The 115,343-nt window shown below is 61.4% G+C and carries 91 protein-coding genes and 3 pseudogenes; 44 read left to right on the plus strand and 50 right to left on the minus strand.

Annotated features, from left to right (window positions below; genetic code table 11):
• Positions 1–11: 11 nt before the first annotated feature.
• Positions 12–1,115 carry a DUF475 domain-containing protein gene (locus FAA86_RS15160; protein WP_136541918.1) on the plus strand — a complete coding sequence of 368 codons (1,104 nt, stop codon included), beginning with the start codon at positions 12–14 and terminating at the stop codon, positions 1,113–1,115.
• Between the two features lie 71 nt (positions 1,116–1,186).
• On the opposite strand, the gene FAA86_RS15165 is transcribed toward FAA86_RS15160, so the two are convergent.
• Positions 1,187–1,366 (minus strand): hypothetical protein, encoded by a 180-nt coding sequence (locus tag FAA86_RS15165; RefSeq protein WP_136541920.1) that lies wholly within the window; start codon positions 1,364–1,366, stop codon positions 1,187–1,189.
• Between the two features lie 131 nt (positions 1,367–1,497).
• On the opposite strand from FAA86_RS15165, the gene FAA86_RS24635 reads away from it, so the two are divergent.
• From FAA86_RS24635 to FAA86_RS15200, 8 genes and pseudogenes are all read left to right on the plus strand, one after another.
• Positions 1,498–1,656 (plus strand): hypothetical protein, encoded by a 159-nt coding sequence (locus tag FAA86_RS24635; protein WP_167495001.1) that lies wholly within the window; start codon positions 1,498–1,500, stop codon positions 1,654–1,656.
• Positions 1,657–1,669: 13 nt separating this feature from the next.
• Entirely contained in the window at positions 1,670–1,852 is a 183-nt protein-coding gene (locus tag FAA86_RS15170; RefSeq protein ID WP_136541922.1) for a hypothetical protein, read from the plus strand.
• Positions 1,853–1,861: 9 nt separating this feature from the next.
• Positions 1,862–2,049, plus strand: a pseudogene (locus tag FAA86_RS24965) (hypothetical protein).
• Between the two features lie 3 nt (positions 2,050–2,052).
• Positions 2,053–2,322, plus strand: coding sequence for a hypothetical protein (locus FAA86_RS15180; protein ID WP_136541924.1), 270 nt, complete (start codon positions 2,053–2,055; stop codon positions 2,320–2,322).
• An 80-nt stretch (positions 2,323–2,402) separates the two neighbouring features.
• On the plus strand, positions 2,403–3,041 hold the full coding sequence (locus FAA86_RS15185; protein WP_136541926.1) for an exopolysaccharide biosynthesis protein: 639 nt from the start codon (positions 2,403–2,405) through the stop codon (positions 3,039–3,041).
• A 54-nt stretch (positions 3,042–3,095) separates the two neighbouring features.
• On the plus strand, positions 3,096–3,641 hold the full coding sequence (locus tag FAA86_RS15190; RefSeq protein WP_136541928.1) for a sigma-70 family RNA polymerase sigma factor: 546 nt from the start codon (positions 3,096–3,098) through the stop codon (positions 3,639–3,641).
• The gene (locus FAA86_RS15195) at positions 3,628–4,401 is read left to right on the plus strand and encodes an anti-sigma factor family protein (RefSeq protein WP_136541930.1); all 774 of its coding nucleotides are present in this window, start codon (positions 3,628–3,630) and stop codon (positions 4,399–4,401) included. The genes FAA86_RS15190 and FAA86_RS15195 overlap by 14 nt, the downstream gene beginning before the upstream one ends.
• A gap of 23 nt (positions 4,402–4,424) precedes the next feature.
• Positions 4,425–5,144, plus strand: a complete 720-nt coding sequence (locus FAA86_RS15200; protein ID WP_113460979.1) for a Bax inhibitor-1/YccA family protein — start codon at positions 4,425–4,427, stop codon at positions 5,142–5,144.
• Positions 5,145–5,229: 85 nt separating this feature from the next.
• Here the strand turns inward: FAA86_RS15200 and rhaI are convergent, their stop codons facing one another.
• Positions 5,230–6,522, minus strand: a complete 1,293-nt coding sequence (rhaI, locus tag FAA86_RS15205) for an L-rhamnose catabolism isomerase (RefSeq protein ID WP_136541932.1) — start codon at positions 6,520–6,522, stop codon at positions 5,230–5,232.
• A gap of 76 nt (positions 6,523–6,598) precedes the next feature.
• Between rhaI and FAA86_RS15210 the strand changes: the two genes are divergently transcribed.
• A complete protein-coding gene (locus tag FAA86_RS15210) occupies positions 6,599–6,757 on the plus strand; it encodes a YqaE/Pmp3 family membrane protein (RefSeq protein WP_006728180.1) in 159 nt (52 codons plus the stop codon).
• A gap of 38 nt (positions 6,758–6,795) precedes the next feature.
• On the opposite strand, the gene FAA86_RS15215 is transcribed toward FAA86_RS15210, so the two are convergent.
• Positions 6,796–8,892: a bifunctional rhamnulose-1-phosphate aldolase/short-chain dehydrogenase gene (locus FAA86_RS15215; RefSeq protein WP_136541934.1), complete on the minus strand. Its 2,097-nt coding sequence runs from the start codon at positions 8,890–8,892 to the stop codon at positions 6,796–6,798.
• Positions 8,893–9,093: 201 nt separating this feature from the next.
• Between FAA86_RS15215 and FAA86_RS15220 the strand changes: the two genes are divergently transcribed.
• From FAA86_RS15220 to FAA86_RS15250, 7 genes are all read left to right on the plus strand, one after another.
• The gene (locus tag FAA86_RS15220; RefSeq protein WP_136541936.1) at positions 9,094–9,906 is read left to right on the plus strand and encodes a DeoR/GlpR family DNA-binding transcription regulator; all 813 of its coding nucleotides are present in this window, start codon (positions 9,094–9,096) and stop codon (positions 9,904–9,906) included.
• A gap of 51 nt (positions 9,907–9,957) precedes the next feature.
• The gene (gene rhaS, locus FAA86_RS15225) at positions 9,958–10,953 is read left to right on the plus strand and encodes a rhamnose ABC transporter substrate-binding protein (RefSeq protein ID WP_136541938.1); all 996 of its coding nucleotides are present in this window, start codon (positions 9,958–9,960) and stop codon (positions 10,951–10,953) included.
• Between the two features lie 61 nt (positions 10,954–11,014).
• Positions 11,015–12,550: a sugar ABC transporter ATP-binding protein gene (locus FAA86_RS15230; protein ID WP_136541940.1), complete on the plus strand. Its 1,536-nt coding sequence runs from the start codon at positions 11,015–11,017 to the stop codon at positions 12,548–12,550.
• A 9-nt stretch (positions 12,551–12,559) separates the two neighbouring features.
• The gene (locus FAA86_RS15235) at positions 12,560–13,552 is read left to right on the plus strand and encodes an ABC transporter permease (protein ID WP_136541942.1); all 993 of its coding nucleotides are present in this window, start codon (positions 12,560–12,562) and stop codon (positions 13,550–13,552) included.
• Positions 13,549–14,559 carry an ABC transporter permease gene (locus FAA86_RS15240; RefSeq protein WP_136541944.1) on the plus strand — a complete coding sequence of 337 codons (1,011 nt, stop codon included), beginning with the start codon at positions 13,549–13,551 and terminating at the stop codon, positions 14,557–14,559. The genes FAA86_RS15235 and FAA86_RS15240 overlap by 4 nt, the downstream gene beginning before the upstream one ends.
• Complete coding sequence (gene rhaM, locus FAA86_RS15245) at positions 14,556–14,879, plus strand: L-rhamnose mutarotase (protein ID WP_136541946.1); 324 nt, start codon at positions 14,556–14,558, stop codon at positions 14,877–14,879. Before FAA86_RS15240 ends, rhaM begins: the two co-directional genes overlap by 4 nt.
• Entirely contained in the window at positions 14,876–16,267 is a 1,392-nt protein-coding gene (locus tag FAA86_RS15250) for an FGGY-family carbohydrate kinase (protein WP_136541948.1), read from the plus strand. Before rhaM ends, FAA86_RS15250 begins: the two co-directional genes overlap by 4 nt.
• Before the next feature lie 358 nt (positions 16,268–16,625).
• Here the strand turns inward: FAA86_RS15250 and FAA86_RS15255 are convergent, their stop codons facing one another.
• From FAA86_RS15255 to FAA86_RS15270, 4 genes are all read right to left on the minus strand, one after another.
• A complete protein-coding gene (locus FAA86_RS15255) occupies positions 16,626–17,930 on the minus strand; it encodes an HlyD family type I secretion periplasmic adaptor subunit (RefSeq protein ID WP_136541950.1) in 1,305 nt (434 codons plus the stop codon).
• A 41-nt stretch (positions 17,931–17,971) separates the two neighbouring features.
• The gene (locus FAA86_RS15260) at positions 17,972–20,095 is read right to left on the minus strand and encodes a cadherin-like domain-containing protein (protein ID WP_136541952.1); all 2,124 of its coding nucleotides are present in this window, start codon (positions 20,093–20,095) and stop codon (positions 17,972–17,974) included.
• A gap of 5 nt (positions 20,096–20,100) precedes the next feature.
• A complete protein-coding gene (locus FAA86_RS15265) occupies positions 20,101–21,822 on the minus strand; it encodes a type I secretion system permease/ATPase (RefSeq protein ID WP_136541954.1) in 1,722 nt (573 codons plus the stop codon).
• 64 nt (positions 21,823–21,886) lie between these two features.
• Positions 21,887–31,285: a peroxidase family protein gene (locus FAA86_RS15270; RefSeq protein ID WP_136541956.1), complete on the minus strand. Its 9,399-nt coding sequence runs from the start codon at positions 31,283–31,285 to the stop codon at positions 21,887–21,889.
• A 307-nt stretch (positions 31,286–31,592) separates the two neighbouring features.
• On the opposite strand from FAA86_RS15270, the gene FAA86_RS15275 reads away from it, so the two are divergent.
• A complete protein-coding gene (locus FAA86_RS15275) occupies positions 31,593–33,035 on the plus strand; it encodes a sensor histidine kinase (protein WP_136541958.1) in 1,443 nt (480 codons plus the stop codon).
• 52 nt (positions 33,036–33,087) lie between these two features.
• Here FAA86_RS15275 and FAA86_RS15280 read toward each other — a convergent pair whose 3' ends face one another.
• Positions 33,088–33,744, minus strand: a complete 657-nt coding sequence (locus tag FAA86_RS15280; RefSeq protein ID WP_136541960.1) for a response regulator transcription factor — start codon at positions 33,742–33,744, stop codon at positions 33,088–33,090.
• Positions 33,745–34,055: 311 nt separating this feature from the next.
• On the opposite strand from FAA86_RS15280, the gene FAA86_RS15285 reads away from it, so the two are divergent.
• The gene (locus FAA86_RS15285; protein WP_377343948.1) at positions 34,056–34,985 is read left to right on the plus strand and encodes a DMT family transporter; all 930 of its coding nucleotides are present in this window, start codon (positions 34,056–34,058) and stop codon (positions 34,983–34,985) included.
• A gap of 81 nt (positions 34,986–35,066) precedes the next feature.
• Here FAA86_RS15285 and FAA86_RS15290 read toward each other — a convergent pair whose 3' ends face one another.
• The 6 genes and pseudogenes from FAA86_RS15290 to FAA86_RS15315 form a co-directional block, all read right to left on the minus strand.
• Complete coding sequence (locus tag FAA86_RS15290) at positions 35,067–36,071, minus strand: TRAP transporter substrate-binding protein (protein WP_136541961.1); 1,005 nt, start codon at positions 36,069–36,071, stop codon at positions 35,067–35,069.
• 39 nt (positions 36,072–36,110) lie between these two features.
• Positions 36,111–37,387: pseudogene (locus FAA86_RS15295) on the minus strand (TRAP transporter large permease).
• A complete protein-coding gene (locus tag FAA86_RS15300) occupies positions 37,387–37,920 on the minus strand; it encodes a TRAP transporter small permease (RefSeq protein WP_136541963.1) in 534 nt (177 codons plus the stop codon). Before FAA86_RS15300 ends, FAA86_RS15295 begins: the two are co-directional and overlap by 1 nt.
• 3 nt (positions 37,921–37,923) lie before the next feature.
• A complete protein-coding gene (locus FAA86_RS15305; protein ID WP_136541965.1) occupies positions 37,924–39,093 on the minus strand; it encodes a fumarylacetoacetate hydrolase family protein in 1,170 nt (389 codons plus the stop codon).
• A 159-nt stretch (positions 39,094–39,252) separates the two neighbouring features.
• Positions 39,253–39,981 carry a FadR/GntR family transcriptional regulator gene (locus FAA86_RS15310; protein WP_136541967.1) on the minus strand — a complete coding sequence of 243 codons (729 nt, stop codon included), beginning with the start codon at positions 39,979–39,981 and terminating at the stop codon, positions 39,253–39,255.
• Between the two features lie 33 nt (positions 39,982–40,014).
• A complete protein-coding gene (locus FAA86_RS15315) occupies positions 40,015–41,478 on the minus strand; it encodes an FAD-binding oxidoreductase (RefSeq protein WP_136541969.1) in 1,464 nt (487 codons plus the stop codon).
• A gap of 155 nt (positions 41,479–41,633) precedes the next feature.
• On the opposite strand from FAA86_RS15315, the gene denD reads away from it, so the two are divergent.
• The 4 genes from denD (at position 41,634) to FAA86_RS15335 (ending at position 46,107) form a co-directional block, all read left to right on the plus strand.
• On the plus strand, positions 41,634–42,617 hold the full coding sequence (gene denD, locus FAA86_RS15320; RefSeq protein WP_136541971.1) for a D-erythronate dehydrogenase: 984 nt from the start codon (positions 41,634–41,636) through the stop codon (positions 42,615–42,617).
• The gene (locus FAA86_RS15325) at positions 42,614–43,507 is read left to right on the plus strand and encodes an NAD(P)-dependent oxidoreductase (protein WP_136541973.1); all 894 of its coding nucleotides are present in this window, start codon (positions 42,614–42,616) and stop codon (positions 43,505–43,507) included. The genes denD and FAA86_RS15325 overlap by 4 nt, the downstream gene beginning before the upstream one ends.
• Before the next feature lies 1 nt (position 43,508).
• Positions 43,509–45,293 carry an IlvD/Edd family dehydratase gene (locus FAA86_RS15330; protein WP_136541975.1) on the plus strand — a complete coding sequence of 595 codons (1,785 nt, stop codon included), beginning with the start codon at positions 43,509–43,511 and terminating at the stop codon, positions 45,291–45,293.
• A 127-nt stretch (positions 45,294–45,420) separates the two neighbouring features.
• Complete coding sequence (locus FAA86_RS15335) at positions 45,421–46,107, plus strand: BA14K family protein (RefSeq protein ID WP_167495002.1); 687 nt, start codon at positions 45,421–45,423, stop codon at positions 46,105–46,107.
• A gap of 10 nt (positions 46,108–46,117) precedes the next feature.
• Here the strand turns inward: FAA86_RS15335 and FAA86_RS15340 are convergent, their stop codons facing one another.
• The gene (locus FAA86_RS15340) at positions 46,118–46,519 is read right to left on the minus strand and encodes a response regulator (RefSeq protein ID WP_136541979.1); all 402 of its coding nucleotides are present in this window, start codon (positions 46,517–46,519) and stop codon (positions 46,118–46,120) included.
• The gene (locus tag FAA86_RS15345; protein WP_136541981.1) at positions 46,516–47,643 is read right to left on the minus strand and encodes a PAS domain-containing protein; all 1,128 of its coding nucleotides are present in this window, start codon (positions 47,641–47,643) and stop codon (positions 46,516–46,518) included. The genes FAA86_RS15340 and FAA86_RS15345 overlap by 4 nt, the downstream gene beginning before the upstream one ends.
• Before the next feature lie 208 nt (positions 47,644–47,851).
• Here FAA86_RS15345 and FAA86_RS15350 point away from each other — a divergent pair, with 208 nt between their 5' ends.
• Complete coding sequence (locus tag FAA86_RS15350) at positions 47,852–49,726, plus strand: sensor histidine kinase (protein WP_246035099.1); 1,875 nt, start codon at positions 47,852–47,854, stop codon at positions 49,724–49,726.
• A 138-nt stretch (positions 49,727–49,864) separates the two neighbouring features.
• Here the strand turns inward: FAA86_RS15350 and FAA86_RS15355 are convergent, their stop codons facing one another.
• From FAA86_RS15355 to FAA86_RS15405, 11 genes are all read right to left on the minus strand, one after another.
• A complete protein-coding gene (locus tag FAA86_RS15355) occupies positions 49,865–50,029 on the minus strand; it encodes a hypothetical protein (protein ID WP_113460508.1) in 165 nt (54 codons plus the stop codon).
• 141 nt (positions 50,030–50,170) lie between these two features.
• Positions 50,171–51,688, minus strand: a complete 1,518-nt coding sequence (locus tag FAA86_RS15360) for a tripartite tricarboxylate transporter permease (protein WP_136541983.1) — start codon at positions 51,686–51,688, stop codon at positions 50,171–50,173.
• 10 nt (positions 51,689–51,698) lie between these two features.
• Complete coding sequence (locus FAA86_RS15365) at positions 51,699–52,193, minus strand: tripartite tricarboxylate transporter TctB family protein (RefSeq protein ID WP_136541985.1); 495 nt, start codon at positions 52,191–52,193, stop codon at positions 51,699–51,701.
• Positions 52,190–53,134, minus strand: coding sequence for a Bug family tripartite tricarboxylate transporter substrate binding protein (locus tag FAA86_RS15370; RefSeq protein ID WP_136541987.1), 945 nt, complete (start codon positions 53,132–53,134; stop codon positions 52,190–52,192). The genes FAA86_RS15365 and FAA86_RS15370 overlap by 4 nt, the downstream gene beginning before the upstream one ends.
• Before the next feature lie 245 nt (positions 53,135–53,379).
• On the minus strand, positions 53,380–55,455 hold the full coding sequence (locus tag FAA86_RS15375; protein ID WP_136541989.1) for a 3'-5' exonuclease: 2,076 nt from the start codon (positions 55,453–55,455) through the stop codon (positions 53,380–53,382).
• Positions 55,456–55,462: 7 nt separating this feature from the next.
• Positions 55,463–55,984 (minus strand): hypothetical protein, encoded by a 522-nt coding sequence (locus tag FAA86_RS15380; protein WP_136541991.1) that lies wholly within the window; start codon positions 55,982–55,984, stop codon positions 55,463–55,465.
• A gap of 11 nt (positions 55,985–55,995) precedes the next feature.
• Complete coding sequence (locus tag FAA86_RS15385) at positions 55,996–57,822, minus strand: DUF294 nucleotidyltransferase-like domain-containing protein (RefSeq protein WP_136541993.1); 1,827 nt, start codon at positions 57,820–57,822, stop codon at positions 55,996–55,998.
• An 87-nt stretch (positions 57,823–57,909) separates the two neighbouring features.
• Positions 57,910–59,676 carry a sodium:solute symporter family protein gene (locus FAA86_RS15390; protein WP_136541995.1) on the minus strand — a complete coding sequence of 589 codons (1,767 nt, stop codon included), beginning with the start codon at positions 59,674–59,676 and terminating at the stop codon, positions 57,910–57,912.
• Positions 59,677–59,688: 12 nt separating this feature from the next.
• A complete protein-coding gene (locus FAA86_RS15395; protein WP_136541997.1) occupies positions 59,689–59,949 on the minus strand; it encodes a DUF4212 domain-containing protein in 261 nt (86 codons plus the stop codon).
• A 273-nt stretch (positions 59,950–60,222) separates the two neighbouring features.
• Complete coding sequence (locus tag FAA86_RS15400; RefSeq protein ID WP_136541999.1) at positions 60,223–60,588, minus strand: thiol-disulfide oxidoreductase DCC family protein; 366 nt, start codon at positions 60,586–60,588, stop codon at positions 60,223–60,225.
• Between the two features lie 127 nt (positions 60,589–60,715).
• Entirely contained in the window at positions 60,716–61,750 is a 1,035-nt protein-coding gene (locus FAA86_RS15405) for a GlxA family transcriptional regulator (protein ID WP_167495003.1), read from the minus strand.
• A gap of 532 nt (positions 61,751–62,282) precedes the next feature.
• Here FAA86_RS15405 and bcsA point away from each other — a divergent pair.
• The 5 genes from bcsA (at position 62,283) to FAA86_RS15430 (ending at position 70,845) form a co-directional block, all read left to right on the plus strand.
• The gene (bcsA, locus tag FAA86_RS15410) at positions 62,283–64,514 is read left to right on the plus strand and encodes a UDP-forming cellulose synthase catalytic subunit (protein WP_136542003.1); all 2,232 of its coding nucleotides are present in this window, start codon (positions 62,283–62,285) and stop codon (positions 64,512–64,514) included.
• The gene (locus FAA86_RS15415; RefSeq protein WP_136542005.1) at positions 64,511–66,826 is read left to right on the plus strand and encodes a cellulose biosynthesis cyclic di-GMP-binding regulatory protein BcsB; all 2,316 of its coding nucleotides are present in this window, start codon (positions 64,511–64,513) and stop codon (positions 66,824–66,826) included. The genes bcsA and FAA86_RS15415 overlap by 4 nt, the downstream gene beginning before the upstream one ends.
• Positions 66,823–67,911 carry a family 8 glycosyl hydrolase gene (locus FAA86_RS15420; RefSeq protein ID WP_167495004.1) on the plus strand — a complete coding sequence of 363 codons (1,089 nt, stop codon included), beginning with the start codon at positions 66,823–66,825 and terminating at the stop codon, positions 67,909–67,911. Before FAA86_RS15415 ends, FAA86_RS15420 begins: the two co-directional genes overlap by 4 nt.
• Complete coding sequence (locus tag FAA86_RS15425) at positions 67,890–69,791, plus strand: hypothetical protein (RefSeq protein ID WP_136542009.1); 1,902 nt, start codon at positions 67,890–67,892, stop codon at positions 69,789–69,791. Before FAA86_RS15420 ends, FAA86_RS15425 begins: the two co-directional genes overlap by 22 nt.
• Before the next feature lie 253 nt (positions 69,792–70,044).
• Positions 70,045–70,845: a creatininase family protein gene (locus FAA86_RS15430; protein WP_136542011.1), complete on the plus strand. Its 801-nt coding sequence runs from the start codon at positions 70,045–70,047 to the stop codon at positions 70,843–70,845.
• A 6-nt stretch (positions 70,846–70,851) separates the two neighbouring features.
• On the opposite strand, the gene FAA86_RS15435 is transcribed toward FAA86_RS15430, so the two are convergent.
• Positions 70,852–71,805, minus strand: a complete 954-nt coding sequence (locus tag FAA86_RS15435; protein WP_136542013.1) for a LysR family transcriptional regulator — start codon at positions 71,803–71,805, stop codon at positions 70,852–70,854.
• A 178-nt stretch (positions 71,806–71,983) separates the two neighbouring features.
• On the opposite strand from FAA86_RS15435, the gene FAA86_RS15440 reads away from it, so the two are divergent.
• From FAA86_RS15440 to FAA86_RS15465, 6 genes are all read left to right on the plus strand, one after another.
• Positions 71,984–73,000, plus strand: a complete 1,017-nt coding sequence (locus FAA86_RS15440) for an ABC transporter substrate-binding protein (RefSeq protein WP_113460491.1) — start codon at positions 71,984–71,986, stop codon at positions 72,998–73,000.
• A 167-nt stretch (positions 73,001–73,167) separates the two neighbouring features.
• Positions 73,168–73,989, plus strand: a complete 822-nt coding sequence (locus FAA86_RS15445; protein ID WP_136542015.1) for an ABC transporter ATP-binding protein — start codon at positions 73,168–73,170, stop codon at positions 73,987–73,989.
• A complete protein-coding gene (locus tag FAA86_RS15450; protein WP_113460489.1) occupies positions 73,989–74,783 on the plus strand; it encodes an ABC transporter permease in 795 nt (264 codons plus the stop codon). Before FAA86_RS15445 ends, FAA86_RS15450 begins: the two co-directional genes overlap by 1 nt.
• On the plus strand, positions 74,783–76,096 hold the full coding sequence (locus FAA86_RS15455) for a cytosine deaminase (protein WP_136542018.1): 1,314 nt from the start codon (positions 74,783–74,785) through the stop codon (positions 76,094–76,096). Before FAA86_RS15450 ends, FAA86_RS15455 begins: the two co-directional genes overlap by 1 nt.
• 2 nt (positions 76,097–76,098) lie before the next feature.
• On the plus strand, positions 76,099–77,511 hold the full coding sequence (locus tag FAA86_RS15460) for an FAD-binding oxidoreductase (RefSeq protein WP_136542020.1): 1,413 nt from the start codon (positions 76,099–76,101) through the stop codon (positions 77,509–77,511).
• Between the two features lie 511 nt (positions 77,512–78,022).
• Positions 78,023–78,604 carry an NAD(P)H-dependent oxidoreductase gene (locus tag FAA86_RS15465; RefSeq protein ID WP_136542022.1) on the plus strand — a complete coding sequence of 194 codons (582 nt, stop codon included), beginning with the start codon at positions 78,023–78,025 and terminating at the stop codon, positions 78,602–78,604.
• Between the two features lie 15 nt (positions 78,605–78,619).
• On the opposite strand, the gene FAA86_RS15470 is transcribed toward FAA86_RS15465, so the two are convergent.
• From FAA86_RS15470 to FAA86_RS15500, 7 genes are all read right to left on the minus strand, one after another.
• A complete protein-coding gene (locus FAA86_RS15470; RefSeq protein WP_136542024.1) occupies positions 78,620–79,009 on the minus strand; it encodes a RidA family protein in 390 nt (129 codons plus the stop codon).
• Between the two features lie 89 nt (positions 79,010–79,098).
• Positions 79,099–80,190 (minus strand): ABC transporter ATP-binding protein, encoded by a 1,092-nt coding sequence (locus FAA86_RS15475; protein ID WP_136542026.1) that lies wholly within the window; start codon positions 80,188–80,190, stop codon positions 79,099–79,101.
• Between the two features lie 11 nt (positions 80,191–80,201).
• Positions 80,202–82,445, minus strand: a complete 2,244-nt coding sequence (locus FAA86_RS15480) for a glycoside hydrolase family 2 protein (RefSeq protein WP_136542028.1) — start codon at positions 82,443–82,445, stop codon at positions 80,202–80,204.
• Positions 82,446–82,454: 9 nt separating this feature from the next.
• The gene (locus FAA86_RS15485) at positions 82,455–83,276 is read right to left on the minus strand and encodes a carbohydrate ABC transporter permease (protein WP_167495005.1); all 822 of its coding nucleotides are present in this window, start codon (positions 83,274–83,276) and stop codon (positions 82,455–82,457) included.
• Entirely contained in the window at positions 83,273–84,169 is an 897-nt protein-coding gene (locus FAA86_RS15490; RefSeq protein WP_136542032.1) for a carbohydrate ABC transporter permease, read from the minus strand. Before FAA86_RS15490 ends, FAA86_RS15485 begins: the two co-directional genes overlap by 4 nt.
• 128 nt (positions 84,170–84,297) lie before the next feature.
• The gene (locus FAA86_RS15495) at positions 84,298–85,566 is read right to left on the minus strand and encodes an ABC transporter substrate-binding protein (protein ID WP_136542034.1); all 1,269 of its coding nucleotides are present in this window, start codon (positions 85,564–85,566) and stop codon (positions 84,298–84,300) included.
• 154 nt (positions 85,567–85,720) lie between these two features.
• Positions 85,721–86,791, minus strand: coding sequence for a LacI family DNA-binding transcriptional regulator (locus FAA86_RS15500; RefSeq protein ID WP_136542036.1), 1,071 nt, complete (start codon positions 86,789–86,791; stop codon positions 85,721–85,723).
• Positions 86,792–87,031: 240 nt separating this feature from the next.
• On the opposite strand from FAA86_RS15500, the gene FAA86_RS15505 reads away from it, so the two are divergent.
• The gene (locus FAA86_RS15505; RefSeq protein WP_136542038.1) at positions 87,032–87,931 is read left to right on the plus strand and encodes a helix-turn-helix domain-containing protein; all 900 of its coding nucleotides are present in this window, start codon (positions 87,032–87,034) and stop codon (positions 87,929–87,931) included.
• 41 nt (positions 87,932–87,972) lie between these two features.
• Here the strand turns inward: FAA86_RS15505 and FAA86_RS15510 are convergent, their stop codons facing one another.
• Positions 87,973–90,120: a TonB-dependent siderophore receptor gene (locus FAA86_RS15510; RefSeq protein ID WP_136542040.1), complete on the minus strand. Its 2,148-nt coding sequence runs from the start codon at positions 90,118–90,120 to the stop codon at positions 87,973–87,975.
• Between the two features lie 348 nt (positions 90,121–90,468).
• Here FAA86_RS15510 and FAA86_RS15515 point away from each other — a divergent pair.
• The 5 genes and pseudogenes from FAA86_RS15515 to FAA86_RS15530 all read left to right on the plus strand — a co-directional run bounded on the left by FAA86_RS15515 (position 90,469) and on the right by FAA86_RS15530 (position 95,396).
• Positions 90,469–91,409, plus strand: a pseudogene (locus FAA86_RS15515) (iron-siderophore ABC transporter substrate-binding protein).
• Positions 91,406–92,449 carry a FecCD family ABC transporter permease gene (locus FAA86_RS24845; protein ID WP_183954684.1) on the plus strand — a complete coding sequence of 348 codons (1,044 nt, stop codon included), beginning with the start codon at positions 91,406–91,408 and terminating at the stop codon, positions 92,447–92,449. Before FAA86_RS15515 ends, FAA86_RS24845 begins: the two are co-directional and overlap by 4 nt.
• A gap of 11 nt (positions 92,450–92,460) precedes the next feature.
• On the plus strand, positions 92,461–93,501 hold the full coding sequence (locus FAA86_RS15520) for a FecCD family ABC transporter permease (RefSeq protein ID WP_377344434.1): 1,041 nt from the start codon (positions 92,461–92,463) through the stop codon (positions 93,499–93,501).
• The gene (locus FAA86_RS15525; RefSeq protein ID WP_136542044.1) at positions 93,498–94,319 is read left to right on the plus strand and encodes an ABC transporter ATP-binding protein; all 822 of its coding nucleotides are present in this window, start codon (positions 93,498–93,500) and stop codon (positions 94,317–94,319) included. Before FAA86_RS15520 ends, FAA86_RS15525 begins: the two co-directional genes overlap by 4 nt.
• Before the next feature lie 3 nt (positions 94,320–94,322).
• On the plus strand, positions 94,323–95,396 hold the full coding sequence (locus tag FAA86_RS15530) for a siderophore-interacting protein (protein ID WP_136542046.1): 1,074 nt from the start codon (positions 94,323–94,325) through the stop codon (positions 95,394–95,396).
• Positions 95,397–95,444: 48 nt separating this feature from the next.
• Here FAA86_RS15530 and FAA86_RS15535 read toward each other — a convergent pair whose 3' ends face one another.
• Together FAA86_RS15535 and FAA86_RS15540 are read right to left on the minus strand one after the other, a co-directional pair.
• The gene (locus FAA86_RS15535; protein WP_136542048.1) at positions 95,445–96,710 is read right to left on the minus strand and encodes a glycerate kinase type-2 family protein; all 1,266 of its coding nucleotides are present in this window, start codon (positions 96,708–96,710) and stop codon (positions 95,445–95,447) included.
• 28 nt (positions 96,711–96,738) lie between these two features.
• Positions 96,739–97,362, minus strand: a complete 624-nt coding sequence (locus FAA86_RS15540) for a TetR/AcrR family transcriptional regulator (RefSeq protein WP_136542050.1) — start codon at positions 97,360–97,362, stop codon at positions 96,739–96,741.
• Between the two features lie 128 nt (positions 97,363–97,490).
• Here FAA86_RS15540 and FAA86_RS15545 point away from each other — a divergent pair, with 128 nt between their 5' ends.
• Positions 97,491–99,527, plus strand: coding sequence for an NADH:flavin oxidoreductase (locus tag FAA86_RS15545; RefSeq protein ID WP_136542052.1), 2,037 nt, complete (start codon positions 97,491–97,493; stop codon positions 99,525–99,527).
• A 112-nt stretch (positions 99,528–99,639) separates the two neighbouring features.
• Here FAA86_RS15545 and FAA86_RS15550 read toward each other — a convergent pair whose 3' ends face one another.
• Positions 99,640–100,719 (minus strand): FAD-binding oxidoreductase, encoded by a 1,080-nt coding sequence (locus FAA86_RS15550; protein WP_136542054.1) that lies wholly within the window; start codon positions 100,717–100,719, stop codon positions 99,640–99,642.
• The gene (locus FAA86_RS15555; RefSeq protein ID WP_136542057.1) at positions 100,709–101,962 is read right to left on the minus strand and encodes an aromatic ring-hydroxylating oxygenase subunit alpha; all 1,254 of its coding nucleotides are present in this window, start codon (positions 101,960–101,962) and stop codon (positions 100,709–100,711) included. The genes FAA86_RS15550 and FAA86_RS15555 overlap by 11 nt, the downstream gene beginning before the upstream one ends.
• A 118-nt stretch (positions 101,963–102,080) precedes the next feature.
• On the opposite strand from FAA86_RS15555, the gene FAA86_RS15560 reads away from it, so the two are divergent.
• Positions 102,081–102,986: a LysR substrate-binding domain-containing protein gene (locus FAA86_RS15560; RefSeq protein ID WP_136542059.1), complete on the plus strand. Its 906-nt coding sequence runs from the start codon at positions 102,081–102,083 to the stop codon at positions 102,984–102,986.
• Between the two features lie 58 nt (positions 102,987–103,044).
• Here FAA86_RS15560 and FAA86_RS15565 read toward each other — a convergent pair whose 3' ends face one another.
• Both FAA86_RS15565 and FAA86_RS15570 read right to left on the minus strand, forming a co-directional pair.
• Positions 103,045–103,548 (minus strand): MgtC/SapB family protein, encoded by a 504-nt coding sequence (locus tag FAA86_RS15565; protein ID WP_136542061.1) that lies wholly within the window; start codon positions 103,546–103,548, stop codon positions 103,045–103,047.
• Between the two features lie 84 nt (positions 103,549–103,632).
• Positions 103,633–105,096: an alanine/glycine:cation symporter family protein gene (locus FAA86_RS15570; protein WP_136542063.1), complete on the minus strand. Its 1,464-nt coding sequence runs from the start codon at positions 105,094–105,096 to the stop codon at positions 103,633–103,635.
• A 334-nt stretch (positions 105,097–105,430) separates the two neighbouring features.
• On the opposite strand from FAA86_RS15570, the gene FAA86_RS15575 reads away from it, so the two are divergent.
• Positions 105,431–105,640 carry a hypothetical protein gene (locus tag FAA86_RS15575; RefSeq protein WP_136542065.1) on the plus strand — a complete coding sequence of 70 codons (210 nt, stop codon included), beginning with the start codon at positions 105,431–105,433 and terminating at the stop codon, positions 105,638–105,640.
• A 45-nt stretch (positions 105,641–105,685) separates the two neighbouring features.
• Here the strand turns inward: FAA86_RS15575 and FAA86_RS15580 are convergent, their stop codons facing one another.
• The 8 genes from FAA86_RS15580 to FAA86_RS15615 all read right to left on the minus strand — a co-directional run bounded on the left by FAA86_RS15580 (position 105,686) and on the right by FAA86_RS15615 (position 115,172).
• Positions 105,686–106,012 (minus strand): helix-turn-helix domain-containing protein, encoded by a 327-nt coding sequence (locus FAA86_RS15580; protein WP_136542067.1) that lies wholly within the window; start codon positions 106,010–106,012, stop codon positions 105,686–105,688.
• Positions 106,013–106,175: 163 nt separating this feature from the next.
• Positions 106,176–107,915, minus strand: coding sequence for an ABC transporter ATP-binding protein (locus FAA86_RS15585; protein WP_136542069.1), 1,740 nt, complete (start codon positions 107,913–107,915; stop codon positions 106,176–106,178).
• A complete protein-coding gene (locus tag FAA86_RS15590; RefSeq protein WP_136542071.1) occupies positions 107,912–108,766 on the minus strand; it encodes an ABC transporter ATP-binding protein in 855 nt (284 codons plus the stop codon). Before FAA86_RS15590 ends, FAA86_RS15585 begins: the two co-directional genes overlap by 4 nt.
• Positions 108,763–109,833: a FecCD family ABC transporter permease gene (locus tag FAA86_RS15595; protein WP_136542073.1), complete on the minus strand. Its 1,071-nt coding sequence runs from the start codon at positions 109,831–109,833 to the stop codon at positions 108,763–108,765. Before FAA86_RS15595 ends, FAA86_RS15590 begins: the two co-directional genes overlap by 4 nt.
• Positions 109,830–110,897: a FecCD family ABC transporter permease gene (locus FAA86_RS15600; RefSeq protein WP_246035102.1), complete on the minus strand. Its 1,068-nt coding sequence runs from the start codon at positions 110,895–110,897 to the stop codon at positions 109,830–109,832. Before FAA86_RS15600 ends, FAA86_RS15595 begins: the two co-directional genes overlap by 4 nt.
• Complete coding sequence (locus FAA86_RS15605; protein WP_136542075.1) at positions 110,894–111,736, minus strand: siderophore-interacting protein; 843 nt, start codon at positions 111,734–111,736, stop codon at positions 110,894–110,896. Before FAA86_RS15605 ends, FAA86_RS15600 begins: the two co-directional genes overlap by 4 nt.
• Positions 111,737–111,738: 2 nt before the next feature.
• Positions 111,739–112,704: an ABC transporter substrate-binding protein gene (locus FAA86_RS15610; protein ID WP_136542077.1), complete on the minus strand. Its 966-nt coding sequence runs from the start codon at positions 112,702–112,704 to the stop codon at positions 111,739–111,741.
• 11 nt (positions 112,705–112,715) lie between these two features.
• Positions 112,716–115,172 (minus strand): TonB-dependent siderophore receptor, encoded by a 2,457-nt coding sequence (locus tag FAA86_RS15615; RefSeq protein WP_205910040.1) that lies wholly within the window; start codon positions 115,170–115,172, stop codon positions 112,716–112,718.
• Positions 115,173–115,343: the final 171 nt, after the last annotated feature.

Consider the following 115,343-nt stretch of genomic DNA (forward strand, 5'->3'; position numbering starts at 1 on the left):
GAGGACCGCGTATGAGCACCTCAGCAGCAACAGGGGCCAATTCCACCCTCGGCTATTTCCGCTGGGCCTTCATCGTCACTGCGATCGGTCTGGTTCTCGGTGGCGTTCTCGGCTGGCAGTCGTCCGGGACGATCGCCGGAATGGCCACAGTCTTCTTCATCTGTGCAGTCCTTGCTGTGCTTGAGATCTCACTGTCCTTCGACAACGCGATCGTCAATGCCAACAAGCTGAAGGACATGACGCCGGTCTGGCAGCATCGCTTCCTGACCTGGGGCATCATCATCGCCGTCTTCGGCATGCGCATCGTCTTTCCGCTTTTGATCGTGGTCATCGCGGCCAATATCGGCCCCATCGAAGCGGTCATTCTCGCTGCGCGCGAGCCTGCCGAATATGCCCGCATCATGAACGATGCGCATCTTCCGATCGCCGCCTTCGGCGGCACCTTCCTGATGATGGTCGGCCTCACCTACTTCTTCAATCAGGAGAAGGACGTCCACTGGATCGAATGGCTTGAAAAGCACATGGCGCGCTCGGCCTCCATCAAGGGCATCGAGATCGCCGTTGTGCTGCTGCTCATCCTACTGTTCTCCAACCTTCTCAAGGGCGAGGAAGCCACCACCTTCGTCTATTCGGCGATCTACGGCCTTGTGACGTTTCTCGCCGTCGAAGTGCTGGGCGGCCTGCTCGACGCATCCCAGAAGGCCATGAGCGAGGCGGCGAAGGGTGGCCTTGGCGCCTTCATCTATCTGGAAGTGCTGGACGCCAGCTTCTCCTTCGACGGCGTCATCGGCGCCTTCGCCCTGACGCAGAACCTGTTCATTATCGCGATCGGCCTTGGCATCGGCGCCATGTATGTGCGCTCGATGACCATCATGCTGGTCGAAAAGGGCACGCTGGCGGAATACCGCTATCTGGAGCACGGCGCCTTCTACGCGATCCTGATCCTGTCGGTGATCATGTATGTCCAGACGCTGGTGCATATCCCGGAAGTCATCACCGGCCTTGGTGGCGCGGCGCTGATCGGTATCTCCCTCTGGTCCTCGATCAAATACAATCGGGAAGAACGCGAAGCGGAAGAACGTCTGGCCCACGAAAGTGTCGCCGAGAACATCTGAGCGTATCGTATCAGCTTCAGACCAAATAGAAGGCCGGTGTTTGCGCACCGGCCTTCGTCTTTGAGGCTATCTCAATCGGGGCCGACATCCGCCCCTTGCGAGCCGACATCCGGCAAGGAACCCGTGCCCGGCGTTTTCATCGGATCCTGAAGCTCCTCCTTGTCGTGCGGCCCGGCCGCAGGCATGTCCTCGGCCTTGGTCGTCTCCTCATCCGGCTCCGGCTTGCCGGCATTTTCGATCTTCTCGCTCATAGCTATCTCCGTTTTGGGGACAGGAGAAACATGCGGTGGACCGTCCAGGTTCCGACGCCAGAGCATCAGTTTCTCGGGAACCGCAGAAAGCCGTTGACGTTCGGTAGGCATGACCAATGGAGGAGGCTCATATGACCGCAGAAAAAACCGCCGAACCGCACCGTTTGCAGCCGGATCCGCCCGAGGGTGACCGGCGGACGATCGAGCGCGAACTGGCAAAGCAGGACGACCCCGACGAAGAACCAACCGAACAGGGTGTCGACCTCGATCCGAAGCGACGGATCGATTGACGGGAGCATCATCATGAACAGCAAACTGCCACCCGTTCCGGAGGAAAACCGCAGCCACAAGGGGACCGGCGAGACCGGATCGATGAAGAAGGGCGAGGAGCAGCATTTCTCGCCGGAAAAGAACCCCGACAAGCTGGGCCAGCAGGGCAACAGCAAGGTCAACACGACCCATCAGGGATATCAGCAGGACCGATAGGAGCAAACGATGTCGACATCGACAAAAAGCCCATCGACTATCCGCCAGGGCGGACCGGGCGCATCGCACGAGAATGCCAAGGCGCCTCTGGAAGTAGAAAGCCCGCCCCGAAATCGGATCGTAAACACCATAGCGACGTCTCGGGCGGTGGTGGCGAGCGGGATACGCACCATACCCACGACCCTAAGCGGAAGTAGAAGATGAACACCGCGAACCCGCAACTGGAAGGTCTCTACCTCGCCATATCCGCACTTGTCCGTCGCATGATCGAGAAAGGCATTCTGGACGCCGAGGATCTCCATCAGGCGATGTCGGAGGCAAGGCAGGCCGCCGAACAGGATCTTGAGAGCTCCTCCTTGTCAGAGGCCAATCGCAAAGCGGTTCTCTTCCCGATCGATTTCCTCGACAAGGCGGACGGTGATGTGGAGAGCTTCCGCAGCCTGGTCCGCCGGATCGCTGCAGGAAACTGAGCCGTTCAACTTTGCGAGAGAGAATTCTTGTGCGCCATCTTCGGGCTCCTACATCTTTGCTTAGATAGGAGACCCGACGAATGACCAACGCCGCGCCGCAGGTTGATCCCGCCATGGAAGGCGGCGTGGCGTCCAGACGGCTGGCGCGCCTTCGAGCCCAAGCCCTGGAGGCGGGCTCCGTTACCCTGGACGGATTGATGTCTGCCATGGGCCGCAGCAGCATCGCTTTCGCCATTCTCATTCTCTCGCTGCCTGCGCTGACCCCGATCCCCGGCCCCTTCGGCATGGTCTTCGGAACCTGTCTGGCCATCGTCTCCCTCCAGATCATTGCTGGCTTCCGTCGCATCTGGCTGCCGTCCTTTCTTGGGCGGCGCCAGGTTTCAGGCGGCACGATCGACCTGATGGTCCGCTACACAGCACCTCTCGTGGCCCGCGTGGAAACTCTGCTGCGAAAGAACCGCATGCGTCGGTTCGCGGGACCGAGGGCACAGGCATTCCTCGGCATCCCCGTGCTGCTGCTCGCCATCGCCGTGGCGCTCCCCATTCCCTTTGGCAACATGCTCCCCGTCGCGGCTCTGGTGATGATCGCCCTCGGTTTGATGGAACGGGACGGGCTCGTCGCTATTCTCGGCGTGGCCATGGGTGTCTTCGCGCTCGGCGCAACGGGCGGCCTTGTCTATGCCGCAGCCTGGGGTATCGGCACACTTGCAGGCAGCTGAAGAATTTTTCGCGTCTGGTGGAATAAGCCTGCCACCGGCTCCGTATACTGGGGCATGACGACGAACTCGAACCCGTTCAATGTGATTGGCCAGCTCGCAGCCTTGCGACGCTATGCCCGTTCGCTCGTCAGAAACCCTGATGAAGCCGAGGACCTCGTTCACGATGCGCTGGTGCGCGCGCTCGAGCGACGGTCGAGCTTCAGAAGCGGCGGCAGCATGCGCAACTGGCTGATGTCGATCCTGCACAATACCCATATCGACCGGCTTCGCCGCGACCGGGCCGCCCATCGCCGTCATGATGCGGTGGCCGATCTGGCCGATGCCGTGGCGCCGGCTGGACAGGAACATTCCGTCCGGCTCGCCCAGGTGCGGGACGCGTTTCTCGCTCTGCCGGAAGACCAGCGCGAAGCCCTTCATCTCGTGGCCATCGAGGAGCTCTCCTACCAGGAGGCCGCCGATGTCCTGAACATTCCCGTGGGCACATTGATGTCTCGCGTCTCCCGCGCCCGCGCCCGGTTGAGGGCGATGGAAGGCGGCGAGGAGACGAGCGCCGTGCCCCACCTCAGAATCGTTGGAGGAAACCCCGATGACCAGCCATGATCCTGTAATCGAGGCCGACCTGCACGCCTATGTCGACGACCAGCTGGACGTCGGCCGCCGTATCGAGGTCGAGGCTTACCTGTCGGAAAACCCCACGGTCGCCGCCAAGGTGATGGCCGACCTGCGGGTCCGCGACGAGTTGCGGCTGGCTCTCGCCGGCATGCCGTCGGTCGTGCGCCAGGAAACGCGCGATGCGGCACGGACACTCGAAAGCGCCTTCAACCGTCCCCGCACCATCGATGTGATGCGGCGCGCGGCAGCGGTTGTGCTTCTCGTCGGCGCCGGCTGGATTGCCCATGGCTGGATTTCTCCCGGCAGCATCGGCGAAGTCGTGGCCTCCGTGCCGCCACCGCAATTCGTCGAAGAAGCCATCCGCGCGCATCAGACGGCGGAACTGCGCGAGCAGATGAGCTCGCAGACGGTGACGAACAACTTCGATCCGGCAGAGATCCGATCCGCAACGGCAATCGTGCTGCCCACGATGCCGAGCGAATGGGCGGTTCGTGACGCCCAGGTTTTCCCCTCGACCTATGGTCCGAGCGTCGAGCTCGAGGTCGAACCGCAATCCGGCGAGAGGCTGTCCCTCTTTGCCGTCCGGCCTGGCAATTTTGCTGTTCAGCAGGTGCTGCTGAAGCAGGAGGGCCAGACCAACGCAGCCTATTGGCAGATCGGCGAGGTTGCCTACGCGCTGATCTCCGAAACCGAAAACGCGGACAAGCTGGCCGAAGAGGCCCGCAGGCTTGCCCGCACCCTTTATTGATCCATCCAAGGAGGTAATCGACTATGGATCCCATTCAGAACCGCTTCGGCTACGGCGCCCAGGCCCAGTCCGCAGCTCTCTTCGACGAAGGTCTGCGCAAGCATATGCTGCGCGTCTACAACTACATGGGCCTCGGACTGGTCATCACCGGTATCGTTGCCTTCGTGGTCAGCCAGACGCCGGCGCTTTACGTGCCGATTTTCTCCACTCCGCTGAAGTGGGTCGTGATGCTGGCCCCGCTCGCCTTCGTGTTCTTCTTCTCGTTCCGCATCCACGCGATGTCGGCTGCCACCGCGCAGATGGCCTTCTGGGCTTTTGCTGCCGTGATGGGGCTGTCGCTGGCCTCGGTGTTCCTGGTCTTCACCGGAACGTCCATCGCCCGCACCTTCTTCATCACCGCGACGATGTTCGGCGCCATGAGCCTTTATGGTTACACGACCAAGCGTGACCTGTCGCAGTTCGGCTCGTTCCTGATGATGGGTCTGATCGGTGTGATCATCGCCTCGATCGTCAACATCTTCTTGGGCTCGAGCGCCCTGCAGTTCGCGATCTCGGTCATCGGTGTCTTCGTCTTCGTCGGCCTCACCGCCTGGGATACGCAGAACATCAAGGAGCAGTATGCCGAAAACTACGACCAGGAGAGCCAGCAGAAGCTCGCCGTCTTCGGTGCGCTGTCGCTCTACCTCAACTTCGTCAACCTGTTCCAGCTGCTGCTGAGCCTGACGGGTCAGCGCGAAGAATAAGAGAAAACCGCGTCGGGAGAACGCTGAAACAGGAAACGCCCGGGTTCTGCCCGGGCGTTTTCACGAGATGAGAATGAGATCCATCTTAGACGATCCCGCCGGAGCCGCCCTTCACCGCCGGACGCTCGGCCGCAACCCGGGCCCGGTAACCGCTCGCACGATAGGTAGCGACAGGATCGATCGCGCCACCGGCCAGCCGACGCGCCTCCGCCAGGATCGGCTCAACATCGGTGCGATAGGCCCGCTTCAGCGTTTCCGTCGCCATCAGCGCGTCATTGCCCTCCTGATAGCCTTCGAGCGCTGCACGATCCACCAGAAGCGCCTGCGCATAGGCGCGGCGAATCTCGTTGGCGCTGGAGATCAGGCTTTCGATCGGATCGGTCACATTGTGGCTCTGGTCAATCATATGCGCCGGATGGAAACCCTTCACACCGCGATGCTCGGCATCAACGAGTTCGTTGAAGACGAGGAAGAGGCGGTAGGGTTCGACCGAACCGGCATCCAGATCGTCGTCCCCATACTTCGAGTCGTTGAAGTGGAAACCACCGAGCTTGCCGAACTGGATAAGCCGCGCGACGATCATCTCGATATTGGTGTTCGGCGCATGATGCCCGAGGTCGACCAGGCAATGGGCCTTTTCACCCAGCGTCTGCGCGATCAGGTAGTTCGTGCCCCAGTCTTGAACGACCGTAGAATAGAAGGCGGGTTCGTACATCTTGTGTTCGGATAACAGTCGCCAGTCGTCCGGCAGCGCCTTGTAGATGTCGCGCATCGCATCAAGGTAACGCTCGAACTGGCGGGTGAAATTGCTTTGCCCCGGGAAGTTGGATCCGTCACCGATCCACACCGTCAGCGCCTTGGAGCCGAGGGTGCGTCCGATCTCGATGCATTCCAGGTTATGCTCGACCGCCTGACGACGCGTCCCGGCGTCCACATGGCTGAGCGAACCGAACTTGTAGGAATGCGCCTGATCGGAACCATCCGAAAAGGTGTTCGAGTTCATCGCATCGAAGCCGAGCCCGAGTGCATCGGCCTTGGCCTTCAGCTCCTTCGGGTCGGCCTTGTCCCAGGGGATATGCAGCGAGACTGTCGGCGTAGCGCGGGTCAATTGCTGGATGACGCCGCAGTCATCAAGCTTGTCGAAGATATGCCGCGGCTCGCCAAGTCCGGGGAAGCGAGCAAAGCGCGTGCCACCCGTGCCGACCCCCCAGGAGGGAACGGCGACGAAGAAGTCGGCGACCTTCGCGGTCACCTTGTCGATGTCGATCGAGCTGCGGGCCAGCTTTTCACCCAGCGCCTGATAGTCGCTGCGATGGGCTGCTTCGCGCTTGTCATTCTCCGCCGCGACGATTTCGGCGGCAATTCGCATCTCGGTCATTCTTTCCTCCACCTCGCGCGAACGATTGTTACCGAAGCGCGTTTATCTGCAATCTGAAACGACAAACGGAGCCACTATGGACGTCCTTCGCATTCTGCTTGCCATCCTCCTGCCGCCCCTGGGCGTCTTCCTCCAGGTCGGCATCGGCCTGCATTTCTGGCTGAACATCCTGCTGACCCTGTTCGGCTATATCCCCGGCATCATCCACGCCATCTGGGTCATCATCCGCAAGTAAGCTGTCCGCGGCATTCGCGCCGCGAGCGCTTCGGGGGATCAGCGCGTGAAGCTCTGCGCGTTGCCGGCATCGACATTGATGATGTTGCCGGTCGATTTTGCCGAAAGGTCAGAGGCGAGGAAATAGATCGCCTCTGCAATGTCTTCCGGGAAGACATTGAGCTTCAGCATCGAGCGCTTCCGGTAGTGCTCCTCGAGATCATCGACCTCGATCTTCGACGAAGCAGCGCGCTGCTCGCGCCACTCGCCATTCCAGATCTTCGAGCCGCGCAGCACCGCATCCGGATTGACCGTGTTCACCCGGATGCCGGCATCTGCGCCTTCGAGTGCCAGGCAGCGCGCGAGATGGATCTCGGCCGCCTTGGCCGTGCAATAGGCGGAGGCATTCGGCGAAGAGGCAAGCCCGTTCTTCGAAGCAACGAAGACGACGTTGCCGCCAAGCCCCTGCCGCCGGAACAGCCGGAAAGCCTCGCGGGACACCAGGAAATAGCCGGTTGCCAGGATGCTGATATTCTTGTCCCACGTCGCAAGCGTCGTGTCTTCGACCGGAGCCGACGAGGCGATCCCGGCATTCGAAACGAGAATGTCGACACCACCGAATTCCACACAGGCTTCGGCGAAGGAACGAATAACCGCATCCTCGCGCGTCACATCGAGCTGCATGGAGCGGACCACATCCGCACCGTGGCGCTTCGAGAAATCGCCGACGGTCTGTTCGAGCGCCGCTGCGTCGATGTCCGCCAGCACCACGCAGGCACCTTCCGCCATCAGCCGGTCGGCGGTTGCCCGGCCAATGCCGCCGGCACCACCGGTGACGAAGGCAACGCGACCGGCCAGGCTCTTCGGCTTCGGCATGCGCTGGAGCTTCGCCTCTTCGAGCAGCCAGTATTCGATATCGAAGGCTTCCTGCTCCGGCAGACCCTGATACTCGGACACCGTCGAGGCGCCACGCATGACGTTGATCGCGTTCACATAGAACTCACCGGCAATGCGGGCGGTTGCCTTGTCCTTGGCAAAGGACAGCATGCCCACACCCGGAACCAGGAAGATCACCGGGTTCGGATCGCGGATCGCAGGCGAATTGTCGTGCTTGCAGGTCTCGTAGTAGCGGGTGTAGTCGGCGCGATAGGCTGCGAGCGCCGTGTCCAGACCAGCAAGAACCGCATCGACATCCGGCTTTGCCGGATCGAAATCGACGATCAACGGGCGGATCTTGGTACGCAGGAAGTGGTCGGGGCAGGACGTACCGAGGCTGCCCAGCGGCTGCAGGTTCTTCGAATTGACGAATTCGAGCACGGCCTCCTGGTCGTCGAAGTGGCCGAGCTTGCGCTCCGCCTTGCCGATGCGGCCGCGGATCTCGGGCATCAGACGCGCGGCAATCGCACGGCGCTCCTCTGCCGGCAGGCTCTTTGCGACGGCACCGCCGAAGATCGTCTTGCCCTCGGTTTCCTTCGCAAACCACGCGATCGCCTTGTTGATGATCTCGAGCGTCAGCAGGTAGCAATCCTTGGCGTCGTTTGCCCAGGTGAACAGGCCATGGCTTTCGAGCACGACGCCCTTGGCGGTCGGATTGGCCTTCACGAAGGCTTCGAGGTCGAGGCCGAGCTGGAAGCCGGGACGGCGCCAGGGCAGCCAGCCGATCTCCGAGCCGAAGATCTTCTCAGTCAACTCCTTCGAATTCTTCGAGGCCGCAATCGCGATGATCGCGTCCGGATGCATGTGATCGACATGCGTGAACGGCACGAAACCATGCAGCGGCGTATCGATCGAAGCTGCACGTGGATTCAGGTTGAAGGTGCAATGCGGCAGGAAGCCGACCATGCGGTCTTCGTCATGCACGCCCTTGTAGATGCCCTTCAGCGCGTCGAGCTTCTCCTGATAGAGCGTCGCAAAGCCATCAAGCTTGATCGTCCCGACGTCGCCACCAGAGCCCTTGACCCAGAGCACCTTGACCTTCTCACCGGTCAGCGGGTCGATCTCCATCACCTTGGCAGACGTGTTGCCGCCACCGTAATTGGTGATGCGCTTGTCAGCGCCCAAGAGATTGGAGCGGTAAAGAAGCTTGCCGGGCTCATCCAGCTTGGCCGCGTGGGCGTCATCCCAACGGTTTTCGAGAAGGCGGGTTTGGCCCGTCATGACATCCTCCCTGCAATGATTTTCATGAGCGGTCAGCGACGGCTCATCTCCTTCTTGTTCGCAGGTATCGCGCAGCCTTCCGGCGATTGTCAATCAGTTTCGATCATTTCTTTTCATTGTGCGCTGCAATATTATTATTTTTGATCGTTTCTGATTGACAGCGTAAAAACATTACGAATAAATCACCGTCAGGAGGACCCCATGCACGAACGCGAACGACATCGCATTATTCTGAGCGCGATCCAGGAAAAGCCTGTGATCACGGTGCAGGATATCGCCGAGCTGACCGAGGCTTCAGAAGCCACGATCCGCCGCGATATCGCGTCTCTTCACGTGCAGGGAAAACTGAGGCGCGTCCGTGGTGGCGCAGAAGCGGTTCACCCGCCGCAGCTCGGCAATCTCGCCGCGCGCCCCTTCCGCGTTTCCGAATCGGTCAACATCGACAAGAAACGCGCAATTGCGCGCGCAGCCGTCGATCTCTGCGAAGAAGGCGATTCGATCATCATCAATGGTGGCACCACCACCTTCCAGATGGTGCATTTCATGTCGGCCCGCCGCCTGCAGGTCATGACAAACTCCTTCGCGATCGCCGAGCACCTGGTGAAGCATTCGAAATGCACGGTGTCGGTTCCCGGCGGCGCGATCTATCGCGACCAGAGCCTGATCCTTTCGCCCTTCGATAATGACGCGATCCGCAATTTTTACGCCCGCCGCATCTTCATCGGCGCGCAGGGCATCAATGCACTCGGCGTGATGGAGTCCGACGCGCTCGTCATTCAGAGCGAACAGAAGCTGGTGCGCCAGGCCGAAGAGCTGATCGTCATGGTCGACTCCAGCAAGTTCGCCAAACGCTCGAGCCTGATCCTGTGCGCGCTCGACAAGGTCTCGACCATCATCACCGATGACGGAATTTCCGACGAGGCGGCCGCCATGGTCACCGACGCCGGCGTGAAGCTCATAACCGTGAAGCCAATGGCTTCGTCGGCAAGGGAGGATACCTCGTCGGTCGCCTAGAGGAGGCGCCGGGAGGGAGAGGGAAGCAGTTCATCAACTTGGGAGGAAAACATGAAACTGACAAAAATGTTGCTGGCCGGTGCAGCGATTGCACTTGCCACCATGGGCTCAGCCGCACAGGCCGCCGACATAAAGATCGCGCTCGTCGTGAAATCGCTCGGTATCGGCTTCTTTGAAGCTGCCAACAAGGGCGCGCAGGAAGCAGCCAAGGAACTCGGCGGCGTCGAAGTAATCTACACCGGCCCGACCTCGACCACGGCCGAAGGCCAGATCGAAGTCATCAACTCGCTGATCGCTCAGGGCGTCGATGCCATCGCAATCTCGGCAAACGATCCGGATGCAGTCGTCCCGGCTCTCAAGAAGGCCATGGACCGCGGCATCAAGGTCATCTCGTGGGATTCCGGCGTAGCGCCCGAAGGCCGCATCATGCACCTCAACCCGTCGTCCAACGCGCTGATCGGCAAGATGTGCCTGCAGCTCGCCGCAAACCACCTGCCGGATGGCAAGGGTGACTTCGCCATCCTGTCCGCCACCACCACCTCGACCAACCAGAACATCTGGATCGAGGAAATGAAGGCACAGCTGAAGGATTTCCCCGGCCTGAACCTGGTAACCACCGTTTATGGTGACGACCTGGCCGACAAGAGCTACCGCGAAGCCAATGGTCTCCTGACCTCGCAGCCGAACGTCAAGGTCATCGTTGCCCCGACCACCGTCGGCGTTCTGGCCGCCTCGCAGGCCGTCAAGGATGCCGGCAAGATCGGCGACGTCTATGTCACCGGCCTCGGCCTTCCCTCGGAAATGGCCGGCGCCATCCAGTCGGGTGCCACGAAGGAATTTGCCATCTGGAACCCGATCGACCTCGGCTACTCCGCAACCCAGATCGCCTATCGCATCGTAAAGGGCGAGACGGACGCGGCCCCGGGTTCGGAAATCGAAGCCGGCCGCATGGGCAAGATCAAGGTCGGCGACAACGGCGAAGCCGCCATGGCTGACCCCTTCGTCTACGACGCCTCGAACATCGAGGAATTTTCCAAGATCTTCTGATCTCGGCGGACCAGCCCCGGCGGCCAAAGCCGCCGGGATTTTCCTTCAGTCGGTAAGTGAAATGATGACCGTTCAATCTGCCAAGCTCGCGGCGGGCGCGATCCCGGCTGGCGAGCCCATTCTCGAAATGCGGGGCATTTCCCAGATCTTCCCGGGCGTTAAAGCTCTGGATCAGGTAAACATTGCCCTTTATCCGGGCAAGGTCACCGCGCTGATCGGCGAGAACGGCGCCGGCAAGTCGACGCTGGTCAAGATCCTGACCGGCATCTATCGCCCGAACGAAGGCGAGATCCTGATCGACGGCCAGTCCACCAGCTTCGCCAACGCCCAGGACGCCATCGATGCAGGCGTCACGGCCATCCACCAGGAAACGGTGCTGTTCGACGAATTGACCGTCGGCGAAAACATCTTCCTCGGCCACGCCCCCCGAACCCGCTTCGGCCTGATCGACTGGCGCACCATCAACGAGCGGTCCCGGCAGCTGATGAAAGCGCTGGAAAGCGACATCGACCCGACCACCAAGCTCAAGGACTTCTCGATCGCCCAGCGCCATCTGGTCGCGATCGCCCGTGCACTCTCCGTCGATGCCCGTATCGTGATCATGGACGAACCGACGGCCGCCTTGTCGCGCAAGGAGATCGACGATCTCTTCCGCATCGTCGAAGGTCTGAAGCGCCAGGGCAAGGCCATCCTTTTCATCAGCCACAAGTTCGACGAACTCTACGAGATCGCCGACAACTATGCCGTCTTTCGCGATGGTCGCATGGTCGGCTCCGGCGTTCTCAAGGACACGCCCCAGGACGAAATCGTCCGTATGATGGTCGGACGCGACGTGCACGATGTCTTCCCGAAGACCGCGGCCGTCATCGGTGCACCGGTCCTCAGTGTCGTGGGCTACAGCCACGAAACCGAATTCCGCGATATCAGCTTCACGCTCCGCAAGGGCGAGATCCTCGGCGTATACGGCCTGATCGGTGCCGGCCGCTCAGAGCTCTGCCAGTCGATCTTCGGCATTAACAGGCCGAAATCCGGCAGGCTGGAACTCGAAGGTCGCGAGATCGCCATTCGCAACACCTCCGATGCGATCACAGCCGGCATCGTCTATGTGCCCGAGGAACGTGGTCGCCATGGTCTGGCGCTGGAACTGCCGATCTACCAGAACATGTCGCTGCCCTCGCTGATCCGCACCTCGGTGGCAGGCTTCCTGAAGGCGACCAACGAGCTGAAGCTCGCCCGTCGCTTTGCCGAACGGCTCGACCTGCGCGCGGCGGCCCTCTCCGTGCCGGTCGGCACGCTCTCAGGCGGCAACCAGCAGAAGGTCGTGATCGGCAAGTGGCTCGCCACATCGCCCAAGGTCATCATTCTCGACGAACCGACCAAGGGCATCGACATCGGCTCCAAGGCCGCCGTCCACGCCTTCATCTCGGAACTAGCAAGCGAAGGCCTTTCGATCATCATGATCTCGTCTGAACTGCCCGAGATCCTCGGCATGTCGGATCGCGTCATGGTTATGCGCGAGGGCCTGCAGGCCGGCATTTTCGAGCGCGAAGGCCTGACCGCAGAGACGCTGGTGCGCGCCGCCACCGGCAATGCGTGAGGAATGACAATGCAGAAGCTTTTGAAAAACCGGGAAATGCTGCTGGGTCTGATCATCATCGGCATGATCCTAGGCTTCACCACACGCGCGCCCAATTTCGCCAACCCGGACAATCTGGTCACGATCTTCAACGACACCTCGATCCTGATCATCCTGGCGCTTGGCCAGATGGTCGTGATCCTGACCAAGTCGATCGATCTCTCGGTTGCCGCCAATCTCGCCTTTACCGGCATGGCGGTCGCGATGCTCGACAGCGCCTATCCCGGCCTGCCGCTGGCACTCCTCGTTCTCATCTCGATCGGCATTGGGGCCGCCCTTGGCGCAATCAACGGCTTCCTCGTCTGGGCTCTGCAGATCCCGCCGATCGTCGTCACCCTCGGCACGCTGACCATCTATCGCGGCATGAGCTTCGTGCTCTCGGGCGGCGCCTGGGTCAATGCACACCAGATGCAGCCGGACTTCCTCGGTGTGCCGCGCTTGCCGGTACTGGGGCTGCCGATCCTCTCCTGGGTCGCGATCGCGGTCATCCTGCTCATCGGCTTCATTCTTACCCGCACCGCCTTCGGTCGCTCGACCTATGCCGCCGGCGGCAACCCGGTTGCGGCCATCTATGCCGGCATTGATGTCGGTCGCGCCCGTTTCCTAGCCTTCGTGCTCTCGGGCGCGCTTGCCGGCCTCTCCGGTTACCTCTGGGTCTCGCGTTATGCGGTCGCCTATGTCGATATCGCCGCCGGCTTCGAACTCGACAGTGTGGCGGCCTGCGTCATCGGCGGCATCTCGATTGCGGGCGGCATCGGCACCGTGATCGGCACGGTCCTTGGCGCCCTCTTCCTCGGGGTCATTAAGAATGCGCTCCCCGTCATCGGCATTTCGCCCTTCGCCCAGATGGCGATCTCGGGCATCGTCATCGTGCTCGCAGTTGTCTTCAACGCCCGCGCCGAGGCCAAGAAGGGCCGCATCATCTTGCGCGACCGCGCAGCCGGAAAGGAGGTGACCGCATGAGCACTGCGACCGAACAGACGAAACGCGTCATCCCTGACCGGCTCGAAACGCCTTTCCGCCGACTGCTGGGCAGCTGGGAAGTCCTCCTCTTCTGCGTGGCGGTCGCGATCTTCATCGCCAATTCACTGGCCTCGCCCTACTTCCTGAACGCCTGGAACCTGTCGGACGCCACCTTCAACTTCACCGAAAAGGCGCTGATCGCCTTTGCCATGGCGCTTCTGATCATCGCCGGTGAGATCGATCTCTCGGTTGCCGCGATCATTGCGCTCGCCTCGACGGCCATGGGATATGCTGCCCAGTTCGGCGTCGGTGCGCCCGGTCTGGTCGCGATCGGGATCACCACCGGCCTTGCCTGCGGCGCCTTCAACGGCCTGCTGGTTGCCGGCCTGAAGTTGCCCTCGATCGTCGTGACGATCGGCACGATGAGCCTTTTCCGTGGTATCTCCTATCTGGTTCTCGGCGATCAGGCCTTCGGCAAATATCCGCCGGAATTCGCCTTCTTCGGCCAGGGCTATGTCTTCTGGGTCATCTCCTTCGAATTCGTCCTGTTCCTGCTGATGGCCGTCATCTTCGCCATCCTCCTGCACCGGACAAATTTCGGCCGCCATGTCTATGTCATCGGCAACAATCCCCTGGCAGCCCGCTTCTCGGGCATCCCGGTCGAACGGGTGAAGTTCATCCTTTTCCTGCTGACCGGCCTGATGAGCGGGATCGCTGCCGTCTGCCTCACCTCCCGGCTCGGCTCGACCCGTCCTTCCATTGCCCAGGGCTGGGAGCTTGAAGTCGTCACCATGGTCGTGCTCGGCGGCGTCTCCATCCTCGGCGGTTCGGGCACCATCGTCGGCGTCGTCATCGCCGCCTTCGTCATGGGCCTCGTCACCTTCGGTCTTGGCCTTCTCAACGTGCCGGGCATCGTCATGTCGATCTTCATCGGCCTGCTCTTGATCATCACCATTGCCCTGCCAATCATCGCCCGCCGGATCAAGCATGCGAGGAACGCGCAATGAGCGAGACCGAACGCCACGTTTTCAAGATGAAGCTCAATCCCGGCATGGAGGCCGAATACAGGAAGCGCCATGACGAGATATGGCCTGATCTCGTCGACCTCCTGCACGAGGCCGGCATTAGCGACTACACGATCCATCTCGATACGGAGACGAACCTGCTGATCGGCGTTTTGACCCGCACGAAGACGCACAAGATGGCTGACCTGCCTAACCATCCAGTGATGGAACGCTGGTGGGCGCATATGGCGGATATCATGGTCACCAACCCCGACAATTCACCTTGGGCCGTCGATCTGAAACCCGTCTTCTACATGCCATGAGCCAGTCCTTCGAACGCATCGCCGTCATCGATATCGGCAAGACCAATGCCAAGTTGGTTCTGGTCGATGCCGCGACCGGAGCGGAGCTTGCCGTCCGCAAGACTGCAAACACGGTCCTGCCGGGGCCGCCCTACCCGCATTTTGATGTTGAGGCCCTTTGGCACTTCATCCTGCAGACGCTAAAGGATTTTGCCGCCAATCCGGGGTTCGAGGCGCTTTCGATCACCACCCACGGCGCCTCCGCGGCCCTTCTCGACACAAACGGCAACCTTGCGCTGCCGGTCCTCGACTACGAACATCTCTATCCCGATGCCATCACGACCGCCTATCGAGCGTTGAGGCCGGATTTCTCCGAAACCTTCTCGCCACCGCTGACCGGTGGACTGAATGTCGGCGCGCAGCTGCACTACCAGAAGACGGCCTTTCCTGACGCGTTCGCGAAGGTGGAGACGATCCTCACTTATCCGCAATACTGGGCCTACCGGCTAACCGGAATTGCCGCCAACGAGCGCACCTCTCTCGGCTGTCACACCGATCTCTGGCGTCCGTTTGAGGGAGAATATTCCGATCTGGTTGACCGGCTGGAAATTCGCGACAAGATGGCGCCGCTGCGCTCCGCCTTCGAGGCCCTCGGCCCGATCCGACCTGAGATCGCAAAAGACTTGGGGCTCGCCGAACCGGTGCCCGTCTTTTGCGGCATCCACGATTCCAACGCCTCGCTGCTGCCGCATCTCGTCGGTTTCGGCAGCCCCTGCACGGTCGTTTCGACAGGCACATGGGTGATCAGCTTCGGCGTCGGTGCAAGGCCGGAGAAGCTCGATCCCGCCCGCGACACCTTGGTCAACGTGGACGCCAATGGCGCAGCCGTTCCCTCCGCCCGTTTCATGGGGGGCCGTGAATGGGATCTTCTGACGCGTGATCTCGAGGTGACATCACCTGAGGAAGAGCGCAAAGCAGCGGCTGAGGTGATCATGGCAGGCGCCATGATCCTGCCGAGCGTCGTGAGTGGCACGGGACCGTTCCCGGACGCACAGTTCCGATGGCAGAATGAGCCACAAAAACCTGCAGAGCGAAAAGCCGCGGCAAGCCTTTATACTGCCTTGATGACGCAGACCTGTCTCGATCTCATTGGCGCGGAAGGTCCCGTTGTCGTCGAGGGTCCCTTTGCGCTCAACCAGCTCTACCTCGAGGCTCTGCACACCCTTTCGACAAGGGACGTATACGCATCGGAAGCAACGACAGGCACCGCCATCGGTGCGGCGCTGCTGACCGGGATCAGTCTCGAAGTCCCGATGACTCGGACCGATGGGGAAATTGAAGGCCTGGCAGCCTATGCCGAGCAATGGCGGAAAAGCGCGGAAAAGGGATCGGCCTCGCGCAAAGGCTAGAAGCCAAAGTCTCGGCCGCCGTCAGGCGAGGAAATCTGTTCAGAGAGCCACAACCAGAAACGCGAGAAAACCGATCGAGAGCGTGGCCGCCGCCATTGCGATCCGCTGCCTGCACATCTCCGCCGAACGCCAGCACCGGGGCTCTCCGAAAATCTTGGCAATCGCATGTGACATGGCAGTCTCCTACGAAACGGGACCAGTCATTGGTCCGGCTGACAATGACACATTTTCGTCATAATCAGCCGGCCGTCAATAATCACGACTAGATTGGTATTCTAAAGATAGCCGCGATCGAAAAATGCCTCACTCCGGAGTGACAGGTCCCCGCACGTGTGATCCATCGGCGATTTGCTCCCCTTTACTCCTCTCTGAATGCCCGCATGATTTGGTCTGTGAATGGTTTTGCAAGGAATGAGATGACAGTTCGTTCTTCGGTTTCGATATAGACTTCGACGGGCATGCCGGGGGTGAGTTTGGCGGCGAGGTCGCCGAGGTCTTGCGGGGTGAACTCGACGCTGGTTTTGTAGAAGGGCAGATTGGTTGCCTTGTCGATCACGGTTGCGGCAGGGATGACGTCGACGGCGCCGACGATTTCGGGCGTGGTCTGGCGGTTGAAGGCGGTGAAGCGCATGCGGGCGGTCTGGCCGACGGTGATGCGGTCGATGTCTGTGGGCGCGACCTTCACATGCACGGTGAGTTCGCTGTCTGCAGGCACGATCGCCATGATCACCTGGCCGGGTGCGACGACGCCGCCGACGGTATGGGCCTGAAGGTCGTAGATCGTTCCGCTTTCGGGTGCTTTCACGATGGTCCGCTCGAGCCGGTGGGTGAGCTGCAGCGCCCGCTGTTCCAGCTCCGTCAGCCGCGCCTCGACCGAGACGATCTCCTTTTGCAGCTCCGTACGGCTCGTCTGGTCGACCGACATCAGGCGCACATTGAGCTCGCTGATCTGGCCTTCGGCCTCTGCGACACGGGCGAGCAGATCGCCGATCGTGCCTTCGATGCGCACCATCTGACGGCGCAGGCCCCGCAGTTCGGCCGCCTTGGCAAGCCCCTTCTGCACCAGCCCCTCCTGCATGGCCAGTTCCTCGGCAAGCAGCTCGTTCTCCGCAAGGTTCGCCTTTTCCTGTTCGCGCAGGCCGTCGATCTGGTTGCGCAGCTGCGAGATCTGCATCTCGATCTGCTGCTTCTGGTTCGCCCGCATGAAGCGGTTCTCGTCGAAGAGCTTGGCTTCCTCGCGCATCACCTCGGGAGCAAGCGCCAGCCCCTCGAAGGACAGCACGTCGAGACCATCGCGTTCGGCCACCAGCCGGGCCATCATCGCCTTCAACTGCCCGACCTGCGATTGCACGATGCCGAGTTCGATCCCGACCTGGGTGTCATCGAGGCGCAGCACCACATCGCCCTTCTGGACGACCGAGCCGACCTTGACCGGGATGTCGACGATGGTGCCGCCATCGACATGCTGGACCTGCTTGGTCTCTCCGGTCACCACCAGCTCGCCCTGCGAGATCACGGCGCCGGCAAGCTTGGCCTGGGCCGCCCACCCGCCGATCCCCGCCGCCAGCAGCAGAGCAAGCCCCGTCGCGGCAAACATGCGGGTCTTCAGCCCCTTGCCGGAAAGCGAGACCTTCGTATCGGTGTTGTCGGATCGCTGTGTCATGTCATGTCCCCCTTACGCAAGTTACAGAGTGAGCCTTTGAACTAGGCAACGAGCCCTTCGGTCTGGCCGGGCAGGTGGAAGGTCGTCAGGATCAGATCGTCCTCATCGAGAGCATGCGCGCTGACGATGATGATCTCATAGTCCTGATCACCGTCGATATCGGTCACCAGCTGCAGCACCTGATGTCCGGCATCGTCGTCGTCGATCATCTTCTTGTAGAGTTTGACGAGCGTCTTGTGGTCGTGCTGGTCGAGGTCGAGCGTGGTGTCGCCATCGTCGAAGTAGAGCCGGCCGAGTTCCTGCTCGAGCTTCGACAGATCGACCTTGTCGCCGACATTAAAGTCACGGATCTGGTCGAAGCCGGCGCCGTGATTGCTGATCGAGGCGACCGAGCCGAAGACGAAGGTGTCATGGCCGCCCTGGCCATAGAAAATGTTGACGGCCGAACTGGCGGTGATCGTGTCGTCTCCCCAACCGCCCACGGCATGTTCGATCGAGCTCAGCGTGTCACAGCCGATCTCCTCGCCCTCGGCCGTCCCGGCGGCAAGATCGATGTCCACGGCCATCGTCGCGGTCGATGCATCATAGGTATCTTCGCCGTCCCCGCCATGGACGACATCGTCGCCATCGCTGACGCCCGCATCGCTTGTGCCCGCATCGCCCGCGCCCAGATCACTCGCGCCGGCCGCACCGACTTCGGCCAGTCCGCGCCTGTGCAGAACCGGCTGGAGCCCGGCGACATAGACGTCGTCGCCGTCACTTCCGACCATTACATCATCACCCGCGCCGCCGGCGAGCGTATCATGGCCGGCACCGCCATCCAGCACGTCATTGCCGGCATCGCCCGAGAGCACGTCATGGCCGGCTTCGCCGAACAACCGGTCATCGCCAGCGCCGCCGGAGAGCACGTCATTGCCCTCGCCGCCCAGCAGGCTGTCGCGCCCGGCCTCGCCGAACAGCAGGTCGTCGCCGGCCTCGCCGAACAGCACGTCATCGCCGTCGCCGCCGAAGATCCGGTCGTGGCCGGCACCGCCATGAATGACATCGTGGCCTTCGCCGCCGATCAGGAGGTCATCGCCCGAACCGCCGAGGATCAGGTCGTCCCCTTCGCGTCCATAGACCGTGTCGTCGCCGGCCCCCGCATCGATCAGGTCCTTGCCCGGCGTGCCGAGAAGCACATCGTCCCCCTCGGTCCCGATGATCTCCTTGTCGGGGTGGGCCTTGAGATCGAGGAAGGCCTGGCCCTGGATCGAGGCCTTGCCGTCGCTGATGGTGAAGGTCAGGGTCACCAGACCCTGGCTGTCGCGTTCGGGAACATAGATCCAGGCATCGCTGCCATAGGCGCGGATCTGGCCCGAGGTTGCCTGGATGGCGGAGATCGACAGGCGATCACCGTCGGGATCGATGGCCGCACGGGCAAAGTCGGCCCACATCAGGAGCATCGACAGATTGACGAGACCCGCACCGAGATAGACCGGGCCGCGCGACAGCGGCGCACGATTGGCCGGAGGCGGGTTGCCGCCCGGCGTGCCACCCCCGGGCTGCTGGCTGCCGCCACCGGCGGAGCCCTCTCCACCGCCCTCGCCCGCACTGCCGGCGCCACCACCACCGCCCTTGCCGGAAGACATCCCGGCCTCCACACCCGGCAGGGCAAAGCCGCCGAACTTGGGCTTGGCGACGCTCGGGATGGCAAAGCGGAAACCGTTGGCGGCCACATCGATGGACACGCCCTGGAAGGGCCGGTCCGCATAGCTGCCCTCCATCAGGTAGTCCTGGGCGTTGAAGCGGATCGAGGAATAGTGCCGGCGGGCCGGCTGGATCTGCTCCACGGTCTCTTCGTAACGCCGCTGGATCTCCTGCCAGAACGCTGCGATATCGATCCCGCTTTCGGGCAGGTCTTCATCGGCCGGAGCAAGCCCGTCCTCGAGCGGGCGGACCGGCCGGTCTTCCGGCTCTACGGCATTGGGGGCCGGATTGACGATATCGCGCAGCCGCCCGAGATAGGCGCCGAGCCCCATCGCCAGCACGGCGAAGATGCCGGGTGACAACAGCGTTCTCTCCGCCTCGTCGCTGAGGGCGAACTTGCGCGCCGGCGCCTTGGCCAGAACGGCATCGCCATGACCCAGCTTGAGTGTCTCGTCCTGATCGGGGGCAAAGGTGCTCATGGCTCTCACTCCGCAGCAATCGGCATGACGCGGGTCGGCCGCAGGGGTTTCTTCTCGGACGTATTGGCCGGCACCTTGATGATGTCTTCCTTCGGACCGAAGGAGACGAGCTTGCCGCCCTGGACGACGCCGACCATGTCGACCGCCTGGAGCACGCTCGGACGATGGGCCACGATGACGACGATGCCGCCGCGTTCGCGCACCTTGACGATCGCCTTCATCAGCGCCTCTTCGCCCTCGGCATCGAGGTTCGAATTGGGCTCGTCGAGCACCACCAGGAAGGGATCGCCGTAAAGCGCCCGTGCCAGCGCGATGCGCTGCTTCTGCCCCGCCGAGAGCGACTGGCCATTCGCGCCGATCTGGGTCTGGTAGCCGTTCGGCAGACGCACGATCAGATCATGGATACCGGCAGCGCGTGCGGCGCGGAAGATCATCTTGGCATCGGCATCGGGATCGAAGCGGGCGATGTTGTCGGCCACCGTTCCGTCGAGAAGCGCCACCTCCTGCGGCAGATAGCCGATATGCTCGGTGAAGAAGCGCGTGGGCCACTGCTTCAGATCCGCCCCGTCGACGCGCACCGAACCGCGCAGCAGCGGCCAGATGCCGAGCAGCGAGCGGGCAAGCGTCGTCTTGCCGCCGCCCGACGGACCGATCAGCGCCAGCGCCTGGCCGGCCGTCAGCTGGAACGAGACATCGCTCAAGAGAACGGTGCCCGTCGTCGGCGCAACCGTCGTCATGCCCTCCACGGCCAGACCTTCGCTGGGGGCAGGAAGTTCGAACTGGGTTGCCGGCCGGTCGAGTACGGCCAGCGTGTCCTTGATCCGCGACCACGAGCGTCTGGCCGAGATCACGCCCTTCCACTGGGCGATCGCCTGGTCGACCGGGGCGAGCGCCCGGCCCGTGACGATCGAGGAGGCGATGATCGCACCCGCCGACATCTCGCCCTTTATGGTGAGATAGGCACCGAGCCCCAGCGTCGCCGACTGCAGCATCATGCGCAGCACCTTCGAGATCCCGGCAAAGGTGCCGGAGATGTCGGAGGTCGCCGTCTGGGTATCGAGGTGACGGCGGTTGGCGCTTTCGAAGCGATCGACCGCCCGCTCGGTCATGCCCATGGAATAGAGGATGTCGCCGTTGCGCACATGGTTGTCCGAGACATTGTTGCGCTGGATGGCAGCCCGCGTCATCTCCTTGGCATGGCGGCGCGACAGAAGCTCCGCCGCGATCGTGAGACAGGCGAGGAAGGCAGCACCCCCGAGCGTCAGCATGCCGAGCACCGGATGCAGCATCCAGACGAAGACGAGATAGACGGGGATCCAGGGCAGGTCGAACAGCGCGACCGGCCCGGCGCCCGACAGGAACGAGCGCACCGTGTCGACATCGCGGCCGCGTTCGGAGGCTTCCGCCGAGGAATAGCCGAAGCGCGGCATATCGATCACCACCCGATGCACGAGCGGGGCAATCTGCCGGTCGACATTCGAGCCGAAGCGCACCAGCATCTGGGACCGGAGGATGTCGAACAGGCCCTGGAACAGGTAGAGCCCGACGGCGATCACCGACAGCCAGACCAGGGTCGGAATGCTGCCGCTGGTCAGCGCCCGGTCATAGATCTGCAACATGTAGAAGGCGCCGGTCAGCGCCAGGATGTTGATGATGCCCGACAGGCCGAAGACGAAGCCCGTCACCAGGCCGATGCCGGACAATTTGTAGTTTGACTGCTTGCTCATGGCTTCCCCCACTCAAAAGTCTGTCTGCCGGCCCCGCCGGGCCGGCAGTTCTGCCATGCAGTCCTCAGGAAACGCCGAGGAAGTCGTTGATCGTCAGGTTGTGACGGCCATGCAGCGAGAGTTCGAAGTCGGCGGCATTGTCGCCTTGCGTGTTGCCACGGATGACCGTGAACTCCTCGCCGTCGCGGATCTCGTGCGTCACGGTGATGTCGCCGATCGCATCGATCGTCTGGCCCGCCTCGAGCTTCATCGCCCCCATGCCGGTAAAGTCGATCCGGTCGCCGGTCTGGAAGCCGTAGATCGTATCGCCGTTCGCAGACGCAGCCGAGGTGAACTTGAAGACGTCGTCACCCAGGCCGCCATCGATGATGTTGACCGCCGTCGAGGCCGTGATCGTGTCGTGGCCGGCACCGCCGATGAAGTTCTCGAAGCCGTAGAACGTATCCGAGCCCGTCGTGCCGCCCGAGACCGAGCCGCGGCTGTTGAGGCCATTGCCGAGGTCGACGGTCAGGTTGGCGCTGCTCGCCGCATAGTCGAGCGTGTCGATGCCATCTTCGCCGTAATAGACGTCGTTGCCGTCATTCAGCGTCGCAATGACGGTGTCGTCGCCGCTTCCGGCCCAGACACGGTCGTCACCGGCTCCGCCCTCGATCACATCGGCACCGGCACCGGCAAAGATCTGGTCGGATCCAGCCCCGCCGAAGACGATGTCGTCACCCTCGCCGGCATGCACCTCGTCGTCGCCCTGGCCAGCATTGATGAAGTCGTCCCCGTCACCGCCGGTCACAACGTCATCGCCATCCTCGCCACGCAGAATGTCCGAACCACCCTGACCAGCCAGAACATCCGTCCCTGCACCACCCAGGATCGTGTCGTCTCCACCAGCACCAAGCAGAGCATCCGAAGAAGACGTGCCGATCAGCGTCAGCGCTGCGACCGGGACAGGGGTTGGTGTCGTTCCGCCACCCGTGCCGGATCCAGAGCCAGAGCCAGAGCCAGAGCCAGAACCGGAACCGGAACCAGATCCGGCACCATCGCCATCGCCGTCGTCGCTGCCTTCGCCTTCGCCGTCGCCATCCGACGAGCCCTCGCCATCATCTTCACCGTCATCTCCATCGTCGATGTCGCCGTCATCGTTGTCGTCGCCATCGTCGTCACCGTCATTGCCGGTCTGGCCGTCGTCATCGCCGTCGTCCTCATCGTCACCGCCGGCGCCATTGTCGCCGGCAGGGCCGTCTTCGACGTCGGAAGAGAAGATGTCTTCCGGCAGTCCCGTCAGACCGGTGTTGCGAGCCACGATGTCCGAGAAGCCCTGGCCATCGATGAAGTTCTCGTAAAGATCGAAGTTGTCGAAGCGCTCCAGATAGTAGAAGCGATCGGCCTCCTGCAGGCGGTCGAACTGCTCGTGCAGAACGACCCAGAAGGTATCGCCGGCCATACCGCCGTTGAAGTGCTTCTCGGCCAGGCCACCGACCCAGAGATCGACGCGATCGATACCCTTGACCAGACCCGTTCCGTCCTCCTGCATCGTGACGATGTTGCCGTTGATCGCCTTGAAGGCGTCGATCTGGTTGGCCTGCAGGACGAGGTCCGGATAGGCCTGCATGAACTGCGCCAAAACGACGTCAGTAATACCATTGCGCTGCTGGAAGTCCTGCCAGCTCGAATAGGGGTTCATCGAACCGCCATTGGCTTCCAGGAACTCGACCGCGAACTTGATATAAGGGTCGGTCGAAGCCTGAAGATCGGCCTTGACCTGATTGAGCGTGCCAAGCCCCACGTCGCGACCGCGTGCCACGTTGAAGGCGAAGAGATCGGCGCGGATGCGAACGAGGTCGTTTCGAACCGCATCGACAACGTTGAAGTCGACGTCTTCCGCCGGCTGCTCGACGATGCCGGCGAGGATCGCTCCGGTGCCCAGCTGTTCGTAACCGGGCTGCGGATTGTAGCCCATGGCCTGTAGCTGAACGAGCTGTTCTGGCGTGAAGACGTCGTTCGTCGGGTTCAGGAAGGCATCGAACAGATTGACTGAGACATTCTGCCCATCCGGCCCCTTGACGGTGATCGTGTCGCCGATCAGCGAGTGACCAATGCGGTAGACCGCTGCGGCAAACTCGTGGCTGATACCAGCATCTGCCTGGTCGTTATAGCCTTCGAACCCGTGGCTACCATTGCCCTGGATACCGCCGATGAGCGCATCGGCGAATTCCGTGAAGACGACACGCTGATACTCGGCTTCATTGACCATCTTGGCCGCCTGGAAGAGTTCTTCCGGGGTGCCTTGGAAACCGGCTGCCTGCAACTTCTCGACATGGAAGTTGTGGTTGCGGGCCCAGATGGTGTGCATCGAGGTCAGCGTGAAGTTCTCGTTCGCGCGACCATCACCACCGATATAGTGGTCGAGCGGACTGATCACCGGGTTCGCGTCGAGCAACAGCGCGTGGCTCGATCCCATGAAGTCCCCGGCAAGCTGGCCGACAACGGTCATGTCGTAGCCGCCGCTCTCAGTCCAGAGCGTCGGGTAGTACTCCATAAGGGTCTTGCCGGCGCCCAGGCCCGGGCCTTCGAAGACAGTCCCGGCCATCCGATGGTGGTCAAGCAGCTCGCGCAACGTCGACATCAGGTGGAAGCCAGGCGCCGACGGATCTTCCGGACCCATCAGGATGTGCGAGCCTACGCCGCCATTGCCATCGCTTTCGCGCAGGAACTGGCCGACAATGACGTTCGATCCATAGACCTGGTTCTGGTCGACATAGGGCGAAGTCTTGTTCAGATGTTCCGGCGTATCGGTTGCCGATTCCAGCGGGTTCGCCAGCGAACCACGGGTTAGATCGGTAAAGTTCGGCGGCATCGGTCTTGAGGTGTCCACCCCGTCGATCACCACCTTGCCGGCACCGCCCTTTGGCAGGAAGTCAAGCCCATGGTCGAAGTACTGACCGAATGCCATGAAGAAGATATTGGCATCGTTCGGTGCCTTCGGCAGGTCTGCCTCCTGTGAGCCGACGATGTTGGAGATCGCCCGCGGATCGAGTCCGTCGAAGATCGGGTTGAGAGCACGGTTGATGATGTTGCCCTGGCTGTCGAGCTCAACCCCCGTGCCATAACGGGCTTCGGTGAGGCGAATGAACGGTTGGTCGGCAGAACCGAAAGTCGGATTGTCGACATTGTTGCCGTTGCCCGAGAGATCGCGGACGCCGCCTGCACCCGCCGTATCGTCGTCGCCAGCAAAGGCCGGCAAGCCCTTTACGAGATTGGTGATCCCCGCAACGTCGCGCGCGGTGTACTCGAACGCACCGGTCGGACCGTTGACAGGATCCGGATTTCCGCCTTCTCCTTCGGCGACCATCGTGATGGTCTGGCCGCCTTTTGCAAAGGAGACGGATCCGTCGGCATTGACCGTGCGAGTAAACGTCGACAGTTCAGAACCATCTGCTCCGAGCACGACATCCTGTGGACGCAGCGTACCGACAATCGTGTCGTTGCCACCGTTGGACCGGAAGACGATCCGGTGCGCCGAACTCAACTGCGAGATGTCGACGACATCGTCACCACCAGTGCCTTCGATCGTGATCGTGTTGAGCGCCAGGCTCGTCTGAGTGAAGTCACCGAAGACCTGGACCTGGTCACCACCGATTGTCGTACCGACCGGGCCACCCGGAGGCGATGCCGTACCGCCGTTGATGACGATCTCCTCGACACTATCGAGTTCCGTAATCACCGAGGTCTGGCCGAGGATGTTCGTCCGGGTAACGACGATTTCCGTCGCAGCGTTGATCCCTGCAAGGTCATTGCCAGCAGCTTCCCAGGCAGCACGCGTGTAGATGCGGAAAGTCTCAGGCAATGCGCTGCCGGTGATGCGGACGGTATCCGCTCCGCCTTCTCCGTCGATGAAGTCGCGGCCGTCATTGGAAAACAGACCGGCGGACCACGTAACTGTATCGTCACCGGCACCGGCCAGGATAATGTCATCCCCACCCCCGCCGTTGAAGGTGCTGGCTGCTGCATTCCCGATCAGAATGTTGGCGGCACCGGTGCCTTCAACAGTCCCTTGGGCGTCGGTGGAAACCGCAATACTGGCGTTCGCCGTTGCTGCCGTCGGCGTTGCGCCGTCCGTCACAGTGTAGGACAGCGTGCCCGTGTTGCCTGTCTTGTTGATCGAGATCCCCTGCCCCGCGACCACGGACGCCGCAAACCCGTTGATGCTGTTCACCGCGCTGATCGACAGAGACGGACCATCGGTGTCGGCGTCATTGCGCAGAAGTGTCCACTGCGGAATGAAGACCGTACCCGTCTGCACATTGGTGATGACGCTATCGTTTCCTGCTGTCGGTGCGTCGTTGACAGAAACGACCGTGACAGTGTTGCGCGCCACCGTGCTGTTGAAGTTCCCGTCGTTGACGGTGACCTCGATCACGCGCGGCGTGGTGTCCGGCGCGTTGGAGGTGTTCACAAAGGTCACCGCCTGGATCGCGGCCTGATAGGCGGCAATCGATGCAACGCCGGCCAACGTGACGGTGATGGCACCATTGGCATTCGTGGTGGTGGCATTGATGCCATTCGGCAGACCCTGGGCGGTGAGTTGGTCGCCGGGCCGCGCATTTGTCAGAACGATGCGGGCAGAGGCAAGCGTTGCACCGTCGTCCGTGATCCTTGGCTCCGAGGCCACCGAGATGGGCTGGGCGTTTTCCGTGAATGTCGAGAGGATATCAACGGAAGGACTAGCAGCCGGACGCGTGACCGAGACGTTGACGTCGTCAACAAAGAAGAACTCGTTGTTGGCCGTTGTTCCCGTTGTCGTAAACCGGATAAGGGCATTTTGGACAAAAGGACCGGGCAGCGTGACGGTCTGCGGGCCACCGTTCAGACCATTGAATTCACGCAGCGTGTCGAAGGTTACCCCACCATCGGTTGAGTACTCGAGCGTCAGACGTTCTGTATCAACCGCTGTGATACCGTCATCCGAAATCTGGAACGTCAACTGCGCGGAGCTGACCCCAGAGAGATTGAGCTCGCGAGTGATGGATGCGCCATCACCACCGACCTCGCCGAAGCGCAGCGCTCCATTTACAACGCGAATGGCGCCTGTGGAGGCTGCATTTGCAGTCGGATCGCTATCTTCAGTCCAGGCTGTTGTCCAGGCTGACGTTCCATTATTGTTCGCATAGCTCCCGCCAGCAAAGGTGTCACGATAAGCCTGCGGCGCAGTATCGAATCCATTGAGTTCGATCCTCGGTGGCTGGATCCGCAGATCCCCATCCGCAAACCGCAGCACCTCGACGTTTCTCACCCGGTCGACACCATCCGAGTCGACGAGCCCGAGCGCGCCGGTCGGATCGACCTGAACATGAGTGACCGTGAAGCTGCCGTCGGCATTTTGCTCGATGGAATAGTTGGCGCGGATATCCGAGTAGACGGCAACGTCGATATCGCCTGTCTGGCCGCCATTGACGATTTCACGCACGATTTCCATCTGGCCGGGTGTGATCGTCCGCTCCAGAAGAAGGTCTGACAGCGCCTTGCCCCCGAAGGCGGGCAGGGCATTTGCCGGGATCTCGCCATTGACGAGCTGCGACTGCAGATAGACCGGACCGGCAAGGCTGTCGGCCGTGTAGACCGGTCCATTCGGCGCAGTTGAGATCCTGATGCGGACGTTGAGCCACGCATCCCCATCAATGACGTCATCGCCGCCGCGACCTTCGATGATGTCGCTGCCGCCGCCACCCAGCAGGATGTTGCCGTCGTCGAATGCGATTTCGGCTTCGCGGGCAGCTTCACCGACGGTCGCGGTGTTCTGGACCAGATTGCCTAAGAGCTCTCGCAGACCATCGATGCGGTCGATGCCGGCCTGGCTGAGATGATGCTTGACCATCGTGTTTTCGGCACCGGCGAGGTTTGCACCAGGCTCGGCTTCCGGATCCGGCTCTGCCGGGAAGGCTGTCGACCGGTTATCCCCTTTCAGAACATCATTTTCGTTGTAGCCGGAAAGCCCTTCGACGGCGTCGAAGCGATTGCGCAGGATATCCTGTTGATCCGTCGTGAAGATCGGGCGCATGAGGTCGGCATCCGCTGCCTTGGTGCTGCCCTTGTGGATCGCCCAGTCATAGCCCCACATGCCTTCATTGCGCATGACGCTCTCGCCCTGCACCATGATGTCATCGCCGGACTCAGCGTCGAAATCGTGCTCGTTCTCTCCCGCGAACATGACGTCATGGCCGAGAATGGTCGAGTTGAAGAAGAGTTCGGAATTGTCGCCGGCTGTCGTATCGAAGCCGTTTCCGCCCTCGATCCAGTCATCGCCTTCATTACCGAGCAGGAAGTCGCCGCCTTCGCCGCCCAGCATGAAGTCGTCGCCTTCGCCGCCGAACATTTCCTTGCCGTCGGGGCCGGCGATCAGAACGTCGGAGCCCTGATTGCCGAAGACGAGAGCCAGGCCCGACCCGCCATGGATGACGTCGTTGCCTTCTTCACCCATCAGGAAGTCGGTCTCACCGATGTCAGTGCCCGAATTCGTGATGATGTCGTCGCCTTCACCGCCATGGATCTTGTCGACGCCATAGCCGGCTTCGATGCGGTCATTGCCACCGCGGCCCCAGACGGTGTCATCACCGCCACCGGAAATGATTGTGTCGGCCTGGTTCGTGCCTTGGATCAACGCATGATCGAGACTGTTGAACTGGAGGAAATTGGCACCCCGCTGCACCATGGGCGACAGCGCATTCTGGAAGGGATCACCGCCGACGGGGTCGGCGCCGACCCATTTTGCCTGCTCTAGAGGGTCGACATAAAGGACATGATCCGGCACCGAGAAGATATCGCCGGGTACGGCATATCCCGTCTCCCCGATATCGGTGTTGCGGATGACCATTTCCGCGAAGGAATTGGCCTCCAGCTCGTTGAGCAGGTTGAGGCCCTGGGTGCGCGAGAGGTAGTAGAAGCGATCGCCGTTCTGTAGATTTTCGAGCTGGAGCTCGAAGACGAAGGAGAAGGTGGAGCCCAGCATGCCGCCGAAGGCCATCTTCTTTTCGGCCAGACCGCCGACCCAGAGATCGACGTCGTTCAGGCCGCCGAGATTGGTATAGGCGCCGGTACCGTTGAGGAAAGCCATGCGGTCTGCGTTAAACGCGTCAATCTCGTCCTGATCAGTGAGACTATCATCACCGAAGACGATCTTCATCGCAGCGTCGCGTTTTGCGTCTGCCGTGGTGGCACCCGTGATTGTGGAATGCGTGCCGTAGGCTGCGATGAAGTTGACGATCGAGGCCGGGTTCTTGAGGTTCATGCCGAAGTCGACCCAGTTCTTGTAGGGGTCGAGCTGCGTGTCGCCATTGGCGATTGCCTTGAACTGGGCACGCGCAGCATTCAGACTCGGGATGCCGGTTTCACGGCCGCGGGCGATATTGAGCGCTGCCAGATCGAGCGGAATGCCGACCAGATGGTTGCGCAGGACGTCCGTGACGAACTCGTCGATCTCATTGCCGACCTGGCCCGTCATGCCGCGAATGACCGCGCCGGCGCCCTGTTCGGCGGTGATCTCGCCCGGTGCGTAGGCTGTCGGGTTCAAGAAGGCGGTGAAGAGGTCCATCGATGTCTTCGCACCGCCGGCGCTGACGCTGTCGACTGTCTCGTTCAGCATCGAATGCCCGAAACGATAGACGACATGGGCGAACTCGGCGAAGATCGCCGGATTGATGTCCATGGACGGATTGAAGACGAAGGCATCCACATCCGGCTGGATCTTGCGGGCGAACTCCTCGAAGACGAGGTGCTGGTACTGCATCTCGGTGGTGAAACGGGACGCCTGGAAGAGACGCTCGCCATCCCAGTTCAGCGCGTCTTTGATGGCCGCGAGGTTTCCGCCTGGCAGCGACTGGACATCCGTTGCCAGCCACTCGTTCAGGAAGGTGAAATCACCGTTCTGAGCCGCCGCAATCGCCTGGTCCTTGACCTGCTCGACGATACGGTTGTGCTCGGAATGGAAAATGTGATGGACAGCGGTCAGGCCGATGTTTTCGTTGCCACGACCGTCGCCGGTCACGAAATGCGCATCAAGCAGCTCGTTGTCATAGGTTGAAGCCTGCCCGACGTTATTCAACGGAATGGCATTGCCGATCGCCGCGTCCTCATCGGCCGTCTTGAGTATCGGTGCGGTTGCCGGATTGCGGTCGTGATCGATGAAACCGGGAACGGCATTGTGGGCGATGTCATCAAGGAAGGCATGCCCTGTCAGCACAGCGTTCGTGAGACTGATCGCCTGGGCAGCCCCGGGCTTGCCTTCAACAAGGCCCTGTGTTGTCACGAGTTGGGGAAAACCGTTCGGGCCGCGAACGAACTCGCCATAGGCGTCCATCTCGAACAGCGGCACCGAGCCAACGTATTCGTCCGTCAGGTTGATGCCGAGAATGTTTATGGCCTGAGCCTTAACTTCCGCCCATGTGGCGATGCCTTTGGCACCTTCGAGCAGGTGCCCGGTCGCCATCGGCTTGCCATCAACAAGCTTGTATTCGCGAAGGAAGAGTTGCTTGGAAGCGACGGACGAATAGGTTTGGTTTTGGTCGACAAAGGGAGTGGTGAAATTGTCTGGCTCCTGAGGCGCCCGGGTCAACACCATGTAGTTTGACGGGCTTCCAGGGACGTAGAGCGGGTCATCGGCAGACAGTGGAATGTAAATCTTGTCATTCCCGCCTTTTTCCACAAGGTCTAGACCGTGATCGAAGAACTGGCCGAACAGCGTGAACCAAGAATTGTAGGGAGCGGAAAGACCTTCGTCCGGCGCCACGTTTTCAATATGAACGGACGGACCATCAAAGGTAATGCCGTAAGTGTTCTCAAATCCCGCTGCAAGATTTTCGGTCACTTCGGCCACGAGGACCGCAACCGTCTTTTGTGTTGTGTTGGTGGCCTTCGCGGCGTCCAGCGCATCGTTGAAGTCGGCACGGATCTCGTTGACAGCAGCCATGATGTCGCCGGAATAGCCTGACTGGACCAACGCGGTGTAGATCGCAGCCGGGTTGGCGAGGGTTTGATCGACGATCAGGTTCGAAATCAGGCGCGGGTCGGCGTCCACAACGGCCCCCTCAGGCGTATACGCACTGTTGGTGAGCGGCACGAAAACCGGGGCATTCCCGGCAAAACCAGCAAACAACTGAAAAGTATCACCATCGGCTATGCGCCAACCCTGCTCCAGCAGACGTTCGAACGGCTGGTCCGCGGCACCCCAGTTCTCGCGACCCTCCCCGAGATTGTTGAAACTGCCATCGACCGTGCGCAGGCCATAAGGCACGTGTTCTGCGCTGATCGCGAGCGTCGCGCCAGGCGTCCCCTCAGCAACGACGTTGCCCAACTCGTCGACCCAAATATTGGTGAGCTCCCTCGCATTGGCGCCGGAGTGAGCGATCGAGTTTGCCTCGGCAATCTTGATCTGACGCAGAATGAATTCGAGATCGTGCTGATTAACCTGGACCATGACTTTATCGGGGAAGCCCCCGCCTCCGATGTTTGCCCCTGGACGGTTTGTCAGGGTTTTGTCAGGGAAGCAGGGTTGCACAACCCGGAAAAATCGGAAGGGAACTTGGTCTCACGACCTGTAAGATCAAAGTCCAAACTTAGTTCAGACCAAGGTCTGATCTTTTATCGACTACAGTCGACAATGCGACAGGGACAGTGCATCTATAAAGCAATGGGAATACGGGAGGATCGCGGATCAATACTCTGATCCGGGACAAAGCGCAGGGAGGCGTCATGCCGCGATACTTCGCGCAAGTCGAAGAGCCATGACTTCTGACAAGCCATCTCAGGCAGGACCATATGTGTCAGGCTCTGCTGCGGCTGGACGTTTCTGGACTCAGCTCAGTTCGCTCTCGCTTTCTGCCCAGTTCCTGATCGCCGCCTCTCTGATCGTTTTCGGACTGATGGCCGGTGTCGGCATGTTCGCGGCTGCGCAGGTGGAGAAGGCAGCGCTGAATGCCGCCGGGACCGCCGGAGCGGTGAGAATGCAGACCCTGATCGCGCCTCTCATCGAAAGCACGCCCAACGGCGATATTCACTTCGATGATGCGCTGCAGAAGAAGGTGGCAGCCCTGATCGGCCAGGGACCTCCGGGACAGAAAATCCGCAATTTGAAAATATGGTCCAGCGATGGTCGACAGTTATTTCCGGCTGGTAGCGTCAACGACGAGCCGGTCCTCTTTGAGCAGCTCGCAGAGGCCCTGTCCGGTGAAACCGTCGTGTCGCGCACTTCTGTCGCAAAGCATGAATATAGCGAAGAAGAAACCTCGGAGCCATTGCTCGAAGTTTATGCACCTCTGGTGCGCTCCGCTGACGGCACGGTTCTGCTCGCTGGTGAAATCTACGAAGAGTCTTACACCCTAGAGGCGCAGATAGCCGAGACGCGTCGCACATCCATGATCGGCGTGTTCCTGCTCTCCGTTCCGATGCTGTCGCTGCTCTATCTCGTCGTCAGGCGCGGCGCACGATTGATCGAGCAGCAGCGCAGAACCCTGCGCGAAAGCCTGCGCAATGCAATCGAACTCTCGGTGGAGAACAACCGGTTGCGCCTGATGGCCGATAATGCCCGGGTTGAGGCGGGCAAGCTCAACGAGCGGATTCTCGACCAGATCGGTGCCGATCTCCATGACGGCTCTGTCCAATTGCTGACGCTGGTCAAGTTGAGGCTCAGCGACCTGGTGACACCCCGACCCGACATCCAGCCCCCGGTCCGGGATGCCTTGAACAAGGTTCTCGATCTTGTCAGCAATGTGCTGGAGGAGATCCGAAATCTCTCAGCGGGTCTCGTTCTTCCCGAACTGGAACACGCCAGCGTGGACGAAGCGCTGCAGTTGGCAGTCAAACGCTTCCTGGAGATCACCGGACGCGAAGCGGCGCTGAGTGGGAGCTCTGTGGTTGACCTTCGAATTCCGGATCTGTCGATCTGTCTTTATCGCTTCGTGCTCGAAGGCCTGATGAACAGCTACCGGCACGCGACCAACAACACGCATCTCGTGAGATGCAGCTTCAAGGCCGGGCGCCTGTTTGTCGCCGTGGTCGATATAGGCGAACGCCCGGTCATGCCCTCCAAACGGGAAGTGCAGCGGGCTCGTCTGGGGAAAGTCAGCCAGAAGCGGCGGATCCGCAGCTTTGGCGGTCGCATGCGCTATTTCCCGCGAAGAAATGGATCTTTCGCCGTAGCAGTCCTGCCGATTGAGGCGAATACTTGATCACCGTCGAAGCCAGTTACCAGCAGACGGCATCCGACCCGCACCCCCGCCGTCAGCTGACGACCCGATCTCGCGGTGAGGTACGATTCTTCACCGCGATGACGAGTTCCACACGGTTGCGGACATTCAGCTTGTTCATCAGCGAGGTCATGTAATGCTTGACCGTCTTTTCGCTGATGTTCAGCGTCAGGCCGATCTCGCGGTTGGTCTGACCCTTGAGAAGACCGCTCACGATCTGCTCCTCGCGATGATGCAAGCGCTCAGGCTGTTGCGCCTTGCGTCTGAGCTCCGCCGTCTTCATGGACACGATCACCTTGGTCGCGAAGCCGGGCGTTATGTAGGTCTCGCCATTATACGCGCTGATGATTGCGTCATGCAGGTCCGATGAGGACGAACCCTTGAGCACATATCCGCTGATCCCGGCCTCGATGAGTTCGACGGCAGGCTGGATCGCACTCGAAGCGGTAAAGACGATAACTTTGGTATCCGGATGGGTCGCGAGCATCAGCTCGATCGCGGCGAAGGAATCCCCCGGCATGCTCAAGTCCATCACGATCACATCCGGACGGTTGTTTTCGAGAATGTTGAGAGCATCAACAGTGGTATGCCCCATTGCCACCACGTCAAGGTCGGCTTTGGTACTGTATAGGCTGACCAGCCCCTCCAGCAAAATCGGATGATCGTCAACGAACGCCACCCGCACCAGCATAATTCCTACTCCCTTGGAGTATGAATTAACACAGAAGCCATGAGTACGGAAGCATATGCTTAAATATGGGTTAATGTGCCACCTGCTCTTTTTTGGTCGAAGTAGAACATATGCGTCGCATACGGATTTACATCGAAAATACCTATGGAACTCTGAATTTTACGATCTTCTAATTTTTACTTCGGATGGCCCGCACGAGGACCACCGACCTGTCTCGCCCCTTGCGCCCTAAGCTCCGCTAGAGCTAAACAGATGAGAAATTGTCAGACAACATGACAAAACGCCTGACTCTCAGGGCTTGCGGAGGATATATGACGACACCTGCAACCAATCACGCCGGACGCGGCATCAGCGGGCTTGCCGGCCTTGCAGGGCCTGCAGTAATGCTTCTTGGCATGCTGCTTTTTGCGATGAACGATGCAATGGGCAAATGGTTGGTGGCGAGCTACGGGCTGGGCCAAGTCATCCTGATCCGGAGCATCGCCGCCCTCCTGATATTGGCGCCGTTTCTATGGATGGCGGGCCTGAAGCCGATCGTGGAGGCGGAGCGGCCATGGCTACAGTTCACGCGTGTCGTGCTCTCCACGCTCGAGCTCTTCTGCTTCTATTACGCGGTCATGTATCTGCCCCTGGCGGATGTAATGACCTACTGGCTCGCCGCACCGATCTATGTCGCAGCAGCATCCCCTTTCCTACTTGGCGAGAAAGTGGGCTGGCGGCGCTGGACGGCGATTGCGCTGGGCTTCATCGGCGTTGTCATAACCCTGGAACCCTCAAGCGCCATGTTCACGGCTCCGGCTCTGATCTCGATCATCGGCACAGCCGCCTTTGCCTTCATGATGCTCTCGGGCCGCAGCCTCCGCAGAACGCCGGACAAGACGCTGGTCCTGTTCCAGACGGGTGGCGCGGCGATCGTCGGTCTGATCGCAGCGCCCTTTGGCTGGACACCGATCACGTCGGTGAGCGAAGTCCTGCTTCTCGGTCTGCTCGGCATCGTCGCCATGAGCGCGCATATGCTGGTCAACCGCGCCCTCAAGATCTCGGATGCAGCAACGGTCGCGCCGCTTCAGTATACTCTGCTGCTCTGGGCCGTCGTCTTCGGCTATTTCTTCTTCGACGAGGTCCCGCGCCTGACCATGGTCATCGGCGCCGCGCTCATCGTCGGCTCAGGTCTCTTCATCTTCTTCCGCGAACAGCAGTTGAAGAAGCGCGACAAGGTCCTGCCTTCCGTTCCGGAATGACAAAGCAAAAAGCCCGCAGCGCTCATCACGCTGCGGGCTTCTTCTGGTGCGGCCCATTAAGGTGAGCCACGACCAGGGAGGTTACTTCCGGACTTCGGCGAGTTCGGCGAGAATGCCGTCCACGACGTCAGCACCGATCTCTTCCTTGTGCTTTTCGTAGACGACCATGGACTTCTCGCGGATGCGCTGCTGCTCTTCCGGAGACAGAACATTCACCTCGAGACCAGCTTCCTTGATCTTCTCCAGCGACTTCTTGTTGAGGTCGGCAATCACGGAACGCTCGACGTCACGACCAACAGTCGCGCATTCGCGCAGTGCAGCCTGCTCCTCCGGCGTATAGGTGTCGAAGATCGCCTTGGAGAAGAGGAAGAGGAACGGCGTGTAGGCGTGGTTGGTCTCGGTGACATACTTCTGAACTTCAAAGAACTTCGAGGTATCGATCGTCACATAGGGGTTTTCCTGGGCGTCGATCGTCTTGGTTTCCAGCGCCGAGAACACTTCGCCGAAGGCCATCGGGGTCGCGTTGGCGCCGAGGTTCTGGAAGGTGTCGAGGAAGATGTTGTTCTGCATGACGCGAACCTTCATGCCCTCGAAGTCTTCCCACTTGGTGACCGGACGAACCGAGTTCGACAGGTTGCGGAAGCCGTTTTCCCAGTAGCCGAGATTGACGAGGCCAACGGCTTCGAGCTTCTCGTTCATCATCTCGCCGAACTTGCCGTCGAGAACCTTGTAGGCTTCGTCCGCCGAGGCGAAGAGGAACGGAAGGTCGAACACGCCGAGCGCCGGCTCGATGCCAACGAGCGGCGAAGACGAGGTGACGACGGCTTCCTGCACGCCCGAACGCAGGGCCTGGGTGGCCTGAAGGTCACCGCCGAGAGCGCCGCCCCAGAAGGCCTGAAGCTTCAGCTTGCCGCCGGACTTTTCATCCAGGCACTTCTGCATGGCTTCGATGCCGTTGCCGACAGGGTGGTCGGCATTGATGCCGTTGGAAACGCGGATCGTACGCTCGTTGAATTCGGCAAAGGCCGGTGCGGCTGCCGAAACGGCAAAGGCGATGGCGGTGGTCGCTAGCAGATATCGTCTCATGTTATCCTCCCATGGATATCGTGGTTTGAAAGTCGCAGGTCATATCAGCCATCGTGCGGGCACGATGACGATCTCGGGGAACAGAACCAGCAGCAGGAGCACCAGCACCTGCGCGATGAGGAACGGCCAGATGCCGGTGACGACCTTGCCCAGCGGCACGCGGCCGACACCGCTGACGACGTTGAGCACGACGCCGACGGGCGGGGTGATCAGGCCGATGCAGCAGTTCATGATGAAGAGCACGCCGAAATAGACGGGATCGATACCGGCCTGCTTGATGATCGGCATCAAGACAGGCGTCAGGATCAGAATGGTCGGCGTCAGGTCGAGCGCGGTCCGACCACCAGCACGAGGATCATGATCACCAGCATCAAAAGTTTCGGCTGGTCGATCAGCGGCTCGATGTAGCGCGTGATTTCACCCGGAATGTTGGCAGCCGTGATGAGCCATGCCGACACGAGAGCCGCGCAGACCAGGAACATGATGATCGAGGTGGTCTTTGCCGCCTGCAGGATGACATGCGGAAGATCCCGGACCTTCAGCTCGCCATAGATCACGGTGCCGACGAACAGCGCATAGGCCGCGGCAATCACGGCGGCTTCCGTGGGCGTCACGATACCGGCCTTGATACCGCCGAGAATAATGACGGGCATGCCGAGTGCCCATGCAGCGCGGCCCGTCGCATGCACCCGCGCTTTGAAAGGTGCCTTGGGCAAGGCCTGGACGTCGTCCTTGCGCACGAGGATCTGCCAGGTGATGATCAGGACCAGACCCATCATGATGCCGGGCACGATGCCGGCCATGAACAGCTGGGTGATCGAGACATTGGCAGCCACACCGAAGACGATGAAGGCCATCGACGGCGGGATGACGGGCGCAATGATGCCGCCCGACGCAATCAGACCCGCCGAGCGCGGCACGTTATAGCCGGCCTTTGCCATCATCGGGATGAGAATGGCCGCAAGGGCTGCCGTATCGGCCGCGGCGGAACCCGAGATGCTGGCCATGATGATGGCAGCGACGATCGCGACAATGCCCAAACCGCCACGGATGTGACCGACACAGGCAATCGCAAACTCGATGATGCGCTTGGAGAGACCACCCGAATTCATCAGCTCGCCCGCGAGCACGAAGAAGGGGATGGCCAGAAGGGTGAAGGTGTCGGCACCCGCGATCATGTTCTGAGCGATGATCTGGCTGTTGAACATGCCCATGTAAGACATCAGTGCAACACCGCAGAACATCAGGGCGAACGAGACCGGCACGCCGATAGCCATGGCGCCGAGCAGAGAAACGATAAAGACGATGAGGGTCATCAGCCGCGCTCCGACAGCTTTTCGACGCTGAGATGTTCACCGGCAAACGCCGCGACCTCCTCGTCCGTTACCCGTCCGGTCACAAGACGAACCAAGCGTTCCAGGGCAATCAGCGCGCACATGCCGCCGGTGAAGAACCCGATGCCATAGACCCAGCCCATAGAGAGACCGGTCACAGGCGCGCTCATGCTGATATTGATCGGCAGCTGCTTCCAGGTTCCCCAGAAGAACAGGATCGAGACGCCGAGGATCAGGAGATTGCTCAGGATCATGCAGATGACCCGACCACGCTTGCCGAACATGGCAACAAGCGACTCGACGCCTAGGTGGCCGTGTTCGCGAAAGCCGACGACAGCACCAATGAAGGTGAGCCAGACAAAGAAATAGCGGGCCATCTCATCCGAGACCGTGAGGCCTGAATTGAAGCCGTAACGCAGCACGACATTCAGGAACACCATGATGGCCATGCCGCTGAGCAGCAGGATCAGGAGAAGGTCGAGGAAGCGGTAGAAGAGCGATATGACCCTGCTCATGCCTCAAGCCTTTCCAAAAAGACCGCGCGCGGCAAGGTTTTCGAAGAGCGCCCGCGTGCCGAAGGTCCATTCTGCGCAGGCATCGGTGCGATTGACCCAGTTCACAAGCCGCCCAAGGCTGGGCGTGGAGATCTCGACGCGGTCGCCTTCCTCATGCGTGAAGCCGAGTCCGGCGCCGCGGCGATCCTTCACGGGCGCGAACATCGTTCCGAGGAACAGCACGGCGCCATCGGGATATTGATGATTGCGATTGCGCAGCTGGGCGACGAGATTTTCCGGCGCTCGACTGATTGCCTCCATCGGGCTCTCCCCTGTCATTTCAAACCCGTCTTCGCCACGCACGAGCAAGGAAACGCGGACTGTCCGCAGCACATCCATGGTGAAGCCACCGTGGAACAGGCGGATAAACGGCCCAATCGAGCAGGACGCGTTGTTGTCCTTTGCCTTGCCCAGAAGCAGGGCCGACCGCCCCTCCACATCCCGCAGATTCACGTCGTTGCCGAGGGTTGCGCCGATGATCTTGCCGTCGGAACGAACGGCAAGAACGATTTCGGGCTCCGGATTGTTCCACTGGGAGATTGGATGAATGCCGACTTCGTCGCCACAGGTCACCGAAGACATGGGCTGTGCCTTGGTGAAGATCTCAGCATCGGGGCCGATCCCGACCTCCAGATATTGCGACCAGAGGCCCATGTCCTGGAGCAGTGCCTTGACCTTGCCGGCCTGCTCGGATCCGGCAACAAGACCGCGCAGACTGTCGCCGAGCACCGGCGCCAGCTTTTCACGGATCGTCTGCGCCCGACCGGCATCGCCCTTGGCCTGCTCTTCGATCACGCGCTCGAGCATGCTGTCTGCAAAGGTGACGCCCGCCGCCTTGACCGCCTGAAGATCGACTGGAGCGAGAAGACGCCCTGCCTCGCCAGACAGGAACTGGTCCAGCGTGCCAAGCTCCGCAAAATCGGTATTGGCAGCCAGTTGCTCCGCAAGATTGTCTATTTCGAAGAGACCCGACATCGTCGGGGATAGTCCTGTCAGGTCCAGAACAAGCCCGTTGCGAATGAGGACCGGGCACGGACCACCAGCCGCATTGGACCACACACGCCCGACCAGGACGGCCTCGGCGGCATCCGAAGGCAAAATATAGGCGGACTCCAGACGTTCTCGGCGCTGCAAGATGGACCTCCTCCTTGTCCTCCGGCAAGAACACTCCTACTGCCCTTGCCATATTGTCAGGATGTCTGACAACCGTTGGCCTGCATTCATATGGTCAGAATTTCCGGCTGTCTAGCCCGAAAGGTGCTCTTGTGGACAAACCAGCCGAGGCGCCGCCCCTCAGAATTGCTCCAGGCTGAGGTCAATCCGGCTCGCGGCTCCGTGCAGATGGGCACGCATGGCCTCGCGCGCCGCGACGGGATCACGCGCCGCGATCGCATCTCTCAACCGCACATGCTCCGCGATGGTGACCTCGACGATCTCCTCCAGCACGGCTCTTGAGCGTGCGGTGTCGATCGCAAGGCTGATACGCTCGGCGATGAAGCCGATAAAGAGCGCGAAATACTCATTGTGGGTTGCTTCGGCCACGGCACGATGAAAGGCAAGGTCGGCAACGATGCCCTGCTCCGTCCATTTTTCCGCCCCGGTCATGCGGCCCAGAGCTTCATCGATCCTTGCGAGATCGGCGGCAGTGTGGTGAACGGCAGCAAGACCTGCGGCTTCGATCTCCAGCGGCACGCGCAACTGGAAGAGGGCGCGAAAGCTCTGCGGCTCCGAGAGCTCACTGTCCTTGATGCGGATCGGACGGGCAGAGGGTTCGCTGACGAAAGCCCCCACACCTTGCCTCGTCTCCACGAGGCCCTCATTGCGCAATTGTGCGATCGCTTCGCGGATCACGGAGCGGCTGACGCCGAGCGTCTTGGCGAGAACATGCTCGGTGGGCAAACGCTCCCCTGGCTTCAGACGTCCCTGGCTGATTTCTTCGGCGAGCTGCATCGCGATACGGGCGGGCAGGTGCTCACTGCGCCTGATCTGTCCGAAGTTCATCTGCCCGAGGTCGATCGACATGCCTGCTGGTCTCCTTGCCACCGCATCGGTATTTCATGAATCCGCACTGAAATTCAATTGGCAACCCGGGTTCATGATGCCGGCGGGATCGACCGCTTGCTTGATCGCCGTCAGCAGCTGCAGCTGCGTTGCCGGCACGCGCGCTAGAAAATCCGCCTTCTTGAGGCGACCGATACCGTGCTCCGCGCTGATCGAGCCTTCGAAGCCATCGAGCACCTCGTTGACAACAGCCTTGGCCGCATAGATCCGCTCAGCAACCTCTTCCTGCGTCAGGCCGCTCGGCGGCAGCACGTTGAGATGCACATTGCCATCGCCTACATGGCCATAGGACACGCAGAGGCAATCGGGCAGTTGAGCGAAAATGGCCGCCTCCGCTTTCTCGACGAACTCCGGAAGGCGCGACAAGGGCACGGAAACATCCGTTCGCAGATGCGCTCCGCGTTTTGCCTGCCCTTCGTTCATGCCCTCCCGGAAGAGCCAGAGATTGCGCGCCTGGTTACGAGAGGCCGCGATGACCCCGTCGAGCACCAGCCCATCTTCCATGACCCCTTCGAGGAAGCGGTGCATGAGATCGTCGATGTCGACAAGGCCGGATCCCGAAATCTCGAGCAGTACATAGGCGGGATAGTCGCCAGGCATCGGCAGCTGAAGATCCGGGATCGCCTCCTGCGCCAGAGTAAAGGCCATGGGCGGCATGAACTCGAACGCCGACATGAGATCGCAGCAGTCGCGCCGGGCGCGTCGATAAAGCGTGATCGCGTCGGAAAGCGCACCAAGGCCCAGCAAAGCGGTCGCAACCTTCTCGGCCGGCGGCATTAGCTTGAAGGAGACGGCCGTGACAATTCCAAGCGTCCCCTCCGCCCCAATGAACATCTGCTTGAGGTCGATCCCCCGATTGTCCTTCCGCAAGGTCGACAGACCGTCGAAGATCGAACCATCGGGGAGCACGACTTCGAGCCCCAGCACGAGTTCGCGGGTCATGCCATAACGCAGGACGTTGATGCCGCCCGCATTGGTGGAGACATTGCCACCGATGCGGCACGATCCCTGCGCGCCGAGCGCGAGCGGAAAGTAGAGCCCGGCCTCCTCAACCCTGTCTTTGAACTCGGACAGGATGACGCCGGCTTCGACCACGGCCGAGAAGTCATCACTATCGATCCGCCGTATCGCCGTCATGCGCTCAAGGCTGATCACGACCTGGCTGCCCGGTCGATCAGGCGTAGCCCCGAGCACGAGACCGGTATTGCCCCCCTGCGGCACGACCGTCAGGCCTAGCGCGCCGATGGCACGAACCGCCTGAGCCACCTCCTCGGTGTTGCGCGGGCGAACGACGGCAACGGCACCTGTTGTCACGTCGCCATGCCAGTCACGGCAGTAGCCTTCTACTGCGGGGCCAACCAGCACGAGGTCTGGCCCGAGCTGCTCAATCAGTGCGGATGCGGCAGCCTCGTCACCAGACTTGAACTCGTTTTCCAAGGTCGTGCTGTCCGCGGTCATTGTCAGTCCCCCAACCGGCCAACGAGCCGGAGATCAAGAATTCGGTTTTCATCCGGATGATATAAGGTTATCAGACAACCTTACAAATGGTTTTTGCAAATGGCCCTTGTGTTGACGCACGCAGGGTCGAACAATGAGACGGGAGGAGACGGTTTATGCATATTCTGGTGATTGGAGCGGCTGGCATGGTCGGGCGCAAGCTCGCACAGCGGCTGACGCGCGACGGAGAACTGCAGGGGCAGCAGATCACCGCCATGACGCTGGCGGATGTCGTTGCTGCCGAGCCTCCGGTCGGTTTCACCGGCAAGGTGACGATCGAGACCGTAGACCTGTCCGAACCCGCGGCTTCGGAGAAGTTGATCGCGGGCCGCCCGGACGTCATTTTCCACCTCGCGGCGATCGTCTCCGGCGAGGCGGAACTCGATTTTGAAAAGGGCTACCAGATCAATCTGGATGGCACGCGTTATCTCTTCGAGGCGATCCGCCATGCACATATGGCCGATGGATTCCGGCCGCGCGTGGTCTTCACATCCTCGATTGCCGTCGTTGGGGCGCCTCTCCCCTACCCCATTCCGGACGAGTTCCACACCACGCCGCTCACCAGCTATGGCACCCAGAAGGCGATCTGCGAGCTGCTGCTTTCCGACTATTCCCGCAAGGGCTTCTTTGACGGGATCGGCATCCGGCTGCCGACCATCTGCATTCGTCCTGGCAAGCCGAACAAGGCTGCCTCCGGCTTCTTCTCCAACATCCTGCGCGAACCACTGGTCGGTCAGGAAGCCATCCTGCCGGTAACAGAGGATGTCCGCCACTGGCACGCCTCTCCGCGCTCCGCCGTAGGCTTCCTCATTCACAGTGCCAACATGGATCTGGAACAGGTCGGCCCGCGTCGCAATCTGTCGATGCCGGGCCTTAGCGCAACGGTCGGCGAACAGATTGAAGCGCTGCGCCGTGTTGCCGGCGAAAAAGCCGTCAAGCTGATCCGCCATGAACCCGATGAGATGATCATGCGCATCTGCGCCGGTTGGGCTCCAGGCTTCGAAGCGACGCGCGCCCGGGCGCTCGGCTTCACCGCCGAAAGCTCCTTTGATGAGATCATCAAGGTTCACATCGAAGACGAGCTGGGAGGCAAGCTTTGAACGCAGCTGGCAAGAAGAAGATCGCCTTCCTCGGTACGGGGCTCATGGGTGCGCCGATGGCGCGCCGCCTGCTCGGCGCAGGATTCCCCGTCACGGTCTGGAACCGCGATATAGCCAAGGCCGAGCCCTTGGCCGCCGCCGGCGCGCGACTGGCCAGGGACCCCGCCGAGGCCGTCGATGGCGCGGACGTGGTCTTCACCATGCTGTCGGATGGCTCGGCGGTCGAAGACGTTCTGTTCGCCAAAGGTGCTGCCGAGGCGATTTCGCAAGGGGCGACGGTCATCGACACCTCGTCGATTGCGCCCCCTGTGGCAAAGGATCACGCGAAACGGCTTGCCGACCTCGGTATCGCCCATGTTGACGCTCCCGTCTCGGGTGGCGTCGTCGGTGCAGAGGCGGGCTCGCTTGCCATCATGGCGGGCGGTGATGCCGCCGTGATCCAGGGCCTCGCAGAAGTCTTCGCGCCCCTTGGCCGGGTCACCCATGTCGGCCCCTCCGGCGCAGGGCAGATCTGCAAGCTCGCCAACCAGCAGATCGTCGCCATCACGATCGGCGCCGTGGCGGAAGCCATGATGCTGGTGGAGGCCGGCGGTGCATCGCGCGAGAAGTTTCGCGAGGCGATCCGCGGCGGTTTTGCCGAAAGCCGGATCCTGGAACTACACGGTCAGCGCATGGTCGAGCGCCGCTTCGAACCGGGCGGCCCCTCGCGCCTGCAGCTGAAGGACCTGAACACCGTAGCGTCGATGGCCGAGACCTATGGTCTGGAGCTTCCGTTGACTGCGGACGTTCGCGCCGCCTTCGACACCTTCGTGCAGGCGGGCAATGGCGAACTCGATCACAGCGCGCTACTGCTCCACCTCGAAAAGATCAACCACCGCAAAGGTGCCTGAGATGACTGAGACTGAAAAGCCGAAACGCCGCCTTCGCTCCCAGGACTGGTTCGACAATCCCGACCATCTCGACATGACCGCGCTCTATCTCGAGCGCTTCATGAACTATGGCACGACGCCGGAAGAGCTGCGCTCGGGCAAGCCGATCATCGGCATTGCCCAATCGGGATCCGACATCAACCCCTGCAACCGGCATCACCTGGAGCTGGCCAAGCGCGTCCGAGACGGCATTCGCGATGCAGGCGGCATCCCCATCGAGTTCCCCTCGCACCCGCTTTTCGAGAACTGTAAGCGACCGACGGCCGCGCTTGACCGCAACCTCGCCTATCTCGGGCTTGTGGAACTGCTTTATGGCTATCCCTTCGATGGTGTCGTACTGACGACTGGATGCGACAAGACCACGCCATCGGCGCTGATGGCCGCATCCACCGTGGACATACCGGCCATCGTCCTGTCGGGCGGCCCCATGCTCGATGGATGGCATGATGGCGAACTCGTTGGCTCTGGCACGGTCATCTGGAGATCGCGTCGCAAGTACGCGGCCGGCGAAATCAGCCGCGAGGAGTTTCTTGAACGCGCCCTCGATTCAGCTCCCTCCCCCGGCCATTGCAACACCATGGGCACCGCGTCGACCATGAACGCGATGGCAGAGGCCCTCGGCATGTCGCTCACCGGCTGCGCGGCCATTCCGGCAGCCTATCGCGAGCGCGGACAGATGGCCTATCGCACCGGCAAGCGCGCCGTTGAACTTGTTCTCGAGGACATTCGCCCATCCGACATTCTGACGCGCGAAGCCTTCCTGAACGCCATCCGCGTCAACTCGGCGATCGGCGGCTCGACCAATGCCCAGCCCCATCTGATGGCCATGGCCAAGCATGCCGGCGTCGAGCTTCTGCCGGAGGATTGGCAGGTTCACGGATATGACATCCCGCTGCTGGCCAATGTGCAGCCCGCAGGCGCCTATCTCGGGGAGCGCTTCCATCGTGCCGGTGGCGTACCGGCCATCATGTGGGAGTTGATGCAGGCCGGCAAGATCGATGCGACCTGTCGCACGGTGAGTGGCCGGACCATGGCCGAAAACCTGGAGGGTCGGGAGGCAACGGACCGCGAGGTGATCAAGCCCTACAACGAGCCGATGCGTGAACGCGCCGGTTTCGTGGTGCTGAAGGGCAATCTCTTCGACTTCGCCATCATGAAGACCAGCGTCATCTCCGAAGGCTTCCGTCAGCGTTATCTTCAGGAAAAGGGTCGCGAGGGGATCTTCGAGGGCCGCGCCATCGTCTTTGACGGTTCGGAGGATTATCATCACCGAATCAACGACCCGGCGCTCGAGATCGACGAAGACTGCATCCTCGTCATCCGAGGTGCCGGTCCTCTCGGCTGGCCCGGCTCGGCCGAAGTGGTGAACATGCAGCCGCCGGACCACCTCATCAAGCGCGGCATCCTGAGCCTGCCGACCATCGGCGACGGTCGCCAGTCCGGCACCGCCGACAGCCCATCGATCCTCAACGCCTCCCCGGAAAGCGCGGCTGGAGGTGGTCTGGCCTGGGTGCGAACCGGTGACATGATCCGGATCGACCTCAACCAGGGACGCTGCGACATGCTGGTGGACGACACCGAGATCGCCAGAAGACAGGCGGAAGGCATACCGCCCATTCCGAAGGATGCAACGCCCTGGCAGCGGCTCTATCGCCAGACGGTGACTCAGCTCGCCGACGGCGCGACCATCAGGGACGCGGACGAATTTCGGCAGATTTCGAAGACGCCGCCGCGGCACAATCACTGATATTCTGGCGCACGCTCGACGGTGTGCGCCGGAAAACCTATGCAAAATCAGGGTTAAAATCCGTCTCATCGGGAACCGTCTCCAGACAATTACATTCTCCTGTCACCAGACGACGATGGAGATCCCGATGAAACCCGTTCTACAACTGCTCGCAGCTTCAGCCCTTTCGGCCGGCATGGTGATCGGTGGCGTGGTTCTCGCATCCGCGGCACTCGCCCCGGAGGAAAAGCCCCGTCAGTTTGCGGGCATGTATGTCGACGGCCTTTGGACGACGAAACCCGTCCGGATCGACAGGAACGCGCAGAACCTGGAGCGCCTCCCGCCCCGTTACGCCAGCCATGTGGTCATGAGCGAGCCGACGGAGCCGGTCGTCGAAACGGCCTCCGCTGCGGCAGACACAGATCAGGATCTAGCGGATCTCTCGTCCAGGGTGGCCGAAATCGATCTCATCTCGACGAGTGCGCTGGATGATGCAGGCTCGGACATGGCCAGTGTCCTGCCGCAGCAGCATGTCGCCTGGTGCTCGGCCCGCTATCGCTCCTATGATTCGACCGACAACACCTATCACAGCTACAGCGGCGAGATTCGTGACTGCACGTCACCCTACCAGACGGGCGTCACGGCAGGCATCGATGAAGGTGAGGCAGAATTGCTGACCGTCAGCAATGAACCGGCATCGTCCAATGCCTATGCCGTGCAGGGCGATCACATCGCAAACTGCATGCAGCGCTACCGCTCGTACCGCCCATCCGACAACACGTATCAGCCCTATGGCGGCGGCCCGCGCCGGCAGTGCGAACTCGCATCGTTCTGATGTAAGGCACTTATGAGCTTGAAAGGATGAGACCTGGGGGCGGAGTGACACTGTCCCCGCCGGCGACTGCTTCGGAGATATAGCTCAGAGCATTCTGCAGGCCGTTCATCGTATAGGGTTTCTCGATCGCCCCGATCGCCCCGACAAAATCCTCCGGGATCCGCTTGATATTGCCGGTGACAAAGACGAAGGGGACATCCTTGTCCGCCAGCCGTCGACCGATGTCGATGCCGGTTGGCCCGTCGCTCAGATGCACGTCCACGAACGCGAAGTCCGGTTCACCTTCATCGATGATGTCGAAAGCTGCCTTGCGCGAAGCGGCAATTCCCACGACCTCGTGGCCGGCCGCCTCGACTTCGAGTTCCAGTTCGAGGGCAAGCAGCGCCTCGTCCTCGACAATCATAATCTTCAAGCGTCTGCTTCCTTCATTTCTTCGACCAGCATCGTCACCAGCACATCGGTCCGGTGGCCTTCCACCTCCCGTACGATCTTCGCGCCGAGCTGCTTGGCACAGGTCTCGAGCATCAGCTTGCCAAACGCCTCTTCTTCCGGGTTGACGGAGACCGGGGTGACCGTGTCGGTCACCCGGATCAGGAAGTGCCCATTCGTCCGCCTGACCTGCAGGTAAATATCGCCTCCGCCATCGCTCAGCCCTCGACGCACGGCATCGAGGACGAGTTCGTTGATGATCAGCGCGAGTGGCGATGCCTTGACCGCAGGAACAAGCACCGGCGAGAGATCGACGATGACCCGGATATCGTCCCGTTTCAGAGCGCCCACGAGATCCTCTATCAGATCCTTGGCGAAATCCGACACATCGAAACGCCCAAGATCGGCGCTGGTGAAGAGCTTACGCTGAACAGTGCTGAGCGCTTCGACGCGGTTCAGAACGGAAAAGAGTGTCCGCTTGACGAGATCCGTCTCGGACATCCGCGCTTGGAGCTTCACGATGGACGCGATGGTCAGAAGGTTGTTTTTGACCCGGTGGTCCACCTCATGAACGAGGAGCGTCTTTGCCTTCAGGGCCTCCGAGAGGTCATGGGTCCGTCTGGCAACTTCCCGTTCTGCGGAATTGCGTGCCTCGGCGAGGTCGTTCTCCTTGCTCTTGATCGTGGTGAAATCGAGCTGGGATGCAAAGAAATAGATGACATCACCGTTCGCGTCGCGCACCGGGCTCACAAAGAGCGCGTTCCAGAACGAGCTTCCATCCTTGCGATAGTTCAGGATATCGATGGAAATATCCCGCTCGTCGGCAATCGCTTCCCGCAATTGAGCGACGGCATTCCGGTCCGTCTCCGGGCCCTGCAGAAGGCGGCAGTTGCGCCCGATCAGCTCGTCCCGGCTATATCCGGTGAGCTTGGCAAACGCCTCGTTGCAGAAGATGATCGGGTTGTCTGGCTGCTGCGGATCGGTGATCAGCATCGGCATGCGCGTCGCCTTGAAGGCCGCGGCAAACGGATCTTCCGATGGATGGGAGGCGAGGAGGCGGTCGCCGGCGTCTTGAGCGTCACGCCGCGAAGAGTTTTGATCTGACATTCACACCACTGTCCTGGAGCAGGCTGCTGAAGTGAATGACCGACCTTGAGAAAAGTTCCGGCTCTTCGCAGTTTTTTTTGGATGCGATGAATTCGGCCCTCTGAACCTCCTCCCCATATAAGGGATGACTAGAACAATAGACAGGGGCACCTGTTTAGCCTATCTGACATAACAAGCCGAAATCGCGCAGTTCAGGGCAGCAGGATTGATGTCAACCGACGAGCACCAGAACGCCAGACCCGGCTTCCTCAGGAATGGCGGCTTCATGGCCGACCTCATCCTCGACCGAGACTGGTCGGATGGCCTCGGCCCCATTGACACGTGGCCGGCAGCACTGCGCTCGGCTCTCTCGATCTGCCTTAACTCCAGCTTCCCGACCGCCATCTACTGGGGCCCGGAACTGCGGCTGCTCTACAATGACAGCTGGTCCCCCATTCCGGGCGAACGCCACCCCTGGGCACTGGGCAGACCCGCAGCGGAAGTCTGGTCGGATATCTGGGATGTCGTCGGGCCGCAATTCCGGCAAGTGATGGAGACCGGCGAAGGCGTAACCACTTACGACCAGTTGCTGGTCATGGATCGAAATGGCGTTCCGACCGAAGGCTACTGGAACTACAGCCTGTCGAGCATCCGAGACGAATTCGGCAACATCTGCGGTGTTTTCAATCAGGGCAACGAAACCACAGCTGCCGTGCTGGCGCGCAGGCAGACACAGGAGGAGATCGACCGGCTCGGCCGGCTGTTTGCCGAGGCCCCCGCGGCGATCGCCATCACGGAAGGCCCCTCGCATGTCTTCAAGCTGGTGAATCCAGCCTATGAAGCGCTGGTGCGGCGCACGGGCTTCCTCGGCAAGCCCGTGGCAGAGGCGCTCCCCGAGGTCGAAGATCAGGGCTTCATCAGCCTCCTGGACAGCGTCTATGGGACCAACGAACCCTACAAGGGTACGGCGGTGCCGGTGGAATTCGTTCTGCCCGATGGCGAGCGCCAGTTGCGCCATGTGGACTTTGTCTTCCAGCCGATCACCGACAAGGCGGGGCAGAGTGCCGGCATCTTCATCCAGGCTTCAGACGTGACCGAAGCCGCGACCGCCATGGCTGCGCTGCGCGAGAGCGAGCAGCGGTTCGAAGCCATCGTGAACTCCATTGACCAGATGATCTGGTCGACGCGGCCTGACGGCTACCATGACTACTTCAATCAACGTTGGTACGAATATACCGGCGTGCCTGAAGGCGAAACGGATGGTGCGGACTGGGAGACGGTATTCCATCCCGACGACCGCGCCGAAGCCTGGGCGCGCTGGCAGGAGAGCCTGGCGACCGGAAAGCCGTATCATGTCGAATATCGGCTACGCCACCGGTCCGGCACGTATCGTTGGGTGATCGGCCGCGCCCAGTGTGTGCGCGACGACAATGGCGAAATCATCCGCTGGTACGGCACCTGCACCGACATCCACGATCTCAAGGTGGCGGAAGAAACCCGCCAGCTCCTGCTCCGCGAGCTCAATCACCGCGTCAAGAACCTCTTTGCCATCACGGCCGGCATGATCAACATGACGGCGCGCTCGTCCGAAACGGTCGGCGCCATGGCGCACTCTCTCCACGGGCGACTGCAGGCGCTGGCGAAAGCCCACCATCTCATCCAGCCGGCGATATCGGCAGGCATGCCTGGTACGGAATATGTCGGCTTTCACGCCCTGCTGGAAGAAATCCTGTCACCCCATCTTGCCGACCGGCAGCGGCAGGTTTCGCTGGCAGGTCCGGAGCTTCAGCTCGGCCCGAATGCGTCGACGAGTTTTGCCCTGATCTTCCACGAGCTGGCCACCAATGCCGCAAAATACGGCCCGTTCCGCGATCCGGACGGCCGCCTCGACGTGAGCTGGCAGATGGATGGCGGGTCGCTGAATCTCGAATGGCGTGAAAAGGTCCCCCATTCCCAGATCACGGCACCGAAGCAGGAAGGCTTCGGAAGCAAGCTCGCCCGCACCAGTGCCACCCATCAGCTCGGCGGCAACATCGATTTCGAGTGGCAGCCGGGTGGCGTCAACATCGCTCTCAAGGCGGCAACGGATCGCCTGAGCAAGTGAGCCGCTCACTGCGCTCGTTCGCACCTCTGATGCAGAAACAGAAAGAGCGCCCAAGATGAGCGCTCGTGGTATCGGCATGAACGGGTATCAATCCGTTGATCAGTCAGGCAACGACATAGGTCGCCACGCCTTCGGCGATCAGTAGCGCGGGAAATCGGCCGGGTTGATCCCGAGCGTCTTCAGGTGGTGATCCTTCGGACGACGATGTCCTTCGACAGCGGCCGCTGCGGAGCTTGCTGCGCCGAGAACGGCGAAGGCGCGACCGAGGAAACCCTGCTGGATGGACTTGCGGAGGCTAGACATTTCTTTGCTCGCTTTCTTTGTTTGCAAGCAGAAAGTGGTCCCGTTACCGCTAAATTACAATAGTTGCAAAGTCACGCCAGCCATGCAGACGACGCAAGCCCGGTTAATCAGACCCTGCGTCGTTGCACGTGTTTCGAAGCATCAGTCCTCGCTGCCGGCAACTTGAGCCAGAACCTGACCTCTGCCCCGCGCCCGAAGAAACATCGGAACGAAGAGCGCAATCGCCGCGAGCGCCAGCAGGACGGCGGCAATCGGTGAGGTGAAGAGCACCGTGGCATCGCCCTGGCTGATCGAAAGCGCACGCCGCAGCTGTTGCTCCGCCATGGGTCCGAGGATCAGACCGACGATAACGGGTGCAATCGGGTAGCCGAAGACGCGCATGACGTAACCCAGCACGCCGAAGGTCAGGAGCAGACCCAGTTCGAAGACGGACGGGTTTGCCCCGATTGTCCCAAGTGTCGCGAAGACCAGAATACCGGCGTAGAGCCAGGGCTTCGGGATCGTCAGCAGGCGCACCCAAAGCCCGATCAGCGGCAGATTGAGCACCAGCAGCATGAAGTTGGCAATCAACAGCGATGCGATCAGACCCCAGACAAGCTGGGGGTTGGTTGCGAACAGCAACGGTCCCGGCTGCAAGCCGAACTGCTGGAAGCCCGCCAGCATGATCGCCGCCGTCGCCGTCGTCGGCAGGCCGAGAGTTAGAAGCGGAACGAGAGTGCCCGCCGCGGACGCATTGTTTGCGGCTTCCGGTCCCGCGACCCCTTCGATGGCGCCCTTGCCGAACTCCTCCGGATGCTTGGTGAAATGCTTTTCCGCCGAATAGGAAAGGAAGCTCGAGACATCGGCACCACCGGCAGGCATCGCACCGATCGGAAAGCCGATTGCAGTACCCCGCAGCCAAGGCTTCCAGGAGCGCTTCCAATCGGTCTTGTTCATCCAGAGCGAGCCCTTCACGGCCTCGACCTTCTCAGGCGCCCTCGCCCCTTGAGCGGCGACATAAAGCGTTTCACCGATGGCGAACATGGCGACCGCGAGTGTGGTGACTTCCAGTCCATCCAGAAGATCCGGAACGCCGAAGCTGAGGCGCGTCTGGCCGGTCAACTGATCGATGCCGACAATCGAGAAGGCAAGCCCGATAAAGAGGGCGGTGAGGCCGCGAAGCGTGGAATCGCCAAAAGCGGCCGAGACCGTCACGAAGGCAAGCACCATCAGTGCGAAATATTCGCGCGGCCCGAATGACAGCGCGAACTGGACGACGTAAGGAGCGATGAAGGCGAGCGAGATCGTGGCCAGAAGTCCGGCAACGAAGGAGCCGATCGCGGCCGTCGCCAGAGCCGGACCGCCGCGCCCTGCCCGGGCCATCTTGTTGCCCTCCAGCGCCGTAACGATCGACGCGCTTTCGCCCGGCGTGTTCAACAGGATCGACGTGGTCGAGCCACCATACATGCCGCCATAATAGATGCCGGCGAACATGATCAGCGACCCCGCCGGATCGAGTTGATAGGTGACGGGCAGCAGCAGCGCGACCGTCAGCGCCGGGCCGATGCCAGGCAGAACGCCAACGAGCGTTCCGAGCGTGACGCCGATCAGGGCATAGAAAAGGTTGATCGGCTGAGCGGCGATCGCCAGCCCCTGGAGAAGGAAATCAAACGTATTCACGGGGTTCCCCTCAGAAGAACAGCCGTTCGAGTGGACCCGCCGGCAAGGACAATTGCAGGAAGCGCGCGAAGATGATCCACACGACGAAAGAGAGTGCGATACCGGCAGGCAACGAGATCCAGAACTTCTTCTTTCCGAAGCCGGCTGCGGTCAGGGCGAACAGGACGCCAGTCGCCAATGAAAAGCCCGCCGTCTTCAGAAGCAGCATCTGCGCCGCCAATCCTCCAACGATGAACAGAACCGGCGGAAGTTCCTGATATTCCCGCTCAGGGAAATCGCGCCGCATGGCGGCGAACACGGTCCAGACGCCAAGCACGATCAGACCGATGGCAATGCCCTTCGGCACGGTCGCGGGTCCTAGCCCGGAATAGACATTGCCGCCCTGAAGGCGCGCAACATCGTAGAAAATCAGAGCGGCGATCGCGAATAGTACAATGGCGATGGCTAGCGCCGCCCAATCCGGGCGGCGCCTGCCATGCATGGAAGCACGGTCTTCCGAGCTCATTTTACCAGCCCGATGTCTTTCAGGATCGCCTCGGTTGCAGCGATATCCTTGGCGAGCTGCTCGTCAAACGCAGCACCGGCGAGATAGGTATCCTGCCAGTTCTTCGTCTTCAGCGTTTCCTGCCAGGCGGCAGACTTCGCCAGCTTTTCGACATCTGCCGCAACAGCGGCCTTCTGCTCGTCGGTCAGGCCGGGTGCTGCAGCAACCATGCGCCAGTTCTGAAGCACCACGTCGAGGCCGCTTTCCTTCAGCGTCGGTGCATCGGCACCTTCGATGCGTTCAGCGCTCGAGACGGCAAGCAGACGCAGGGTGCCGGCGGCAACCTGGGCCTGGAATTCGCCATAGCTCGAAATACCGACGGTGACCTGACCGCCAAGGATGGCAGCCAGTGCTTCGCCACCACCGGAATAAGCGATGTAGTTGATCTTGGTCGGGTCGACACCAGCAGCCTTGGCAATCAGGCCGGCACCGATATGGTCGACACCGCCGGCCGAGCCGCCGGCCCAGGAAACCGAACCCGGATCGGCCTTCAGCTTCTCGATGAGCTGACCGATATTCTGGATATCGGAATTGGCCGGAACGACGACAGCCTCGTATTCGCCGGTGAGGCGCGCGATCGGCGTGACATCGGCAAGCGTCACGGGCGACTGGTTGGTCAGGATGGCGCCGACCATGACGTAGCCACCGACGATCAGAGCATTCGGATTGCCCTTCTGCTGACTGGCAAACTGAGCGAGACCGATCGTGCCGCCAGCGCCGGGAACGTTCACGACCTGAACATTGCCGGAAATGCCTTCAGACTGCATCACCTGCTGCAGCGAACGGGCGGTCTGGTCCCAGCCGCCGCCGGGCGCTGCGGGAGCCATGATCGTGTAGTCTGCAGCCACGGCCGGAAGAGCCAGAGCGCCTGCGAGAAAAGAAGCCAGGAAAAAGTGTTTCAAGATAGTCCTCCACCATCTATGCGGCCCTTGCCGCCTTCAACTTATCTGTGGGGAGAATACAGGACTCACGTCTTGCGGCTCGAACCGCATCAGGCCAAGGCCTGCTCCTCCCATGTCCCATCAATCCCGCCTCCACGGGACGATGTGAGCATACGCCTTATCAGCTGAACCTGTCACCCACCTGTCACCGGCAACACAGACTCATTTGCGAGATGTGAAGCAGGCACCAGCCCTGCGAGACGAGATCAGGACGCATGCGCCTGGGGATCATTGAGGTCACGGACCAGCCGCTGGTGGCTGCGCACACTGGCAAGCACGTCGCCGAACTTGACGAGCCCCTGCCCGGCGAGCATGTCCTTGAGCTTGATGAAGACATCCGCCGTGGCAATGGCGTCACCCAAGGCGGTGTGGCGGTCGTCTTCCTCGATATGGACGCCGAGCCGGCTTGCAAGGGCATCGAGCGTATGGGTCTCGGCGCGACCGAATGCCGTCGCCGAGACGAGCACGGTATCGAGAATGGGATGCAGGAACCGCAGCCCCACCTCTTTCTCCCGCCGATAGAGAAACTCCATGTCAAAGGGCGCGTTATGCGCCACCAGAACCGCGCCTTCGGCAAAGCGATGAAATTGCCGTACAGCCTCCTGGACACTCACCGCATCTGCAACCATCGCATCACTGACACCATGGATCGCCGTGGCCGAGGCCGGAATCGGACGGCCGGGGTTGACCAGCAGGTTGAAGACTTCCCTCTTGACCCGCTTGCCGTTGACGATGCGAACGGCAGCGATCTGCACGATCTCGTCGCCCTGCTCGGGCAAAAGCCCCGTGGTCTCGGTGTCGAACACGACGAAGGTCAGCGCATCGAGCTTTGCATCGGAGAGCTTCTCATAATGCATGCGCGACAGGAGATCGAAGTCGTAGACGACATGGCGTGACAGGTCGGTGCCGACGGAGCGCAGTCGCTCAATCGGCCGCAGCCGCGTCTTGACGCAGGGGCGATCGCCCAAGAGACCGACGGAGAGCGCATTGCCATGGGCTTTCAGGATCGTCTCGCAGGTCACCCCGCCCTCATAAACGGGGTCACCGAGCCAGGTCTGCAGCTCTTCCTGTGGGATCGAGCCTCCCGACCAGGAAAGAGAGACTTCGGCGGCATCCCCTGCCTCCGAGATCGCGAGTTGAAAAGCCGTAGCGGATGTTGTGCCATTCACGCGCGACACGACATGCGCCAGCAGGCTGACGATGTCGAACGCATTGCAGCGAACGGCAACCGCCGCCGCCTCGATCTCCAGCGACAACCCCGATCCCTGCAGTTCCCGGTGTAGCTGGCTTCCAAGCTCCCGCGCATCTGTTGGCGCCATGGGCCAACCGTCGGACCGACAGTGTTCGAACCGGTCTTCCAGGGCATCGAGCGTCGCGTCGAGCGTTTCGATCTGCCGCCGGATGGCGTCCCCAGCCACTTGCGGCTCCCCATTTCCGGTCATCAACTGCCGCAGCTGCGAAACAGCCGGCCGGACCTGCAGGAAGACGTCTCCCAGCAGCACATCGCGCCGTCCATAGGCCGCTACTTCGGTCGTCACGTCGCGAAGCGTCATCACATAGGCGCCACCATCGCCACCATTGTCGCCCGCAAGTCGCATGCGGCCGGCCAGCCGGCGTTGCCCGCAGGGGCTAAGACAGATGAACTCCACCACCGCGTCGCGGTCCGCGCTCTCCAGAAGCCTATGATGCGCGTCGCGGATCGGGCCTTCGCTCAGATAGTCGAATATGTTTCGGTCCAGGCAGACCGGACGCTGCGAACCCGCGAGGAACTGTTTCGCCACGCCGTTGTAGAAGACAAGATGATGCCGGCCGGTGCAGAGCAAGACGGCGGGCGGCACATCGGCCAGCAATTGCTCGAGCTTGTTCTTGTCGGAAGAAAGCCTTGCCGTTTCGCGCTGAACGGATTCCGCCAGCGCCCCGCGCGTCTGGGCAAGCGTGGCGGCCGTCGCCGAGGCGGCTGCCGCAAGATCTCCGAGATAGCGCGCTTCCTCGGTCGCAAAGTCCTGCTCGACATCGGCGTGAGCCCGAGCGCGCATTGCGGAAGCCACCTTGTCGATGGGCCGTGCAACATGGGTGTCGAATAGAAACCAGATCCAGGTCACCAGCGCCAGGATCAGGAAACCTGCGGCGACCGCCCCTTGAACAAAAGCGTTCAACATGTCGGGGCTGCCTTCACGGTGGTAACCGAACCACAAGCCGACCGCCAGCGCCGCGACCGCGCCCGCAGCCAACGCCACGAAGAACAGAAGTATGCGGCCGCGCAGCCCGATCTTGATCAGCATGTCCTCCTCATCCCGTCGTACAGGCAATCTTCAAGGCGGGATCTGACCCATCGACCTTGACCCAGTCAGCGCCGACAAGACTGCCATCCTCGGCTATGCTGACAGAACCATCAACCAGATCCGCCCGCTGCGTATTGGGGCAATCATAGACCACCTTGACCCGCGTGATCGGCTGCCAGCGCCCGACCAGGAGCACATCGACCATCACCAATCCTGCCTGGTTGGGATGGCGTTTGGCGGTTTTCAGATCGACGGCGGTGAAGCGGGTCGTGACCGGTTCGACATAGGACCACGGACGCCAGAAAGCCGTCTGCTCGTTTTTCCAGGAGACCTCGGTGCCCGGCAGGGCAACATTCATCCGGTCGAACCAGCTGTACTCGCTCCAGACCGAATAGCCCAGCATGCCGAGACCCGCCGTGACAGGCACGATCCACTTCGGCAGCAAGCCGCGGCTCAACCAGCGCAGCAGCATCGCAATACCGGCGAGAGCAACACCGGCAACGACTGCAGCGATCAACTCAAACAGCATTCTTCATTCCTTTAGACGGGCGCCCGACCGCCATTGGCGAGCGCCGATTGCATGGTGCGGACGACCACGAACGCGTCGCGCAGATGCGACCGTTCGAAGTCTCCGAAGTCATAGGGTGCGAGGAAGTTATCCGGCTTTCGCCCGTCCCGCACCTGCCGTACCTGGTTTCGCAGACGCATGTCGGCGATGAGATCGTAAGCGGCGAGCAGGTCCCGCGCACCGGCACCGGAGATGATCCCGCTCTCCTCAGCCGCGAGAAGCCGGGCGCGCGTATTGACCGGCGCCAGACGCCCCATCAGAGCATAGACCCGGCCGAGATCGACCACCGGAACGACGCCATTGTGCTTCATGTCGATCTGGTTGCGGTGTTCGCCGCTGCGGATCGTGGCAAAGCCGCGAAGCAGGCCAAGCGGCGGCGCATGTTTCAGCGAATTGCTGATCATATGCGCGGTGAAGATCGAGTTTCGGCTCGCCTCCTCGAGCGTTTCCGCCTGGAGATCGCGAAACAGCGAGGACGCGCCGCAGATCGGCCTCAGGTCGAACATCACGCTCGCCAGCATCTGTGCCGTCGGGTCCGGCTTGTAGATCCAGTCCCGGAAATAGCTGCGCCAGACGGAGACCGGCTGACACCAGCGTGGATTGGTCGCCATCATGTCGCCGGGGCAGTAGAAGTAACCGCAGATGTCGAGCCCGCGGCTGACCTTCGCCGCGAGCTGCTGAAACCAGGGCATCTCTTCGGGCTCGACGCTGTCTTCGATGAAGATGCAATTGTCCTGATCGCTGACGCCGGTCTGTTCCTGCCGTCCCTGGCTGCCGCAGGCAAGCCAGACATAAGGCACCGGCGGCGGCCCGAGCTCCCGCTCGGCAAGCATGATCAGCCGCCGGGTCACGCTGTCGGCGATGTCGGTGATCAGACGCGTGACGACCTCATGCGCATTGTTGCTGCCGACGAGCTGCACGAGCAGCTGTGGGATCCGCGCCGTGATCGCGCGCATGTCTTCTGCCCGCTCGGCCGACGCGATGTCGCGGATCAACTGGGCCGAGCTGATGGCGTGGAATCGGATGAGATCCGTCTGGGTGATCATGCCCACCAGCCGGTCGCCCTCAACGACGGGCAAGTGCCCGACGCGACGCTCCAGCATCAGATGCAGGATATCGGAACCGAGCGCCTCACCTGGCAGGCCGGCCGGATCTGGTGTCATCACCTGAGAGACAGGCGTCGTGTCCGGATTGAGCCCCTCGGCCAGCACACGACCGGTCAGGTCACGCGTCGTGAGGATGCCAAGGAACCGGCCATCGTCGACGACACCAAGGCTGGAAACATGCCGTTCACGCATCAGCGCGGCCGCTGAACGCACGGTGTCGGAAGGTGCGCAGACGATCGGAGGCCGCGACATGAGTTCGCTGACCTTCTGGATCGCCATGTCGCTACGCCGCGTATCGGCAAAGCGTCCGCGCGTGAAGAAGCGGGAAAAGACCGGCTGCTCCTGCATCAACCGCTGAAACTCGCCTTTCGGCAGGATCAGCAGGACACAGTCGGAGCGGGCAATGGCGGTGGTTGCGGCCAGTCCATCGGACAAAAGACCGCGCTCGCCAAAGGAATTGCGGGGCGCAAGCTCGGAGACCACCGTGTTGGCGGCATCCAGGATTTCGACGGCACCCTCCATGATGAGATAGATGCCCGGCAGGACATTGCCGCGGTGGTAGATTTCAGAACCTGTTGAGAAGGAAACCTGCTCGAACCGAGCAGAAAGTCGCTCGATCTCGTCTCTCGGCAGACTGTCATAGGGATGAACGGTCTGGAGGAACATCAGCACGTCGGACTGTGCCTGGGTCATCCGTTTGCCCTCATGCGGCACGCTTGTGCCTTGGCTGTTTGAGGGACAGGAGGGGCAAGTTCATCGCCCCTCCCGATTGGTTTGAGATCAGTGACCGGTCGCTGCACCAGCGCCACGCGGGACGCGGATGGACTCGACGAGGTCCTGAACATGCTTCGGCGGAGCCTGGGTCATCGACGACACGACATAGGCCGTGGCGAAGTTGAGCAGCGCGCCGATCGGGCCGAATGCCGTCGGCGGGATGCCGAACAGGTAGTTGGCCGGAACGTTTTCGAGCATGTTGGTACCTGCGATGAAGAACCAGCCCAGATAGGTGAACAGGTAGACGCAGGTGACCACGAGACCGACGATCATGCCGAGCGTCGCACCGACCGAGTTGATGCGCTTCGAGAAGATGCCCATCATCAGAGCCGGGAAGATCGTTGCTGCGGCCAGACCAAAGGCGAGAGCAACGGTCTGGGCGGCAAAGCCTGGCGGGTTGAGACCCAGCAGCGTTGCGACCAGAATTGCACCGGCCATCGCGATACGGGCAGCCAGGAGCTCGGACTTTTCGGAAATGTCCGGCTTCAGGAAGTCCTTGATCAGGTCGTGGCTGATGGCAGACGAGATCGCAAGCAGAAGGCCGGCAGCGGTCGACAGAGCAGCAGCGAGACCGCCGGCTGCGATGAGGCCGATGACCCAGCCCGGAAGCTGTGCGATTTCCGGATTGGCGAGTACGAGGATGTCGTTGTTGATCGTCAGCTCGTTGCCCGTCCAGCCACGCTGGGTCGCGGTTTCGGTGAAGCCCGCAGCAGCGTCGTTGTAATACTGGATGCGGCCATCGCCGTTCTTGTCTTCGAACTTCAGCAGGCCCGTGACTTCCCAGTTGCGCATCCAGTCCGGACGCTCATCATAAAGCACGGCTTCCTGCTGCGTACCGGCCGGATAGATCGTGTCGATGATGTTCAGGCGTGCCATGGCGCCAACAGCCGGAGCCGTCAGGTAGAGCAGCGCGATGAAGACCAGCGCCCAGCCAGCCGACCAGCGAGCATCCGCAACCTTCGGAACGGTGAAGAAGCGGATGATGACGTGCGGCAGACCGGCCGTACCGATCATCAGCGACAGGGTGAACAGGGTCATGTTGAGCATCGAGCCCTGTGCGGTATAGGCGTTGAAGCCGAGGTCCGTCACGACCTGGTCCAGCTTCTGCAAGAGCGGAAGCGCGGATTCGGTGTGCGTGCCGAAGAGGCCGAACCACGGGATCGGGTTGCCGGTCAGCTGCATCGAGATGAAGATCGCCGGGATGGTGTAGGCGATGATCAGAACGATGTACTGCGCGACCTGCGTGTAGGTGATGCCCTTCATGCCGCCGAGAACGGCGTAGACGAAGACGACGGCAGACGCGATCCAGAGACCCGTCGAGACGTCAACTTCGAGGAAGCGCGAGAAGGCGACGCCAGCGCCGGTCATCTGGCCGATAACGTAAGTGACCGAGATGATGATCAGGCAGACGACAGCCGTGAGGCGGGCGCCCTGGCTGTAGAAGCGGTCACCGATGAACTGCGGAACGGTGTACTTGCCGAACTTGCGCAGGTAGGGAGCAAGCAGGAGCGCGAGCAGCACGTAGCCGCCGGTCCAGCCCATGAGGTAGGTGGAGTTACCATAGCCGACGGTGGCGATCAGGCCGGCCATCGAGATGAAGGAGGCTGCAGACATCCAGTCGGCAGCGGTTGCCATGCCGTTCATGACCGGATTGACGCCGCGGTTTGCAGCGTAGAACTCGGCCGTCGAGCCGGCGCGAGCCCAGATGGCGATACCGATGTAGAGCGCGAAGGACGCCCCGACGATAATCAGATTGAGTGTATACTGATCCATTGTTGGTCCGCCTTACTGCTCATCGACGCCGAATTCGCGGTCGATCTTGTTCATATACATCGAGTAGCCGAAGATCAGCACGATGAAGACGACGATCGAGCCTTGCTGGGCAAACCAGAAGCCGAGATCGGTTCCACCGACGGCGATGCCGGAAAGAGCCGGGCGGAGCAGGATGCCGAACCCGTAGGATACGACGGCCCAGATCGCCAGGCAGATGTAGATGATGCGAACGTTTGCTGACCAGTAAGCGTTGGACGAAGAATTATCCGTCACGAGTACTCCTCCCTTTCCTCGACGAGGCGTCCCCCGGGACGCCCCTTCCTCCAAGTCCATCTCGCCAATCCATGTCCCAAGGCGAAATAGACAATTGTCTAGGAGTAACGAATCCGCTGGAGAACGTACATTCTCCGTTAGTCGCAGGGCGGACTGCTTGAGAGTTCTGGTTGCAGCGCAACAAAACGCGGCTGGCATCTAAGGTTGCTAGGCACCCGAAGGAGCACGCCCGGTGCTCCGAACTTCAAAGGCGCAATCAGATCCTGGGTCTTCTCAAGTAGATGACGTTCTCTGACGGAACAGCCGCTGTAGACGAGGACGAATGCGCAGAAAGCCGCGATAGGCCGCTTCGAATACCGGTGTGGCCGGCCCCCAACCGGCCAACAGGCCAAGCGGCCGCAAGACGGGGATTGCCCGCCACATGGCGGCGAAAGCCTCGGCGCCCGAGTAGAGCCTGCCCTCTTCCTCGGCATGAAACCTGGACAAGAGCTCGGCGCGATCGAGGGGACAGACGCCTTGGGGATCAAGGACATCAATGAACCGGATCGCGCCGCGGCGATCAAGACGCCGCATCAGAGCGATCTCGCGAATGCAGAGCGGGCAACTGCTGTCATACCAGACGGTGACGCGGGAGGGCATCAACGCATCTCCACTGTAAGAAGAGTATGAGGTAGATGTGGAGCACCCAAAGCCATCCGGCAATGCGTCCGGCCGCCGCGGCCGAAAGTGCGTACTGAGCCCGGCAAATAGTCGGGGCTAGAACCTCTTAGGCGATCGTCAAGGCCGGAGCTTCCGTCGGCTTGCGTCCCCGCCCCACAAAGGCATCCAATCGAGGCTCATCCGTCGTGACATCGTTAAGCACCATGTCCCGATAGGCCGATGGCGAGCACCCGAAACGGGTCATGAAGAGCTGGCGCATGTTCGCCTGGCTCCCCAGGCCGCTCAGACGTGCAATGTCCTTGATCTTGCGCTCGCCGGACTTCAGCATCTCGCAGGCATAGCCGAGACGAACGGAGAGCACGAATTCCCCCACCGTGTGTCCCGTCTTCTGCTTGAACGCCCGCGAAAGCGTCTTCTCGCCCATGGCGACCATATCCGCCAATCGCCCGACACTGAGATCCCCGGACGGATTGGCCATCACCCATTCCTGCACCCGCTCGACCGGACTGCCGGAATCAAAACTCGGCGCCCGCGATGTCCGCTGGCCGTAACGCGTCTCTGCATCGGCAAGCCGCATGCCGAAGCGATAGGCCACCTCGGCAGCCGTTGCCCGGCCGAGATCTTCCTCGATCAAGGACAAGGCCAACGACAGGCCTGGCGAATGTCCACGCGCCGTCCAGATCTTTCCGCTCTTGTGGAGATCGGAATGTGGCTCGACGATCGTCTGTGAGCAGAGCGTGGCCAGCCGGCCCTGCACTTCGCCATCGGCAACGACCGTATGGCCACGGGTAATGCCGGCGGCAGCCGCGAACAGTACCCCGTTCCCGAACGCGGCAACGCGTCGGACCGAGGGAGTGCGCTTGCCGAGGAATTCAATCAGCCGGAGGTCGTGGTCCTTAAGGGATACGGCCGCTCCATCAGGAATGAGAAGCGTATCAACCTCAGGTGGTGCGCTTGCAATATTGTAGACCGCACTGAAACGGATCCAGGGCTCTTCCGATTGGAGCGCATCATAGCCCGCCGCACACGACGTGAGCGCATAGGCGCGCTCTCCGGAGACCTCGCAGGCATAGCGCAAGGCTTCGACAACGGCTGCCAGATCTAACATTCCGCAATTGCTGCGCAGCACAATCATGATCATGCGCATATTCGAAACGAGCCCCCTCGACACCACGACACTCAGTAAACGCGCATTAATCTTTGAATATAGATCAGCCTAAAAAGTGTGCATTAACTGTTCACAAAACAGTCACAATGTCTCAGAATCGGAATAGACGAACTATGATTGTAATCAAAGCGGACAAGACAACCAAAGCATAACAGTGGAACAATACTAATGCGAATATGAACCCGGTTTATTGCAATCTAGTCTTAAAATCTCATCCATTTTTGGGTATAAATCCGGCCGATTTGACTAAAATTGTATGCTGCAGCGCAAAGATGCCGACAATCTCCAGAAGGATTCGGACAACGTGACGCTGCGGTCGGAACTAGGTCTTCACATTCCGCTCGATCCCCTCCTAACGTTAACCTGAGATTAACCTCACACGCCTTCTGCACAGGCTTGCTCCGTCCCTCAACTACAATCGAGAGATGCATGCGCAACTGTTTGTCAGACATCCCAAGCGCAGTGTGAGGCAATCGACGAACGAACTCATGAGGAGTCCAAAGTCGTGCGAACTGTTTTTCGCTATGCTGCCTGGCTGGCCATCGTTGTGGCGATGTTCCTGCTCATTGCACAGCCTGTCGGCCATTCGGCCCGCTTCAACCTGTCGGTCATCGTCATCGCGATCCTGGCAGCCATCATGCTCTTGAAGCTCGACGGCTTCTGGCGCCACGTCTTTCTCGCACTCGCGAGCGTCGTCATCCTCCAATATGCCTACTGGAGAACGACAAGCACCTTGCCCCCCGTGGAGGACCTGTATTCCTTCATTCCCGGCATCATCCTCTACGCGGCGGAGATGTACTGCATCCTGATGCTCGGCATCAGTCTCTTCGTCGTCGCCGATCCGATCGAGCGCCCGCGAGCCCCTGAGCTGGAGGAGGATGAATGCCCGGAGGTGGACGTATTCATTCCGACCTACAACGAAGACCGCGAAATCCTGGCCCTGACCGTCGCGGCCGCCAAGGCGATGGACTACCCCTCCGACAAGTTCACCGTCTATCTTCTGGATGACGGGGGCACGGATCAGAAGCGCAACAGCGATGATCCGGTTGCGGCTGCCAAGGCCAAGGAACGTGCCGCGATCCTCAAGGACCTCTGCAGCGATCTCGGCGCCGTCTATCTCACCCGTGCGGAAAACGTGCATGCCAAGGCCGGCAATCTGAATGCAGCCCTGTGGCGCACGCACGCCGATCTCGTGGTTGTCTTCGACGCCGATCATGCGCCCGAACGCAACTTCCTGCGCGAGACGGTCGGCTACTTCCTGGAAGACGAGCGCCTGTTCCTCGTTCAGACGCCGCACTTCTTCTCCAATCCCGATCCGATCGAGCGCAACCTCGGCACGTTCGGCCGCATGCCGTCCGAGAACGAGATGTTCTACGGCAAGATCCAGAAGGGCCTGGATCGCTGGAACGCGTCCTTCTTCTGCGGCTCGGCTGCAGTTCTGCGTCGCGAGGCGCTGGAAGAAGTCGGCGGTTTCTCCGGTATTACCATCACGGAAGACTGCGAGACGGCTCTGGAACTTCACGCCCGTGGCTGGAACAGCCTTTACGTGGACAAGCCTCTGATCTCCGGCCTGCAGCCGGAAACCTTTGCCAGCTTCGTTGGTCAGCGTTCCCGCTGGTGTCAGGGCATGGTCCAGATCCTGATGCTGAAGAACCCGCTGTTCAAGCGCGGCCTCTCGTTCCCGCAACGCCTCAGCTACATCTCGAGCTCGCTCTTCTGGTTCTTCCCCTTCGTACGTTCCGTCTTCTTCGTCGCGCCGCTCCTCTTCATTCTCTTCGACATGAAGATCTTCGTCGCATCCTTTGAAGACTTCTTCGCCTACACGGTCATGTATCTGATCGTCGGCGAAATGGTGCGCACCTATCTCTATGGCAGCGTGCGCTGGCCCTGGATTTCCGAACTCTACGAGTATGTGCAGTCGGTCTATCTCTTCCAGGCCATCATCAGCGTTCTGATGAAGCCGAAGAGCCCGACATTCAAGGTGACCGCCAAGGGAGTATCCCTGAAGCACGATAGCCTGTCGGAACTGTCGCTGCCCTATTTCATCATCTTCGGCATCCTCAGCTTCACACTCTTCGTGGCAGCCTATCGCTACAACACCGAGCCCGAGATCTCGAGCCTGCTGCTGATCGTCGGCGCCTGGAACTGGATGAACCTGATGATCGCCGGCTGCGCGCTTGGCGTTGTCACCGAGCGTAGCCAGGATCTCGCCGGCGTGGAACTGCCGCTGCGGACCAATGTCGAACTCCAGTTTGGCGAAACCGTCTTGCGCGGTGCCGTCATCGAGGCTTCGGCTCAGGGCGCCAAGCTCATCCCGGCTCAGGGCTCGTCGCGCAATCTCCGCAAGGGGGAATATGGTCGGCTTCAGTTGCTCAGCGTTTCGTCCAACTTGCTGGTGACCTCGCTGCCGGTCAGCATTGCCGGCGCCACACCGGGCGAAGACGGAGCAATTGCCCTGCGCTTCGATCCGGAGCCGCATCACTTCCCGATCATCGCGGAACTACTGATGAACGACATGTCCGTCGTGCGTGAACAGCGCGCCCTGCGCCAGCGCCCGAAGAGCATTATCGCAGGCAGCTTCCGGATCCTGCGTTGGGCCATCACCTGCCCGCTCGCTGCCATCGGCGTCGCGCTGGGCGGCAAGCCGGAAGACAAGATCGAGCCGCAAAGACTGAAACCCCTTGCCGGCGCGGCAATCGCCGCCGCCCCGGTGCGTCACAGGGAGGCAGGCGAATGATCAGACACCATCTCTCTCTGCTCGCCGTCGCGGGCCTGCTTGTCGCGGCTTCCCCCTCGCTTGCAGCAACCTCGGGCGGTTTTGTTCTTGCTCCGCAGGCCACGCCGCAAGCCGAGACCAAGGAATATTTCCAGGATGTAAACCAGATCCGTCGCCTGATCGCGGACAAGAAGGATCTGTTCTTTCCCGGCGAGACGGCCAATCGGGAATACCCCTTCGTCGTCCTGCCATCGGAAATGACGGGTTCTGCAAAGCTGATCCTGACGCTGCAGACCGCGATCTCGGTTGCCCCCGAGCGCTCGGCCATGCGCATTTTTGTCAACGACCGCGATATCGGCACGGTCAACCTGAAATCCGGCGATGCCCACCAGGTCGAGCTCGAACTCCCCAAGGGTCTGCTCCAGCCCGGCTACAATGCCGTGACGGTGCTGCTCGATCAGTCGCACCGCGTCGATTGCTCCGTCGAGGCCACCTATGAGCTTTGGACGCAGATCGACCCCGGGCGTAGCGGATTTGTCTTCACGCGCAATGCAATCGACGATCCCAGCGACGTATCCACCTTGCTCGCCTACAGCCGTGACGTGAACGGACACGCTGCGATCAACGGGCTCATAACTCGTGGTGCAGCCGGCGAGGATATCGACAGGACATTTGCCGTCGTGCAGGCGCTCTCGATCCTCGGCCATTTCGATCGGCCTGTCGTCACTGTCGGCAATGAAGTCGGTTCCGGCCCCGGCATCGATCTTGTCGTCGGGACCTTCGGGACCGTCCGGGACCTTATCGGCGTTACCCCGCAGCAGTCCGGCGTCGAATTCGACATCGACCCCGCCAGCGGTCGAAGCCGCATGATCGTCGCGGCTCGCACGGCTGACGAACTGGCATCGACCATTCGCGAGTTCACACTGCGCGCCCAGACCGACCTCACGGACGGCTCGCCGCAGGGGCGTCGTGCGCTTGGCAATCGCAGAGGTCGGCTCCTGGCATCCGGCAGTGAGAACTCGCTCGCCGAACTCGGGCTGGTCTCCCGCCCCTTTGCCGGCCGTCACTTCCAGCAGTCGATCGCGTTCAGTCTTCCGGCAGACTTTTATCCGGGTGACTATGGAGCCGCCAATCTGAAGCTGAATGCCGAATATGCAGCGGGTCTTTCGCCAAGCGCCCAGATGGTGGTGCGTGCAAACGGCGATACCGTGGCCAATATCCGTCTCGGCGAAGGCCGCTCGGGCCGCATCGAGGGACAGGTCCTGCCGATCCCGCTCGCCAAGCTGAGACCGGGCTACAACGTCATCGAGTTCGAAGCGGAACTGTCAACGGCAGCCGATGCCGTCTGCGATCCCGCAACGCTCAGCAACCCGACGGCTCGTTTCTTCATCAAGGGAGACAGCACCCTCAATATCCCGGCTTTCGCCCAGATCGGCCACGCACCGGACCTCGCCGTCGTCTCTGCCGGCAAGGCACGTTTCGGCGGCGGAGATGGCGCGACCCCGCTTTATGTCGAAGGCATGGACGAAACCATGCTGGGGGCCGCCGGCAGCTTCCTCGCCAAGATGGCCTATGCCTCGCGTGAAGTCAGCCCCGTCTCCGTCACCTCGGGCTGGCCGCTGGACAGACAAGGCCCGCTGCTCGCCTTCGGGACCTTTTCCGGCTTCTCCGGCCAGTTGAAGTCCGATCTGGGCATCGACCTCAATCCGATCGCGACCGACGCAGCGCTCTCGCTGGACCAGAACCAGGCGCAAGCGACACCCACCGAGGAGGCCGCCCCGGCCTTGTCCATCGACGGCGTGGCCGCTGCACCTGAAGATGCAAGGCCGACATCGGTCGTCGCACGTCTCAGGGAGGGTGTGGACAATATACTCGAGGGCATCAAGGTACGGGTACGGATCCAGGCGGCCGAGCTCGGGCTGGTGGATGATCCAACTGTGCTGACAGAGGAGGCCGGCTACCAGGTGTCTGCCGAGGCCGACATGCTGGTCGCACAGCGCCTGGTCAACGACCGCGATGTCTGGACCGTTGTGGCCGTGCGCGAGCCGGCTGTTCTGGGTGAGAGCATGCGAAGCCTTGCCCAGGCCGACGTCTGGGGCGGGCTCTCCGGCTCGGTCAACACCCTCACACGGGAAGGCGTGGTGATCGATCGCAAACTCGCCGCTCACGAGCGCCTGTATGAGACCAAGCCCCTCAGCCTGCAGAATGGCCGCCTGATCGTGGCCGGCTGGTTCTCGAACAACGCCCGCGAATTCACCATCGCGCAGATCCTGGTGGCGATCCTGCTCGGCGCATCGACCTATCTCGTTCTCCGGCAGGGACGCAAACCGTGACGCTACGTCTTCGCATCGCGTCATTGGCTCTCGGTTACGCCCTTGTTACGGGCGCCGCCACAAGCGCGCTTTCCCAACCGCAGGAGAATGTGGCCGCCGACATCGCAGCCGGTGCCTGGCTCGTCTACCAGCACAACTTCGTCACCGACGAAGGACGCGTCGTCGACAACAGGGCCGGCGGCATCAGCCACAGCGAAAGCCAGGGTTACGGCATGCTGATGGCTGAGGCCGCCGATGATCGGACCAGCTTCGACAAGATCTGGGCCTGGACGCGCGCAAATCTCTTTGTTCGCGAAGACGGACTGGCGGCCTGGCGCTGGGATCCGGCCCAGATCCCGCCGATCACCGATCGCAACAACGCGACCGATGGTGATCTTCTCATCGCCTGGGCCCTCATGCGCGGCGGACAACGCTGGAGCGATCCCGCTCTCCAGCGCGAGGCGCGTCGCATCTCCCTGGCAATCGCCGAGAGAGCGATCATCGAAACGCGGCACGGCCTCGTCCTGCTGCCCGGCGTTCAGGGCTTCGGGCCCAACGAGCAGTCGGACGGCCCGGTGGTCAACATGTCCTACTGGATCTTCCCGGCCCTGATGGACCTGGGGCGACTGTCGGACCGCTTTCCCGCCAGAGACCTGATGAACAGCGGCCTCACGCTGGTGCGAGACTCCCGGTTCGGCCCCGCTCGACTGCCGGCGGACTGGCTGTCCCTCTCAGGTCAGGTCCCGCAGCCCGCCATCGGCTACCCCTCGCAATTCGGCTACGACGCGATCCGGGTGCCGCTCTATCTGGCTTGGTATTCCCGCGACTATCCCGACATTCTCGAGATCTTCGCCACCCACTGGAAACAGTTCGGCAAGGCCTCGATGTCGGTCGTGGAACTCGCCACCGCCACCCGCCTCTCTCCCATGCCCGACCCCGGCTATCAGGCCGTGGCGGCCCTCGTCGAATGCAGCCTCGGACGACGTCCCGACGTCGCTCTGCTGTCTGACTTCAGCTCCCAAGACTACTACCCCTCCACGCTCCATGTGCTGAGCCTCATGGCAATCGCTGAAAGGTACCCCACATGTTTGACCGACTTCCCTTGAAAACCGCCCTTCTGGTCGGCGCCTGCCTGATAATCCCGATCAGCAAGGCAACCGGCGACAACGGAACCGGCTATCCCGTATTGGGTGCCGTCCTTCCCAGCGGTGTCGCTATGTCGAACGTCGCCGCGCCCGCGGTTGCACCACCGGTCATGCCGACCTTCCAACCGGTATCCGCACCGGTCGTTGCGCCGACAATGCCCGCCGTTGTCCCGGCACCGGTGGCAGTCCAGCCGATCCTGCCGGCCACGCCGGCTCCTGCCCAGGTCGTGTTGCCAGCGCAGATGCCGACCGCCGTGACCCCAGCCGCGGTACCGCCCGCTGCCACGGTGATCCGCGACGTCGCTCCTGGCGAAAATCCATTCGGCCCGACGGCAACGGCAACGACACCAGCGCCGGCCCGTCAACCTGCGGCTGCAGCAACCACGCTTCAGCCCGCGACGACCGCCGCCCCTGCCGACATCGAGGCTCAGATCGCAAAGCTCAGCCAGCAGGCGGAACAGCCGGCAGCGGCCACGAGACCCGAAGTCGATGAAACAGCGTTGCGTTATTATGCCCAGACGCGGGACTTGAAGCGGCTCGGTGCGGAATTGCGCCGCTTGAAGACGCTCTACCCCGATTGGGATGCTCCCGAAGATCTATTCGACGCTCCGACCAATGTTTCCGAGCAGCCGCTCTGGGACATCTTCGGCAGCGGCGACTACGTGCGTGTCCGGACCGAGATCGCGAAGCTCCAGAGCGACAACCCCAACTGGAAACCGAGCCAGGAACTGCTCGACAAGCTCGCCCTGGCAGAGACGCGCAAGTTGATGGAGCGCTCTTACGCCCAGCGCAACTGGGCACAGGTGATCACTCTCGCGGAGGCGACGCCGCAGATGATGGTCTGCGCTGAAATGAACACCATGTGGATCACGGCAGAATCGCTGGCGCAGTCGCGCGACTTCGCCCGCGCATTCGATCTCTACAAGTACATCGTCACGACCTGCGAAGACCCGAACGAGCGTCTGTCGACCGTGCAAAAGGCGAGCCTCCTTCTGCCGGAGGCCGGCACCCGCTCGCTGGTCGCCCTCGGCAACATATTGCCGGATGGAACGGGCGAATTCGACAATGTCTCCTTCGACCTCGTCCGCCGCAAAATGGGCCTGGTTGCGCAGGGCAACAGCCCGGCAAGCGCACTCACGATGGATGAACTGCAGCGTTTCAGCGACTTCGTTCAGCGATCCTTCTCCGCCGACGATGCCGAACTGTTTGGCTGGTTCTACTATGGCCAGCAGAGCTGGGAGGCATCCTATCACTGGTTCGTCAGCGCGACCCGGATGACGAGCAGCGTGAAGAGCATCGAAGGCGTCATCCTGACCCTGCGCAACCTGCAGCATCGGGACGAAGCGCTTGCTCTGGCCCGGCAATATGCGACCCAGACGCCGGAACTTAAGAAGATCTACATCGAGCTGGTCTCTGCCGGTCTGACGGATCAGGAAACGCCGCTTGCTGTGGATGAGAAGGAGCTCAAGACCTTCGAGACGTACGTCTTCGAACAGAAGTCGGCTCTCGGTGCGCAAGCGCTTGGCTGGCACCGTCTGGAGAACAAGAACTCCAAGGATGCCGCGCGCCTCTTCGAGCAATCCATCGAATGGGAGCCCACGGAAGGCGGCGTGGTCGGCCTTGCAGTGCTTGCCTCGCGCGCCAAGAATTGGGGGCGTGTTGCCGCCATCAAGAAGCAGTATGGCGAAGAATTCGCGGCGCTCGAGGACGTGAAGGTTTACCGCCCCAAGGTCATTGCGAGGAAGCCCACGCCAAAGCCCAAGGAGAAGCCGAACCTGCTCACCTGGCTCCTGCAGAAGGACAAGCGCGACGAAAAGAAGGGGCGCGTCGAAGTCGAATAAGACATCGTCCACGCACACCAGCAGCGATCGACACCGGAAGCCCTCTTCCGGTGTCGTTTTTCGTTCGGCCCTCCATTCGGAGATCAACCGGCCAGCACAGCGTCTGTCGGTGAGAGACGGAAAATTTCAGCGCCTGCTGCACGTTGAGCAAGCGCACGCATTAAGGCATCACCCTGTGCGGAATATGATGCTTTTCCGGCCCCGGGCTTTTGCCTTATCGAACGCATGAACAACGATGCGAGGGGACGCGATCATGGCCAGGCCATTCTTCTGGAACGAATTGACGACGACAGACTTCGCAGACCTTTCTCCGGAGACGACCATTGCCGTTCTGCCGATCGCGTCGACCGAGCAGCACGGTCCGCATCTGCCCATCGCCACCGATGTCGCCATTGCCAACGGCATGCTGGCGGAGCTGAAGGTTCAGCGTCCTGACGACCTCGATCTCCTCGTTCTACCCACCCAGGAGATCGGCAAGGCCAATGAACATGTCTACGGCCCCGGCAGCCTTTCCTTCGGACCGGAGATCCTGATCCCCGCCTGGACGGCGATCGGCACAAAGGTCGCCGAAGCCGGCATCCGCAAGCTCGTCATCGTCAACTCCCATGGCGGCAATGTCGATGTCATGAGCATAGTCGCCCGCGAGCTGCGCGTCCGCCACCAGATGATCGTCGTCTCCACCCAGTGGGGCCGCTTCGGAAACCCTGATGGCATGATCTCGGAAAACGAAAGCCGCTACGGCATCCATGGCGGCGAGGTCGAGACCTCGCTGATGCTGCACTTCCGCCCGGAGCTGGTCCGCATGGACAAGGCCGAGAATTTCGTCTCGAAGGCGGAGGAGATGCGGACCAATTCCAAATATCTGACGCCGCTGCCGCCGCATTCGCTCGCCTGGATCGCCCATGACCTGAACCCGCATGGGGTCGTCGGCGATGCTTCGAAGGGCACGGCGGAGAAGGGAGCGGCCATCTGCAAGCATCAGGTGGTCGGCTTCATCGAACTGCTGCGCGACGTCGCCGCCTATCCGCTCTCCAACCTCTATACGCCGAGCTGAGACCGCTCAGGCCTGTCCGCGGATCGCCTCGGGAATATGCCCGCGGGCTTTCAGATCATCGACCAGCGCCAGCAATTCCTGCATCAGATATTCCACGAAGAGGCTGGTGGCGGAATCGAGCGGCGCCCGGGCGCGGGCGAAGAGCTTCATTGGCTGGTGGCGGATATGCGCCTCGGTCAGGGGTCGGAAGATCAACTCGCCCCGCCGACATTCGGCCACCGCATCGAGCGGATTGAGCATGGTAAGCCCGGTTCCGGCTTTCACGAGCTGCTTCATCAGTTCCGACGAATTGGTTTCGACCACCGGCTCGACCAGCAGCGGCAGCGGCGCGAGCGCCAGATCGATGATGTTGCGCAGGCTGGTGCCGGATTGTGCGAGGATCAGCGGCTCCTGCACCACCTCGACCAGATCGACCGGCCCCTCATCCCGTGCCAGCCGGTGCCCCGGGGGCAGCACGACGCCAACAGGCACGTCGAAGTTGGCGAGCGTTCGGATCCCGGGGGTTGCCGGTATGTTGAAGCCGAGGCCGAGATCGACCTCCCCGGTCAGCACCGGATTGATCGTCGTCGAGCCGCCGTCGTTGCGCAGCTTGATCTGCATGCGGGGATGCTCCGCGACGAAGCCCGCCAGGATCGCCGGAAGCGGGCCGGAGGCAAGGCCCACGGTCGTGACCAGCGAAACCTTGCCCGCCTGCGGGGTCTTCAGACCGCGGATCCGCCCTTCAAGCCGCTCGTAATTCTTCAGCACATCCCTGATATGCTCGACGCAGAGCTCCCCGGCCGCCGTCAGGCGAAGACCCTTTGGCAGCCGCTCGAAGATCGGCGCACCCAGTTCCTCTTCCAGCGCGAGGATCTGCCGATTGACGGCGGACGATGCCACGTTCAATCGCGCTGCCGCCTTGCGGATCGAGCCGCAGCGGACGATTTCATTGATGTAGACGAGCTTTCTGGAATGCAGCACGGGACCTCCGCTGCGCAAAAATTAGTCATGCCGCATCACTATGCATCAATCCTGAGAGCAGTGCAAAAAAAGCATCAATGCGGACGAATTTTGATGCTTTTCAAGACGCATGCGTCCCGATCAAATGACCAAAAAGGGGAACCCGAAACGGGTCCTGCAACGAACAGGGGAACGATCAATGCGCGACATGCTTACCAAGACCAGCCTCCTCGCCCTCATGGGTCTGGCGGCTTCGCTGGCCTCGACGTCTTCGGCGCTTGCTCTCGACGAGGTGACCTACGGCACCAACTGGCTGGCCCAGGCCGAACATGGCGGCTTCTATCAAGCTGTCGCAGACGGCACCTATGAAAAATACGGGCTGAAGGTCACGGTCGTCCAGGGTGGCCCGCAGGCTGCGAACCGCGCCCTGCTCATCGCCGGCAAGGTCGACTTCTACATGGGAAGCCCGCTCGGCGAGATGGATGCCGTCAAGGAAGGCATCCCGCTGATCGACGTCGCCGCGATCTTCCAGAAGGACCCGCAGGTCCTGCTCGCCCACCCCGATCAGGGTATCGAGACCTTTGCCGATCTCGCCAAGCTCGATAGCATCTTCATGGGCAAGGACGGCTACGTCACCTATTACGAGTGGATGAAGAAGAACTTCGAGGGCTTCACCGACGAAAAGTACAAGCCCTACACCTTCAATCCAGCCCCCTTCATCGCCGACCCGAAGTCCGCCCAGCAGGGTTACCTGACCTCCGAGCCCTATGAGATCGAAAAGCAGGCCGGCTGGGCACCGAAGGTCTTCCTGCTCGCAGACAATGGCTACAACCCCTACTCGACGATGATCACCACCACGACGACCATGGTCGAGAGCAAGCCGGACGTGGTCCAGCGCTTCGTCGATGCCTCGATCGAGGGCTGGTACAACTACCTCTACGGCGACAACAAGGCCGCCAACGACCTCATCAAGAAAGACAATCCGGAAATGACGGATGGTCAGATCGAGTATTCGATCGCCAAGATGAAGGAATACGGCATCGTCGAATCCGCCGAAGCCATGGACAAGGGCATCGGCTGCATGACCGACGAGAAGTACAAGGCCTTCTTCGACGCCATGGTCCAGATCGGCGTCCAGCCGGCCGACCTCGATTTCAAGAAGGCCTACACCACCCAGTTCGTCTGCAAGGGGGTTGGCCTGGCACTGAAGAAGTAAGGGCTTTGCCCCTCATCCGGCTGCCGCCACCTTCTCCCCGCTTGCGGGGAGAAGGAATTTTCGAGGCCGGCGCCGGGGACAACATTCCCTCTCCCCGCCTGCGGGGAGAGGGTAGGGTGAGGGGCAATTTCCAGCCGCCCCTGTTCGTTCAGATACCAAGGCAATCAATGTCACTTTCCGAAGACACCATCACCGCCCCTCCCCCAGAACAGCGCCGGGCGCTGGTGGTGATGAAGGACGTGTCCAAGGTCTTCTCCAGCGGCACGGTTGCCCTGACCGGCATGTCGCTGACCGTCAACGGTGGCGAATTCGTCTCGCTGCTCGGCCCCTCCGGCTGCGGCAAGTCGACGGCGCTCCGTATCATCGCCGGCCTGGGTGACACGACGACCGGCACCATCGATTGGCCGAGCTCCCGCATCAATGCCAAGGGCCTGCCCGAAGGCGATATCTCCTTCGTCTTCCAGGAGCCGACGCTGATGCCCTGGGCGACCGTCTTCGGCAACGTCTATCTGCCGCTAAAACTGCGTGGCGTCTCGAAACATGCAGCCTATGACGACATCATGGCCGCCCTGACCCGCGTCGGTCTCAAGGATTTCGTCGACGCCTATCCGCGCGAGCTCTCCGGCGGCATGAAAATGCGCGTTTCCATCGCCCGCGCGCTCGTGACCAAGCCGAAGCTGCTCTTAATGGACGAGCCCTTCGCCGCCCTTGACGAGATAACCCGTCAGAAGCTGAACGACGACGTGCTGCGCCTCTGGAAGGAGACCGGCATCACCGTCATCTTCGTCACCCATTCCGTCTTCGAAAGCGCCTATCTCTCCAACCGCATCGTCGTCATGAAAGCGCGCCCCGGTCGCGTCCATGCCGATTTTCCGCTGATCACCAGCCTGGAGCGAGATGCCTTCTACCGGACGTCGGAGGAATATCGCCAGGCCTGCGAAACCGTCTCGAAGACGCTGCTCGAAGCGCTCGGCGGGGAGGAGCACTGATGACCGCGCCAGCCGAAACCCTCGCCAAGATCCTCGTGCCCATTCTCGTCGTCTGTCTGCTGATCGTCATCTGGCAGGTGGGCGTCTGGGTCTCGGGCGTTCCGCAATACATCCTGCCGGGCCCGATTGCCGTGGCCGGCGCCCTCGTCAAGGACTGGGGCACCCTCTCGCCCGCGCTTTGGGTGACCACGCAGATTACCATGATGTCGCTGGCGCTTGCGCTGATCGGCGGCGTTGGCATCGCGGTCTTTCTCGTGCAGTCAAAGTGGATCGAGGTCGCCTTCTACCCGATCACCGTCATCCTGCAGGTGACGCCGATCGTGGCGATCGCCCCGCTGATCCTGATCTACGCCCCCTCGACACAGGTCGCGCTCCTGATCTGCGCCTTCCTCGTCGCCTTTTTCCCGATCCTCTCAAATATGGTGCAGGGCCTGAAGAGCGTCGATCACAACCTGCTCAACCTCTTCGACCTCTACGGCGCCTCGCGCTGGCAGACGCTGCTCTATCTCAAACTCCCGGCCTCCCTGCCCTATTTCATGACGGGCTTGCGCATCGGCGGAGGGCTCGCGCTGATCGCCGCGGTGGTCGCGGAATTTGCCGCAGGCTCGGCTGGCGCCGGATCAGGCCTCGCCTTCCGCCTGCTCGAGGCCCAGTTCCGTCTGAACATACCGCGCCTCTTCGCCGCCCTCTTTCTGCTCTCCTGCCTCGGCGTCGTGATCTTCGCCATCACCTCCTTCATCTCCTGGCTGGCGCTGCATCGCTGGCATGAGAGCAGCCTGAAACGAGAAAACTGATGTCGACTGCCATTGCCACTCTGCCTGCCGCCAAGCGCTTCGTCCTCGCCAAGGCGACGCTGCCCGAGATCTGTGTCGATGGCGTCGAGGCACCCGCCTGCGAGGGCTTGATCAGCGCCGACATCATCGTCGCCGATGGCAAGGTCGAGGCAATCCTGAAGCCCGGCAGCGCGCCATCGGGCCTGCCGTCAACGGATCTCCGCAACGGCATGGTCTGGCCGACCTTCGTCGACATGCACACCCATCTCGACAAGGGCCATATCTGGGACCGCAGGCCGAACCCCTCGGGCGATTTCATGGGCGCGCTCGAAGCCGTGAAAACCGATCGCGAGGCCCGCTGGTCGGCGGAAGACGTAAAAGCCCGCATGGAATTCTCGCTGAAGACGGCCTATGCCCATGGCACCAGCCTCATCCGCACCCATCTCGACAGCCTGGCGCCCCAGCACCGCATCTCGTTCGAGGTCTTCGCCGAAGTCCGAGACGCCTGGGCCGGCAAGATCGACCTGCAGGCTGCCGCCCTCTTCCCCTTCGACCAGATCACCGACGAACCCTTCTTCAAGGATCTGGTCGAGGTCATCGTCGCCCACAAGGGGCTGCTCGGTGGCGTCACCTACCTGATGCCCGGGCTGGATGAGAAGCTCGACATCCTCTTCCGCACGGCAACCGACAAGGGACTCGACATCGACCTGCATGTCGACGAGACGCAGGACAAGGAAACCCTGACGCTGAAGACCATTGCGAAAGCCAAGATCCGCAATGGCTTCGAGGGTTCTGTCACCGTCGGCCATTGCTGCTCGCTCGCCCGGCAGGACGACGATCTCGCCAAACACACCATCGATCTGGTGGCTGAGGCCGGCCTCTCGGTCGTCTCGCTACCGATGTGCAACATGTATCTGCAGGATCGTCATGCCGGCCGCACGCCCCGCCAGCGCGGCGTCACCCTGTTTCACGAATTGACAGCTGCCGGCGTCCAGACCGCCGTCTCCTCCGACAACACCCGCGACCCCTTCTATGCCTATGGCGATCTCGATCCGGTCGAGGTTTTCCGCGAGGCGGTCCGCATCATCCACCTCGACCATCCATTCGACACCGCCGCCCGCGTCGTCACGCGCACGCCCGCCGATATCCTGAAGCGCCCCGACCATGGCCGCATCGCCGTTGGCGCCAAGGCGGATCTCGTCCTCTTCAGCGCTCGCCGCTGGAGCGAATTTCTCTCCCGTCCGCAGGCAGACCGCATCGTGATGCGGAATGGCATGGGCATCGACCGCAGCCTGCCGGATTACCGCGAACTTGACCCATTGCTTGGAGTTTAGACATGGCCGACTACGCCAAAATCAAGGAAGAGCTGGCAGGCATCGCCGTCGAGAACAATCCGGCGCTCGTCAAGCAGAAGAGCCGTGACTTCTACTGGTATTCGCCGATCCTGAAGGAAGAACTCGACAATGTCGTCGGCGATCTCGTTGTCTCCCCGACGACGGAAGAAGAGGTGATCCGGGTTCTCAAAGTCGCCTACGCCCATGGCGTTCCCGTCACCCCGCGCGGCGGCGGCACCGGCAATTACGGTCAGGCCATGCCGCTCTCGGGCGGCATGGTGCTCAACCTCATCAACATGAACAAGGTGAAGGAGATCCTGCCCGGTCGCGTCATCTGCGAGCCCGGCATCATCATCTCCGAGCTGGACAAGCAGACAAAAGCCCATTCCGGCCAGGAACTGCGCTTCCACCCTTCGACCGCTCAGACGGCCTCGGTCGCAGGCTTCATTGCCGGCGGCTCCGGTGGTGTCGGCTCGATCACCTGGGGCGGCTTGCGCGATCTCGGCAATATCCTGCGGCTGCGCGTCGTCACCATGGAGGCCGAGCCGCGCGTGCTCGAACTTTCCGCCTGGGATCTGCAGAAGGTCTCCCACGCCTATGGCACCAATGGCATCATCACCGAAGTCGAGATGCCGCTGGCACCTGCTTACGACTGGGTGGACGTCATCGTCGGCTACGACGACTTCATGGACGCGGTTAAATTCGCCGATGCGCTCTCCCACAAGAACGGCATCCTCTTGAAGGAAGTCGCCCCGATCGCCGCCCCCATCCCGTATGACTACTTCACCCGCCACAAGCCCTGGCTGAAGGAAGGCCAGTCAGTCGTCGTACTGATGGTGGCACCGCATTCCATGGAGCCCTTCCTGGCGCTCGCCGAGAGGATGAAGGGCGATGTGCGCTTCCGCTCCGACACGGTGGAAAGCATGAAGGGCATCCCGCATGCCTATGAGCTGACCTGGAACCACACGACGCTGCGGGCGCTGAAGCTCGACACCAACATCACCTATCTCCAGGTCCAGTATCCCGGCCCGGATCATGTCGAGAAGGTTCGGATCATGACCGAGCTCTTCCCCGACGAAGTCATCGGCCATCTCGAATTCATCAAGTTCGACGGCCAGATCCAGTGCGCCGGCCTGCCACTGGTGCGCTACACCACAAAGGAAAGACTGGAAGAGATCATCCGCATCCACGAGGAAAACGGCTGCCCGATCTTCAACCCGCACCGCTACACGCTCGAAGAAGGCGGCATGAAGCAGACCGACCAGGTCCAGCTCGCCTTCAAGAAGGAAACCGATCCGAAGGGTCTGCTCAACCCCGGCAAGATGATCGCCTGGGAGAACCCGGACTTCGATTTCTCGGCGGGCAAGAACTACCTGTTCCCGGGTCTGGAGGTGTTTGCGGAGGCGGGGGAATAGGGGTGATGGTTAGGTTAGGTTAGGTTAGGTTAGGTTGGGCCTCGCTTCGGTCAGAGACTGAGGTTACCCCCCTCTGCCCTGCCGGGCATCTCCCCCTCAAGGGGGGAGATTGAGGCTCAGCCAACGCCTTGCCCACACCGAAATACTGATCCGCGGACGAGGCAATGAAGGCCTAAAACCCACTGACCGCCAAACGCAGCCATCCACGAACTCAACGGATGACGCAACCGCGAACGGCAGCCCCATCCAATCTCCCCCCTTGAGGGGGAGATGTCCGGCAGGACAGAGGGGGTACCGCACACACAATAGACAAGGACCACACCCAAACCGCCACCACCAACATTCCGAAGGTACTCCCGGCCGGCCCACCGGCCCATGCTCTCCACGACATGGCATCCCCCACCCCTCGACATCAGGCGGCGAAGGACGGGCATGCTGGGACAAACGGCGCGGAAGTTTTGAATTGAACCCCGACTGAAAACACAGCGGGCAACGACTTGGAGCTTTTGAAATGCGCGTACTCGTCCTTCACTCCCACCCGCTCGACGAGAGTTTCGGCCGGGCGCTTTACAAGCTCACCTGCGAAAGCCTGGAAAAGGCCGGCCACGAGGTCGATGGCTGCAATCTCTATGAAGAGGGTTTCGACCCCGTGCTGTCAGCCCGTGACCGCCGCGTCTATCATGACATCCCGGAAAATCTGATGCTGGTGAAACCTTATGTCGAGCGCCTGTTGAAGGCCGAAGCGCTTGTTATCGTCACGCCCGTCTGGAATTTCGGTTTTCCGGCCATGCTCAAGGGCTATTTTGACCGGGTCTGGCTGCCCGGCGTCTCCTTTGACCTGGTGGACGGCAAGCTCACCCCGACGCTTCGCCACATCCGCAAACTTGCTGCCGTGATGACCTATGGCGCCACCCCCATGCGCGCCTTCCTCGCCGGCAATCCGCCGAAGAAGATTGTCACCCGCGTGCTGCGCGCCCAGATCAAGCTTGGCGCGCCGGTCAAATACCTCGCCCATTACGATATGAACAATTGCACCGAGGAAACCCGTGCCGCTTTCATGGCCAAGGTCCGCCGCGAGATGGAGAATTTCTGAGAGGTATATTGGCGGTCAAACCACCTTGGCCGCCGTCACCTCGACTTCGACCAGGAATTCCGGCCGCGTGAAGCCACCCACCACCAGCAGCGTCGAGACCGGTTTCGGATCGAGCGTGTAGCGATCACGCACCGCCATATACTCAGGAAAATCCTCCCGCCGCGTCACGAAGCCGGAGATCCGGATCACATCCGCGAAAGTCATGTCCGCCTCTTCGAGAATGGCCTTGATCGCCTCGAAGCACAATTCGGCCTGGCCCGTGACATCGGCTGGGATCGTGTCGTCAGGCCGGATACCCAGCTGACCTGACGTCACCAGCAGGCTGGCGCCCGGCGGCACCAGCAGACCGTGATTGTAATGACCGAAAGGACGGCGGACGGAGGGGGGATTGAAGACCTTTTTCATGGGCTTGAGCCTAGCGCGGCAAGCCGGTACGCGAAAGCGTAAAGCAAGCGTGCGCTTGCCTTTTTGCCCCAGAAAATCGGCTCTTCTATCTAGCGAATGCGCCGCCCAGAAGCATCGAAGAGAAAGCTCGTTTTTGCTGCAAGCCCCACAGTGATCTCATCGCCCAGCCGACCGCCCTGACGACGCTCTTCCTGCTCGATGATGATCTGCTCCCCGGGCACCGTATGCGCGTAGACATAGCTCGTATTGCCGAGATGCTCGACAACATCGACATGTACCGTCAGCTGCGCATCACCACTGCCCGCTGGTAGAAAATGCTCCGGCCGCACCCCGACCGTTACGGCGTCGCCGACCTTTGGCGGGCTCGCACAGGAAAAAGTCAGCTGTGTCTCCGGCCGCGCCGTAAGCGCCACCGTGACCTGTCCGCCACCGGACAGCCCGATGACCGATGCGGGCAGGAAGTTCATCCGTGGCGAGCCTATGAAGCCGGCAACGAACATATTGTCGGGATCGTCGTAGAGTGCCAGCGGCGCCCCGACCTGCTCGACAATGCCGCCGCGCAGGACGACGATCTTGTCGGCCAGCGTCATCGCCTCGACCTGGTCATGCGTGACATAGACGATGGTGGCATTGAGCTCCTTGTGCAGCCGGGCGATTTCGACGCGCATATGGACGCGCAGCTCAGCGTCGAGGTTGGAGAGCGGCTCGTCGAACAGGAAAACGTCAGGCTGCCGCACAATGGCACGGCCGATGGCAACACGCTGGCGCTGCCCACCGGACAGAGCTTTCGGTTTGCGGTCCATCAGCGCGTCAAGTTCCAGGATCTTCGCGGCCGCATTAACGCGCCGCTGGATCTCGTCCTTCGCCATGCCCGCAAAGCGCAGCGCAAAGCCCATGTTCTCGCGCACCGTCATATGCGGGTAGAGCGCATAGGTCTGGAACACCATGGCAATGCCGCGCTTCGAGGGGTCGACATCGTTCATCACGGTGCCGCCGATCGTCAGCTCTCCGGACGTGATATCCTCCAGCCCCGCGATCATCCGGAGCAGCGTGGACTTGCCGCAGCCGGAGGGACCGACGAAAACAACGAATTCCCCTGAGGAAACCTCAAGATTCACCCCCTTGATGACCTCGAGCGAACCGTAGGACTTGCGGATATCGGTGAGCCGGACCTCTGCCATTTAAGCCTCGCTCAGGTGACGTTGAAGGTTATGTGCTTGGTCCCGAAGGGACGGCACTTGGCCGTCAGCGTCAAGCGCCCGACCTCGTTTCCGGCTTCGACATAGACACCGACGGCGCCCCCCTTGAAAGAGAGGAGCGTGGGTCCGACGATGCGCCCCGGTCCTTCGAGGCTGACCTCGACCGGATCGTCGAAGAAGCCCATGACATTGCCGCCCTGATCGAGCGCGCGCAGGATCACGCGAACCGTATCCTTCTCGCCAGCCCGGAGCTCGGTATCGTCAGCCGCGATATCAAGGTCCGTCGGCAGCGGATCGGCCGGCAGATGACGGCGAACGACTTCTTCGCCGTCGATGAAGCCGACGAGTTCGCCATCGCGCCAGGTCATGCCCCATTCGCCGAATTCCTCCGGCGTGACCATGCTGTGGTCGAGAATGCAGGGCGGATGCGGCAGATGCGGATAGGTCTTGGTATCGGGTTCGATCCGCTTGACGATCTGGCCCATGCGGATCTCGACATAATCGCAATTGGTGAGAATGATTAGCGGCAGCACGCCGCCGATATTGCGCTCGCCACGTGCCCAGAAGCTGACCGGCTGCATGACGATCTTGTCCTTCGGATCGCCCTGAGAGGCATAGGCGTAACCGGCGAATTTCGGCTCGCGATACATGTCGAGCACGCCGTGATAGCAGATGCGGTCGCCGGAGCCGAAATCCTTGTGGGTGTTGTAGTCGAACATGCACCAACCGGTGGAGCCCGAGATCGACGGATCGCCCGCAGCCGCATTCAGGATCGCCAGGTGACGACCGACATGTTCAGCCTGCCGCTGCTCCTGGTCGAAGCGCTTGGTCGGATACATGTGCCCGCCATATTCGGTGATCATATAGGGCACCTTGCGGTCGAGCCCGGTAACCTCACGCTGGTCGCGCAGAACCAGCCGCTCGCGATTGTGGCCCGGCAGTTCCTCCATGCCGAGAATGAAGTCGTTCATCGTGTAGACGTCTTCGAGCAGCTCGCTTTCGGTGATGTAGCGCACACCACCGGTCTGGCGGGTCGTATCGAGCGAACGGGCCATGGCATTCGTCTCGACATAGAAATCGTGAGCATCCTGGCTCTCGTTGATACGCACACCCCAGATGATGATCGAGGGGTGGTTCCAGTCGCGCTCGATCATCCGGCGCACGTTCTGAACGCTCTCCGCCTTCCAGGCATCACCGCCGATATGCTGCCAGCCGGGGATCTCTTCGAAGACCAACAGACCGATCTCGTCGCAGCGGTCGAGGAAGTATTGGGACTGCGGATAATGCGAGGTGCGGGCAATGTTGCAGGCGAGATCGAATTTCAGGATGTCGGCATCCTTCTCCTGACCGCGCCGGCCCATGGCATAACCGAGATGCGGCCAGGCCTGGTGACGGTTGAGGCCGCGCAGCTTGACGACGCGTCCATTCAGCTTGAAGCCCTCGATCGTGTATTCGGCAGAGCGGAAGCCGAAACGGCTCGTCACGGCGTCGGTACCGGCTCCCGTCTCAAGCGTTACCGTGAGGTGATAGAGAGCGGGATTGTCGATATCCCAGAGCGTGATGCCCTGGAGCCCGGAGAAGCCGAGTGAAACCTCGCCGCCAGAAACTGCCGCCTCGGTCCGCGCAATCTCCTGACCCGCGCCATCATTCAGAACAGCCGTGACATTGCCGGAAAGCGCCAGATCCGTCGGATTGGAAATCCAGACCTTCGCCGTCACCTGCTTGGTTTCATCAAGCACATCCGGCGTCTCGATCTTGACGTTCTTGATCGAAACCGGCGCAGTGATCTTGAGCCAGACATCACGATAGATCCCGGCATAGGTGAGATAGTCGATGACGCCACCGAAAGGCGGGATCTCGGGGTTTTCCGAACCGTCGATCTTCACCGTCAGCAGGTTGTCGCCGGCCTTGAGATGCGGCGTCAGCCGGGCCTCGAATGGCGTATAGCCATCCTTGTGCGCGGTGATCTCAATACCGTTCAGATAGACGATACTGTCTGCCATGGCGGCATCGAACACCAGCGAAACTTCTTTGCCGTGGAAACGCGGATCCCAGGCAATGACCCTCTGATAGGTAAAGGCCTTCTGATAGCTCTTCTCGTCGAAATAATTGTAAGGCAGCTCGACCGCCGTATGGGGAAGCTGGACCGGCTCGCCCGGCTGCGAAGCCGAAGCGAAAGCCGGCTCAAATGCGGCGCGGAAGGTCCAGTCCTTGTTGAAATTCTCGATAATGCGCATTTCAAAGTCCTATTTCACGGAGCCGAGCATGCCCTGCACGAATTGCCGTTGCATGGCGAAGAAGACAAGAAGAGTGGGAAGGGTGGCGAGGATCGTGCCGATCATCACGGTGCCGTATTCGGGCGAATAGGCGGAGGCGAGCGAGGACACGACGAGCGTGATCGTCTTCGTGTCGTTCGACTGCAGCACGATCAGCGGCCAGAGATAGTTGTTCCAGTTCAGCATGAAAACGATGACGAAGGCCGCCGCATAGGTCGAACGCATCACCGGCACATAGATGTAGAAGAAGATCTGCCACTCCTTCAGGCCGTCGACCTTCGCCGCATCGCGAAGCTCGGTCGGGAAGGCTTTTGAGGCCTGGCGAAAATAGAAGATGATGAAGGCAGACGCGATCATCGGCAGCATGATCGCGATATGCGTATTCAATAGCCCGGCCTGCCCCATCAGCATGAAGAGCGGGATCATCAGCGCCGCAAACGGCACCATCAGCGTCAGCAGGATCACGGTATAGACCCGTTCCCTTAACTTCGAGCGGAACATCTCGAAGCCATAGCCGGCCAGCGACGAGACGAGCAGCGTCAACGCTGTGCCGACGAGCGCGATCTTCACCGAATTCCAGAAGACCAGCGGCACATCCACCTGCGCGAAGAAGGAGGCGATGTTGTCGAACAGAGCCGTGCCGAAGGTGACTTTGCCGCGGATGATCTCGCTCGTCGAATTCGTCGCCCCGATCACCATCCAGATGAAGGGGAAGATCGAGAGAAAGGCGGCAAGCGAGAGAAAGACATATTGCACGATGTCAGGCAGGTGGCGACGAAGCTTGGTCATCATCGACGCTCCCTCGCGGCATAAAATTGCAGGAAGGACAGGACCGCCACCATCAGCACGATCACATAGGAGACGGTCGCGGCATAACCGAAGCTCGGCATGAAGCGGAAGGTGAGATTGTAGATGTAGAGCGACAGCGTCAGCGTCGAGTTGGCCGGGCCGCCCGTGCCCTCGGTGAAGTTGTAGACCTCGTCGAACAGCTGCAGCGTGCCGATCGTCGAGGTGATGGTGGTGAACAGGATCACCGGTTTGAGCATCGGAATGGTGAGAAACGCGAAACGCCCCCAGGACGGCACGCCATCGATCCTTGCCGCCTCGTAGATCGACCGGTCGATGTTCTGGAGCGCCGCCAGATAGAAGATCATGTTGTAGCCGGTCCAGCGCCAAGTAATGGCGATGATGATCAGCACCTTGGCCCAGAAGGGATCGGTCAACCAGCCGATCGGCTCGCCGATGATGCCGATCGCGAGCAGCGTGTTGTTCACCACGCCATCGAGCGAGAACATGCTCTTGAACAGGATGGAATAGGCGACCAGCGAGGAAACGCAGGGCAGGAAGATCATCGTCCGAAACAGACCGAAATAGCGAAGCTTCGGATTGTTCAGCATGGCCGCCAGGATCAGCGCCATGGTAATCATGATCGGCACCTGCACGATGAAGAAGATGACCGTGTTTTGCAGCGCCTGCCAGAAGACCGGGTCGTTCCAAAGACGCACGAGATTTCCCGTGCCGGAAAACTTCAGCATCATGCCGCGACCTGTATAGAGCGACAGGACGAGCGACCGCAGGATCGGGTAGAGCATGAAGACGGAAATCAGCGCGATCGCGGGCGCCACGAACAGCCATCCGTTCACGTCGTAATAGCGTCTCAAGCTGGATCTGGATGTGGTGGCCATGCGGTGTCCCCGAACCCGATCAGTGGTCACTGACTGCAATCAAATCGACGGAAGCCGCGCGGCATTACCGCCGCACGTCTCCGGGAGGACAGGGGCGAGACGAAGAAGCCTCACCCCTGTGGGATGGCTTACTGGATCTGGCCGGCAGCCTGATCCTCGATCGCCTTCAGCACGTCATCGACAGGGGCACCCTTCACGAGCGCCGGGAAGTTCGCCGTGACAGCCGTGTCGAGTTCATTGGTGAAGATGCCGTAATTGACGGCCGGGACCTGGACGAGCCAGTCGGCAAAGTTCTGCCAGACGGTCTGGCCGCCGAAGAACTCGTCCGGCTTCTGATAGGCTTCACCGGTGCGGGCGGCGAGCAGCGAGCCGACCGCGCCGCGCTCGGTCAGGATCTTCTGGTAGAAGTCGAGATCCTTGGCATAGATCTCGTTGAGGAAGTCGATGGCCTCGTCCTTTTCGGCGGAAGCTTCGAGCACATACCAGCTCGATCCGCCAAGGTTTGAGGCGGCCGTGGCACCCTCGATATTGAGCTTCGGAATGGCCGTCAGCGCCCACTTGCCGGCCTGATCGGGCTGGGACTTGACCGTGCCCGTGATCCACACGCCCATCAGGACGGAGGCGACGTCACCCGAGGTCAGCGCGCTGATGCCGTCGTTCCAGCCGCTGGTCGGCTTGGCAACGCCTTCGTTGACGATGCGGGCCTGGGTTTCGAGTGCAGCCTTCAGTGCGGCGTTCCCCGTGATGTTGAGGCTGCCGTCCTCGTTGAAATACCACTGGCCACCGGACTGCATCATGATGCGGATCAGACCGCCGTCATTGGCATCCAGTGCCATCATCTCATGACCGGTCTTGGCCTTCACTTTCTTGCCGATTTCGACGAAACGGTCCCAGGTGAGGTTCTGCATGTCCTCGGGCTTGAAGCCGGCCTGCTCAAGATAGTCAGTGCGATAGTAGAGGCCGGTGACGCCGGAATCGAAGGGCACGCCGTAAACTTCGCCTTCGAGCGTCATCAGGTCGACCTTGTATTTGGCAAAGCCGGAATAGTCGATCTTGTCCGTGAGTGCCGCAAAGGAGCCGGGGAAGGACTGCAGATACTTCTGCGCGCCATAGTCTTCGATCAGCACGATATCCGGCAGCGTATCGGTCATGCCGGAAGCCAGACCCGTCTGCAGCTTCTGCTCGACATCGGCCTTGGCGAAATCGACGATGTTGAAGGTCGTATCAGGATGCTTGGCGGTGTAGCGCTCGGCTGCTTCCTTCATGATCGCGACGTTGAAGTTCGGGTCCCAGCACCAGATGGTGACTTCGCCGGCAAAGGCCGCCGTGCTGCACAACAGTGCGGCACCCGTCAGCGCAGCCGAAACGGAGCGCTTGAGCACGCGAGAATAATCCATGTGTTCCTCCCATTATGATGTTAACCGCGGCAGCCTCATCCCCTGCCTCGACGCCACTATTTCCGAAAACCGGAGGACAGCCAAGAACATTTTTACTAAATATTTTGTGCGCTGCGGTAAGTGCTTGGGATTCCGCAACCTCCCGTCGCAAGACCTAGGAGCGGGCCGGCTTCCGGGCACTTGCGCGCCAGACCATTTCGGTCGGCAAGGTCACATGCTTGGAATAGTCGCGACCATTCAGCCGCTCCACCAAAAGATCCACCGCCACCTCGCCGATCAACTCGCCGGGGATCCGCATGGTCGAGAGCGGCGGCGTCAGGAACTGCGCAACGGGAATGTCGTTAAAGGCAACGACCGCGACATCATCGGGAATGGAAAGCCCTGCCTCCTGAATGGCCCGGTAGGTCCCAATCGCCATGTTGTCGTTCGCCGCCACGATCGCATCCGGCGGTGTGTCGAGGGCAAGCAGCGACTTCGCCTGCTGATAGCCTGTTTCCAGACGAAGGTTCTGCCCGAACCGCTCGCTCTGCCCCAGCGCCAGCAGCTCCGGCTGATAACGGCCACGCTGTTCATGCCACTCGATGAAGGCCTTGCAGCGCTGCTCGCCATGCATCAGCGCATCATTGTCCATCAGCTCATAGCCCCCGACGAAGCCGATCCGCTGGTATCCGGCACTGTCGAGACTGTCGAGGATTGCCACCGTTGCCTCACCCAGATCGGCTCGAACGCAGTCGAACTGCGGCATGCGGGGATTGTAATCCGCCATCACGAGATGCGGGCAGACCTTGGCCATCGCCTCGATCTCGGCCTTCGGATGATGCCCGACCACGAGGGCAGCGGAGATGCCGGTCAGCATGGCGAGATCGACCGGCACATCCGGATTGAACACGCGCGCGATCTCGATCTTGTATTCGCGACAGCGCGCTTCGATCCCCAGTCGTACGCCGACATAATAGGGATCGACAAGTTCTTCGTTCGGCGCAAGGAAGTGAATGACGGCGATATTGGCAGAAACCTCGGCATGGCTGCCCATGGGGATCGCAAACGGCGGCAGCTGGGCGCCCTTGCGCGCCCGCGGCGTCGCGTAGTTCAGCGCCTCGGCCGTTTCGATGATCGCCTGCCGCTTGGCCTCGGAGACCGACAGGGTGTGGTCATAGTTCAGGACCCGGGAGACGGTGCCCGAAGAGACGCCAACGGCCTTCGCAATTTCCTTGATTGTTACCATCGCGGCCGCTCCTCCTCACCCACATCCGGAAGCAGTGGTAAACCTCCAGAAAATATTTACTAGGCCAGTCACTGCGCAGACACAACCGCTTGATGACAGGTCGGAGGGCATCCACATCGGCAGAATTAACCTGAGCTGAAATATCATCTTTCTTGACGCAGCAGCTATTCTGCCTAAAGGTGGCGGCAGCCGCCTCAAGGCGCACCAGTCCGCAAACCGTAAAGCGCGGGACCCCCGACAGTGACCTACCTTCACTCCATGCAGTCAGAGATCCATGGCATCCGGGCGTTGAGCCCCGCCAGGTGGCGGTCGCTCGATGGCATCGTCGGCGTTCACTGGGACGCGGAGGGACAAGCAGGCGCGAGCGGATATTACCTGTCGCCCGATCCGCGCATCATGCTGTTCTTCACGGACGTTTCGGATCAAATCAAGGTTGCCGACCGCGCTGCTGATCTGAGTAGGCGTGACCGCGGCCTGTGCCGGGCAGTTTACGTGCCGGCCGGCGTGCCCATGTGGACACGCTTCACCAAGCCCCACCGCTTTTCCCATCTCGATCTGCATCTGCATCAGGATCGCCTGATGCGCTTCCTCTCTCCGGCGATCGGCAGCTCTTCGGCGCGGACGGCGCTGCGCAAGCCGATCGAGCTTCCCGATCCCGGCCCGATCGCAGCTTTGGCCAGTCTCGTGGTCGACGAGCTCTCACCCGAGGCACGTCATCCGGCTTTTGCAGAAAATTTGGTCGGCAGCATCGTCACCGGCATGCTCGCCATGACGGTCGAGACAGAAGAGACGGTGGCGAAGACCGGCCGGCTCACCCAGGCACAGATGAACCGGCTCACGGCCCATTTCTCGATGAATGGCGAACAGCGGATGACGGTGTCGGACATGGCAGATCTGGTCGGCCTGTCCGAAAGCTGGTTCGCCACCGTCTTTCGCGAGACCACGGGCAAGACACCGCTTCAATGGCAGCTGTCACGCCGGATCGAAGCGGCCCGCGAGCTTCTCGACGATGAGGCACTCAGCATCGCCGAAATCGCAGCCCAGTTCGGCTTTTCGGACCAGGCCCACTTCACCAAGGTTTTCCGCCAGTTCACCGGCGACACACCAGCCGCCTGGCGCAAACGAAGCGACCGTCTCTGAGAAATGCCCGGCTGGATCAAATCCACCCGGGCAAGTTGGCCTCACCAGGTCTGGCGGATCGTCGCATAGATCGCCCGGCCGGGATTGTAGAAGTCCGCACCATAGCCGGCATTTGCAATGTATTTCTCGTCGAACAGATTGCTGACATTCAGTTCGAAGCTTGTGTTCTCGCGGATCTTGTAGGTCATTGCGGCATCGAAGACGAAGTTGCCGTCAGTCGAACCGGTATTCTCATCCGTGTAGAAGTAGGAACCGATGTACCGCACGCCCCCGCCAACAGTCACGTCGCCACGCTGACCGTCTCCTTCGATCGTGTAGTTCAGCCACAAGGACGCTGTTTGGCGCGGCACCATTGCCAGTTCGTTGCCCTCGTTGCCTGACGTTCCGTTTTCGATGATTTCGGATACAAGATAGGAGTAACCACCAGTCAGGCTGAGATTGTCCGTCACTTCCGCCTTGGCTTCCAGATCGATGCCTCGAACTCGAACTTCACCGATCGTCTCTGACAGGGCCGTCGAGGGGTTTGTCCGGGTGATGTTGTTCTTCGTCAGATCATAGATCGATGCGGTGAATAGAGCCGGGAAAGCATCAGGGCTGTATTTCACACCCAGTTCCATCTGCTCGCCGCGTTCCGGAGCGACGCCGATGCTCGGTGGTGCGACGGATTCCGCATAGCTTGCATAGACGGCGAACTCTTCGGTCAGGCGATAGGTCGCTCCGATACGCTTGGACAACTCGCTGAAATCGTCGGAACTGTTGGTGGTGATCGGAGAGCCAGTGGAATACCATTGGGTGTCGACAGACGACAGATCCATCCAGTCGTTCCGTAGACCGACGGAAAGGATGAGCTTGTCTGCAATCGTCGCCTCCTGCTCAACGTATAGGCCGACCGTCGACTGCTTGCTGACATCGGCAACGTAAGGCGTGGCATAGCTCGGAGCACCACTATAGACCGGGTTGGTCCAGTTGATGTCAGGCGCACTCGTATAGTAGGTGGTGCCTGTCCCATCATGCCGCTTGTAGTCGAGACCAACCAGGGTTCGGCTGTCTACGACGCTGAAGTTCGCATCGTATTGGACATGTGCATCGATGACAAAGTCCTCACGGCTCTGCGCATTGCCGTAATAGGCTCGGCTCACCGTCGTCCCGGCATAGTCCGGTGAGTTATCCTGGACATAGGCATAGCCAAAGCCCGTATTCGACTTGCTGTAGCGGGCATTCGAACCGAAGGTCAGACCGTTTCCGAAGTCGTGATCGAACAAGACGCTGAAGGTGTTGCGGTTCGTGACATCGTAGTTGTAGTCGGGTTCACCGAGGAACACACTGCGATCGAGGTCGGTGCCAATCGGATGCCCGCCACCGCCAGGAACGCTGTCGCGGTTGAGGTGATCGTAAACGACGCTGAGGCTTGTCATGTCGGTCGGCCGCCATGTCAGGCCACCCATGATGAACTTCTCGTCGTCCTGTGAGAAATCGTACTCCTTGTCCGCGTTCTGCAACTTGCCGGTCAGTCGATACGACAGGGTGTCGTCTTCGGTCAGGTTGTCGCCGAAGTCGAAACCGACCTCACCGTGCTTGTTCGATCCGGCCGTGCCATAGACCTCACCGAAGCGCCCCGTCTTGGGCAGCTTCGTCGCATAATTCAGAGCACCGCCAGGATCGGATACCCCATAAGCGGTTGAACTCGCACCTTTCAGCACTTCCACACGCTCGAACGCATAGGGCTCCTCACGGATGCCGCCAAAGGGGTCCCCCAGCGTCAGACCGTCACGATATGCCCAGGCGTCGAAGCCGCGGATCTTGTAGTAGTCGAAACGATCGTCCGAACCGTAAAAGTCCGCATTCACGGCCGGCGTATACTGCAGCACTTCTTCGATGCTTTTGGCCGCACGCTGCTGGATCTCCTTGGCCGTAACCACCGAAACCGAAGCCGCGGTGTCCATGATGTCTGTCGTCAACCGGCTACCGGCAGCAGCGTCTCGAGCAACCACCGTCTTGCTGTCGTCAGCCTGGCCGGCCCCTTCGACGGTGATCGTCTGCAGCACCGTCGAGCCGTCGTCTGTCTCCGCATCCTGGGCGATGGACCGCTGCGGCGCGAATGCGACGAGGGCGGTGCAGCCGAGCAGGATTGCGGTGCAGTAGCGAACGGAAATCTTTGCGCTGGCGCCGGTGGTTTTGGTCCTGACCATGTTTCTTTCCAACAAAATACGTGTCCCACTGATCACCCGGTCGCCCACCTCTCCATCATCGATGCTCAAGAGGTCCAGCGATGCATGCCCGTCCCTCGGCAGGCCTCGGTTGGACAACCCGGTTTGCCCCATTAACTGGAGAATTAAAATCCAGTATTGTAACTTTTTCGGCTTTGTAAGATTCCCCGGAAAATCCAAGAGACCGGGCTCCTGACCATATCTTGGTGCTTGACGTCACGGCATGAAGCTGAGACGGACAATCAAGTTTTAGCCGTTTGAGGGAGCCGTTCGATGCGGATCAACCCACGCCATCTGTTTCTCCTATCGACCATGCTTTTCCAGAGCCTGATGGGTTCCTCTGCCATGGCGCAGGAGAAGGAGAGCTTCCCGGTTGAGATCACCCATGCCTTTGGCACCACAGTCATCGAAAAAAGCCGGCTCGCGTCGCAACCGTGGCCTGGGCTAATCACGAAGTGCCCTTGGCGCTCGGCATCGTGCCGGTCGGCATGGCCGCTGCCAATTTCGGCGACGATGACGGGGATGGCGTCCTGCCCTGGGTCGCCGAGAGGCTGAAGGAGCTTGACGCGCAGACGCCTGACCTGTTCGACGAAGGCGACGGCGTTGATTTCGAAGCGGTCGCGGCGACGGAGCCGGATGTTATCCTTGGCGCCTATTCCGGCCTGAGCCAGGCGGAATACGACACGCTCAGCCAGATCGCACCTGTTGTCGCCTACCCGCAGGCGCCATGGTCCACGGATTGGCGCGAAACGATCCGCATGAACAGTGCGGGACTGGGCATGGCGACCGAAGGCGAGGCCTTGATCTCAAACATCGAAGGAAAGATCGCCGCAGAAGTCGCGAAATATCCCGAACTGAAGGGCAAGACGGCCATGTTTGTCACCCATCTGGATGCGACCGACCTCAGCCTCGTCAACTTCTACACCACCCAGGACACCCGCGTCCGCTTCTTCCAGGACCTCGGCCTCGCCATGCCGAAAAGCGTGGCGCGCGCCTCCTCAACCGGCAGCTTTGCCGGGTCGATCAGCGCAGAACGGGTCGATGATTTCGACGATGTCGACATCCTGGTCACCTATGGCGACCAGACGCTTCTCGCGGCGATGAGGGCCAATCCGCTCCTCGCCCATATGCCGGCAGTCCAGCACGAGGCGATTGTCCTTCTCGGACGCGATCCTGTCGGCACTGCCGCAAACCCCACCCCGCTGTCGGTCACCTGGGTCCTGCCGGACTATGTGCGACTGCTCGCCGAGGCGGCACGGAAAACCGAATGAGCACTGCGAAGACCGCCGCAGCCCCTATCTCCTTTTCACGCGCCGGAGCAGCCGGTAGCCGCGTGGTCTGGCTGCTGGCACTTTTCGCCGCCGTGGGCATTCTCGCGCTTGCCTCGCTGATGATCGGCACGCGAGATGTGCCTCTTGCGGAAGTCCTCTCGGCGTTGCGCGGCGAAACGCAGACCATAGCCCAGGCCGCCGTGTCGGCACGCATACCCCGAACTGTCTTGGCCCTCCTGGCCGGAGCAGCGCTGGGACTCGCAGGCGCCGTCATGCAGGGCGTCACGCGCAATCCGCTGGCCGATCCCGGCATTCTCGGCGTCAATATCGGCGCCTCGCTTGCGGTCGTCATTGGTATCGCCTGGGTCGGCATCACCTCCTCTCAGGCCTTCGTCTGGACCGCGATAGCAGGCGCTGGAATGACGGCAGTCTTCGTCTACCTCATCGCGTCACTCGGTCGTGGCGGCGCAACCCCGCTCAAGCTTGCGCTCGCGGGTGCGGCAACCTCGATCGCCTTCTCCTCCCTGGTCATCGCCGTCGTCCTGCCGCGAGCCGACATCGCAGGCGGCATCCGCTCCTGGCAGATCGGTGGCGTCGGCGGCGCCACATTCGACCGCATGCTGCCCGTTCTCGCCTTCTTCGCAGTCGGCTTCCTCATCTGCCTCCTCTCTGCCCGTCGGCTGAACTCCCTGGCACTGGGGGATGAACTGGCAGCAGGTCTTGGAGACCGTGTCGCCTTCGCCCGTGCCAGCGCCACGCTCGGCGCCATCCTGCTCTGTGGCGCAACGACCGCGCTTTGCGGCCCGATCGGCTTTGTCGGCCTCGTCGTGCCGCATGCATGCCGCCTATTGGTCGGTCCGGACCATCGCTGGCTCCTGCCCTTCTCAGCCCTTGGCGGTGCAGCCCTTCTCACCGCGAGCGATATCGCCGGCCGTATCGCCGCACGCCCGGCCGAACTCGATGTCGGTATCGTCACGGCGCTGATCGGAGGTCCCTTCTTCATCCACATCGTCCGCCGGCAGAAGGTCAGGGACCTGTGACCGCGTCTTTCATCTCCACCTCCAGCGCGGCCACGCAGCGGTTCGCCGCATCTCGCCGTAGCGACCTTCGAAAGCGGCGCCTTCTGCTCGGCGCCATGACCTTGGCCATCGCGGCGATCGTCTTCGCCAGTCTCGTGATCGGCCGATCCCTCACGCCGCCGGCAGATGTCATCCGCGTTCTGCTCGGTGAGGCGGTTCCGGGCGCAAGCTTCACCGTCGGCCAGTTGCGGCTGCCACGGGCTCTGACGGCACTGGCCGCTGGCATGAGTTTTGGCCTTGGCGGAGCAGCCTTCCAGACCATGCTACGAAACCCGCTGGCAAGCCCGGATATCATCGGCATCAGTTCTGGTGCCAGCGCCGCCGCCGTCTTTGCAATCGTCGTCCTGTCGATGAGCGGCCCTGCCGTTTCGATCCTGGCCATTGCGGCCGGGCTTGGCGTCGCAATCCTCGTCTACGGCCTCTCCGCCCGTGACGGTGTCGCCGGTCCGCGCCTCATCCTTGTCGGCATCGGCGTCTCCGCTATGCTCGAAAGCATCATCGCCTATGTCCTGACCCGTGCCCCCGGCTTCACGCTCCAGGAAGCATTGCGCTGGCTGACCGGCAGTCTGAATGGCGCGCAGATGGAACAACTCCTTCCCCTGCTCCTGTCTCTGATCGTCTTCGGTGGCATCCTGTTCATGAAAGCGCAGGATCTGGAGGCGATGCGCGCCGGCGAAGAGACCGCAGCAGCCCTTGGCGTCAATGTCGGCCTCGTCAGGATCCTTGTGATTGTCTCGGCCGTCGGGCTGATTGCGACCGCCACCGCCGTCACTGGCCCGATTGCCTTCGTCGCCTTCCTGACCGGGCCGATTGCGGCCCGCACCATCGGTCGGCGTGGCTCCATACTCCTGCCATCGGCCCTTGTCGGCGCCGGCCTCGTCCTCATCGGCGATCTCGTCGGCCAGTTTCTCCTGCCCGGCCGCTACCCCGTGGGCGTGGTGACCGGCGCCCTCGGCGCACCCTATCTCATCCTGCTGATCATCAGCGTCAACCGCGCGGGAGGTAAGTCGTGACGGACACACGTCTCGAAGCCCGGAACCTGTCGGCCGGCTACGGAAAGAACCTCGTTCTGGAGGAACTCGACCTCGAAGTGCCGACCGGCCAGATCACCGCCATCGTCGGCGCCAATGCCTGCGGCAAGTCCACCTTGCTGAAGGCCATGTCGCGGCTGATCGCGCCTCGCAACGGCGAGGTCGTGCTTGATGGTCAGGCCATCCATCGGGTGCCGACGCGCGAACTCGCGCGCAAGCTCGGCGTCCTGCCACAGTCGCCGGTGACCCCTGAAGGCATCACCGTTGCCGATCTCGTCAGCCGTGGCCGTCATCCGCATCACGGCCTCTTCGCGCGCTGGACAAGCGCCGATGACGAGGCCGTTGCCGCCGCACTCGAAGCGACCCAGACGCTCGCGCTCTCGGATCGTCCGCTGGACGAACTCTCCGGTGGCCAGCGGCAGAGAGTTTGGATCGCCATGGCACTGGCACAGGAAACCGAAATCCTGCTGCTCGATGAGCCCACCACCTTTCTCGACATCAACCATCAGGTCGAGGTGCTCGATCTTTTGACCGATCTCAACCGTAGCCGCGGCACGACGATCGTGATGGTGCTGCACGACCTGAACCTCGCCGCGCGCTATGCCGATCACCTCGTCGCCATGCTCGCCGGTCGCCCGCATCTGACCGGACGGCCGGAGGAAGTCTTAAGCGAAGCCATGGTCCGCGATGTCTTCGGCATCGAAAGCCGCATCATGACCGATCCCACCTCTCAAAGGCCGATGATGTTGCCGATCGGCCGTCATCATGCCCGCGCGCAACAGTCCTCAATCGGAGCCTGAACCATGACCGACCTCCAATCCTTCGAGCTGTCCGGTATCGCCCGCCCCGTTAACGTGACGGCCATGCTGGACGAGATCTGCGAGCATTTCGTCGAACATGCGGAAGTCACCCGCCAGGAAGACAAGGCCGTTCTGTCCTCGTCCCACGCACGGATCGAGCTTCTACCGAAGCCGGATCATCTGGAGATCCGTCTCGCCTGCGGCAGCGACGAAGAGCTGGAATCGACCCGCACGATGTTTGCCGAGCATCTCTACTATTTTGCCGGCGAAGAACCTTTCTCGCTCGATTGGTCGAAGCCTGCCCCGAAGGTCCAGCCGGCCAATCTTCAGGAAGCTTTCGTGGTCTCGACCGCGCAGGTGACGCCCAGAATGCTGCGGGTGACACTGTCAGTCGAAGATGTCACGCCGTTCGTCGATGGCGACATCCACGTCCGCCTGCTCGTACCACCCCATGGGCGCGCCCCGGTCTGGCCGACCTTGCGGGCCGATGGACGCATCGACTGGCCGAAGGGTGAGGACAAACTTCTCGTGCGCATCTACACGATCCGCTCGGTCGATGCGGCACAAGGCCAGATCACGATCGATTTCTTCCAGCATCCCGCAGAAGGTGTCAGCACACCGGGCGCCGACTTCGCCCGCGACGCAATTGCGGGAACACGGGTTGCCATCATCGGGCCCGGCGGCGGCAGCTTGCCGGAGGCTGGGAAGATCCTCTTTGCCGGTGACGAAAGCGCCCTTCCCGCCATCGCCCGCATGATCGAGGAAGCATCTCCCGGAACCCAGATCACGGCGATCATCGAAGTGGAGAACAAGGCCGAAGAGCAGACGATCGTCAGCCATGCGGACTTCAGCATCGAATGGCTGCACCGCGGATCCTATGCCGAAGGCACCAAGAACCAGCTTGCCGAGCGCGCCAAGGCCGCGATCGATCGCATGCCGGCGGATAGCTATGTCTGGTTCGCGGCTGAAAAAGCTGCGATGCGCAGCGTCAAGGCGCATCTGGCCTCGCGCGGCCACGACCGCAAGCGCCAATACGTCGCCTGGTATTGGGAAGAGGGCAAGCACGCCGACGAGTGATGCGTGGCCCAAGGGTCGGCTCACAGATGAAGCCGGCTTACTGGTCAGTCATGCCGTGCCCTGGATCAGGATCGCGCGGAAGTCGTTGACATTGGTGAGGGTCGGCCCGGTCACCACCTGGGCATCGATCTCAGCAAAGAAGGAATGCGCGTCGTTCCACTGGAGCGCATCTTGCGGGTCGATCCCTCTTGCCGCTGCTTTTTCCAGCGTATCAGGCCCGATCACGGCACCAGCAACCTCTGCGGCCCCGTCCACGCCGTCCGTATCACAAGCGAGCGCATGGATACCCTTGGCGCCACCGAGCGCGATGGCAAGCGCCAGGCAGAACTCGGCATTCGGCCCGCCGACGCCATCTCCCCGGCGCGTGACCGTCAGCTCGCCGCCGGACAGGAGCAGGATGGGCGGATCACCAACTTGCATGGAGCGTTGAAGGGCAATGGCCTCGCGGGCCTGCGCTGCCGCGACGGTCCGCGCCTCGCCCTCCAACGCATCCCCGAGCAGGCGCACGTCGCAACCTTCAATCCTGGCCAAAGCCGCCGCAGCCTCGAGCGATTGGCGAGGCGCTGCGTAAATCACGTTCTTCGTGCGCGAAAGGCGCGGATCGTCAGGTGCGATAACGCCTGAGCCTTTCTTGAGCGCGTCTTTCACGGAGGCGGGAACCTCGACCTGCCATTGCTCGATCACCGCCAGCGCATCCGCCGGCGTCGATGGATCACCGACGGTCGGGCCTGAACCGATAAAGGCTGGATCGTCCCCCGGCACATCGGAAATGATCAATGCCAGCAGGTCCGCCGGCCAGGCAGCGGCCGCCAATTGGCCACCCTTGACCCGGCTTAAGTGCTTGCGCAGCGTGTTCATGCGGTCGATCGGGGCGCCGGACGCCAGGAGTGCCTGATTGACCGCCTGCTTCTCCGCCAGCGACACGCCGGGTACCGGTTGCACGAGCAGGGCCGACGCGCCGCCCGAAATCAGCGCCAGAACGAAATCCCCCTCTTGAGCGCTGTCTGCGAGGGACAGCATCCGTGCCGTCGCCTCCAGTCCCGCGGCATCCGGCACCGGATGAGCCGCCTCGACGATCTCGATACCCTGGCAAGGTCTTGCATAGCCGTAGCGGGTGATGACGAGTCCCTCGCAGGGTCCCCAGGCCGCCTCGACGGCTTCCGCCATGCGGGCACTGGCCTTGCCGGCACCGACGACAATGATCCGGCCCTTTGGCGTCTCCGGCAGAAAATCCTTCAGTGACCGCATTGGATCGGCCACCTCGACCGCACGGTCGAAGAGTTGTCGCAGAAACGGTTCGGCTTGCTCGATCATACCTTGTCCCTTGCCGCCCCGATCCTGGTCAGCCCGCTTTGTGCCGCGCCAGGAAACGGTCCATTTCCCGCGGCTCGGGTGCCGTGCCCGTGAAGATCGCCACATATTCCGGAATGCGCTTCAATCGCAGATCGAGGTCTTCCTCGGTCTGCATGGAGATATAGCCGATCTGCACGAGATAAAGCGTCCGGGCTCTGACATCCGCAGCAACAGGCTCATGGCCGAAACGTTCGAACATGCGCCCCAGCGCTGCAAGGCGTGCGTTGTCAGCGGCCTGCACCTCTCTTAGGATCTCTTCCGATTGCAGCGCCCAGCTCCGGATGGCGAATTCGAATTTGGCGTCGAAGAGGTCCCTGTCGAGCCAGCAATCAAACACGTTGAGCGTCGCTTCCGCGATGCTTTCCGCATAGGCTTCCGCCTGGCGGATCAGATTGCCGGTGTTCTTGTCCCGCCACCGCGCGATCAAAGCCGCCAGCAGTTCCTCGCGATCCCTGAAGAACCAGTAGAAGCTGGTCCGCGAAAGCTTCAGCCGTTTGGCGAGCGGCAGGATCTTGACCGCATCCACCCCGCCTTCGAGCAAGGCGTCATAGGCAGCCTCGAGCCACCCGTCGATTGAACCACGCCATCCAGTGTCGCCCGCGATCTCGTCCATCTCCCTGTCCTAGAACAGCACGCGGAACGACGCAACGCTGCAGCAGGTGAATTGTACATGGCCGTACGTAAAATTGACATAGGTGTACATTTCAGCTTAGCATGCCGCATCCTCGAACGGAGCGCGCCATGTCCAACGATCCCCTGCTGCAACCCTTCCAGCTGAAGCACCTCACGCTGAGGAACCGCATCATCGTCACCTCGCATGAGCCGGCCTATCCGGAAGACGGCATGCCGAAGGAGCGTTACCGCGCCTACACCGTGGAGCGCGCAAAGGGCGGCGTGGCGCTCACCATGACGGCAGGCTCCGCGGCGGTCTCGAAGGACAGCCCGCCGGTGTTCAACAACCTGCTGGCCTACAAGGACGAGATCGTTCCCTGGGTGCGCGAGATGACCGATGCCGTTCACGAGGCCGGCGCTGCCATCATGATCCAGCTCACGCATCTTGGCCGACGGACCCGCTGGGACAAGGGAGACTGGCTGCCGGTCGTTGCCCCCTCTCATCTTCGCGAGCCGGCGCACCGCGCCTATCCGAAAAAGATCGAGGACTGGGATATCGAGCGCATCATCAAGGACTTCGCCGACGCGGCCGAGCGCATGAAGGCCGGCGGCATGGACGGCGTTGAACTCGAAGCCTATGGCCACCTGATCGATCAGTTCGCGTCACCGCTGACCAACGAGCTCGACGGCCCCTATGGCGGCGCGCTGGAAAACCGCATGAAGTTCTGTTTCGACGTCTTCTCGGCGATCCGAAAACGGGTGGGCGAGGATTTCATTCTGGGCGTGCGCTACACGGCCGACGAACAGCTGAAGGGCGGCACGAGCAAGGCGGAAGGATTGGAGATTTCCCGCCTGCTGCGCGACAGCGGCCTGATCGATTACCTCAATGTCGTGCGCGGCCATATCGACACCGACCCCGGGCTGACGGACCTCATCCCCATTCAGGGCATGGCCAATTCCCCGCACCTCGATTTTGCCGGCGAAATCCGTGCCGCGACCAATTTCCCGACCTTTCACGCGGCCAAGATCCCCGACGTCGCGACGGCGCGCCACGCCATTGCGGCCGGCAAGGTGGATATGGTCGGCATGACCCGCGCGCACATGACCGACCCCCACATCGTCCGCAAGATCATGGAGAAGCGCGAGGAAGACATCCGCCCCTGCGTCGGCGCCAACTACTGTCTCGACCGCATCTATCAGGGTGGCGCGGCCTACTGCATTCACAACGCGGTAACCGGACGTGAACTGTCCCTGCCGCACGAGATCCCGAAGGCAGAGAGCCGCCGCAAGATCGTGATTGTCGGCACCGGCCCCGGCGGCATGGAAGCCGCGCGTGTCGCGGCCGAGCGCGGTCACGAGGTCGTTGTCTTCGAGGCGGCCGACAAACCCGGCGGCCAGATCCGCCTGACCGCCCAGAGCCCGCGCCGGCGCGAGATGATCAGCATCATCGACTGGCGCATGGCGCAGTGCGAGAAGCTGGGCGTCACCTTTCACTTCAACACCTGGGCGGATGCTGGCACCGTGCTGGCAGAGCAGCCGGACGTCGTGGTGATCGCCACGGGCGGCATGGCGCATACGGAGGTGCTGGAGGAAGGAAACGAGCTTGTGGTCTCCGCCTGGGACATCATCTCGGGCGACGTGAAGCCCGGCACAAACGTGCTCATCTTCGACGACGCCGGCGATCATTCGGGTCTTCAGGCCGCCGAGATCATCGCCGCGACCGGCGCGAAGGTCGAGATCATGACACCGGATCGCTCCTTCGCGCCCGAAGTCATGGCCATGAACCTTGTTCCCTACATGCGCTCGCTGCAACAGAAGGACGTCACTTTCACCGTGACCTTCCGCCTGCAATCCGTAACGCGCGACGGCAATCGCCTGGCGGCCCAGGTCGGCAGCGACTATGGCGGCATCGATCAAACCCGCTTCGTCGACCAGGTCGTCGTCAACAACGGCACCCTTCCGCTCGACGACCTCTATTTCGAATTGAAGGGGCTCTCCTCCAACGGCGGGGAAGTCTCCTATGACGATCTCATTGCCGGCAATCCGCAGCGCGTGGTGCGTAACCCTGAAGGCACATTCCAGCTGTTCCGGATCGGCGATGCAGTCGCCGCCCGCAACACCCATGCCGCCATCCATGACGCCCTGCGGCTGGTGAAAGATCTGTAGTCGGCAGAGGCGATCGGCCATCGGCAAGGGAGCCGGTCGACGAAAAAGAACGCCCGCGTTAAGCGGGCGTTGAGGTAGGCACGATGCGGGATCGTGGTCCGGGAGAATGCACTTATCGATCGACCACGAGATCGGTCAGAGGCCTGGAACAACAGGGCAGGAAGAAGCCGGCATCGATCTCGCGCTGACGGATCCCGCCTTCGTGCTTCATGTCGACGAGACCACTGACGAGCTTCGACTTGCACGTGCCGCAAATGCCGTTGGCGCAGGATGAGGGGATGCGAACACCCATTTTCTTCGCGCAGGACAGCACAGTCTGCCCGGCATCGACATCGAGCACTTTAGCCTGCTTCAGAAACTGTACCTTGTAGCTGACTGCAGCCGCCGGCACCTCCGCGACGACTGCCGGATTATCGACGACGGACGCGTCGAAGCTCTCCTCCAGATACCGATCCGCGCCGACGCCGAGTTCTGCGCAGATCGTGCGTGCCGCCGCCATGAACGGTGCGGGTCCGCAGCAAAGGACGTGCCGCGTGGCGATATCCGCCACCATCAACGACAGCAATTCCCTGGAGATCCGTCCGCTCAGACCCGACCAAGCGGCATCGCCGGTCAGCACCTCCGGCAGGAAAACGAGCCTCAACCCCTTCATGCGGCGCGCCAGAACGACAAGCTCCTCGCGAAACAGCAGATCGAGCGGCGTGCGGCCGGCATGCAGAAACACCACATCCACCGGTTCGGCCCTGTCTGCCATCTCCCGCACCATCGCCATGACGGGCGTGATCCCGGAGCCGCCCGAAAGCATCAGGTACTTCGCCGCCTCCGGGCGAATGAACTTGCCCATCGGGCCCGACGCCCGCAGATCCATGCCGGCTTTCAGAGTGTCGTGCATCCAGTTCGACACCTTGCCGCCCGCCACCCGTTTGACGGTCACGGTAACGGCGTTCTGGCGCAGGGGAGATGAGGAGATGCTGTAACAGCGGCCATTCTCCTCATCATCGATGCCGGGCTCGAACAGGAAGTACTGCCCCGCCTTGAACGCAATCCTCTTGCCCTGCGGCGATGCCAGCGTGAAGCTTTTGACATCGTGGGTCTCGTCGTGGACATCGAGACAGACCAGTCTGTCGTCTGTTTCGGGATCCCACACGTCGCTGGCGACAGGGCGGGACATGGTTTCGCCGTCAGTAGCCATGGGCGCGCATCCGATCGATGTACCAGGTGGCGAAGTCGTCGAGTGCGCGCTCGCTGAAGCGAGAATAGGGGCCCGGCTCATAGGCCGGATCGCTCACCCCGGCCTGCGACCGGGCCACCAGATCGGCATCCTGGTTGGTGGTTTCGATCCACACATGCGTGAGCTTGTGCAGGTCATAGTCGACACCCTCCACCGCGTCCTTGTGGACCAGCCACTTGGTGCGCACCAGCGTCTTGTCGGCAGAGAGCGGAATGACCATGGCCGTGACAGCATGGTCGCCCATGAAGTGGTTCCAGCTGTTATGGCCCCACAGGTGTGTGTCGCCCAGATCCTTGCGGGTCATCTTCCCGAGAAGTTTCGAAGACGCCGCCGTTGCATCCTCTGTCTGGGACTCGCCAGCACCGGCGATGATCAGCCGCTGGGTGCGGAAATTGGTCTCGCAGTCCCGCACCTGCTCGACCGTGGCGGATGGAAAACCGTCCGCTTCCCAGGCCTTGGTGCGCTCGGCATAAATGGCAAAATGCGCCTCAGCCTGTTCCCGATCCTCCGCGCTCAGGCTCTCCGGATCGAAGCCGAAGTCCAGATCGACGAAGGAGACGCAGAGCTCGGGGTGATTGGCCGAGCAGTGGTAACACTCGCGATTGTTTTCCATCGTGAGCTTCCAGTTGCCCTCTTCGATGACATCGACCTGATGGGCGACCTTCGCATTGCGCAGATCGTAGGGCGCGAGACGCGCGCGCATCACTTCGTCGAGGGTCTCGATATCCTTGGGCGCCTCGTCGGCCAGACAGATATAGATCAGCCCGCCGATCGACTTGAACTGGACCGGCTTCAGGCTGCGGCAGCTCTTGTCGAAATCCTTGCCCATATGCGGCGCATAGGAGAGTGCACCATCGAGCTCGTAGGTCCACTGATGATAGGGACAGACCAGCTTCGAGACGACCGTCGGGCCAGCGTCGAGGATGCGGGCGCCGCGATGACGACAGACGTTTCGGACCACGCGGATCTCGTTCTCGTCGTCACGCAGAAGGATGACGCTGATTTTGCCGATATCGATCACGACGGCATCGCCTGCCTCGGGCACTTCGCATTCGAGGCCGACATAGATCCAGTGCCGCATGAAGAAGACGTCGAGATCGGCTTCGAAGACATCATCGCGCGTGTAGAGACCCGCGGGCAGCGAATGGCCGTCAGCACGTGCGTCGAGAAGCGAGGAAATGGGGGAGGCGAACCGGTTGAGCATAACACACCCTTATCTGAGGATATGCCGATCATGGCAGAGAGAAAGGGGTATTCAACTGCACAAATAGGTCAGCTTGACATTACCTGAAGTCATGCGACTTTGACCTCGGGAGATCGACATGAAGAGCTTGCGACGACAGCTTCCGCCAATGACCGCCCTGATGGCGTTCGAAGCCGCGGCACGGCTATTGAGCTTCACCAGAGCGGCGGAGGAATTGGGGGTGACGCAGGCTGCGGTCAGCCGCCAGATCCATGCTCTGGAAGAAGACTTCGGCTTGCCTTTGTTCAACCGCCTGCATCGCAAGGTGACCTTGACTGCGCAGGGCCAGGCACTCGCCGCAGCGACCAGCAACGCCTTCGGCTTGATCGCCGATGCCGCCTCGGATCTCCGCCAGGGGAGCAATGACGATCTGACAATCTCGGCCACGGTGGCCTTTTCGCATTTCTGGCTTTTGCCGCGGATCTCGGAATTCTCCCGCCGTCATCCGGACACGACGCTGCGGATCGTCAGCCAGGATGCCATGCCGGCTCTCGATCAGGGCGACGTGGATGTCGCCATTCGCTTCGGCGAGGGCAACTGGCCCAATGTTCAGGCGGAAAAGCTGTTCGACGATCTCGTCTTCCCGGTCTGCAGCCCGGAATTCGCGCTGTCGCTCGATCCGGATCTGCCGCCGGAAGACCTGATCCGTAAGCCGCTCATTTCACACGAAGCCGATGACCCGATGTGGATCGGGTGGATCGAATGGCTGAGCCATTTCGGCGTCACCACCACCGGCCGGCTGAAAGGCATGCGCTGCAGCTTCTACACCGAGGCCATCTACGCCACCCTGAACGGCCAGGGCATCACGCTTGGCTGGAACCGCCTCGTCGGTGACCTGATCGACCAGAACCGTTTGGTCAGACTGGGGGATGCCTCGCTGGTGCCGAAAGGCGGCTATTACGTTCTCGTGCCAGCAAAGCGCCGACAGAGCCAGGCGCTGCAGCAATTCATGACCTGGCTCTTCGAAAGCCATTCGGGGACGTGACACGGCGGCCACGCTGACAGCCGAGCCGGTAGCACCATCTGTTTAAAACCTGACGGAGCTACTTCAGCGGCTTTTCCGGTTCACGGACAGGCTCTGAGGCCTTCGGCAGGATGAAGGGAACGGCGGCCAGGATCAGATAGACGACAAAGGTGGAAAGGATGGCCGTCGCCTCGAGCCCGAGGCCAGCGATCACACCGATCGCGGCCGTCGCCCAGATATTGGCGGCGGTGGTGAGACCTTCGACCTGACGCTGCGCCGAGCGAACCAGAATGGCGCCGGCGCCGAGAAAACCGATCCCCTGAACAACGCCCTGCAGGACACGCGAGAGATCGCCGATCGCCATCCCCGCCTGCTGGGGACCGATGACGAAGAGCGCGGCACCCACCGCTACCAGCATATGGGTTCGCACACCGGCACTTCGCCCCTTGCGCTCGCGCTCATATCCCAGAATACCGCCGAGCACTGCTGCGATCGCCACACGGACAGTCACGCGAACGATGGTCGACGCATCCGGCAGATCCGAGAACTCACTGACGAGTGTCGCCCAGATTTCTTCTAGCATGGTGCGTCCCTCATGCGCGTCAGAGCCGCAACGGTCCCGACCGGGCGCTCTCCGACGCGCTTCCGGCAGCCATCATCCCGATGCTCAAGCTTTGGCAAGTTCGCCATCCCCTGCGGCCACGGTATTGCGTGCATGAGGCCAGGCGGCATGATCGAGATCGAGCTCCGGAAATGCCGTCGGCTGGAAGACGGGCCGCGCCACGCCAGCCTTCAACTGGGCACGGAAGTCGTCGAGGATGCGCAGCGCTACGGGGAACAACATGATGATCGCCATCAGGTTGACCACCGCGAGCAGCCCCATCAGCGGGTCGGAGAAGAAGAAGACCGCTGTCGCACCCGGAGCGGTGGCCCCGAGGAAGACGACGACGACGATGGCGAGACGCAGCGCATGCAGGGCGCCCACCTTCGACGTCATGACCTTCAGCGCGGTCTCGCCGAGATAATAGTTGTAGATGATCGAGCTGAAGGCAAAGAGCAGGATCGCGAATGTCAGAAAGTATTGCGCCCAATTGCCGACCTGGCTGACCAGCGACTGCTGGGTCAGCACCACGCCATCCACGCCTTCCACGCCCGGCTGATAGACGGGGCTGAGCAGGATGATGAAGGCGGTGCAGGAGCAGATGATGATCGTGTCGACAAAGACCGAGAACGACTGGGTGATGCCCTGGCTGACCGGATGGCGAACATCGGCGGTCGCCGCGACATTGGGGGCAGAACCGAGACCCGCCTCGTTGGAGAAGAGACCGCGACGCAGCCCCTGTGCGAGGGCGGCGCCGAAGCCACCGGCGACGGCCTCTTCCAGCCCGAAGGCATTGGCGATGATCGACCAGATCACGCCGGGCACGGCGGTGATGTTGGACGCAATCACCAGCAGCGCCAGACCGATATAGATGAAGGCCATGATCGGAATGATCACATCGGCAACCTTCGCAATGCGTCGAATGCCGCCATAGACGATGAAGCCCGTGATGATCGCAAGCAGGATACCGCTCCACAACCGGTCGACACCCAGACTGTCATTGACGGCGCCCGCAAACGTATTGCCCTGGAAAGCATTGAAGCCGAAGGCAAAGGCAAGCATCAGGCAGATGGCATAGACAATCGCCAGCCACCGATATTTGGCGCCAAGGCCGTAGATGATGTAGCTGGCCGGTCCGCCCCGATAGGTGCCGTCGCCGTTGGAGCGCTTGTACAGCTGCGCAAGCGTCGCCTCCACCAGACTGGTCGCCATGCCGATCAGCGCAACCGCCCACATCCAGAACACCGCACCGGGGCCACCCAGCGTGATGGCAACCGCAACACCGGCAATGTTACCACCACCAACACGACCGCCGACCGAGACGAGAAGTGCCTCACGGGCGCTGATCGCGTTCGGATCGCCACTCTGGTTCTTCGAAGACAGCACGCGGAACATGCGGGTGAAGTATTCGATCTGAACGAAGCCGCTCATCACGGTGATGAAGACACCGAAAACAACCAGAATGGGAATGAGTGCCCATCCCCAGGTCAGGTCCTCGATCAGCCCGAAAAAGCCGGTGATGAAATCCATAGGCTATGCCCCCCGCAAGTCAGTTACCCCGCCACCCGGCCTTTCGAAGCGCCACCTGCCGATCACGCGGCTCGATAGACAATCTCCTCCGGTCGGATGGCACCAGAAGCAGTGTGAAAGTGCGAAAACGCGAATTGTTCCATCTTGAACTGCAGTGAGAGGATCAGAATAAGTCGCGACTTACGCACCAGCTCCATCGTCGAACCCTTCATACTGACGGTGATCTCGCCAACTTCTGCGGCTCCACAGACGGGAAAATAACCCTTGAAAAAACAGGGTTGGACAGAGCGACCTTTTTTGGGCTTATTGCTGGAAACCGTGTCAGGAGCGTGCCGTGCTGCATCATACCGACGACACCATTATTCAGATCGCATTGGACAGACTCGACGACAGCTCGGAGGACGTGCGCAGGGTCGTGACCGATCTCGTGATGAGCGGCTTCAACGACGTCGACGAACTCGTCGAACTCGCCGGCATCGCCCGGGACAGCATTCTGTCCCTGCGTGAGGACACTTCGGCCGCGACGGCAACCCATCCGGGTTGAGTCGCCCGCTCAGGCGGCTGCGATCGAAGTCAGCAACAACTTAGATCACCCGCCTGCACCGAACGGCCCGTTCTCGGCCATTTCGGGATATTGCACAGTCTCTTGGCTATCCGTATCGACGGTGGTCGTTGAAGGCACTGAAAGCCGGATACCGACACCGCCGGCAGCGCTGGTCGCTCGCTCGTCGATGAAGCTGATCCCCGCATCTTCCAGAGGGGATCTGAGCGCAGTGAGGGCTGCCTCATCGCCATCGTTGCCGCCGGTTTCGATCGACTGCAATGCCTCCGCCGCTAGCTTTGCCCGTCGAGCAAGCTCCTCCTGCGTCAGGCCAAGCAGCACGCGAGCCGCAGCGATCTGTCGTCCGGTGATCATCGATATTTCTCCAGGTGATGAGAGCGATCAACAGCAACCCGCCGCTGAAAGTTCCATCGCCCCTTTGGGAGCCTCTTCCCCGTAGGACTATCCGATGAGCCAGACGAAGGCTCCGCCAACGATAATGAAGGCGAGGCGCTCTGGTCGCTCCCCGACCTTGAGGTCACTGACGCGCAACGCTTCCCGCATGCAAATCGTGCAGGTACCGATATCGCCCGTCCCGGAGATCGAGGAGTTCGAGGGGATGTCCCTGCTCGGCAATGCGCCCTTTCTCGATAACCACGACCCGATCCGCATGGGCAACGGTGGCGAGACGGTGTGCCACGACGAGCGTCGTGCGCCCTTTCGCTAACTCTGCGAGGGACTGCTGGATCGCACGTTCCGTTTCAGTGTCGAGCGCCGACGTCGCCTCATCGAGGATCAGGATAGGCGGGTTCTTTAGAAAGATGCGTGCAATGGCCAGTCGCTGTTTCTGACCTCCAGAAAGCTTTACTCCCCGCTCTCCTATAACAGTATCAAGGCCTGCCGGGAGCGAGGTGATGAGGCTGTCCAATTGCGCACGACGGGCCGCCTCCAATATCTCCGCTTCCGTGGCTTCGAGACGGCCGTAGGCGATGTTCTCGCGGATTGTGCCAGCGAACAGGAAAACATCCTGAGCAACGATCCCGATATTCGATCGCAGCGACTTCAAGGTCATGTCACGAACGTCGATCCCGTCGATCAGGATCGCGCCTTCCGTCACCTCGTAGAAGCGCGGCAGGAGCGAGCAAACCGTCGTCTTGCCGGCACCCGACGAACCGACAAAGGCAACCGTCTCCCCCGCCTTGATCGTCAGATTCAGCTGCGTCAGAACAGGCTTTTCAGCCTGGTAGCCGAAACTGACATTGCGATAGACGATTGCCCCGTCCAGGCGTGCGACCGTTTTCGCAGCCTCGGCATCCGCGATATCCGGCCTCGTATCAAGAAACTCACAATAGCGCTGAAAACCGGCGAGACCTTTGGGATAGGTCTCAATGATCGAGTTGATCTTCTCGATCGGGCTGAAGAAGACGTTGAGCAGCAACAGGAAGCCGACGAAACCTCCGGCTGTCAGGTCCCCGCGCACCACGAACCATGCGCCTGCCAGCATCACGACAACCTGCACGAAGCGCATCGACAGATAGGAAAGCGACATTGACGCCGCCATCACACTGTAGGCCTGAAGCTTCGTCGATAGATAATTTTGATTGTTCTGCGCAAACAGCGCCCGTTCGTGATCCTCGTTGGCGAAAGCCTGAACGACCCGAATGCCGCCGACATTCTCCTCGACGCGGGCGTTGAACTCGGCCACGCGGCCATAAAGTGCGTGCCAGGTCTGCGTCATCCTCTGCCCATAGACGGTCGTGAGAATGGCCGTGACAGGCACGAGGATTGCCGTGACGAGCGCCAGCGGCACATGCACCCACAGCATCAAAGCCAGGGCACCGACCAGTGTCATGATGGCGATGAACAGATCCTCAGGCCCGTGATGGGCCACCTCCCCGATCTCTTCCAGATCCTTCGTGAGCCGCGCCACCAGATGCCCGGTCTTCTGATTGTCGAAGAAACCGAAAGAGAGTTTCTGAAGATGATCGAAGGCCTTGCGGCGCATCTCGGTCTCGATCCTCAGCCCAAGCATGTGTCCCCAATAGGTCACGATGACCTGGAGCCCGGCGTTGACGACGTAAATGAGGAGCAGGCCGAGCGACGCCAGCACGATCAGGCCAAGCTCGTTCGTAGGGAGCAGCCTGTCGATGAAGATCGTCACCGCCACGGGAAATGCCAGCTCCAGCAATCCGGCGGCAACGGCGGAGGAGAAGTCGAGGAAAAACAGGCGGCCATGGGGACGGTAGTATGCAGCAAACCGCGTCAGGAGGTCCTTCATGACGCCGTCCTCTCCTTGTCGAGACACCGATCCACAGAGGTATCAGCCGACATGGCGCGTCCCCTTGGCACAATCAGCGGCGAGCCGGCGACCGGATCGCGGATGATGACCGAGGCGAGGCCGAACACCTCCTCGACCAGCTGTTCCGTGACGATCGAAGACGGTTGGCCTTCCGCAAGGACCGCGCCATTCTTCATGGCGATCAGATGCGTGGCGTAGCGGCAGGCTTGGTTGAGATCATGAAGCACGGCAACGATCGTTCGGCCTGCAGCGTTAAGATCGGCAAGCAGTTCCATCAGTTCGATCTGGTGGGCGATATCGAGGAACGTGGTCGGCTCGTCGAGCAGCAGGATCGGCGTCTCCTGCGCCAGGACCATGGCAATCCAGACACGCTGCCGCTGCCCGCCGGAAAGCTCGTGCATCAGCCGCCCGGAGAGCTCTGCAACCCGCGTTGCTTCCATCGCCCTGATCACCGCCTCCTCATCCGCCTTCGACCATTGGCGCAGGAAGGACTGGTGTGGGTAGCGCCCCCGCGCCACCAGATCCGCCACCGTTATGCCCTCCGGTGCGCTGGAGGACTGCGGCAGAAGGCCAAGGCGGCGCGCAAGCTCTTTCGGCGGCAGATCACGGAGGCTCCGTCCATCGAGGATCACCTGGCCCGCGGCGGGAGCGAGCAAGCGCGACAGCGCGCGCAGCAGGGTGGATTTTCCGCAGGCATTCGGCCCGACGATGACGGTGAAAGCCCCGTCGGGAATGGCAACCGAGAGTTCTCGCGAGATGGTGCGCTCGTCGTATCGCAGGGTGATGGTGTCGGCGTACAGGCGGTCGGAGACGGATAAGGGATTGGTCATTTGCGACCCTCGCGAATGAGAAGAAAGAGGAAGTAGAACCCGCCGATGCTGACCGTCATCACGCCGACCGGAAGCTGCTGGCCCAGCGCATGTTGGGCAGCCCAGTCTGCGGCAAGCAACAGCAGCCCCCCTGTCAGGCCTGAGAAGAGGAGCGCAACACCTGCAGAGCGGGTCAAGCGGCGGGCAATCTGCGGGGCGCAGAGTGCTATGAAGGAAATCGGTCCCGCGGTGGCTGTGACAAGCGCCGTCAGTGCCACGCCGAGCACCATCAGCAACAGTCGAGTACGCCCTGCATTGACACCGGAGGCACAGGCGATCTCCTCCCCCAGCTCAAGCTGACGCATCGGGCGGGAGAGAAGCAGCGTCAGCGGCAAAAGAAGACAAAGCGCCAGCGCGACAGGCCGGAGTTGCTCGGTCCCAAGTCCGTTCAGCGAACCCGCCCCCCAGATCGCAGCGGCCATGGCAACCTGAAGATCCGCCTCGCGGATCATCCAAGCATTGAAGGCCGAGAGCATGGCAGCAACACCGATACCGACGATGATGAGCCGAAAGCCCTGCACGCCCTGCCGCCAGGCCAGCAGATAGACGGCGGCGGCCGTCACGATGCCGCCCACCAGCGCGCCAAGCGCTGTCTCGTAATATCCCCCGGAGGCCATGAGGATCACCAGGAGCGCGCCGGTATAGGAGCCCGCCGAGAAGCCGATGATATCCGGTGAGCCCAGCGGATTGCGCGTCAGGCTCTGGAAGATTGCCCCGCTTGTGCCGAGTGCCGCCCCCAGCAGGATGGCCAGCGCCACGCGCGGCAGACGCCATTCCACCACGATCATGCGCACCATGTCCTCGCCCCGCCCGGCAAGCGCCCAGAGCACTTGCGACGGCGCAATGGGGTATTTTCCGCTAAGGAGCGACAGCGCGGCAAGTGACGCAATGAGCCCCAGCAGCACCAGCGTCAGGATGAGTGTGCGACCGTCCAGCCGCAATGACAGGCGGCCAGATCGCAGGCGCAGCACAAGCGAGGAGCGACCGGAATCGAGGGTCTGAGAAGGATGCGAGGATGGCGCTTTCATAGCCCACTCACCTGTCTGCGCCGTGCCAGCGCGATCAGCACGGGCGCGCCGAGGAAGGCGGTGACCACGCCCGCCTCCAGCTCACCCGGAGAGAGCACGAGCCGCCCGGCAATATCGGCTGCCAGCATCAGCGCCGCGGAGTAGATCATCGTCATGGGAACAATCCACCGCTGGTCCGGCCCGGTGAACCAGCGCACCACATGCGGCACCATCAGACCGACAAAGCCGATCGGGCCGCAGGCGGCAGTTCCCGCACCAGCCAGAAGTGTCACGGCAACCAGCGTCAGGATGCGCGTGCGCACAAGGCTTGCCCCGAGCGCGCGGGCGAGATCCTCACCAAGTGCCACGGCATTGAGCGAACGAGCGGTCATGAGCGCGATGACCAGGCCAAGGCCGATAAAGGGGGCGACGGCAAAAACGACATCCATGTCGCGCCCGGCCACCGATCCGACCGACCACTGGCGCATGGCATCGAAGGCCTGCGGGTTCAACAGAGTGATCGAGGAGCCGATGCCGCCCAGCACCGCCGACAGCGCCACACCCGCAAGCACCAGACGCACCGGGGTTGCGCGATCGCTCCCGGTCAATCCCCCACCCGCCGTTCCGAGCCCATAGACCGCGAGCGTCACCAGCATGGCCCCGAGAAGCGCGAACCAAAGGTAGGCGTTGACCGAGTGCAAACCCAGCAGTCCGACGGCAAGCGTCACGAAGAAAGCCGCCCCGGCATTGACGCCGAGAATGCCCGGATCCGCCAGAGGATTGCGGGTCGCCACCTGGATCAGCGCGCCCGACACCCCGAAGGCCATCCCGCACAGAAGCGAAAGCAGCGTGCGCGGCAGGCGGGAATCGACAATCACGATATGGTCGACCGAATTGCCGTCAAAGGCAAACAGGGCGTCGAAGGTAGTTGAGAGAGCGACAGGCCGCACCCCGATGAGAAGGCTGGTGATCGACAGGGCCACCAGAAGGCCAAGACCGAAGACAATCCCGGCCATACGCGCAGCAAGCCCGGCCCTCACGGCAGGCGCTTTCTCGCCGGCCTTGATGGAAAGCGCTTCGTTCAAACTCTGGCCTGCCCTTCGATCCAGTAGCCGACCGCATCGATGCGGCGCTTGTCAAAACCGAGCGCATCGCGGAAATGCTTGCGGCACTCCGAAACCGCTCTGGCTTCGCCGGCGATATAGATATAGCCCGGCCCCTCCGGCAGCGTGGTGATTGCGCGCGCGATGCGCGAAAGCTCCGTATAGCCCGGCCGCTCCGGGCGCAGTCCGTGGCAGGCGTGCCAGGTCACCTCCACATCCGCCACCGTCTTGATCAGCTCTCCGATCTCCTGACGATCGGCATCCGACGGGATCTCCACGTGCACCACCGCGCGGAAGCCTTGAGGCAATTCCTCCAACACACGGCCGACGGCGGGCAAGCCGGTGATATCCGTCAGCATCAACAGCCACCGGCTGCCCTTCGGCAGCCAGAACCTGCCTTCCGGATTGCAGATGCCGACGATATCGCCGACCTTGGCCGCCATTGCCCAACTGGCCGCAACCCCGCCCTCATGCACCACCATGTCGAGCACCATCTCGCAGGTCAGGGCATTCCAGCGGCGCACCGTATAGGGCCGGTTCGGCGCATAATCCGCCCCCTCCGGCATCTCCCACCGGCCATTGTCGCCGAGCACCGGCAGCACCACTGGCGTTGCATCATCTGCCGGCACCGCGAGGCGCACCCACTCGTCCGGATGGCCGCTTGGCAAGAGCCGCTCCCCGCCATCCAGCTTCAACACCACACGGATCATCGACGGTGTCAGACGGCCGATCGACACCACGGAAGCAAGGAAATTGTCCTCCACATAGGCTTCGTGATCGTGATCCTCGGCGCCAGAGAGAGCATGCGCGTTCGCGTGCATTTTCAGCGCACCTCCCTTACGGCGGCGGTTTCCATGCGCCTGAGAATCTTCGGAAATGCATAGGGGATGGAGAGAACACTCGGCCACGACGCAGCCCAGATCTCCGAGGGGTCATCGAGCCCGACATATCGGCTTTCACGAACGGGCGAGAACATCTGAAATAGGCGCTGGCCTTCCAAGGCAGCACGGGCTCCAGGCTCGTACCACATGACAAGGAGGTCGCCGGCAACGCTCTCGAGATCTTCAAGACTCGCATCCGCCGATGTCTGACGGCTGGATGCCGCGGCAAGCCGCTGAACACCGGCCGACGGCTTCATCCCAATCCCGATCATCCAGTCGACGCGCGTCTCTCCAGGCAGATAAATGACGATTCGGCTGCTGCCGGCGAAATAGGAGCCAAAGGTGAAGCTCCTGCCCTTGAGACCCGGATAGACGTCACCATATCCGTTGAGAAGCCGGTCCGTCTCCACGACGAGCTGCCTCGCCTTCTCGTCCAAGGCCAGAACCGCACCCGCGATTTCCGTCTGTTCCTTCCAGCTCGCCCTGTAAGGCCCGCTCCTATAGGCGATCGTGGGAGCGATCCGGCTCAGCCTCGCGTATGACCCGGCATCGAGTTGCGAAAAGACTCCGACAATGACGTCCGGATCAAGACGCGCGATCTCTTCGAAGTCGATCATGCTGCCATCGAGCAGCACCGGCTTTGAGGTGCCGAACTTCTCCTCGCACCAAGGCGTCATGCCGCTTGCAAACATGCCGGAATAGACGATGGCGACCGGCTTGTGCCCAAGTGCCAGAAACGGCGCCTCGTCGCCGTATCCGATTGTGACAAGCCGCCGCGGCGCAAAGGGCAATTCGGTCCGCCCGAAGGCGTGATCGACGATCCGTGGATAGCTGTCGTCATTGGCGCGCGCGAAGCTCGGCGACAAAAGCATTGCCGCCGCGCTCATCGTCAAGGCACGTCGCGTCATCAGGCGCACGATCAGAACTTGAACTTCGTCGAAACGCTGAAGCTGCGCGGCTCGCCGTAGTAACCGGTGTCGAAGTTGCCGAGCCCGACATAGTATTTTTCGTTCAGCAGGTTTTTCACGTTGAAGGTTATATCGACCTTCTCGTTCAGCTTGTATTTCGCCATCAGATCGATGAGAAACACGTTCTTCTGAGAAACGTCCTCATAGACATTCGCCGGGCTCCAGACGTAGCCGTAGATCTTGTCCTGCCACCGCACACCGCCGCCAATGGTCAGCTTGTCCCATTCGCCGGGCAGCGTGTAGGTCGTATAGAGCTTCACGACATTTTCCGGAGCAGACGTCTGGATGAAAGAATAGACCCTTTCGCCATCCGCCTTGCGGGCGTGGGCGTAGGTGTAGCCCGCATAGAGGTTCCAGTCGGGCATGATTTCGCCGGAAGCCTCGATTTCGAAACCCTTCGTCGTGACGCCGTCGACAGCCTCGTAGTAGTTCTGGCCCAGGACCGGGTCGTATCCAGCAGTCTCGGCCAGATTGTCCTGCTTGATCATGAAGACCGCAGCACTGGTATTCAGCCTGCCGTCAAACAGTTCGGCCTTCACGCCAGCTTCATAGCTATGACCTTCTTCAGGATCGAGATAGGCTCCATTCACGTCCTGATTACCCTGCGGCTTGAAGATGCCGGTGTAACTCGCATAGACGGACCAGTTTGAATTCAGGTCGTAAACCACCCCAAGATACGGGGTGATCTTGCCATTTGTCGTGTACTGGCTGGCGCCACTCCAGGTCCCAGTCGCGTTGTCGTAAGATCCTTGGTCGTCGTAATCATACCAGCTGACACGGCTGCCCAGAATGAAGGAGAGATCGTCGGTCGGCCGCAGCCTCGTCGCGGCATACGCACCGTACTGCGTCAGGCTGTTCTCGTATCGCCCCGTCAGATCGAAATCAGGCTCATCCGTATTGCCGTCCCAGGTGAAGAAGTCGGGAACTGCGGGATCGTAATTGACGCCGCCATAGCCATACAGCGGGCCCTTGGTGGTCTTGTGCGAGGCCGTGGCGCCGAACATCAGATCGTGCTCGCGACCGAAAAGCTCGATGGGCCCGGACAACTTCGCGTCGACAGTATCTTGGGTCAGCCGGCCGGAATACTTGCCCACATACTGATACACCCCTGCCCCTGTCACCGGATCCGGATAGCCACTGCCCGCGGAACCCAACACACTGTCATGCCCGTTACGGCGATGGTTGTAGGTGAGGTCGGCTTGCCATCCATTGTCGAACTCATGGTCCAGGGTGACAAAGAAATTGTTGGTGAAGGTGTCGCGCCTACTCCAGTCTGTCGCCGGATTGGTCGAGACGTCGAAATCCGTCCGGCTGCCGTCACTGAAGAACATTGGCAGCCCTGTCCAGCTCGTCCCGCGAGGCCGACTCTGCTGATAATCGGCCCCAAGAGACAGCGTCGTGTTGTCGGTGATATCGGCTTCCAGAATGCCGTAGAGACTGAAAGACTTCTTCTCGTAGTGATCGAGGTAGGATTCGGCATCCTCGAACGAGCCGACAAGGCGACCGCGCAGCGACCCGTCCGGATTGAGAGGCCCCGAAACGTCAGCCTCTGTGCGGTAGGTATTCCAGGATCCCGCAGTGCCCGTGACGGATGCTTGGAATGTGTCAGTCGGCTTCTTTCTCACGAGATTGACGGCGGCACCAGGACTTCCTGCCCCTTGCAGCAGCCCGTTAGCCCCCTTCACGATTTCGACCCTGTCATAGATCGCCGTATCGGGATTGGTCAGACCGAAGTCATAAACGCCTTCGTTCTGGATAACCACGCCATCATACTGGAACTCTCCAACGGTGAAGCCACGCGCCAGATATTCGGTCCGGTCACTGTCATACTTCTGGATGGAAATTCCACTGGAGGTTTCCAGAACGTCCTGCAGCGAGTTGCTTGCCTGATCCTCCATCCGCTGACGCGTCACCACAGATACAGACTGCGGCGTCTGGCGGATGGAAAGCGGCAAACCGGTCGCCGTGTTCATCTGCCCAGTTGTGTAAGAGCCGGTCCCCTCCGTTGTGCTGCCGCCCTGCCCCTGAACCGTAATCGTATCCAGAACGGTCGAGCCATCTGCGGCCACACCGCCAGCGTCCGCTGCCTGCGGACCGACGAGAGCCGCCGATCCTGCGCCGCTGACCCTCACCGCAATCCCGGTGCCCCGCACGATCTGCTGCAAGGCAGCGACAGGAGTCATGCTGCCGGATACGGCCGTCGAGGTCTTGCCGGCGGCAAGTTCCGACGAATAGCTGATTTGCCAGCCGCTCTGACGGATGAAGGTGTTGATCGCTGCCGAGAGTGGTTGGGCCGGGATCTGGAAATTGATGGTCTCCGTGGCACCGGCGACGGTCTGGGTCTGCGCGTCAGCAGCACCCGGAGCAAACCCGGCCATGCAGGCCAGCATGCTGGATGCGAGAAGCACCCTCGTCCTCCGGCGACGACGCTCGCCCGTGATTGTCCCAACGCGTGGATCAGTGCCCCTTGCCATACTCTTGCTACCCTCATTCAAGACATGGAGTCGTCCGCGCATCAGGCGTTTCCGACCCCTCTGTCAGCAAGGACGCAGCAGAGTTCCAAAACCGGCAAAAAAAGT

The organism is Rhizobium rosettiformans W3, from assembly GCF_004912135.1.
GTDB classification, from domain to species: domain Bacteria; phylum Pseudomonadota; class Alphaproteobacteria; order Rhizobiales; family Rhizobiaceae; genus Allorhizobium; species Allorhizobium rosettiformans.

Excerpts from the sequence above, each read along its gene's own strand:
- FAA86_RS15160 (WP_136541918.1), top strand. The coding sequence starts at position 12 with ATGAGCACCTCAGCAGCAACAGGGGCCAATTCCACCCTCGGCTATTTC.
- FAA86_RS15165 (WP_136541920.1), bottom strand. The coding sequence starts at position 1,366 with ATGAGCGAGAAGATCGAAAATGCCGGCAAGCCGGAGCCGGATGAGGAG.
- FAA86_RS24635 (WP_167495001.1), top strand. The coding sequence starts at position 1,498 with ATGACCGCAGAAAAAACCGCCGAACCGCACCGTTTGCAGCCGGATCCG.
- FAA86_RS15170 (WP_136541922.1), top strand. The coding sequence starts at position 1,670 with ATGAACAGCAAACTGCCACCCGTTCCGGAGGAAAACCGCAGCCACAAG.
- FAA86_RS15180 (WP_136541924.1), top strand. The coding sequence starts at position 2,053 with ATGAACACCGCGAACCCGCAACTGGAAGGTCTCTACCTCGCCATATCC.
- FAA86_RS15185 (WP_136541926.1), top strand. The coding sequence starts at position 2,403 with ATGACCAACGCCGCGCCGCAGGTTGATCCCGCCATGGAAGGCGGCGTG.
- FAA86_RS15190 (WP_136541928.1), top strand. The coding sequence starts at position 3,096 with ATGACGACGAACTCGAACCCGTTCAATGTGATTGGCCAGCTCGCAGCC.
- FAA86_RS15195 (WP_136541930.1), top strand. The coding sequence starts at position 3,628 with ATGACCAGCCATGATCCTGTAATCGAGGCCGACCTGCACGCCTATGTC.
- FAA86_RS15200 (WP_113460979.1), top strand. The coding sequence starts at position 4,425 with ATGGATCCCATTCAGAACCGCTTCGGCTACGGCGCCCAGGCCCAGTCC.
- rhaI (WP_136541932.1), bottom strand. The coding sequence starts at position 6,522 with ATGACCGAGATGCGAATTGCCGCCGAAATCGTCGCGGCGGAGAATGAC.
- FAA86_RS15210 (WP_006728180.1), top strand. The coding sequence starts at position 6,599 with ATGGACGTCCTTCGCATTCTGCTTGCCATCCTCCTGCCGCCCCTGGGC.
- FAA86_RS15215 (WP_136541934.1), bottom strand. The coding sequence starts at position 8,892 with ATGACGGGCCAAACCCGCCTTCTCGAAAACCGTTGGGATGACGCCCAC.
- FAA86_RS15220 (WP_136541936.1), top strand. The coding sequence starts at position 9,094 with ATGCACGAACGCGAACGACATCGCATTATTCTGAGCGCGATCCAGGAA.
- rhaS (WP_136541938.1), top strand. The coding sequence starts at position 9,958 with ATGAAACTGACAAAAATGTTGCTGGCCGGTGCAGCGATTGCACTTGCC.
- FAA86_RS15230 (WP_136541940.1), top strand. The coding sequence starts at position 11,015 with ATGATGACCGTTCAATCTGCCAAGCTCGCGGCGGGCGCGATCCCGGCT.
- FAA86_RS15235 (WP_136541942.1), top strand. The coding sequence starts at position 12,560 with ATGCAGAAGCTTTTGAAAAACCGGGAAATGCTGCTGGGTCTGATCATC.
- FAA86_RS15240 (WP_136541944.1), top strand. The coding sequence starts at position 13,549 with ATGAGCACTGCGACCGAACAGACGAAACGCGTCATCCCTGACCGGCTC.
- rhaM (WP_136541946.1), top strand. The coding sequence starts at position 14,556 with ATGAGCGAGACCGAACGCCACGTTTTCAAGATGAAGCTCAATCCCGGC.
- FAA86_RS15250 (WP_136541948.1), top strand. The coding sequence starts at position 14,876 with ATGAGCCAGTCCTTCGAACGCATCGCCGTCATCGATATCGGCAAGACC.
- FAA86_RS15255 (WP_136541950.1), bottom strand. The coding sequence starts at position 17,930 with ATGACACAGCGATCCGACAACACCGATACGAAGGTCTCGCTTTCCGGC.
- FAA86_RS15260 (WP_136541952.1), bottom strand. The coding sequence starts at position 20,095 with ATGAGCACCTTTGCCCCCGATCAGGACGAGACACTCAAGCTGGGTCAT.
- FAA86_RS15265 (WP_136541954.1), bottom strand. The coding sequence starts at position 21,822 with ATGAGCAAGCAGTCAAACTACAAATTGTCCGGCATCGGCCTGGTGACG.
- FAA86_RS15270 (WP_136541956.1), bottom strand. The coding sequence starts at position 31,285 with ATGGTCCAGGTTAATCAGCACGATCTCGAATTCATTCTGCGTCAGATC.
- FAA86_RS15275 (WP_136541958.1), top strand. The coding sequence starts at position 31,593 with ATGACTTCTGACAAGCCATCTCAGGCAGGACCATATGTGTCAGGCTCT.
- FAA86_RS15280 (WP_136541960.1), bottom strand. The coding sequence starts at position 33,744 with ATGCTGGTGCGGGTGGCGTTCGTTGACGATCATCCGATTTTGCTGGAG.
- FAA86_RS15285 (WP_377343948.1), top strand. The coding sequence starts at position 34,056 with ATGACGACACCTGCAACCAATCACGCCGGACGCGGCATCAGCGGGCTT.
- FAA86_RS15290 (WP_136541961.1), bottom strand. The coding sequence starts at position 36,071 with ATGAGACGATATCTGCTAGCGACCACCGCCATCGCCTTTGCCGTTTCG.
- FAA86_RS15300 (WP_136541963.1), bottom strand. The coding sequence starts at position 37,920 with ATGAGCAGGGTCATATCGCTCTTCTACCGCTTCCTCGACCTTCTCCTG.
- FAA86_RS15310 (WP_136541967.1), bottom strand. The coding sequence starts at position 39,981 with ATGTCGATCGACCTCGGGCAGATGAACTTCGGACAGATCAGGCGCAGT.
- FAA86_RS15315 (WP_136541969.1), bottom strand. The coding sequence starts at position 41,478 with ATGACCGCGGACAGCACGACCTTGGAAAACGAGTTCAAGTCTGGTGAC.
- denD (WP_136541971.1), top strand. The coding sequence starts at position 41,634 with ATGCATATTCTGGTGATTGGAGCGGCTGGCATGGTCGGGCGCAAGCTC.
- FAA86_RS15330 (WP_136541975.1), top strand. The coding sequence starts at position 43,509 with ATGACTGAGACTGAAAAGCCGAAACGCCGCCTTCGCTCCCAGGACTGG.
- FAA86_RS15335 (WP_167495002.1), top strand. The coding sequence starts at position 45,421 with ATGAAACCCGTTCTACAACTGCTCGCAGCTTCAGCCCTTTCGGCCGGC.
- FAA86_RS15345 (WP_136541981.1), bottom strand. The coding sequence starts at position 47,643 with ATGTCAGATCAAAACTCTTCGCGGCGTGACGCTCAAGACGCCGGCGAC.
- FAA86_RS15350 (WP_246035099.1), top strand. The coding sequence starts at position 47,852 with ATGTCAACCGACGAGCACCAGAACGCCAGACCCGGCTTCCTCAGGAAT.
- FAA86_RS15355 (WP_113460508.1), bottom strand. The coding sequence starts at position 50,029 with ATGTCTAGCCTCCGCAAGTCCATCCAGCAGGGTTTCCTCGGTCGCGCC.
- FAA86_RS15365 (WP_136541985.1), bottom strand. The coding sequence starts at position 52,193 with ATGAGCTCGGAAGACCGTGCTTCCATGCATGGCAGGCGCCGCCCGGAT.
- FAA86_RS15375 (WP_136541989.1), bottom strand. The coding sequence starts at position 55,455 with ATGCTGATCAAGATCGGGCTGCGCGGCCGCATACTTCTGTTCTTCGTG.
- FAA86_RS15380 (WP_136541991.1), bottom strand. The coding sequence starts at position 55,984 with ATGCTGTTTGAGTTGATCGCTGCAGTCGTTGCCGGTGTTGCTCTCGCC.
- FAA86_RS15385 (WP_136541993.1), bottom strand. The coding sequence starts at position 57,822 with ATGACCCAGGCACAGTCCGACGTGCTGATGTTCCTCCAGACCGTTCAT.
- FAA86_RS15390 (WP_136541995.1), bottom strand. The coding sequence starts at position 59,676 with ATGGATCAGTATACACTCAATCTGATTATCGTCGGGGCGTCCTTCGCG.
- FAA86_RS15400 (WP_136541999.1), bottom strand. The coding sequence starts at position 60,588 with ATGCCCTCCCGCGTCACCGTCTGGTATGACAGCAGTTGCCCGCTCTGC.
- FAA86_RS15405 (WP_167495003.1), bottom strand. The coding sequence starts at position 61,750 with ATGATCATGATTGTGCTGCGCAGCAATTGCGGAATGTTAGATCTGGCA.
- FAA86_RS15415 (WP_136542005.1), top strand. The coding sequence starts at position 64,511 with ATGATCAGACACCATCTCTCTCTGCTCGCCGTCGCGGGCCTGCTTGTC.
- FAA86_RS15425 (WP_136542009.1), top strand. The coding sequence starts at position 67,890 with ATGTTTGACCGACTTCCCTTGAAAACCGCCCTTCTGGTCGGCGCCTGC.
- FAA86_RS15430 (WP_136542011.1), top strand. The coding sequence starts at position 70,045 with ATGGCCAGGCCATTCTTCTGGAACGAATTGACGACGACAGACTTCGCA.
- FAA86_RS15440 (WP_113460491.1), top strand. The coding sequence starts at position 71,984 with ATGCGCGACATGCTTACCAAGACCAGCCTCCTCGCCCTCATGGGTCTG.
- FAA86_RS15445 (WP_136542015.1), top strand. The coding sequence starts at position 73,168 with ATGTCACTTTCCGAAGACACCATCACCGCCCCTCCCCCAGAACAGCGC.
- FAA86_RS15450 (WP_113460489.1), top strand. The coding sequence starts at position 73,989 with ATGACCGCGCCAGCCGAAACCCTCGCCAAGATCCTCGTGCCCATTCTC.
- FAA86_RS15455 (WP_136542018.1), top strand. The coding sequence starts at position 74,783 with ATGTCGACTGCCATTGCCACTCTGCCTGCCGCCAAGCGCTTCGTCCTC.
- FAA86_RS15460 (WP_136542020.1), top strand. The coding sequence starts at position 76,099 with ATGGCCGACTACGCCAAAATCAAGGAAGAGCTGGCAGGCATCGCCGTC.
- FAA86_RS15465 (WP_136542022.1), top strand. The coding sequence starts at position 78,023 with ATGCGCGTACTCGTCCTTCACTCCCACCCGCTCGACGAGAGTTTCGGC.
- FAA86_RS15470 (WP_136542024.1), bottom strand. The coding sequence starts at position 79,009 with ATGAAAAAGGTCTTCAATCCCCCCTCCGTCCGCCGTCCTTTCGGTCAT.
- FAA86_RS15475 (WP_136542026.1), bottom strand. The coding sequence starts at position 80,190 with ATGGCAGAGGTCCGGCTCACCGATATCCGCAAGTCCTACGGTTCGCTC.
- FAA86_RS15480 (WP_136542028.1), bottom strand. The coding sequence starts at position 82,445 with ATGCGCATTATCGAGAATTTCAACAAGGACTGGACCTTCCGCGCCGCA.
- FAA86_RS15485 (WP_167495005.1), bottom strand. The coding sequence starts at position 83,276 with ATGATGACCAAGCTTCGTCGCCACCTGCCTGACATCGTGCAATATGTC.
- FAA86_RS15490 (WP_136542032.1), bottom strand. The coding sequence starts at position 84,169 with ATGGCCACCACATCCAGATCCAGCTTGAGACGCTATTACGACGTGAAC.
- FAA86_RS15495 (WP_136542034.1), bottom strand. The coding sequence starts at position 85,566 with ATGGATTATTCTCGCGTGCTCAAGCGCTCCGTTTCGGCTGCGCTGACG.
- FAA86_RS15500 (WP_136542036.1), bottom strand. The coding sequence starts at position 86,791 with ATGGTAACAATCAAGGAAATTGCGAAGGCCGTTGGCGTCTCTTCGGGC.
- FAA86_RS15510 (WP_136542040.1), bottom strand. The coding sequence starts at position 90,120 with ATGGTCAGGACCAAAACCACCGGCGCCAGCGCAAAGATTTCCGTTCGC.
- FAA86_RS24845 (WP_183954684.1), top strand. The coding sequence starts at position 91,406 with ATGAGCACTGCGAAGACCGCCGCAGCCCCTATCTCCTTTTCACGCGCC.
- FAA86_RS15530 (WP_136542046.1), top strand. The coding sequence starts at position 94,323 with ATGACCGACCTCCAATCCTTCGAGCTGTCCGGTATCGCCCGCCCCGTT.
- FAA86_RS15535 (WP_136542048.1), bottom strand. The coding sequence starts at position 96,710 with ATGATCGAGCAAGCCGAACCGTTTCTGCGACAACTCTTCGACCGTGCG.
- FAA86_RS15540 (WP_136542050.1), bottom strand. The coding sequence starts at position 97,362 with ATGGACGAGATCGCGGGCGACACTGGATGGCGTGGTTCAATCGACGGG.
- FAA86_RS15545 (WP_136542052.1), top strand. The coding sequence starts at position 97,491 with ATGTCCAACGATCCCCTGCTGCAACCCTTCCAGCTGAAGCACCTCACG.
- FAA86_RS15550 (WP_136542054.1), bottom strand. The coding sequence starts at position 100,719 with ATGGCTACTGACGGCGAAACCATGTCCCGCCCTGTCGCCAGCGACGTG.
- FAA86_RS15555 (WP_136542057.1), bottom strand. The coding sequence starts at position 101,962 with ATGCTCAACCGGTTCGCCTCCCCCATTTCCTCGCTTCTCGACGCACGT.
- FAA86_RS15560 (WP_136542059.1), top strand. The coding sequence starts at position 102,081 with ATGAAGAGCTTGCGACGACAGCTTCCGCCAATGACCGCCCTGATGGCG.
- FAA86_RS15565 (WP_136542061.1), bottom strand. The coding sequence starts at position 103,548 with ATGCTAGAAGAAATCTGGGCGACACTCGTCAGTGAGTTCTCGGATCTG.
- FAA86_RS15570 (WP_136542063.1), bottom strand. The coding sequence starts at position 105,096 with ATGGATTTCATCACCGGCTTTTTCGGGCTGATCGAGGACCTGACCTGG.
- FAA86_RS15580 (WP_136542067.1), bottom strand. The coding sequence starts at position 106,012 with ATGATCACCGGACGACAGATCGCTGCGGCTCGCGTGCTGCTTGGCCTG.
- FAA86_RS15585 (WP_136542069.1), bottom strand. The coding sequence starts at position 107,915 with ATGAAGGACCTCCTGACGCGGTTTGCTGCATACTACCGTCCCCATGGC.
- FAA86_RS15590 (WP_136542071.1), bottom strand. The coding sequence starts at position 108,766 with ATGACCAATCCCTTATCCGTCTCCGACCGCCTGTACGCCGACACCATC.
- FAA86_RS15595 (WP_136542073.1), bottom strand. The coding sequence starts at position 109,833 with ATGAAAGCGCCATCCTCGCATCCTTCTCAGACCCTCGATTCCGGTCGC.
- FAA86_RS15605 (WP_136542075.1), bottom strand. The coding sequence starts at position 111,736 with ATGCACGCGAACGCGCATGCTCTCTCTGGCGCCGAGGATCACGATCAC.
- FAA86_RS15610 (WP_136542077.1), bottom strand. The coding sequence starts at position 112,704 with ATGACGCGACGTGCCTTGACGATGAGCGCGGCGGCAATGCTTTTGTCG.